Origin of the sequence: Methylocystis silviterrae (assembly GCF_013350005.1) — a bacterium.
Lineage (GTDB): Bacteria > Pseudomonadota > Alphaproteobacteria > Rhizobiales > Beijerinckiaceae > Methylocystis > Methylocystis silviterrae.
Window position 1 is genome coordinate 1 of record NZ_JABVWW010000003.1, and the last position, 115,343, is coordinate 115,343.

Below are 115,343 nucleotides of genomic sequence, written 5' to 3' on the forward strand. Positions count from 1 at the left end.
GCAAACACTTCTCAAGGGGGTCAATTTTGGACGCCGATCCCTCGGCTTAGGGGGTCAAAATTGCACGCCTAAACACACGCCGTCTCGACCCATTTCCAGCCCTCTAGCCGAACAGGCTCGGCGTCGCAGGCCAGTTTTTCTACGACAAGGCGTTCGAGCAAGGCGACATCCTGCAACCAGCCGCCGTCGTCGCTCTGGAAAAGATCGCGCATGATGGGGCCGCCGGCGGCGAGATAGGCTTCGCTGACATATTGCGCGCGCTTGTTCGAGGCCCGGACCGCGCCCTCGGTAAGAAGCCGGCGAATCTGATAGGCTTCCTTGTTGTAGGAGCGCTGGATCGCCTCCCAGATCTGCTCCTGGCGCTCATGGTTGGGATTGACCGTGAAACCCATCAGCTGGTCGAGCGTCTTGCCGTCTTCGGCATAGACGTCGAGCAGCGCCGGCGACACGGAGGCGAGACGCAGCCGCTGCTTGACGACGGCGACGCTGACAAAGAACGCGGCGGCGATCTCCTCTTCGCTTTGCCCTTTCTCGCGAAGGGTCAAAAAGGCGCGAAACTGGTCGAGCGGATGCAAGGGGGATCGGGCTAGCTTGCGTCCTTAACCTCGCCGGCTTCGCGCCGGCAGGCAACTGAGAGATACAAGGCGGAGGCGGGCTCCTGGATTTCGCTGGGGTTTTTCCCAGCTCTCAAATTGCAATTCAAAAAGCTGAAAGCGGTCTTCCAAAATGAGACCCCGTCTCCGCGCGATAGTAAATTGCACGAATATTCAATGACATCCTGCCGGTCGGTCTCCTGGCACGTTTCGTGAAACCTCTGGAGCATGAATGCCAACCACGGAGACCCCCAGAGGTCCGAAATGTCACTTAGCCAGGCGGAGATCTTCGATAGCGCGCTTCTTCGCAACGCGGCCCGTTCGTCGCTGCTTTGGAAGGAGTCTGCGGCCTGTGAGCGCACGGTCGAGCTGTTCGATCTGACGATCACCAACACCAGCTTGGAGCAGGCGGCCTTCGACCTGGCCGAGCTCGCGCGCACGGATCGCCGCACGCGGGTCAGCTTCGTCAACGCGCATGTCATCAACGTCGCCGCGAGGAACGCCGCCTATGCCCGCGTTCTGCAGGGCATGGATCGCCTCTACGCCGACGGCAGCGGCATGGCGCTCGCCGCGCGCTGGGCCGGCTCGCCGCTCGCCTACAATGTAAACGGCACCGATCTTTTTCCGCTGCTCTGCGCGGAGGCGGACAAGGCGGGCGTGAAGATTTTCCTCCTCGGCGGGAAGACCGGCGTGGCCGAGGCTACAGCGGAAACGGTGAAAGCAATGGGCCATAACGATGTGATCGCCGGCGTGCATCACGGCTACGTCAACAGCCCTGAAGACACGCAGCGCGTCATCGAAGAGATCAACGCCAGCGGCGCCTCGATCTTGCTGGTCGGCATGGGCGTGCCGATGCAGGACATCTGGATCACGCGCAACTCCGACTCGCTGCAGACTCCGGTCGTGGTCGCCGTCGGTGGTCTCTTCGACTTCTTCTCCGGGAACGTCTCGCGCGCTCCGACCTTCCTGCGCTCCATCGGCTGCGAATGGATGTGGCGTCTGCTGCAGGAGCCCGGCCGTCTGTGGTCGCGCTACCTGATCGGCAATGTGGCGTTCATCCTTCGGGCCTTGGCCTTGACGGTCGCGAGACGATGAGGCGTTCGTTGCGCATATGATGGACGTCGACGTTCACCGCGACGCTTCTCCGAGCCTTCGCAATGTTGTTGAGCCTTGAAGGGGAGCCTCAAGGTTCGGATTGACCAATATGTCTCCAGGGAGAGGGTAAAATGGTTCCTGAAAATTCGGAGAACGCGGGACCTCGATTATCAGGGCTCCGCTGCCTGGTGGTGGACGATACCCAGCTGAACCGGCTGGCTGCCCAAAAAATACTGACCTTTGAAGGCGCCCGCGTTACTCTTGCCGTGGACGGGAAACAGGCAATACAGTTTCTGCGAGCAGAACCGAGGGGTTTTGACGTCGTGTTCATGGACGTGCAGATGCCGGTTATGGACGGTCTCTCCGCGACGCGCGCCATTCGGAAGGCCCTTGGACTGACAGACCTCCCCGTCATCGCGTGGACTGGTGAGGCATTGTCCGAACAACGCCAGAAAGCCCGGGAGGCCGGCTGCAATGGCATTCTGTCCAAGCCGGTCGATCTCAATGAGTTGGTTGCGACGCTGATTCTGCACCTTGATATCTCATCTGGACTTGCATCGAGCATCAATGGCGCGTGATTAGAGCTGGTCCATCGACGGCTCCAATTAAAATGGTTCTGCCTTATTCTCTGGGTAGTGACCGCGGTCGTGGTGTAATTTCATCGGCAGCGCCGGTTTAACTTGTCGGCCGCCGCAACGCTCGCTACGCCGGCGGGGTTTTCATGGTCCATCTGCTGCAAAAAACGGAAGCATTGCAATTGAGGAGTGCAGCGCCTACCTATCTTTCAAGGCGATTCTTGCGCAGAGTTTCTCAAGGGAACGGCGTTCCCGTCCAGGCGAGCAAGCTCCTTGTCTAGTAGGTTCAGGTTTTGCGGGGGCTGGCATAAGCGGCCCATTGCTTTTACCCGAGGGAGTTAGATACTCTGGTTCGCCCTAATAAGTTTACCCAAGCCTCGGACGAAGTCGGATGACTTGTAGTTTCGGTGCTCCCGCTCTTGGCGGCAGGTCGATGCTGCGGCATGCGATCGGGCGCGCAAAAGAACTGATCGCCAGCTTGACCCAGCGCGAGGACCTGAGACCCTATATTCATGGCGGGCTCATTTCCGTCAGCGTGATTTGGTTTCTTTGCGCGGCCTATCTGATCTTCCTGCCGAAGTCCTATGTCAGCAAGGGAATTTTCATTCTCCCTGGCGCTGGCGCAAATGTATCCGTGACCCTCGAAACAATCGGGCAAACCTCGTCTGTCGTGCCGTCGCCTTTCTCATCCACGGGCTTGAGTCCCAAAGTTATCTACAGCGAAATCCTGACCAGTGATCCAATAGTAGATAAAGCCGCCGCTTTGCTAAATATCAAACCGAGGTACTTCGGGGAGCCGAGGGTTAAACTGGTCGAGGAAGCGACGCTCATATTCTTTGAGATGAAAGGCCGCACGGCCGAATTGGCCCAACAAAAAGCGGTGGCGCTGGTCGATGTGTTCGAAAAGGAGCTGGACCGTCTGCGGCGCGATGAGACCGAGCGCCGTGACGCCAGCGTTCGGGATGCGATGAAGGGTTATCAGACGAACCTGCGTGCGGCACGCGAACGCATTTCCGAGTTCCAGCAAAAGAGCGACCTTGTTTCCCTCGAGCAATTCAACCAGATCACCTCGATACTCGAGGACACCAGGAAGAAGCTGACTGAAGCGCGAGTCGAGGCGGATCGTCTCGATGCGACGCAGAAAGCGCTCGCCAAAAACCTGGGGATGGATCCAAAGCTGGCGTCCGTGGCGCTGTCTCTTTCTGCAAATTCGGTTTTCGCCAAGGCCCTTACCGACTATGCGGATCTAACCGCGCAGGTCGCGGAGCAATCCAGGTTGTATGGGCTCCGAAATCCCTTGTTGCTCCAATCTCGGGCGAAGCAGTTGGCGGCGCTGCATCTCGTGAAGACCATGGCGCGGCGCGCCGGAGTGAGCGTTGACGACCTGATTCGCCTGATGGCTCCTCTGGTGCAGAAGAGGCAGGAGGAGTTGTTGAAGGAGCTGGTCGCCGGAGCGGCGGAAGCCCAAGGCAAGCAACGGGAAGTCGCGGCGCTTAATAAGGAGGTCGACGCTCTCGACCGACGCATCAAGTCCCTCTCGTTGAACGCCGCCCGTCTGGAGGATCTCAAGAAGGAACACCTCGTCGCGGAGGCGGTGTTTTCCTCAGCTCTCGCGCGCGTTGACATGAACAAGGCGGATATTTTCGCATCCTATCCCCTAACTCAGCTTCTCTCTCCGCCCAGTCTCCCCAAAAGGCCGGCCCAACCACGTCTGCTCTATGCCTTTCTCGGCGGCGTCGTGGGGACGCTGTTGGCCATCGCCGCATGGACACTCGCATGGATGCGCCAATCCTTCGCCCCGAAACCTCTGAAGAAAGAATAATCTACTATTCGATCCTCTGGACTTGGGGTTACTGGGTTCTCGGCGCTCTTTACATCGTCGGGCCGGTCATCGGCTGGTATCTCGCCTTCGTCGCTCTCTCGCGCTACGTGGGCGTTTCGGCTCGTCCCTCCGGGCGCTTGCAGAGAGTTCCCATCGGCGTCGTCATCTGGTGGGTGGCAATGGGGGTGATGCTCTTCGCGCTTCTCGCCGCGCATCTTAATTTCGGTCTCGGCGTCGGCTCGCTGCTCAAGTCCTCGATCGGCTGGGCGAAAGGCTGGGCGCTCATGGCGGTTTTTCCTTTGATCGGCGCGATGCTGCCGATCCGCGCGGAGATCGTCTACCGCGCCACTAACAAACTTGCGCTCCAGACGCTGCTCCTCGTGCCCGTCTTCATTATCGCAGCTCTGGCGCGCGCGCCCACCCCGCTCTACGTCTCGCCGTTACAGATATTCGGCGGGGCGGGGCCCCAATTTTTTCAGGTCGCGCTCTATTCCATCGACGAGACTAACGGAAATTTGCGTTGGAGCTTTTTCGCGCCTTGGTCGCCCGCGGCGGCGTTCATTTCGAATGTCTCTCTCGTTTTCGCGCTCTATGACCGCTCCCGCCTCTGGAAGTGCGTTGGCGTCGCTTCCTGCGTCACAATTTCTGTCATGTCCCAATCGCGTTTGGCGATCGTCGCCATTCCCGGAGTGATTCTGCTCCTCGCCGTATTTTGCAATCTGACGCGACCACTGACGCTGGGCGTCGCCTCGTTCGTCTCGACTCTCGGCATACTCTTCGCTACGCCCATCATGTCGCTCGTCGATGACTTCATTGAGAGATTCACCCGGGCGCGAGCCGCGTCATCCAAGGTGCGCGCTATTCTGAGGTCCATGGCGCTGCATCGCTGGGAAAGCGAGGCGCCGATATTTGGGCACGGCGTCTTGGAGAGAGGTCCGCACATCGTCGAACATATGCCGATCGGCTCGCACGATTCTTGGTACGGGCTGCTATTCGTGAAAGGTATCGTCGGTTTCGCGGCGCTGGCGATTCCGCTCGCATGGACGTTCCTGGAGCTTCTCGCCAAGGCGCAGGCTGACCGTGTCGCCCGCTGCGCGCTTGGCGTCGTGATCATCATTGGCTTCTACTCTTTCGGAGAAAATCTCGAAATTCTGTCCTATCTCTTTTGGCCTGGCCTCGTCGTCATCGGCATCGCCATGCGGAGACGCCTTTTTCATCCGCTACGCCACCGATTCGCAGCCCCACTGGCGACTGAGCCCGAGGAGAGAAGCACGAACAAGACCCATTCGCCTGAGCCGCGGCTCGAGGCCTGAGCGCGGCTCGCCCAGGCGGAGAGACGAACATTGGAAGTGAGCAGGCGCAGGCCTTTTTCGGCCGGACTCGAATTCCTTCGACCCCGGCCCCGCGCCCGCCGCTGTTATGCAACCGCGTGTGTGATTCTATAGGACACCACAGATACTACATCCCGTACTGAGGTCGCTGTTCCCCGGCGGCGGGGGGACCTTACCGCTCGTGATTCGTTGGCCGACGAATGGAGAGCGGCGATGAAAATGTATGCAGGATTGGACGTGGGTGGCAAGCGAACAGCGGTGTGCATTCTGGATGACGGGAGCAAGATCGTCTGGCGTGGAAAGACGGATACGCATCCGAAGATGAATGACGCTGTATTGCGACGCTTCAAGGGTGAGCTCGCGAAAGTCGGGTTGGAAAGCGGGCCGTTCACATCGCACCTCTTCCGTTCATTGGCGGCTATGGATTACCCGATGGTTTGCATGGATGCGCGACGTGCGGCAGATGCGATCAAGAGTCGCCGGATCAAGAGCGACAAGGGCGACGCCTGGGCTCTTGCCGAGATGCTGAGGACCGGCTGGTTCACCTGCGTCTATGTCAAGTCTGATGACACGCACCGCCTGAAAGCGCTGCTTGGCGCGCGTGATCAACTGGTCAAGGACAAGCGTTTGTACGCGGCGGCGCAATAATCGGCCAATGAGCGGCGCGAGGGGCGACCGCGTCGTGCCGACGTAAAACCCGGCCACATTGGCGTCTGCCCTCCCCAATTTGATTCGGGAGGGCAGCCGGGGATGTTTGCGGTGGAGACCTACGCGGCGGTTCGACGCTTTGTTTTCATTCAGGGGAACAATCGGCGCGAAGCGGCGCAGGTGTTTGGACTGAGCCGGGATACGGTGGCGAAGATGTGCCGCTATTCGGCGCGCCCGGTTACGTGCGCACCAAGGCTCTCGAGCGGCCGAAGCTCGGGCCGCTGCTCCCGGTGATCGACGCCATCCTCGAGGTGGACAAGACCGCGCCGCCGAAGCAGCGGCATACGGCGAAACGGATTTTCGAACGGCAGCGGGATGAGTACGGCTTTGCTGGCGGCTACACGGTGGTGAAGGATTATGTGCGGCTGGCGCGCACGCGCTCGCGCGAGGTGTTCGTGCCGCTCGCGCATCCGCTGGGTCATGCGCAGGTCGATTTTGGCGAATGCGTCGGCGTCATCGGCGGCGTGCGGATGAAGCTGCATGTGTTCTGCTTCGACCTGCCACATTCGGACGCCTGCTTTATCAAGGCCTATGCGGCGGAGACGACGGAGGCGTTTCTCGATGGCCATGTGTCGGCCTTCGCCTTTTTCGGCGGCGTTCCGCTGTCGATCCTCTATGACAATCTCAAGATCGCCGTGGCGAAGATTGTCGACGACGGCGAGCGATGCCGCACGCAGGCTTTCACCGAACTCGTCAGCCATTTTTTGTTCGACGATCGCTTTGGTCGCCCGGGCAAAGGGAACGATAAGGGCAAGGTTGAGGGCCTGGTGAAGTTCATGCGGCTCAACAAATTTGATCTTCTTGCTGGCGTCGAAGCCGCGTGGCCCGCCGCTTTCCGTCGTCTTCGCCGATTGGCTGTCGACGACCCCGGCGGTCGGGCTTGCCTCACATCTGCCTTTTCGCGCGACGCCATGACCAAGGCGTGATTGACGCGCGTGAACACGCCGCCGCGCGACCAAGCGTAGAAACAGCCCTGCGCGGTCGAGTAGGGCGGAAACTCCTTTGGCAATTGCGGCCACTGACAGCCTGTCGAGGCCATGTAGAGGATGGCGTTCACGACCGATCGCAAGTTGGTTTCGCGCAGGCTGCCAAGCGGCGATGCGGGCGGGAGTAGCGGCTCAAAAAGCGCCCATTCCGCATCCGTCAAATGACTTGCGTAATGCAGTCGGTCAAGCAGATACTTGCACAAAGTGATTCTAGTCTAGGCGCATCGCGCGCCCCTCGAATCTCGCAAATCCGAAGGAATCACAGTCTACTGAAATCACTCAATAACATTTTCGGTCAGCCTCTAAGGGAATTGGCGGCCTCATGGGTCAGAGAGCTGGGAATAACCGATCGAGGAGGCGTTTCGGTCGGGTGCGCCAGGAACAGGATCGGCTTGCCGCTAGAGAATGGCGCGCGTCGGGAGTCATGTGAAATTGGGTTGTGCAGGCAACATCCTTCGCCGGAAATTTGGCACAGAAATCACCAGATGACAAAGGGAACCGCAGTGAGCCATCGCCACAAGGCATTGTGGATCACAGTCTTGGCGATGACGGCGCTGGCTGGCTGCGCTGTCGGAGACAATCCGGAGAACAAGGCCGATACGTTATTTAGCCCCCAGCAGTTCGCCTACGGACGCGAATACGAAGGTCAAGTCGGCGGGACGCCGAGCTGGAACCCCATCCCAGGAGTGTGTCCACCAGCGGACATCATGAATTACATCGCTCCCCGCGCGCCGGGCAGGACCTCGGTGCCAGATTCGCACATGCGCTATTCCCCCGGCGATCGCTTTCACATCCTGGTGCCGGGCCTTCCCGAATTTTCCGGCGAATATGCGATCAACGCGGATGGACGAGTCATCTTGCCCTTCGCCGGGGAAGTGAAAGCTGTTGGCCTGACCAACGCCGAACTCAACGAGACGATCGAACAAGCCTTCCTCGACGCCAACGTCCTGAAAGAGAGCGGCGCGCATGTCGCGGTGCGGCCGATCCAATACGCCCCGATAAACGTTTTTGTTTCGGGTGCCGTTTTCACTCCCGGCCGCGTGGCAATCAACAATCTGAGCGACACGAGTAAGTTGGGCCCGACGCGCGAGCAGTATGGCGACGCGCCGCTGGACCGCTTCGTCGCGGCCGGCCTGCGAGCGGCCGGCGGCGTGCGACCCGACGCCGATGTCTCCAGCATTTACCTGGTGCGCGGAGCCAGACGGTATCGGCTCAACTGGCGCGGTGCGTTCACGGGAGAAAAGGTGGATGACGTCGCCCTGGTCTCCGGCGACAAGCTCGAGGTCGCCGAGAGTCCCTGTTTCCAGACGGGCCTGATTCGACCGACACAAATCACGCCGCCCGGCATTCGGATCTTTCAGTCGAACTTGACGGTGCCGGCGACGAACAACGCCAGCTCCAGCATCGGCCAGTTTTCCGGAAGCCTGCCCTACGGAACGCGGTTCCTTCAGGCGCTTGCCTCCGCCAATTGCATCGGCGGCACGATGTCGACCAATGCGAGGCGACAAGCCGTGCTCATCAGCCGCAATCCGAAGACCTTGCAAACGCAAGTGATTCAGCGTTCGATCGAGGAACTCGTCCGCAGCGCCGACCGTGACGCGGTAAACCCCCATCTGATGCCGGACGACGCCATCGCCTGTTACGACAGCAGCGTCACCGAATTCTCGGAAGTCCTTTCGGTTCTGGGTCAGGCTACTTACCCAGTGAACCAAAGCGCTAACTCGGCGTGGTATTTGTTCCATCTCCACAGATAGTGAGTTGCGGCGGTTTGGGCTTCGCACGGCGATTGGATGGGAGCCTCGGCCTGAGTGGCGCAGCCGCTCAGGTCGTCTTTCAAAGCCGCAGCTCGCATGCGACGCGGCGGCGGCGGCATGGGAGAGCGTCGGCCCCACCACGAAAGGGCTATCTTGCGAGGCTGAAAGAATTCTTGACCGAATTCACGCGTATCGCCGCCGCCGATGATAATCGCCCGGCTCTGACGGCCAGAAGAGGACGTCGGTCCGGAGCGGATCGGAAGCAGGCGACGCGGATCGCAATTCAAACAAGCCGCATTTCCACTTGAAGCAATGAGAGGCAGTTCGTACAGTCTGCTCACGCCACACCTGCAAGTGAACAGACTTCGAGACGGCGCGCTAAAGCGATTGCGCGGTAAAGGCAAGAGATATGAACCTTTCGTCCGTGAGATCGATCTTTAGTGCGCGCATCGGAGCCGCGCTGCTGGTCTTGCTCGCGACGCCGACAGCGGCGCATGCGCAGGCGATGGTCATCATCAATCCCGCGCAGGTGGGAGCTACCCTTACGAACCAGATTCTCGGCGCCAACATGGGGAACTGGTTCAATCCCACCCTGCCAGGTTTGGCCGCGGGCATGACGCAGGCCGGCATCACCGCAACACGCTGGCCCGGCGGCTCGAATAGCGATCTCTACCATCTCGCAACGAACAGCGACTGCTTCGGCGCCTACGTGGATCCCAACGCAACCTTCGACAATTTCGTCAACTACATCGTCAAACCGGCCGGCCTCTCGCTCGCGATCACGCTAAACTACGGCACAAACGCCGCGTGCGACGGCGGCGGCGATCCGAAGGAGGCGGCGGCCTGGGTCGCCTATGCGAAAACCAAGGGCTATGCGGTAAGCCACTGGACGATCGGCAATGAAGTTTACGGAACCTGGGAAAAGGACCTGCACGCCGCTCCAAACGACCCGAAGACTTACGCCAACGCTGTGGCAACGGGCTTTTACCCCGCGATCAAGGCGGTCGATCCGAACGCACAGGTCGGCGTGGTCGTCGATGCCGGCGACCCTTGGGGAGCCCCGAACTGGGACCAAATCGTGCTGTCCCAGGCGCCATTTGATTTCGTCGAATACCACTGGTACGGGCAAGGCACCGGCCATGAGAGTGATGCTTGGCTGATCGGCTCCGCGCCGTCGGCGCTCGCGCAGCACATAGCGACGATCAAGCGGGAGCTTGCCGCCGCCGGCAAGCTAAACACGCCAATTGTGATCGGTGAGCTCGGCTCGGTGGCCCAGAACCCCGGTAAGCAGTCGATGTCGATCACGCAGGCGCTATTCGCCGGCGAAGTTCTGGGCGAAATCATGCAGGCCGGCGTCCAGACGGCGGACTGGTGGATCGCTCACGGCGACTGCCGCGATCCCTTGAGCGGCGGCAACTACGCATCCTCGCTCTATGGCTGGCAGAATTTCGGGGGCTATCAGATCATTTCCGACGGCTTGCCCGAATATGGCTGCCCTAACGCACCGACAACTTGGCGCAACACCCTGTTGCCGACGGCTCAGGCCTTCAAGCTCGCCAGCCTCGTCGCACTGAACGGCGAGCATATACTAGGCTCGACCGTCAGTGGCCCAGATGCAGCCAATTTGCGCGCCTACGCCATGACCAACAAGGGAGGGACCGCCGTCATGCTGTTCAATCTCGGCCGGTCCAGGACCCTTCAAGTGACAATCGGCGTGACCGGCGTGACTTCTTCGTCCGATGTAACCGTCAGCTATTACGACCGCGCGACCTATGATCTGTCGAGAAAAAACATCTGGCGAGGCATCACCACCACTTCGCTCGGGGCGAGAACCCTACCGCTTACGTGGACGCTGACGCCTTGGAGCATGACCGTGGTGCAGTTCAAATAGCCCGCAAGGGGCCGGCTTGCCCGGGGGCGTGTTTGATTTGACGGTTATACCTTTTTCGCCTCGGGAGTTTTTGCGCTCAGGGCTATTATTAAACCGGTTCCTGCGAAAGAGGCATAGAGACCGCTCGTCCAGTCGAGATCGCGTTAAAATCGGCGGTCGAAATACTCGACCGCCGTTGACAGGCGATCCGCGTCCTCCGTTAAATCGCTGCACAGACTGTCTCAAATCATTCGACGACGGGCAGCCCAAAAGCGAGTTAGGAGCCTGCAATCGTGTCGGAAAATTCAAGGGTGCGACCGCTCGATCCGGAAAGCGCTGAGCGCGTGCACAAGGAACAGCTTGCCGCAGTTCGTAACAACACTCCGACGATGCTCGTCGCCAATACATGCAACGGCGCGGTTGTAGTGATTGGGATGTGGAGCCATGCCGATATTTCGATCGTTATCTGGTATTCTGTGCTATCGATCACAGCAGGCTATATCTACTTCAAAAATTACGTAGGCCACGCGCGGCGAGAACAGAGAAAAGATCACGCCAAGTCCATAAAGAGGGCGATCACCAATGGACTTGCTTTAGGAGCGCTTTGGGGAATGCTTCCCTTTTTTTCTTTGTGGACGCCGATGCTAGCGAACGCCTTCTCATTACCAGCGTGACTGCTGGGATGATGTGCGGGGGCGCCTTCGTGCTCGCCGCCATCCCGTCAGCGGCCCTCTCCTTCGTCGGGCCAGTGACTACATGTTCGTTGATCGCTCTCGCGCGCAGCGGCGACAAAGAGTGGACGTTGGTGGCGTTTCTGCTCTGTGTATACACGCTGGTGCTTCTCAAGGGGGCGCGCTCCCAAGCTGCAGCGCTCACGACGCGCGTTTTGACCGAGATCGCCCGCACAAAGGAACTCACCATGTTAAGCGAAATGAAAAGCGCTTTCACGGCGAATGTGAGTCATGAGATCCGAACGCCGCTGAACGGGATTCTTGGGCTCGCTCAACTGCTTGAGCGAGAGCCGCTCTCCTCCGATCACATCGAAATAGTGCGGCGACTGCGAAAGGCTGGGGAATCCCTGCTGGCTATCCTCAATGATATTCTCGACTTTTCAAAGCTCGAGGCGGGGCAGTTTCGGCTCGACAGGAAGCCATTCGACCTTGGTTCGACTTTGAGCCACATCGGCAGCCTGTTCAGCGGCACCGCGCGCGCCAAGGGCCTCGAACTCGTCGTCGAGGCGATGCCGCAATTGGGAGGGGTGCCGATCGGCGACGCGCTGCGAGTTGAACAAGTGTTGATGAATCTTGTCGGCAACGCCCTAAAATTCACAGAGCAAGGCGAGGTTCGCCTGTGCGTCCGAGCGATTGCGCTTGATGATGCGAGGGTGAAGCTTCGCTTCGAGGTCCGCGACACCGGAATCGGCGTCGCGCCGGAGAGCCTCACCGAATTGTTCAAGCCGTTTACCCAAGCCCACCGTTCAATGAGCGGTCGTTTTGGCGGCACTGGACTTGGCCTGTCCATCTGCAAGCGCCTTGTCGAATTGATGGGCGGCGAAATTGGGGCCTCGAGCAAATTTGGACAAGGGAGCACATTCTGGTTCGAGGTTGCTTTCGAGCTGTCGCCCGCGGAGACGCACGCTCCGCGATTACCGCGGCCGACCAACGCGCCCGGATGCGCACGCCTGGGCGGCCTCCGTTTCCTGGTCGTCGACGATAGCGAGACGAATCGAGATGTCTTGGAGCGCTTGCTCGCGCTGGAGGGCGCTCGAGTAGTCGTGGCGCGGAATGGCCAGGAGGCGCTCGAGTTCCTGAGACGCGGGAAAGAGGCGGTCGACGCCGTTCTGATGGATGTCCAAATGCCGGTCATGAACGGACTTACAGCGATCCGAAACATTCGCGGCGATCTCGGACTCAGAGCGTTGCCCATTATCGCGCTGACCGCAGGAATTCTCAGTGAAGAGCGACATCAAGTCCTCGGCGCGGGCGCCAATGATTTTATCCCTAAGCCAGTCGATCTCGAGGAGTTGGTCTACACCCTGCTGCTACAGGTGAGCCAGTCGCCCTCGGGCGACCGCGCTATGATATCCGAGCCTCTGGCTGAATTCCCCGTTGTCGCGGGGCTGAACAGTTCGTGGGTCGAAAAAACCCTGGACGGCGATAGAGACCTCTTTGTAGCTCTACTCATGAGCTTCAAAGAGGAATTCATCGACGCTGCGTCACAAGTGGAAGATAGCCTTGCGCGCGGCGATAGAGAGGACGCCGCGCATCGGCTTCATACGCTTCGCGGTGGCGCGGGTTACATTGGCGCTGAAGACTTGGTTGAGGCGGCTAGTGCGTTAGAGCGCGCGATTGTCGAGCGGCAACCTCAGTTTGAAACCCTCATTGCGGAATTCGTGAGGAACCACGATCTCGTCATTGAGGCCATAACGTCGGCTCTGGCGGAAATCAACCTATCGCGGAAGTAGGCAGATGGTCAGCGGCCGAGGACGTTGCTGATTTGTGGGATGTTCCGGATCGGGGACCGGGCTTGGAAGGTCGATCCATTAGGACGATCGATCACTATTCTAAGGTTGATTGCAATGTTGTTTTTCGAAATCATCGCCGCGCCGGAGCGCCACGCGGGCACGGAGCCAATTGGAAGAGGAGCGCGAGTTTGCGGCGCGGTGGGTCGATGAAGCAAGTTGCCAAAGCAAAAGTGTTGGTCGTCGAAGACGTGTCAACGATATCACGAGTTTATTGTGCCTTTCTCGAACGCGCGGGTTATGCTGTCGCGACAGCCGCGAGCGGCTCCGAAGGGATCAGTAAGATTAAGACGGAGTCCCCCGGCGTCGTTATACTGGACCTCAACCTGCCCGACATGCGCGGGCTCGAGACTCTTCAGCAGTTCATCGCGAGTGCGGGTTCGGCGATCGTAATCGTCGCGACGTCGGAAGGGTCGATCAAGGTCGCAGTCGATGCCATGCGGTTCGGCGCGTACGACTTCGTCGTGAAGCCGGTCAGCGCGGAGAGAATGGTGACGAGTGTCCAACAAGCGCTCGAGCATTCGATTCTTAAAGCCGAGCTCAAGTTAATGCGCGAGAATTTTTCGCGCGATACATTTTGTGGATTCATCGGCAAATCCTTCGCGATGCAGGCTGTATACCGTTCGATAGAATCGGTCGCCGCATCGGACGCGACGGTGTTCATCACCGGAGAGAGCGGCACGGGCAAGGAACTAGCCGCCGAGGCCATCCACAAGCTTGGCCGGCGCAGCGCCAAGCCCTTCGTCGCGATCAACTGCGGAGCCATTCCGCGAGAGTTGATTTCGAGTGAGCTGTTTGGACATGTGAAAGGCAGCTTCACCGGAGCGATCGCCGACCGGGCCGGCGCGGTGAAACAAGCCGACGGCGGCACGCTGTTCCTTGACGAAATTTGTGAAATGCAGCTCGATCTCCAGCCCGAACTCCTGCGGTTCCTGCAAATGGGAACCTTCCGAGCCGTGGGATCGGCGCGCGCGGAAAACGTCGACGTGCGAGTGGTTTGCGCGACTAATCGGGATCCTCTGGCCGAAGTCTCAGCGGGACGTTTTCGGGAGGACCTTTACTACCGCTTGCATGTGATTCCTCTTTCAATGCCGCCGCTGCGCGATCGCGACGAGGACGTCTTGGAGATCGCGGAAGAGTTCCTTGCGCGGTTTTCGGAACGTGAGGGAAAGACTCCGCGCTCTCTGTCGGGCGAGGCGGCGGAAAAGTTGCTCGCCTACAGTTGGCCGGGCAATGTAAGGCAACTACAAAACGTCATCCGCAACGTCATCGTCATGAACGACGCCCAGATCATCGACGCGCCGATGCTAGCGATCCCCGACGATACCTGCCTCGAGCCGCAGCCTGAGATAAGACCGGCGAAACCAGTCACCTCTGGTCTATTCACCCCTCGAGCGAGTCTAGACGTCTCCACCGATGAGAGTTCTGACAGAGTTTTGCTCGACCCCTGGAGATGGAAGGGCACTTCGGACGTAGTTCCATTGGACGTGATCGAGCGGGTCGCGATCGAGCGCACGATCCAAATTTGCGACGGCAACATACCGCGTGCAGCGACCTATCTTGGACTCAGTCCATCGACGATTTACCGCAAGCGCGAACTAAAAAAATAGCCTTTTGCTCGTCGAGGGTTCCAGGCCCAAAGACACTTTCGAAAAAGGGGCGCTCGGCGGGCTCGCCCGGAGCATCACGCGCAGAGCGACCAATGTGCGGATTCCGTCGAAGGCGCCCGTCTGTAGCGGGATAATGCCCGCCCGGGGATTACTGGATAATGGCGCCCCCTGTAACGGAATGATCCCGCCCGGGCGCCGCGTTCGTTGACCTACGAGATTTGTCTCTCCTGTTCCGGATTTCGGTCAAGCCGGGCATGATCGAGATCTTTTATCGCGGTCAGCGCGCCGCAATAAGCGCCGGCGTTTGCGTCATTTGCAACCATTTTTCGAGCTCCTCGACAGAAACTCATGCAGTTTCAAGCCGTCGCCCAGGCGTGTTTATCGATCCCGCGTCGCATCCGGTCAAGCAACCCCGGATCGTCCAGCGGCGCGTCCACGAAGCCGGGGAAATCTTCGAGCGCCGCGGGATCGCGCCGCCATTCCTGCGGGAACAGCGCCACGATTTCTTCGCGGTCCGCAGGCGGGCGAGGCGTGGCGGCACCGCGGATCGCATCGGCGAGAGCGCTGCAAAGGTCCACGCCGATGCGTGGGCCAAGGTGACAGACTGGCACGGGTCTCAAATTGCATTCGAGAAACAACGCCTTCCCCGTCGCGGCTTCGATCATGAAATCGAAACCGATGAAGCCAGTCGCACCTGTTGCTGCGATGAGCACGCAAGATGTGCGCGCCATCTCCTCATGCCTTGCAAGACGCACGACGCAGCTCGGACCGGTCGCAGAGCTCGTCCGCTCAACCAAGCTTGCGAAGCCGGCTAGCAGCTCCCCTTTCCACGCCAGGGCCGTAAAGAAGGCGGGAAAGCCGTCGACGGCCTGCTGGACGTCGACCCCCGAGCCGACCGGATACCAGTCGCGGTGCAAGAGGCGCCGGGCCAGCGTATAAAGGAACCTTCCGCGACGCGGCTGCATGGAGGTGAAGGCGGTGGCGACGTCCTCGGGGGTCTCGCAGCGAATGACGCCCATACCCGCCCAGCTGAAGGACTGTTTGACGTAAACTGGAAAACCGGTGCGCTCGGCGAGCGTCACGGCTTCCTCGGCAGAGGTCGCGGTTCCGCCCTTGGGCGTTTTCAGCCCGCATCGACGCGCCAGAGCGACGGTCTCGCTTTTCATGAGCAGCGTGCTGTAGTAGGCGGGATTGCCGAGCGAACTAATCAATGTCGAGAGCGAATGGGCATCGAGCGGCGCGCACTCGCCGTCTTTCGCACGGCGAACCAACGCGTGGAGGAAGGCCACCGCACGCTCGTCTCCCGGAATGACGAACACCGGCTTCCAGTCGCGCATCGCCTCCGCCAGTGCCGGCTCTATACGTCGTGCGTTTTTCACGTCGCTGAGGACATAGTGCCGCTGTAAGAAACGTGTTTGCGTCAGCGCGTCGTTTGGCGCGCATAGCGCCGCGACCGCAAAACCCGATGCCGCCAGCGGTTTGACAAGGCGAATTGCGCCCCAGCGCTCGTCCTCGAATGAAACGATCAGAATATTCATTGCCGCCCTTCCTTCTAGCCGCGCCTTCCACTCTGCGAGCCAAGATCAAACCCGCATGCTTGCCGCGCAGCTCATTGCTACGCGCGCCATTCTTTCGACCAAGGCGCGGGGCAAAATCACGCCGACGATCCCCGCCGTCAGAGTCGTCAGCGTTCGCGTGGGTTCGACCAGAAGAATCCTTGGCTCCAGCATCAAGGCCTCCCAAACGAGCGTGAGTCCTTGAGCGTACCGGGAGGAACGAATGGCGCGACGCGCCAGGTAGCGTAGCTGATAGGCTTCGGCGAGGTTGCCGGCGCCCGCCTCGAGCGCGGGCGCATACGATGCGACCTTCCTGCGGAAGCGCCGCCAAGTCGCCAGCTGCGCTTCGACATTTGCAGAAAGCCCCTGTAGATTGACGCGATAGCGCGTCAACGGGGCGTCCACGTAGCCGAATTTCCAATCTGTTGTCGCAGCGATCCGCGTCCAGCACTCGATGTCCTCGGACTGCCTGAAGCTTTCGTCAAACCAGCAGTTGCGACCACGTTCCTTGTCGAAGAAGGCGATCGCGTCCAAGGTTTCTCGCCTAATGACGGGCGCGGATCCATTGCCGACCGGATTGCGGCAAAAGACGCTGACGGCGTCGAAGGTCGATCCGATCGGCTTTTGCACGAGGCCTATGTCCTTGGCGTCGTCGTCCATGAGCGCTGAGGCACTGAAGCTCACGCCGATCTGCGGATCGGAGTCGAGATGTTCGACGTGGCGCTGCAGTTTTGTCGGCAACCAGAGATCGTCGGCGTCGAGGAAGGCGAGATACTCCCCCTTCGCATGCGCAATGCCGCCGTTGCGGGCGCCGGCGAGCCCGCGGTTCTCCTGATGCACAACACGCAGGCGCGGTTCGCCAAACTCCTCGGCGAGCGCCGGCCCCCCATCACTGGAGCCGTCGTTGACGACGACGATCTCGAAATCCGTGAAGGTTTGCGCCTGAACCGAGCGAAGCGTGTCGCATATGAACCGTTCGCTTTGGTAAAGCGGGATGATGACGGAGACTTTCGGAATGGAGGGTCTCCTCAGGCCTTGCGCATGATGTTGAATAGATAGTCGCAGCCGGGAACGAAGGCGGCGATCAAGGTGGCGAGCGTCTGCTTCGGCTCAAGGAGAATGATCGCCGGGCCTTCCCGCAGCGCGCGGATGACATAGTGTTGAGCTCGAGCCCGGGAGTGATCCACACGAAGGGCGCGCCTGGCGAGATAGCGCAGCATGCGGGCGCTCGCGATCTTGCCATGCTGATCGACAAGCGCCGGGTTCAGGCGGCGGGCTTTCGCCAGCATTTCTTCAAAGCTGTCATACATCGCGGGGAGGTTGGACGAGAGGCCGCCTACGCTCTGCCGATAGGAGACCAGGGGCTCAGCGTCCCCTTCAATTTTCCACTTCGTCAACGCCACGCGGAAGAGCCACTCCTGATCCTCCGCGCGACGCAAGCTGGTGTCGAACAGGCCCGCCTCGTCAAGGGTCGCGCGACGCACGACGATAGCCGACGTCGTTGTGCAGGGGTTTGTCGCCAACATCTCCGCGGGAGTCAGGTCATGTAGCTTTGGCCGGGAGATTTGGCCGGTGTCCTGACCGTCCGCGCGCATGATCCGAGCCACCGAGAAGGACAGACCCAAGGAAGGGTCCGCCTCGAAGCGCTGCGAATGCGTTTCGAGATAACGGGGATCCCAAAGGTCGTCCGAATCGAGGAAGGCGATAAGGCTTCCGCGAGCTTCCGTCATCCCGCGATTGCGTGACGCGGAGACTCCTGCGTTGGCCTGGCGAACAAGCCTCAAGCGCGGCTCGGATTGAGCATACCGCGCAACGATCTCGGCGCTCTCATCGGTCGAGCCGTCATCAATCACGATGATCTCGATGTCTCTGATTGTTTGCGCCGAGGCGCTTTTGAGCGTCTCGACAATGGTTGAGGAGCAGTTGTAGCAAGGGATGACAATGGAGAAGCGAGGTGTTTTCATCGAAGAAACACCCTCCTATTGAAGGAGAAGACCTTGCGATCCGGCTCCTCGATCCCCTGCAGCGCGATCCAAGCGAAGTAGATCGTGGAGACCGTCGTCGCGATGAGCAGGGACCAGGCGACGCCCATGACGCCAAAAGGAAGGCCGACGAACAGGGCGGCGAAGGAGACGAGCGTCGACAGCTTTGATATGCCGAGCTCCATCGAGACGTGGCCGACCGCGCGCAGCATCTGGGACGTCGCCACGGCCACCGGACGGGCCAGCGTCGCGAGGCACATCAGGATCAGCACGGGGATCGCCGGACGCCAGCGCTCGCCAAATACCAGTGGAACATAGATCGGCGCGAGAGACGCCTGCAGCAGAATCACCGGCCCGATCACCGCGCCCATTCCCTTTAAGCTGATCCAGAAGCGCTTGCGCACATTCTCATGGCCAGCCGGACCCTTGGCGAGGAACGGCAGAACGACTCGGCTGAGCGCGATGGAAAGTCCGGTGGCGATCCCGGCGCCGGCGTTGGAGGCGAAGGAGTAGAGAGCGAAGGCGTCGGCCCCAAGCACTTTGCCGACAATCATGCGGTCGCCGTTGATGCGCACCGTATTCAGCGCTTCTGACATGAACACGGTGAGCGCATATCGGGTGACCTCGCGGAAAACGCCGCGCGAAAGGGTCGTGCGCCGCCAGCCGGGGGCCATAACGAGCATTCCCCACACCCAGGCGATGGCGATGACGATCTTGGGGACCACGACGGCCCAAACGCCAAGTCCGGCTAGCGCCAATACGGCGGTGAGCAGATTGTCGCCAGTGATCTGCAAAAACATCAATCCGGCAATCAAACCGAATTGCTCGCGCCGTTGCGCCAGGCAGGCGTGCGTCAGCGCGATCGGATAGATGAGATGCACGACAGAGAGCACCGCCAAAGTCGTGGCGATGTCGGCGTTATAGAAGCCGGCCAGAGGGCGGGCCAGCAAAAGCTGGAGGATGAACATCCCGACGCCAACGAACCAGTTGATGCGATGCACCGCTTCGGAGACTTCGTCGAGCTCCCCTTCAGGGGCGGCGACAAGCCGTGCACCCACGCCATTGTGGATGAACATGCGCACGAGCTCATAGGTCGTCAGCACGAGCGACATGGCGGCGAATTGCTGCAGGGAAAAGGCGCGCGCAAGCGCCACGGCCGTCACGATGCGCGAAACGCGATTACCGATCTCCGCGATAGAGACCCAACCCGCGCCGCGAACGCTCGAGTGGGCGTTGCGTATCCTTTGCAGCCCGCGTTGAGGTAGCAGGAATATGCGAGCGCGTAGACGTCCGAGCATTTGCGAAGCGTCCCTAAAGCGGCGCTTTTTAAGGCGATGCAGCCGCCCCAGAGATACTGACAATCCACTAGTTGGGCTATAGTCAATTTGCGAAAAGACCGAGCGTTCGCATTTTGCGACGCAAAAATGTTGAAACGGGCCTCAAAAATGCCTGTCGGGGTGACGATCTAATACATATTAACGAACAAAATCAAGTGATTATGCAGGAAGGCGCCTACTGGCACATCTCGTGAAGACCTCGGGGCATGAACGCCGGTCACGGCGAGTTCCAGAGGTCAAAGGTCCAGATGTCGTTCACCACCGCCTTCGCCGCCCCCATTGATATTCATCCCCCCATTAATATTCATCATGGCGAGCTTCTTCGTTCTGCGGCTCGTTCGTCGCTGGTGAAGCGGGCCGTCGACATCGTCGGCGCTCTCGCTGCGCTCATGCTGTTTACCCCGGTGTTCCTGTTGACGGCGATCGCGATCAAGATGGAGTCGTCGGGTCCAATCTTCTTCCGTCAGACGCGGATCGGCAAAAACGGCGTTCCTTTCACCATGGTGAAGTTCCGCTCCATGGTCGTCGGCGCCGACGCTCTGCATGCGAAAATGCAAGGTGCGACCACCACTCGCCACGAGATCCGTTACAAGAACCAGAACGACCCCCGCATCACGCGGATCGGCCGCTTCATCCGCAGATACTCGATTGACGAACTTCCTCAGTTCTGGAACGTCCTTACGGGCGACATGTCCCTCGTCGGTCCGCGTCCGGCGCTTCCGTCGGAAGTGGCGAAATATGCCCCCAGCGACCGGGATCGGCTGCTCGTGAAGCCTGGCATCACCTGCCTCTGGCAGGTTGGAGGACGCGCCAACATCGACTTTGTCGGTCAAGTTGCGCTCGACCGCCAATATATCCGCGATCGATCGATCTTCCTCGATCTATGGATCCTCCTGCGCACTCCCTATGCCGTGCTAGCCGGCGAGGGCGCCTACTAAAGGTGATTGGACGATCATAGACTTTCGACGCTTGGAGACCGCGAAGGGGCAACCCCGCGACCAGCGTGACCGTCTTGTAGTGGCCGTGCGGCACTGCGGCGCGCAGCCGTCGTCCTCGCCGGCAATGTCCGGCTTTTCGGGCCAGATTGGTCGAGGCGCCGGTCTCGTCGATGAACACAAGTTTCGCAGGGTCGAGATCGGGCTGTCTCTCGAACCATGTCCGTCGTCGAACCATTCGAGGCGGCGCTTCAGCACGTCCGGACGTTGCTTCTCGGCGGCGTGCGCGTTCTTTTTTTGAACGTGGCCCCGTGCCGATCGAAGAAACGCCACAACACCGAGCTCGAAAAATGCTCACCGCTATTCTTGATCAAACGCTCATGGCTCTCAAGGAGGGTAACGTCCGGCGTGCGCCGGATCAGTCCCATGAGATAATCGTGATGGATCTAATCGTTGACAATCATTAGGGAGAAGTTTACAATCAAAAACACTTATGCAGCATAGAGTTAGGCGTCGTGGACCGCGCTTGCTCGGTTCCAAGTGGCGGAGTTAGCAATTCTGCGCCTCCTAGTTCTCTGGAGACGTTGCACAATGTGCTCAAGTCATTTCGGGGACTCATTTCCCCTCAGAAAGACTCCCACTGAGCATTCAGCGAATCGAGTGCGAGTTTTATTAGTCGAAGACACCGACGCCATTCAATTGGTCATCGAAGCCTTGCTGACCAAGCTTGGGTTGCATGTAGACGTTGCAAAGAATGGGCGAGTCGCCGTCGAAAGGGCCACGACGGAATCGTATGATTTGATATTCATGGATGGTCAATTGCCGGAATTGGATGGCTATGAAGCGACGCGAAGGATCCGCAAACACGAAAGCCTATCAAATGCCCCCCGTCAGATCATCATTGCGATGACCGCTGACGTCATGCCCGGCAACCGAGCGGCGTTCTTGAAAGCTGGTATGGACGACTACGTTGCCAAACCGATCTCGGAGTCGATCCTGAGCGCAATTTTGGACCGCTGGCTGGTTAGGCGGTGTGGACGAATTTGAGATTGGAGATCGGACGAGGATTGAACGAAGCCGCTATCGCGGCGCGAGTGGCGAGGTCGCGTGATTGGCCTCCTGACACCCGACTTATCGGGGGGAACCGCACCAACTTTGCGTCAGAGCCAATTTTGCGCGCCGATTGACAATATTGCCGATGGTGCGCGCTGGCGGCAGGATTACGAGGTGATGGTTGATGCGTTTTCAAGCCTCCTCGACGCCCGCCCAGTGGGCCAGAATTCGGGTCAGGCGGACGATCGGAGACGATAGCGTATGTTCGGGCATTGTGGGGAAAGGCGGTAGCGCTCCTCCGCTACCACCGTTCTCCCCGACGCGGCGATGCGCATGTTGGGGTAGGCATTCGGCGCACCCATAAGCAAAGTAAGGCGTCCCTGAAGCTTGATCTTGAACCCATGATCGGACGGCGACTTTCGCCACCAGTTCACGGATTTTCTCCGCCGCCTCCTCGTTGTCAGGCGTCACCCCGCGCCCGAAAACTTCGCCTAACTGTCCGACCAGCTTTTCGAAGTGCTGAAGCGCGGCGGGGTGCAGTCCGACGATCTTTTCCACCTCAGGCTGTGCCTCCAGCTCAGCCAGGAGCGCCACTATTTCCGCCTGGGCTTCCTTCATCCGCGCCTTGAGATGCTGTTGCAGACCAGTGAGGACGGCCTTCTCGATCTCGTCGAGATAAAGAATTTTGCGGTTCGAGCAGTTTCGTCCGCGACATATCGCAATGACCATCGCAACGAACTTCGACCGCACTGGTTGTAAGCGGTGCGAAAAAGACCCCCCCCTGATCGCTTGTGGACATTTTGATGGGGCGGATCTCGCCGCCGCGCTAATTCATGAAACGCGGCGCCAAGACGCTTCTTGATCAGCCCAAATCGCTTTCTTGCGGTTTTTGGGATCGAAAGCACATTCAGGCCGTGTGAAAGCTCTAGCTGAGGGGGATTCTGCGGGCGTGAGCGTCTTAGTAGAATCGGGCATGACGCACATTCCCGGTTCTGATCGCTCGCAGTTGCTGCTCCTGCCCGAGGCAATCGACGATTACGTCACCGCCGACGTCCCGGTCCGCTTCATTGACGCCTTCGTGGGCGGGCTCGACTTGAAGGCGACGGGTCGGCGATGGCGGGCTGATATTTAATCGAGCCCGCCTATTTTTGAACTTCGTTCACGTGGAAACTTCATTATCAAAAAGAAAAGGAAGATTCCATCCCAATAGCAGCGCATGAATTTAAATTCTTTAAAAATGCATTGATTTCAATGTGTAGTAAATAAATGCGCTGTGGCTCCGCCTTGGCGCCCTCATTGCAATTTCTCCAAAAAAAGAAAGCTGGGAGGAGTTGCCGATGTCGCCTTTGCTGCGGCGCCTGATCGAACGGGCGCGGTTGCCGCTCGTGGATGAGTTGAGCCTCGAAGAATTTCTCGACGGCGTGTCCAAGGAGCGCGCGCAGGCCCTGCTGTTCCTTTCCGGCGATGGCGCGAATCGTCCCGAGACCGGCGATGTCGCAGTCGTGCTGCCCGAACTGTTGTCGCATTTTTCGGATCGCCTGCGCGGCGCTGTGATCGCGCCCGAAGCCGAAGAAAGACTGCGTCCGCGGCTTCACGCCTATGTGTCGCCAAGCCTCGTCGTCATGCGGGGACGCGAGCCCGTCGGCGTCATGCCGAAAATCTGGGACTGGGCCGATTACCTCGCGAAGATCGAGGGTTTTCTCGACCCTTGCGCGCCTGTGCTCGCCGGACCGAAAAGGCCGCAGGTCGAGATCTCTTTCAGCTCGGGAGCCTGACCCGTGAAGGCAGGATTTTGGGCGGCGCCCGAAGGCGCGGACGAGGCGATGCCGGTCGTGCCGATCGGCCTCGACGACGTTTTTTCCGCGGGAGCCAGTCTTCGCCTCGGCAGTCTTGCGAATAAAGAGTCGGAAGACCTCATTCGTCGTTGCGCCGGCGTTGGAAGCCTTCTCCTCGAACTCGCGGAGGCGCTCGCCCTTCAGAAGGCGGAAGAGCAGGGTCGTCTCTTTGACATTACCGATCGCACCGCGGACGAGCGCGAACTCCTCGACCAGGCGCTCGGCGCGGGCGAGGTGAGCGGTGTCGTCGCGTTGCCGAACGGCGTTACGGCGCAAATCGCGGAGTCGACCATGGCCGGGCTCTGGCGCGTGCGCTTCAGCGACGCCGACGATCGGCTCGTCGGCGATTATCTTGAGGTCGGCGACATTCCCGAGATCGTTAAGCGCGCGGCCATCGTCAATGCGCGCGACGTTTCCTTTGGCGAAGCGCCTGAAGGCGTCATGAACGTCATGCCGCTCCTCGCGGAAATTCGCGCGCGCGTCGCGGCCTTCACGCCGGGCGCCAAGTCTCACATCGTCAATTTCATGCTGTTTCCGATGGCGCCGGAAGACATGGGCTTCCTGCAGGCTTCGCTCGGAGAGGGCCCTGTCGGCCTCCTGTCGCGCGGCTACGGCAAGTGCCGCATTCATGCGACAGCGACGCGCCACGTCTGGTCCGTGCAATATTTCAACGCCATGGACGAGATCGTTCTCGATACGTTGGAAATCGGCGATGTGCCTGTCGTCGCTTTGGCGGCGACCGAGGATTTTCATGATTCGAGCGAGCGGCTCCGCGAGATCTATGAGGCCTATTTCCAATGAGCTTCGAGAATTTCGATGCGCCTCGCGATTTAGACGGCAGCGCCAAAATGGAATGCGGCGTGTGCTGGCATGTCTATGATCCCTCGCTTGGCGACGACGTCTGGCAGATTCCGCCTGGCGTATCCTTCAGCGCATTGCCTGCGGATTGGCGCTGTCCGAATTGCGACGCGCCGCAGGCGAAATTCATGAGGCTCGCCGATGAGCGCGATGGTTGACGCAGCGCGCGAAGCGGCGGCGACGCTCGCCGGCGCGCGGCTCGCCGATCACTACCGGCGCGTCCATGAAGCGATGCGCGATCTGCCGATCTGCAATCCGGCGCTGGCGATAGAAGCGATCGGCTTCCGGCCCTATGGTGGCCAAGCGCTCGGCGTCGTTCTCACGCCCTGGTTCATGAACCTTATGATCTGCGCAGCGGACGCCGAGGAGCTCCCGCCGAAGGCTCCAGGCGAAACGGCCTATTGGCCGCTGACTGCCGGGCGCGTGGGCTTTGTCGTTGGACGGCTCGAAGGCTTCGGCCGCGTCGACAGCTGCTCGCTCTTTTTTCCGATGGACGATTTTGCTGATCACGCCGCGGCGCGCGCCGTCGCTCTCGCCGCGCTTGATCAATTGTTCGATCCCGCTTTAGCGGACGCACGCGCCGCGGCGGCGCGGAGACCTGCGTTGCTGGATCGCCGTTCGCTTATTTTCGGCGCGAAGCGCGACGAAACGCATGTCGCGCCATGAGCGACGGGCCATGAGCGAGTCACCGGAGATGTCGACGAGCATTGGCGTCGAGGTGACGCGCATTGAGGACAGGGTGGAAGAGGCGAAGGTCACGCCGCGACGACAAATCGACGCCACCCGAATTCTCTATGGGAAGGCGGCGAGCGCCGCGCCGAGTCTGATCGGCTCGGTCTTCACCCTCTGCGCCGCCTCGCAGCGCATCGCAAGCGAAGCGGCGATCGCTGCGGCGCAGTCGCGATCCACGCCTGACGCCTTGCGTTGGCGTTGGAGACGCATGCTCTACGCCGAGCGCGTCGCCGAACATTTGCGCGCGAGTCTGCTGGATTGGCCCGGCGAGAAAAGCGATCCCCGTCGTCTTGCGCATCTGCCGGCCTTGCGCAAGGCGCTTGGGGCCGCCCGCGCGGCCGGCGAAGGGAACGACAATTCTCTCCACGCCGCTTTGAAGGAGGCGGCATGCGAAGTTGGCGCGCCGCTTGAAGCGGGTCAGAATCCTACAGCCTGGTTCGCTGAGTTATGGCGAGAGGCCTTGCAATATGCGCAGATCGCGCCTTGGTTAAGCGGCGTCGACTTTCTTGCGATTGACGACATAGAGTCCGTGCATCGCGCGCTATGTGAGCGAAACGCCGATTTTCTCTCCCGCCCGCGTCTGCCGGGACGCGTCGTCGAAACCGGGCCCTTCGCGCGTCAATTCGCTTACCTGCGCCGCAACGTCGGCCTGCTTGCGGCAAGACTTCAGGCGCGCTTCAGCGACATCGCCCAGGCTCTGGACGCGTTGGCGAGCAGGGAGCTCTTGGCCGGCGAGGGAGATCTCGTCGTTGCAGGTTCGCGTCGGCTTGGCGAAGGCTTCGCCATGGTGGACTCGCCACGCGGATTTTTGTTCCATCGCGTCGAAATCGACGCATCGGGCGCCGTGACGACATATGATATTCTTGCGCCTACGGAATGGAACTTCCATCCCGACGGGCCTTTCGCCCAAGCGCTTGCGGCGACTAAGCTCGACGTCGCCGAGCCCCGGCGGTTCGTCGCGACGCTTGCGGCAGTGTTCGATCCCTGCGCATCCTGCGACATCAGACTTCGCGAGGCGTTGCATGCATGAAATGTCGCTGATGGAAGCGCTTGTCGATCTCGCCGAGGAGGAAGCGCGCAAGGCTGACGCGCGCCGCGTCGCCGTCCTGCGCGTCGCCGTCGGCGCGCTGAGCCATGTCGATCCGCACGCCTTGCGCTTTTGCTTTGAGGCAGTAGTTCGCGGCTCGATGTGCGAAGGCGCCGCCCTGGATTTGGCGGATGTTCCGGGCGCCGGCTGGTGTCTCGACTGCGGCAAGGAAGTCGCGTTGACCGAGCGCTTTGGAGTTTGCCCCGAATGCGGACGCCATCGCGTTCAAATGACGCGCGGCGACGATTTTCGCCTCATCGAACTGGAGGTCGCCTGATGTGCACTGTCTGCGGTTGCGGAACGAGCCTCGTCGAAGACAAGGACAAGACCCAAAAACGCGATGCTCAGGCGCATGATCACGCCGGCCCTGGCCGTCATCATCATCATGGACACGACCACGATCACCATCATCCTGACCATGAACATCACGACCATGACCATCATCACCAACATGCCGCGGAGCGCCATGGCGTGAAGAGCCATGGCGTCGACTCGATCCACTATGGCGCCGGACTGGCCGGCGTTCATGCGCCCGGCCTCAGCCAGGAGCGCATCGTCAAGATCGAGCGCGACATTCTGTCGAAGAACGACGCCTATGCGCGCGAAAACCGTCATCGTCTCGCGGCCAACGGCAATTTCGCGCTGAATTTCGTTTCCAGTCCCGGTTCGGGAAAAACCAGTCTTCTCGTGCGCGCAATCGAGGATTTGAAGGCGCGACGCGAGATCGTCGTGATCGAGGGCGACCAGCAAACCTCGAACGACGCGGAGCGCATTCGCACGACCGGCGCGCGCGCCTTGCAGATCAACACCGGCAAGGGCTGCCACCTCGACGCGCATATGGTTGGAAATGCGATCGATACGCTCGCGCCGGAAAAGAATGCGCTGCTCTTCATCGAGAATGTCGGAAATCTTGTCTGTCCGTCGGCCTTCGATCTTGGCGAAGCGCATAAGGTCGTCGTGCTGTCGGTGACGGAAGGCGAGGACAAGCCGCTCAAATATCCAGACATGTTCGCCGCCGCCGATCTGATGCTGCTCAACAAGGCCGATCTTCTACCGCATCTCGATTTCGATGTCGGCGCTTGCATCGCCGCGGCGCTCACGGTCAATCCCGATCTGCAGACGCTTGTCGTTTCGGCGCGAAGCGGCGAAGGCATGCAGGCCTTCTACGCCTGGATCGAAGCGCGCGCCGCGCGCATGGCGGTCGCGGAGTAAGGCGAATGGCTCAAGCGGACGCCGTGCAAGCCGCCACGCAGCGCCTGCGGGTGCGCGTGCGCGGCGCCGTGCAGGGCGTCGGCTTTCGGCCTTTCGTCTATGATCTTGCGACGCGCATGCGGCTCGATGGCTTCGTCAAGAATGACGCGGCCGGCGTCCTCTTCGAAGTTCAGGGCGAGCGCGTCGCCGCCTTTCTCGAGTCGCTGTCCTGCCGCCCGCCTCCGCTCGCGCGCGTCGACGCCATTGACGTCGAAGAAGTCGCGCCGCGCGAATCTTCGAGCTTCGTCATTCTCGACTCGGTCGATGGCCGGAGCGAGACGCGCATCGTTCCCGATGCGGCCGTTTGCGAAGACTGTCTCGACGACCTCTTCGATCCTACGAGCCGCTTTTATCTCTATCCCTTCGTCACCTGCACGCATTGCGGGCCGCGCTATACGCTGACGCGGCGGCTCCCTTATGATCGCGCGCGGACCTCCATGGCGCCCTTCGCCATGTGTCCCGATTGCGCGCGCGATTATCGCGATCCGGCAAACCGGCGCTTCCACGCGGAGCCCCTCTGCTGTTCCGCCTGCGGACCAAAGCTCTCGTCTTCGCCGGCGGAGATCGTCGCGGCGCTGCGCGCCGGCAAGATCGTCTCGACGAAGGGAATAGGCGGCTTTCATTTGATGTGCGATGCTCGTAACCGAGCGGCGGTGGAAGAATTACGCCGTCGCAAGGCGCGGGACGCGAAGCCCTTCGCGGTCATGGCGGCCAATGTCTCCTCCGTCGCGACGATCGCGCGCGCGACCGAACAGGAACTCGCTTTGCTCCAGGATGTGGCCCGGCCCATCGTGCTGACGCAAAGCAGAGGCGTCCTCGCCGACGCCGTCGCGCCGCGCTTGAATCGCATCGGCGTCATGCTGCCCTATACGCCGCTCCATCATCTCATCTTTCACGCGGCGGCGGGCGCGCCCGTGGCGCGCGGCTGGCGCGACGCGCCGCAAGAGCTGGTCCTTGTCGCGACAAGCGCCAATTTCGGCGGCGATCCGTTGGTGAAGGACAATGAGGAGGCGCAGGAGCGCCTCGCCGCCATCGCCGATCTGATCGTGACGCATGATCGCGAGATCGTGACGCGCGTCGACGATTCGGTCATGAGCGTCGTCGCCGGCGCGCCGGCCTTTCTGCGCCGCGCGCGCGGCTTCGCGCCCGAGCCGATCGAACTTGGCGGAGACGGTCCCTGCGTTGTCGCCGCTGGCGCGCATCTTAAGGCGACGATCACGGTGACGCGTGGCCGCGAGGCTTTCGTCTCGCAGCATATCGGCGATCTCTCGAACGCTGCGACGGGGCGTTTTTATCGCGAGACGGCGCAGCGGCTCATCGAGCTTCTCGACGTGACGCCGCAGCTTGTCGCCTGCGATCTCCATCCCGATTATCATTCGACGCGCTGGGCCGAAGAGTTGGGATTGCCGCTCGTTCGCGCGCAACATCATGCGGCGCATCTTGCCGCCATTCTCGCGGAGCATCGCATCGAGGCGCCCGCGCTCGGTCTCGCGCTCGACGGACATGGGCTTGGCGACGCCGGGCAGTCCTGGGGCGGCGAATTGATGCGCCTCGACGGCGCGTCATGGCGACGACTGGGAGGACTCGCGCCGCTGCCAGCGCCGGGCGGCGAGCGAGCCGCGCGCGAGCCCTGGCGGATGGGCGTCGGCGCGCTCGCAAAGCTCAGGCGTCTTGATGAAGCGACGCGCCTCTTCGCGGATGAGCCGCGCGCGCTGGAGATGGCGCGACTCATCGACCATGGATATGCGCCGCCGGCGACGAGCAGCATGGGCCGCCTTTTCGACGCGGCCGCGGCTCTCCTTGGGCTCTCGACGCAGCAGCGTTATGAAGCGCAAGCGGCGATGGAGATGGAAGCGCTCGTCAATACGCCGCGCGTTATGGAAGAAGGCTTTCGTCTCCTGGGCGATCAACTCGATTTCTCGCCGCTTCTTGGCGCTCTCGCCGACGGGCGCATGGCGCCGCGCGAAGGCGCGGAGTTCTTTCACGGCACACTCATCGAAGGGCTCGCGCAATTCGTCGCGAAGGCCGCGACGGCGCAGAAGCTCGACGTTGTCGCGCTTGGCGGCGGCTGCATGATGAATCGCATTCTCGCCGAAGGTCTGACGGAGCGGCTGCAACGCCTCTGCTTGCGGACTCTGCTCGCCCGAAAGCTGCCGCCCAACGACGGCGGTCTATCGCTGGGGCAGGCGGCTATGGCGCGCGCCTTCGCGCAATCTCGAATTCCCAAGGAAATTGCTCTATGTGTCTAGCGATCCCCGCTCAAGTGACGGAGCTGCTCGACGACGGCATGGCCCGCATCGATTTGGACGGCGTGTCCAAGGCGATCAGCGTCGCGCTTGTCGAAAACGTCGCGGTCGGCGACTTCGTCGTCGTTCACGTCGGCTACGCTTTGTCGAAGATCGACGCCGAGGAGGCCGAGCGCACCTTGGCGCTGTTGCGCGAGGCCGCGTCGATGGAGTCGCCGTGATGAAATATGTGGACGAATATCGCGATCCGAAACTCGCGAAGGGCGTCGCGGCGGCGATCGCCGCCGAAGTCGACTCTGGGAGAATCTACCGTTTCATGGAGTTTTGCGGCGGCCATACGCATGCGATTTCGCGCTATGGCGTCGAGGACATGCTGCCGAACAATGTCGCGATGATCCATGGTCCCGGTTGCCCCGTCTGCGTCCTGCCGGTGGGGCGCATTGATGACGCGATCAGGCTCGCGTCCGATCCGCGCGTTACGCTTTGCACCTATGCCGATCTGATGCGCGTGCCGGCGTCGCGCGGCGCGAACCTGCTGAAAGCGCGCGCGGGCGGCGCCGACATCCGCATGGTCTATTCGACCCTCGACGCATTGCGCATCGCCGAGGCGGAGCCCGAGCGCGAAGTGGTGTTTCTCGCCATTGGCTTCGAGACCACGACGCCGCCGACGGCGCTCGCGATCAAACAAGCGAAGGCGAAAGCGCTGCGCAATTTCTCCGTCTTCTGCAATCATGTGCTGACGCCCGTCGCCATGCGCGCGATATTGGCGGGCGAGAGCGATGAGGCGACGGCGCTCGATGGGATCGTCGGCCCCGCGCATGTCAGCACGGTGATCGGCGCGCGTCCTTACGAATTCGTCGCGAATGAATATGGGAAGCCCGTGGTCATCTCCGGCTTCGAGCCGCTCGACGTGATGCAATCGATCCTAATGCTCGTCCGCCAAATCAACGAGGGCCGCTGCGCCGTCGAAAATCAATATCTCCGCGCCGTGACGCACGATGGCAACGCAAGAGCGCAAAGGGAGATGGACGAAGTCTTCGAATTGCGTGAAAGCTTCGAGTGGCGCGGTCTCGGCGTGGTGCCGCATAGCGCGCTCCGCCTTGCCGACGCTTTCGCCGAGTTCGACGCTGAGAAGCGCTTCGGCGTTCATACGGTCGCCGCCGCCGACAATCCGGCCTGCGAGTGCGGCGCCATTCTGCGCGGCGCGAAGAAGCCCACGGACTGCAGGCTCTTCGGTTCGCTCTGCACGCCAGAGACGCCGATGGGCTCCTGCATGGTGTCGTCGGAGGGCTCCTGCGCGGCGCATTACGCCTATGGCCGGTTCCGGGACCGCAGCCGCGCGCGAATGGAAAGGGCAGCTTCATGAGCCTCGTCATGAAACCCGTTCGGCGCAAGCTCGACGTGCGAAATGGGCGCGTCGATCTTTCGCATGGCTCGGGCGGGCGCGCCATGGCGCAGCTCATCGCAGATATTTTTCATGACGCCTTCGGCAACGACTGGCTGCGTCGCAACGACGATCAGGCGTCGCTCGACGCGCAGGACGGCTGTCTCGTGATGACGACCGACGGCTACGTCGTTTCGCCGCTGTTTTTCCCGGGCGGCGATATCGGCTCTCTATCCGTCCATGGCACGATCAACGATATCGCCATGGCCGGCGCGACGCCGAAATATCTTTCCGCGAGTTTCATCATCGAGGAAGGCTTTGCGCTCGCCGATCTGAAGCGTATCGCCCAAAGCATGGGCGACGCCTCGCGCGCAGCCGATGTTCCGATTGTCGCCGGAGACACGAAAATCGTCGAGCGCGGCAAGGCGGACGGCGTCTTTATCTCGACCGCGGGCGTGGGCGTCTTGCCGCACGGCCTGTCGCTGTCGAGCGACAAGGCGCGCCCTGGAGATGCGGTGCTTATCTCTGGTTCAATGGGCGATCATGGCGTCGCCATCATGTCGCGGCGCGAAAATCTCGAATTCGGCGTCGAGATCATGTCCGACTCCGCGGCGCTACACGGACTCACCGCCGCCATGGTCGGGGCGGCAGGCGACGCTTTGCGCGTGATGCGCGATCCGACACGCGGCGGCCTCGCCGCGGCGCTCAACGAAATCGCGCATCAGTCGAACGTGGGCTTCATGATCGACGAGGAGCTGATTCCGGTGAAGCCGCAGGTCGCCGCCGCATGCGAATTTCTGGGGCTCGACCCCCTCTATGTGGCCAATGAGGGAAAGCTCATGGCAATATGCGCGCCCGAGGCCGCCGACGTGCTGCTCGACGCCATGCGCGCACATCCGCTCGGCCGCGAAGCGACGCTGATCGGCCATGTCGTCGAAGACGAGCGAAACTTCGTCGAGATGACGACGCGCTTTGGCGGCGGGCGCATCGTCGATTGGCTGTCGGGAGAACAGCTTCCTCGCATATGTTAAGACGCGGCGCGCCGCGCACCGGATGACGCGATGACCTCTTCTTCGACCGTGCTGGTGATCGACGACGAGCTTCGCTCGCGCGAGGCGCTGCAACGCGTCCTTTCCGACGAATTCGACGTGATCTGCGTCTCAAAGGCGAAGGAGGCGGAAGGCGTCCTCGACGGCGAACTCGTGCAGGTCATTCTCTGCGATCACAGAATGGCGGGCGAATCAGGCGTCGATTTCCTAAAGCGCGCGCGCATCTCCTGGCCCGATCCGATTCGCATCATCATCTCCGGCTATACCGAGTCCGAAGATATCATCGCCGGCGTCAATGAAGCAGGCATCTACCAATATATCACCAAGCCATGGGAGCCGGAGAAGCTGATCGCCAGCGTGCGCGACGCGGCGCAGCTCTATCGCTACCAGAAGGAGGTCGGCGCAGGTCTCGACAATAAGCCCGCTGCGGAGTTGCTCAAGGAGCAGATCGCGACTCGGCACCACAAGGAGAAGCGGCTCTTTGAATTCAGCCGCATCATTCACCATCCCGAAAGCCCCGTAGCGCCCGTCGTGGCGCTCGCGCGCAAGGCGACGGAATATGACATCTCGGTCCTCATCACCGGCGCGTCGGGAACCGGCAAGGAGCTTCTCGCGCGCGCGATCCATTACGGCTCCGATCGCGCCGACAAGCCTTTTGTCGTGCAGAACTGCGGCGCTTTGCCCGACGAACTGCTGGAGAGCGAACTCTTCGGCTGCAAGAAGGGCGCTTACACCGGCGCCTATCAGGATCGCGTCGGTCTGTTCGAACTCGCCAATGGGGGTTCGATCTTCCTTGACGAAATCGGCGAAACCTCCTCTGCCTTTCAAGTGCGATTGCTGCGCGTCTTACAGGAGGGGGAAATCCGCCCGCTTGGCGCGCAACGGCAGCGCAAAGTCAATGTGCGGCTGATCGCGGCGACGAACCGAAGTCTTGAAGACGAAGTCGCGGTGGGACGATTCCGGCGCGACCTCTATTATCGCATCGCCGCTTTCCCGATCCATTTGCCGCCGCTCTGCGAGCGCCGGCGGGACATAGAATTGATCGCGATGCGCATTCTCGCCGACGTCAACCGTAGCTTCAGGCGCGGCGTCAAAGGCTTCACGGTCGAGACGCTGGCGCGCCTTTCGAGCTACGATTGGCCAGGAAACGTGCGCGAGCTGCATAATGAAATTCAGCGCATGGTGACGCTCTCGGAAGATGACGGACTGCTGTCTGCAAGCCTATTGTCGCCGCGCATTCTCGCCCCGCGACTGACGAACGGGGCTGCAAGCGCGGCCCGTATGCTCAAGACGCGCGTCGAGGCGCTCGAACGCGAGATGATCGAGGACGCGTTGCGCCGTTTCGACGGCAATATCAGCCGCGCGTCGGAGGAGCTTGGCCTTTCCCGTGTCGGAATGCGCAACAAGATCGAACGCTATGGCGTCGAGCGGGATTTGCGCGATGACGAAGAGTAAAATTCACCGTCCGACCAACATGATTGATCTACTCTCGGAGAGCGCGGGGCTGCCGGACGACGCGCAGACGGAGAATATGTGGCTTGAAGTCATTCATAAGGTCGATGAGGTTTATTCCGATCTCATTCGTTATGAGTCAGATCTCGAAATCAAGAACGCCGAGCTTGAGGAAGCACAGCAGTTTATTTCAAGCGTTATCGCTTCGGTTTCCGATATCCTTGTCGTGTGCGACGAAAAGGGCCGCATCCTTCAGGTCAATCCCGCCTTTCAGCGCATCGCCGGCTTGAGCCAGAAGGACTTGCTCGGCGCGAGTCTTGCGGATTTCCTGGTCGAGGAGGATCGCGCGAGCGCGTTGCAGAAGATCGCCGAAGGCGTCGCTGGCAAGGTCACGGAATGCGAGCTGCGATTTTTCGCCGGGGACGGCGCCTCCGATCTCATGGCGATCAATTGCTCTGCTCGGTTCGATCATACCGGGCGGCGCGTCGGCGCCGTGCTCACTGGACGCCCGATCGGTGAGTTGAAACGCGCTTATGAGGCGCTGCACCGCGCGCATCGTGAATTGCAGCAGGCGCAGCGCAAACTCATCGAGCAGGAAAAAATGGCGAGCCTGGGTCGGCTCGTCGCGGGCGTCGCGCATGAGCTCAACAATCCCATCAGTTTCATTTATGGAAATATCCATACGCTCGACAAATATCGCGGGGCGCTCGCTGAATATTTCGAGAATTCTAACGTGAAAGCGCAGAATGAAGAGTTACGGCGCCGCTACAGGATCGACGCCATTCTTGCCGATCTTCCATCGCTCATCGAAGGGACGATGGACGGCGCCGTTCGCATCAGCGACATTGTAAGGAATTTGCGGCGCCTCTCGTTCAGCCGGCCCGCCGAAACCCAGCGCGTCGATCTTGAACGCATCGCACGCACGGCGGCAAATTGGGCGGCGCGCAGCAAGAAGACGCGCGCGGAAATCGTTTTCGATTGTGACGAGAGCGTGGTTGTCGATGCGCATGAGGGGCAGATTCATCAAGTGCTCGTCAATCTGATCGACAACGCTTTCGATGCGACGAAGGATGTCGTTACGCCTCGCATTCGCGTCGCGATCCGCAAGACGAGCGCGCACGCAGAAATCATCGTCGAGGATAATGGGCGCGGAATGTCAGATGTCGTGCTGGACAAGGTGTTCGAGCCTTTTTTCACCACCAAAGTGGTCGGCGAAGGGACGGGCCTTGGCCTTTGGATCAGCTATTCCATCGTCAAGGAACATGGCGGCTCCATTGTCGTCGCCAATCAGCCGAGCGGGGGCGCAATTTTTACGGTGCAGTTTCCGATGAGCAGTGCGCAACAGCAGTTGCGGGCGGATGAAGGCGGATGAGCGCGGGCGCCTTCAACATACTATGGCTTCAGGCCGGAAGTTGCGGCGGCTGCACCATGTCCATGCTTGAACATGGCTCGGGCGGATGGTTTCGCGAGCTGGACACGCTCGGCGTCAACCTCCTCTGGCATCCAAGCGTCAGCGAGGAGACCGGAACGGAAGCGCGCGTCGTTCTGGAGCGCGTCGAGGCCGGGGAAACGCCGCTTCACGCGCTTTGCATCGAAGGCGCGATTCTCTGCGGACCCGACGGAACGGGTTTCTTCAATCGTCTCGCCGGCACGGGACGCGCCATGCTCGATTGGGCGCGCGCTCTCGCCGCCAAAGCGGATTATTGCGTCGCCATTGGCTCCTGCGCGACCTTTGGCGGCGTTCCCGCCGCCGATCCCGATCCGACTGACGCCGTCGGTCTGCAATATCGCAAGGCCGTGGCGGGCGGGGCGCTCGGCGCCGATTATCGATCGCGGCGCGGTCTGCCCGTCATCAATATCGCGGGCTGCGCGCCCCATCCCGGCTGGATCATGGAGACGCTCGCGGCGCTGGCGCTGGACGTTCTGACGGCGGACGATCTTGACGCCCTCGGACGGCCGAAATTCTATGTCGATCATCTCGCGCATCACGGATGCAGCCGCAACGAATTTTATGAATTCAAGGCGAGCGCGGAGACTTTGTCGCAGCGCGGCTGTCTGATGGAGCATCTTGGCTGCAAGGCGACGCAGGCTGCTGGCGACTGCAATCAGCGCGGCTGGAACGGTTCCGGCTCCTGCACCAAAGGCGGCTTCGCCTGTATCGCCTGCACGTCTCCCGGCTTCGAGGACATTCGCGACTATCACCGCACGCCGAAAATCGGCGGCGTGCCCATAGGGCTGCCGCTCGACATGCCGAAGGCCTGGTTCATGGCGCTCGCGGCCTTGTCGAAATCGGCGACGCCGCAGCGGGTGCGTAAGAACGCCACGGCCGATCATGTCGTCGTGCCGCCGCGCGGCGCGAGAAGGCCAAAGGAATGACGCGGCTTCTCGTCGGCCCCTTCAATCGCGTCGAGGGAGATCTCGAAGTGTCGCTCGACATCAAGGACGACGCGATCGCTTCGGCGCGCGTGACGACGCCGCTCTATCGCGGCTTCGAGCAAATCCTCGTCGGCCGCCCGGCGGTGGACGCTCTCGCCATCGCGCCGCGCATCTGCGGCATTTGCTCCGTCTCTCAATCCATGGCGGCCGCGGCGGCGCTGCGCGCGCTTTATGGCGTCGCGCCCGCGCGTAATGGGATCGTCGCGGCCAATCTCGCGCATGCGGCTGAGAACATGGCCGATCATCTCACGCATTTTTATATTTTCTTCATGCCGGATTTCGCGCGCGCGCAATATGCGGGACAGGCCTGGCATGAGGCCGCCATGCGCCGCTTCAAGGCGATCGAAGGCGCGGCGGCGAACGAGGTTCTGCAGGCGCGCCGGCGTCTTCTCGAAATCATGGGGATACTCGCCGGCAAATGGCCGCATAGTCTCGCCTTTCAGCCGGGCGGAACGACATGCGCCGTCGATCTTGGGCAGAAGGCGCAGCTCGTCGCAATCGCTCGCGACTTTCGTCGCTTTCTTGAAGCCTCGGTGTTCGCGGCCCCGCTTGAGGCGCCCCTTGACCTCAAGACGCCCGAGGAATTGGAACGCTTTTGCGAAGGACGGGGCGCGGATGGCGATTTCGCCGCCTTCTGCCGCATCGCGCGCGCGCTTGATCTCGAAAATCTGGGCCGCGCCGCCAATCCTTTGATGAGCTATGGCGCCTATCGCGACGAGACAGGCGCTTTTCTGAACGCGGGCGTGTTCGATCCCCTCAACGGCGCGCTGTCCCCGCTTGACGCGCGTGCGATCCGCGAAGACGTGTCGCACGCCTATATGCGTGACGGGCCGGAAGAGCCGTCACTCGCGCGTACCGAGCCCTTTGTCGATAAGCCCGACGCATACTCTTTTGCGAAGGCGCCACGTCTTCACGGGCGTCCGGCGGAGGTCGGCGCGATCGCGCGGCTGGCGGTCCATGGCCATCCGCTTGTGCGCGCCCTTCTTGAGCGTTCGCGTGCCTCTAATGTTTTCGTGCGCGTCGTCGCGCGCCTCATCGAGCTTGCGATGGTGGCGGAGGCGGCCGAAGGCTGGGCGAAGGCGCTGGCGCTGAACGAGCCTTTCTGCGCCTCGGCGCCCCAGGAAGCGGACGGCGACGGCGTTGGCCTCGTCGAAGCCGCCCGAGGCTCGCTCGGACATTGGCTTGGCGCACAGAAGGGAAAGATCCGCGCCTATCAAATCATCGCGCCGACGACGTGGAATTTCTCGCCGCGCGACGCTTCCGGCGTGGCCGGTCCGGTCGAGCAGGCGCTCGTCGGCGCGCCGCTCGAAGGCCATGGCGCGCGCGCCGCTTCCGTGCAGCATGTGATCCGTTCCTTTGATCCCTGCATGGTCTGCACGGCGCATTGAGGCGGCTGGCAAGCGCCTTTCCGGCGATTGAAAATCGACTAGCCGCTCTCGCGCGAAAATTCTCATCGAGACGCGCCTCGAACTCTCCTAACTTATTGGAATTAAATCAATTTCAATCAGCCAGCGCGCTTGGCCCGGACCTTGCTCACCCTTTGAAAACAAAGCGCGACGCGAGATCGCGACGAAGGGACGAAGACGCCATCAGGAGGAGCGGGAATGGCCGCAATCGAGACTTTTTACGACGTCATTCGCCGACAGGGAGTGACGCGCAGAAGCTTCACGAAATTTTGCAGCCTGACCGCCGCCAGTCTCGGCATGGGTCCGATCGGCGCCGCGAAGATCGCCAACGCGCTCGAAACCAAGGAGCGTACGCCCGTCATTTGGATGCATGGGCTCGAATGCACCTGCTGTTCGGAAAGCTTCATCCGCTCGGCGCATCCGCTGGTCAAAGACGTCGTTCTGTCGATGATCTCGCTCGATTACGACGATACGATCATGGCCGCCGCCGGCCATCAGGCAGAAGCGATCCTCCAAGAGACGAAAGAGAAATACAAAGGCAAATATATTCTCGCCGTCGAGGGCAATCCGCCGCTCAATGAAGGCGGCATGTTCTGCATCGACGGCGGCAAGCCTTTCGTCGAAAAGTTGAAATGGATGGCGGAGGACGCCATGGCGATCATCGCCTGGGGCGCCTGCGCCTCTTGGGGTTGCGTGCAGGCGGCGAAACCCAATCCGACGCAGGCGACGCCGATCGACAAAGTCATCCACGACAAGCCGATCATCAAGGTGCCGGGGTGCCCGCCGATCGCCGAGGTCATGACCGGCGTCGTTACTTATATTACGACCTTCGGCAGATTGCCCGAACTCGACCGGCAAGGCCGGCCGAACATGTTCTATTCGCAGCGCATCCATGACAAATGCTACCGCCGTCCGCATTTCGACGCCGGCCAGTTCGTCGAGCAATGGGACGACGAAAGCGCCCGCAAAGGCCATTGCCTCTATAAAATGGGCTGCAAGGGGCCGACGACCTATAACGCCTGTTCGACGGTGCGCTGGAACGGCGGCGTGTCTTTCCCCATCCAGTCGGGCCATGGCTGCATTGGCTGTTCGGAAGACGGCTTCTGGGACAAGGGGCCCTTCTATGAACGGTTGACCAATATACATCAATTCGGCGTCGAGAAGAACGCGGATGAGATTGGGCTTGCGGCTGCCGGCGTCGTCGGCGCGGCGGTCGTGACGCATGCAGCGGCGACCGCGGTTAAGCGTATCGTCTCGAAGAACAACGATCATTCGGCCTGACGCCGCTCTCCAGGACAATAGCCATGACGCAGCAGCGCATCTCGCAAAATCGCGCGGACCAAGTAGCTCAAGCAGCCGCGCCCGCCGTCGCCGCAACGGCTTCCGCCGGAGTCGACACGCCCAACGGCTTCAGGCTCGACAACAGCGGCAAGCGCGTCGTCGTCGATCCCGTGACGCGCATCGAAGGCCATTTGCGCGTCGAAGTGAATGTCGACTCCGACAATGTCATCCGCAATGCGGTCTCGACCGGAACGATGTGGCGCGGCATCGAAGTGATCCTGAAGAATCGCGACCCGCGCGACGCCTGGGCCTTCACCGAGCGGATTTGCGGCGTTTGCACCGGCACCCATGCGCTCACCTCGGTGCGCGCAGTTGAAGACGCGCTCGGGATCGCCATCCCGGAGAACGCCAATTCGATCCGCAATCTCATGCAGCTCGCACTGCAGGTGCACGATCACATCGTGCATTTCTATCACCTTCATGCGCTCGACTGGGTCGATGTGGTTTCGGCGCTGAGCGCCGATCCGAAGGCCACTTCCGCTCTCGCGCAATCGATTTCGAGCTGGCCGCTGTCCTCCCCCGGCTATTACAAGGACTTGCAAACGCGCCTGAAAAAGTTTGTCGAGTCCGGCCAGCTCGGTCCCTTCAAGAACGGCTATTGGGGCAGCAAGGCCTATCGGCTGCCGCCCGAAGCCAATCTGATGGCTGTCGCGCATTATCTCGAGGCGCTCGACTTCCAAAAGGAGATCGTGAAAATCCATACGATCTTCGGCGGCAAGAATCCGCATCCCAATTGGCTCGTCGGCGGCGTTCCATGCGCGATCAATATTGACGGAATCGGCGCGGTCGGCGCGATCAATATGGAGCGTCTAAACCTTGTCGACGGCATCATCGATCAACTGATCGAATTCAACGACAAGGTCTATATCCCCGACATCATGGCCATCGGCTCCTTCTATAAGGACTGGCTCTATGGCGGCGGCCTCTCCGGCAAATCCGTGCTTGCCTATGGAGACGTGCCGGAACACGCCAACGACTATACGGACAAGAACCTGCTCTTGCCGCGCGGCGCGATCATCAACGGCAAGCTCGACGAGATCCATCCCGTCGATCATCGCGATCCAGAGGAGATACAGGAGTTTGTGACGCACTCCTGGTATAAATACGGCGACGAAACCAAGGGCCTGCATCCCTGGGACGGCGTCACCGAGCCGCACTACGAACTCGGACCGAACGCCAAAGGCACGAAAACCAATATCATCGAGCTCGACGAAGGCGGCAAATATTCCTGGATCAAGGCGCCGCGCTGGCGCGGTCACGCAATGGAAGTCGGCCCGCTGGCGCGCTGGGTGGTCGGCTATGCGCAGGGCAAGCCGCAATTCAAGGAGCCGGTCGAGAAAGTGCTGCACGATCTCGGGCTGCCCACTTCCGCGCTCTTCTCGACGCTTGGCCGCACGGCGGCGCGCGCGCTCGAGAGCCAGTGGGCCGGCTATCAGATGCGGCATTTCTTCGACAAGCTGATCGCCAATATCAAGGCCGGCGATCTTGCGACCGCCAATGTCGAGAAGTGGGAGCCCAAAAGCTGGCCCAAAGAAACAAAGGGCGTCGGCTTCACCGAGGCGCCGCGCGGCGCGCTGGCGCATTGGATCAAGATCAAGGACGGCAAGATCGACAATTACCAATGCGTCGTGCCGACCACATGGAACGGCTCGCCGCGCGATCCCGCCGGCAATATCGGCGCCTTCGAGGCTTCGCTGATGAACACGCCGATGGTCGATCCCGCGCAGCCGCTCGAAATCCTGCGCACGATCCACTCCTTCGATCCCTGTCTCGCCTGTTCGACGCATGTGATGAGCGAGGACGGACAAGAGATGGCGAAGGTGCAGGTGCGCTAAAGGAGGGGTTCATGACCGACATTTCGCGCATCGATGTCGCCGATTCTCATGGCGAGAGGGTCGTGTCGCAGCCGACCGTCTATGTCTATGAGGCGCCGGTGCGGCTCTGGCATTGGCTCAACGCCCTCGCCATCTTGGTTCTGATCGTCACCGGCTATCTGATCGGCTCTCCCTTGCCGACCGTCGCCGGCGAGGCGTCGCAGCATTTCGTCATGGGCTACATCCGCTTCGCCCATTTCACCGCGGGCCAGATCATGGCCGTCGGCTTTCTGCTGCGCGGCTATTGGGCTTTCATGGGCAACGAGCATTCGCGGCAGATCTATTATGTGCCGGTTTGGCGCGCCTCCTTCTGGAAAGAACTCGCGCATGAAATCCGCTGGTACGCCTTCCTTGAAAAGGCGCCCAAGAAATATGTCGGCCATAATCCGTTGGCGCAGACGGCGATGTTCGCCATGTATACGCTAATGTCGGCGTTCATGATCGTCACGGGCTTCGCGCTCTATTCGGAAGGAGAAGGCGCCGACAGTTGGGAGGCGAAGCTCTTCGGCTGGGTCTTCTATATCTGGCCCAACAGCCAGGAAGTGCACACTTGGCATCACCTCGGCATGTATGTGATCGTCACTTTCATCATCATCCACATCTACGCGGCCGTGCGCGAAGACATCATGTCGCGCCAGAGCATCATCTCGTCGATGGTCTCGGGCGAACGTCATTTCAAGGATGGAGCCTGATCTGTGACGCGGCGCGTTCTCATCCTTGGCATCGGCAACATCCTTTGGGGAGATGAAGGTTTTGGCGTGCGCGCGGTAGAGGCGTTTCACCGTCGCTACGCCCTTCCGGAACACGTCACAGTTCTCGACGGCGGAACGCAAGGGCTTTATCTCGTGCAATTTGTCCGCGAAGCCGATGACCTTCTGGTTTTCGACGCGATCGATTACGGCCTTGCGCCCGGAACGCTGAAGATCGTGCGTGACGGCGAAGTGCCGAAATTCACCGGTTCAAAAAAGATGAGCCTGCATCAGACCGGCTTTCAGGAAGTGCTGAGCGCCGCCGATCTCCTTGGCGATTATCCTTCGCGCCTCGCGCTCGTCGGCTGCCAGCCGCTCGATCTCGAAAACTGGGGCGGTCCGCTCACCGAGCCGGTGCGCGGCGCGATCGACGCCGCTGTCACGGCGGCGCATGACATCCTGCTGGAATGGGGCGTCGATTGCGTCCGGCGCGCCGAACCGCTGTCGCCGGAACTGGCGCTGTTAAAGCATGACATCGATCATCAGAGCTATGAGAGCCGGAGAGGCGTCAACGCTGCCGGCGAATGGAGGGATTGACATGAGCTTCCTGCGAATGATCCTCGTCGCGGCGGCGCTCGCGCCTGTCATGGCGGAGGCGCATCCGGGCGCGCATCCATATGGGCTCGCCGAGAGCCTCACGCATATCGCCACCCAGTCTGATCACCTTCTCGCGCTTGCCGTCGCTTTCGGCTGGATTTCCATCGTCGCGACGGGCGCGCTTGGCGTCGCCTATGCGAGCCGCAAGGCTTTGCGCGCGCACGACTGAAGCATCGGACGGACGGATTCCCATGTGCCTTGGCGTTCCGATGCGCGTGATCGACGGCGACGACATGTCGGCGCTCTGCGAAGGCGCCGGCCGCACCGAGCGCATTTCCATGCTGCTTATCGGCGCGCAGCCTCCCGGCGCGCATGTGCTCGTTCATCTCGGCACGGCGATGCGCGTGCTTGAGGAAGAAGAAGCCGCTCTGATCACGGCCGCGCTCAAAGGCCTTGACGCGGCGCTCGCCGGACGGACCTTCGAAGCGCATTTCGCCGATCTTATCGACCGCGAGCCGCAATTGCCCGCCCATCTGGTGCGGTCCGACGAACCCGATCGTGATGTTCCAGCACCGAAACAACCCGTATCAGAATCATCGTCCACGCAGGCGAGTTAAGTTTGCGCTTCGAAAAGATATTGCTCTTCGTCGCGCTCCGATCGCCATGCCACTCGGCCAGCATCGATCTCGCACTCGCAGGACATGGATTGCTTTACACCTTCCGAAACTGGCTCGATCCGCATTTTGACAGCGCCTTCCACCAGGGAATTTGATTCTGCGCAATGTGCAGACCTGCTGCCTCACTAACAAGTCCACCATGCGCATAAAGCACGATCGGGAGGGTCTTGCCGGCAGGTAGCGAGTGAAGCATGGCAGGCAAATGGTGCGAAAAGATGCGCGTCACCTGTTCCGCCGAACTCGAATAGGCGCCGCCAGCGGCGAATCTGCCATTCCAAATGTTAATCACATGCGGCTGCAGAATGTCGGGATCCAATTCTCCACCCCGCATAGCGCTGTCGCGTCGCGCCAGCTTGCAGCAGTTAGGTTCATGCAAATGTATATGCGCATCAGTCTGCGGGGCCGCTCCGAGCCAGTCGCGCAAAGCCGTGCGACTTGGACCTGACTGGCTGCGGCGCGCGCGGGGTAGCGCAGTTCCTCGGAAGGCGCGGACAGCGACGACAATCTCCGGATAGGAAATTCCAGATCCCGGGCAGGTCTTGGATATGCCCAGCATATTGTGGAATTGCACGGACTCCGGCGCTAGCTCGAACCGGTCCTGAACTAGCGCAATGACACGTAGCGTCGCTTCTCGTTGAACCCCGTCGAACTTTTCCTTCCCATCGTCGAAGTCGCCAACGACGCTCACCATGAACGGTCCTGCCTTAGCATCACCGTTGCGCCCGCTCGCCGAAGCGGGCGGCGCATCCCAATGGCGGCCCGTCCAGATCATGCCTTCGGGGTCGATCGTGATGTGCTGCGCGATATCGGACCAGCCCTTCTCTTCCGTGTCGCGCCGCCACATCTCTTCGATCGAGGCGCGCCCTTCGAAGGCCGCATGATTCGGCCCCCATGTATGATGCATATGCACTTCGATGATGGAGCGACGCCGGTTTGGAAACCAGTCGTCGAGGAGCCGCTTGAACTCATGAATATCGATTCGATGGAATGGCATCTCTTCATCTCAAAACGTCAATGACGCGCCGCACCGGCGCCCAACTCGATCCTGTTCGTTTCAACGACGCCCGAGAGGCGATACTGCCGATAATCGATCTTTCGCCATCCAGGCGGCGCAAGGACGGCGGTATCCAGCGCCTGCATGAATCGACTACGCGTAAGGCGTCTCCCGGCTCTGATGAGTCCATCAACAAGAACGAGCGCGCCAGCATCGGCAAAGCGCTGTGCATCGCTAAGCACTCTTATCTCGACCGTTGTATCCTCGCTGGAAGCGGGGCGAATATCGATGAGGGTCGCGCCCGCCTGACGCGCCTTGATTTCGTCGAGGCGCCCCGCGACGACATCCAACGGCGCGATGAGATGTTCATCTTCAACGAGCGATGGAACGCCGCCGAGCGCAATCCGGCATTTTCGTGCCATGGACGGCCCGGGTTTAAGCTCCCGCTTCATCGCCGCAAAAAGCGAAGGCGCGCGGCGGGCGTCGTCATCGTCGATCGATACAGAACCGCATCCCGCCGCCGCCGCGCCGAGCGCCTGCCCGAGCGCCGTAAAATCCGGGGTGAGGCCACGATTGCGATCGGCGTCTTCATCTCCCTCGAACGGATGGCGGGGGAACAGATTCAGCAGTCCGCTTTTCGTGAGGGGGGCTTCGATCTCGCGTTGGGCCGCCGTCAAGCCGACAATTGCGAAAAGTGACGACGCCCTCTCGCGCAAGTCCGCTTCATTCACGGGCTCGACCAGAATGCGTCGACCAAAAATTTGTCCGCCTTCGCTCCATCTCATAACGGCCGCGGCGAAGAGCGCGGGAAGCGCGTCATCCGTACGCGCCACGAATACGCCAATGCGAATACCTTCCTGCTCAACTCCGGCGCTGTCTTCGGCGCGCACGGAGCCAAGAAACCCCAGAAGCTCATCCGCAAGCTGCGCGTCGATTACGATGCGCGGCATGACGCGATCGATATTGCGTCCGTCGGGCGTGCGCCCGTCCGCGAGAAGACGCGCCAACGCGCCGCCATCATATCCGGACGCGCCCGCACGATCAGTCAGACTTTCCATGTCGAGCGCCGGCGCCTGCAGGCCTCCCTCCCGCCGACCGCCGCCATCAAGCCCATGGCAGCCTGCACAAGGCTGCGTGTGGCCTCCGCCGGGAAGCTCGCCGCGCAGGAAGAGCGCGCGCGCATAGCTCGCGCAGGCTTGCGACGCCCAAAGACAGACACAAAGCAGTATTGCTACGCTCGGAGCTTTCATGACGTGAGACGTTTGATAAGCGCGACAATCTCGCGCGCGTCCGGCTGGCCGTTCAAGCGGAACAGCTGTCCATGCACGGCGAGGAAGATGACTGTCGGATGCTCGTCGAGCGCGCCAAAGCGGACATCGAGCCGGTCGAGCAATGCGTCAACCGCTTCGCGGTCGCCTGTCAGGAACCGCCAGCGCGCGCTTGCGCCAGTCTGTGCGGCATGGTGCGCCAGGCGCTCTACAGTGTCGCGCAATGGATCAAGCGTCAGGGTCAGGAGCCGCGCGTGCGGCGCAAGCTGCGTATCGAGGAAGTGCATCTCTGCTTCAGTGACGGGACAAGCCGCCTTGCAGCCCTGGAAAAAGAAGCTGAGCACGGCGACGCCGTCAGGCGCCATCAACTCCTGCCCGAGGTCCACGTGGCGACCAAGTTGGTCCGACAGTTCGACCGATGGCAATGTGACGTGAAAAGATTGAAACGCCGATGCGCCCGCTGCTAAAAAAACGAAGAGCGATGTGGCGGCAATACGCTGCAAGGCCATCATGGCGCCGACTCCACCAGCTTTGGCGACGTCTTCATGCCGTCGCCATAGATAGCATAAAGCGCGAGAGGCCCTGGGCCCGCGCGACGAAGAACCACATGATGTCTCCCGTCCGCAATCGTCACCGGCGCCTCGGCGCGCCATGGAGAGAGAAGACCCTGCGCGATCAACGCATGCGCAGCCGCCCCCTCCGATTCGAGCGTGAAGTCGACTTCCAAGCCTTGCGCAGTCCGACGCAGAACTTCGATATTGAGGCCGATTTCCTGGGAAACCTGCGCCTGTGACGCGTCTACCGCGCTTGGCCGCACGGCAATATCGCGGCAAAGCAGCGGGCTCCTGGCGTCGTCAAAGATGAGGAGCCGATGCGGTCCGCCGCGCGCAAAGGTCACCAGCGCCTCATACTGTCCGGGCGCCGTCTCGCGGAGGCCACGCGGCACGGCAAGAAGGCGCACGGGCGGGTCGCCCTTGAGATTGACCGAGTGTAGCGAGGCGCTGTCGTGGACTCCGGCGTCAGCAAGGAACAGGACGGCGTCGCGCGAGGGCGAAACGATCAGAAGCGTCTCGCTATCGGGAGCATGCGCCACGAGCCCCCGATCCGCTTCACCCGACGCGCCGTCTTGCGGACCGAGCGGAATTCGGCGCACCATCGGCTCTTGTCCCTTGCGAATGCTGTCGCGCGCAATGAGCGCCGCGGTTCTGCGGCCCTCGAGAATCATTGCGATCGAATGCTCCGTGAAGCTGAGGTCTTCGAGCGCGACGCCAAACGCAATGGCCTGGACCATCTGGCCGAGCGCCAGATCGATGATGCTCGCCTTCCCCTCGCGGCGGAGCGCCGCGATCGCATAGCGGCCATCGGGCGTCAGCGTCAGCATGTCGGCTCGATTAGCGAGCGCGATCTTTTGGGCGGGCGCGCCATCAAAATAGCGCAGCATCGCGACTGGCGCGGTTCTGTCCAGCTCAAGTACAGCATTTGCGAGCGGCGAATAGGCGATCTTGCTCGCGGTCTCGAATGGCGCCGTAGCGACGACGCGCCCTCGCGCATTGACGAGAGCAATCGTTTGCGCGCCCTCAAACAGCAGCGCGTTGTCTTGCGTCGCCCGTACGTCGTGCGCCTCGAAACTCAGTGCAATGCGCTGAACCTTGTCGTTGCGCAGGAGTAATGCTGCGCTATCGCGCGTTACGACGCCAACGCCATCCGGCGTCGGCGCGATCGCGCGTGGCGCGGAAACGCCATCAACGGGCGCCACGACGCCCGAGGCGACGTCGATCCGGGCGAGAATGTCGCGCTTCGGCAGGATCGCGTGGAGTGCGCCTCGCGCGTTTACGACGAGGTCGGACGGCGCTTCCTTCAGGTCGATGATGCGTAGAATGTTGCTCGTCGCGAGCGAAATTTGCGGATCGACAACGCTGATATGCCCCTCTTTTGAGAGCAGCGCAAGAAACTGCCCGTCGAGCGCGATATCGCCGCGCGCGAGAGCGCCCGTCGCGCGGAGCGCCCGCGCCGTTTCGGCGCAATCGCCGCCGACTCCGTCCGTCGGCCTCAGCAATCCGCGTGGTTGCTGCAGGCTCTGCGGACGGTCCAGCAACGCGTTGCGGAACGCCGCCTTGAGTAGCAGCGGCGTGCCGGAGACGGCCTCGCTTTCCCGTCCGGTCGTGGGATCGATAAAGGTCGTTTCGAGGACGATCGGCGTCACCAGCTCTTCGGTCCGAGCCAAGTCGACGGCGCCGATAATCAGTGCGAAGACGCCTGCTGCCGCTCCGAACCGGGACATGCGCCCTCGCCATTTTCATCTGTTACTTCGAGGAGTCCCCACGCGCCATGGCCAGCCATCAGGCGCGGACCGTCGTGCCAGAAATGGCATCCCGGTCCGAGCGGGCGACGCAGCGCGGCGGTGATCGCCTTGCCAGGCGCGAGCAGCGCCGCGTTCGGGAACCCGAACCCCGGGAAAAGATCGTCAAAGCCGTTGCCCGTGATGATGAAGGCGCGCTGACGCGCCCGCCCGCCGGGATGGACGACACGAAACATGACTTCCTCCCCGGCCCTTGCGCTCAGAACGATCGGCGTGCGCTCCGCGCCTTTGCCCTTCACATGGAAAATATCCGCGCCAAGTTCGACGGCGTTGGCGTCGGCGGCGCCATTCAGCACGCCCTGTGTATAGGGCGCTTCGCCTCTAAGATTCTTTCGGGCGAAGATTGGCGTCGATCGATAGTTCACGCCCTTCTTGCCGAAATCGTATGTGTCATCGCAGATGTGGCAGTCCGCGACAGGCATGTCTCCGCTCGAATTCTCGGCGTGAAGGTTGAGCCCATCCTGCCAAAGTAACACATGCTCGCTCAACGCGGCCTCAGGGGGCGGCACATGCTCCCCGGCATTGTCGAACCCCTGCTTCAGCGTGATCGACGCGCTCCCTTTCATCTGCGACGGGACCAGCGTGACGGCTTGACCAGGCTCCGCCTGCTGCGCTGGCTTGCCATCGACGCAAACGCCAGGCTGATTGCGTCCGGCGTAGCAGGCGCCCTGCGGCTCGACGATGAGCGCGCCCGCGAGGCCATGCGGCAGCTGGTTGAAAACATCGCCAAGCGGCCGGATCGGCAGCGCGCCGAAAGCGTAAGGTTGAAATCCCTTTTTCTGCATTTCAAATTTCGCAATCGTGTCGCTGATGCATTGGGCCAGGGCTTGATGATGCGCAGCGTCAGGAAGCGCGTCGCCATTCATGGAGAGGGCGAACCAACGTCCCAGAACGTCTATGATGAAGGCATTTTGCTCATTCTTGCCGGGGTCATACTTTGTGAGACGCGCCGATTGCAGTCCCTCTGCATCGCAGAACGGTTGGGCAAATTGCCGTGCGAGATCGTCAAAATAATTTTGTTGCGACTCATCCTTGGGGCTTAGCACGCCGGCATAGAAGAACATGCGCGCCGCTTTGTCCGGCGTCACGCTCCCGCCCGCGTCAACGCCGACCGGGCTGGGCGTCGTGCTCATATTTGATGTTGCGGTGAGGGGAATGGACAGCGCCAGATGGCTCGACGGCCGCGCATTCCGCGCCGCCGGTTCATTTCCCGCAAGAAATTCGCCTGTCTCGACATTCCATCCGTCATGCGTATCGACGTTGAGCGGCGTGATCTTCGGCATGAGAGCGTCGCCCGGTTTGTCTTCGCCATTCTTATCGAGCGCGTTGACCAAGGTGAGATCCAGGCAGTCGCCGGCGTTTATGCGCAGCACGAGCGGCTGGATCGCCGACGTCGGGAGCGCGCCCGAAAAATTCTGGCTCGCAGAGAGCGAGTCCTTGACCTTTTGGATGACGCTCTTCCGACTTGCGGCAGGCGCGGCGAGACTTGCCGCCGGCCAAATTTCGGCGTTCTGCTCCGAGTCGATGAGCACCAGCAGGCGACCATTGGGGTCACGCAGAACCGGCGCCTGCGGATGATAGACGACGCCTTTGGCGTTCAGCGCCGTCGCCTCCACGGCCGCCACGGTCGCCCGCACATGCGGCGCGCCGGGCAGACAGGTCACGCCGAATTTAGGCGTCGGACGCCTCGCGGGCAAAGACGGTGCAAGCGTCGTTTCTTCGGCTCCCGGCGGCGGCATATTCCGCGCATCCTCCGTTCCCAGGATCGCACGCGCGGTCGTGAGCGACGTGAGCCGCTGAGACGCAGGCCTCAACTTGCTTCCAGGCGCCTGCGGATTGGCCTTGATGCAGTTCAGCGCCTTACTGGGGTCGTCGCTCGGCGCGTCGAGGCATGCGCCGATGTCATAGGCGACGCGCGGCCGTTTCGACTCTTCATACACGCGCAGAAGTCCCCATGCGCCGTTCCAGATCGCATCAAGCGTGCCGAAATGATAGAGGAAGTCCGATGCCGTCATGCGATTGGCGAAAACCGGATCGGCCATCAGATCTTTGAGCGGCGCGGCGCGCGTGACCTTGCCTCGTGGCGCGGCCCGCGCAAGCGATTCAACCACCGGCAACGCCGCCTGCATAACCCCTTCCCGGCGCATCGGCGCTTCGAATTCGAAGTGCTCCGAGATGCCGATCTCCTGCCCCGTCTCACGACCATCGACATTGTCGCACGCCGCTACCAGTGAAGCCCGCGCGGACCTGTCGGCGCCCGCCAGCGCCACCGTGGCGTCATGACACCGGCGCCACCATGTCGGATTCGCCTCCGCTTCCTGGTTCTGCGACGTGAAATCACGATGCGACACAAAGTGCTGATCGAGATTACGGGGGAAGGTCACGCCTTCGAGCGTGAAGACGTGCTGAACCTCCTGTGCGCCTTGAATGAGACGGATCTGAATATTTTCATTCTCGTAGACGTCAAGGATCGGCGTGCAAGGATCGCCATGGGTCTGCCCGGCTTGCGTTCCGGTGAGCATGATGCTGCGGAAAGTCTCGCCGAAGTCGCCCATGTCGTCCATCCGCTGAGCGGCGACGCTACGATCCTCTTCCTTGCGATCACCCGCTGCGGCAAAGCCACAGGGTCCGTAACCCAACCCTTCGTTCTCATGTCCGGCGCGCGCGCCGACACGCAGCGGCACAGGCTCATTGCGATAATTCACGAGGTAAGGATCGTGATGGTCGACTGAAATCGACTCTGGACGTTCGGGCGCGGCGATCGGCCGGCCATGGATGCGCCGCTGATCCAGAGCTGCGCTGCGCATCTGCGCCGCGACGCTCTGCGCTTCGTCGGACGTGTAGTGCGTATGCAGAACGGGTGACGCCGAAACGCCGTCCGCGCCGCCGCCATTGTGTCCGCTGCAGATGGAAGCAAGACTCAGTTTGCCGCTGTCATAGGCCGCTTTGTCCCTGGCGTAAGCTTCGGCCTCCTTCGCGAGACAGACAAGGCCCTTTGCGGGAGTCGCCTCCCGATACTGGATCTCGGCTTTCGGCGCTTTTGGATCGTAGAGCAGCGCGAAGTCGGCAATCGCCAGCGCATATTCGCGCGTATCGGCGACATGAGGTTTGCGGTCTGGATCGCCTCGCTCGAGCACGAGCTTGCGCGGTCCGACGAGCTTTTCATCCCCGATGCGGAGCTTTATGCCGGCGTCCTCTTTCGCCAGCCTGTCACAATCCTCCTTATTCGTCACATGCTCGGGGCAGATGCTTGCATGTGTCGGCTCTATGACGAGCGCCGAGTAGAAGCCGTGCTGCTGGATCGATGACGGACCGAAGTGATCATGCGTGAAGACTGTTCGCATGGTGCGGTCCGTCGGCTTCGCGCCAACAATCTCCTCAGACAGGATCGGATCCGCGAACCAGCGTTGGACCGTAGTCTGGAACCATCCCGGCTGGCCGCCGGCGCCAAGACGTGGCGTTTTCCAGTGATCCTTCCTGCCGCAGACTCGACCGCGCAGCTGGGTCGATCCTCCTGTTACAGAGCCGCCATGAGACGGCTGGCTCGCACAGATGCGTTCGGAGATTTCGTCAGGCGCAAAGGTGCCGTCTTCATAGTTCCAGCCATTGGCCGAGCCGTCGGAAGACGTCACGTCGAATTTTACGAGATGAATGTGCTGCCCGACAGTGTCGGTCGGCGTTTCGACCTGAAAGTCATCTCGCGCCAAAGTCTTGGGCATTTCATTGGTGTGGCGCAGCTCGATGCATTCGCCCGAGCGCGCCCGGAAGAAGAAGGGCGCCGCGTCTGCGCGGATCTTGTTTTTGTAATCTCCGGCCTCGCTGCTCAACACATCGATGCGCGCCTGCGGATCGTGCCAGCCAGCGCGATTGACGATCATCTTCTGCAACTGGACCGCGGACACATCATAGCGACGGAAGCCGATCATCTTGGGATCGGGCGTGAACTCGACGCCATCGTTGGTGAGCGGGTCCGATTTCGCCGTGCCCGCGTTTAGCCCATCGGCGATTGCGCAAGGGTCGGCAAAGGGCGCGCCCGGACGTGGTGGAGCGCCATTTACGTAGAACCAACCCGGAGCCGCGGCGCCGCCAGCAGCAGTGGCCGTCGCCGCGGAGATTGTGACCGTTGAATACCCGCCTTTGTCTTTGTCGAATTGCGCCGGCGATCCGTCGATCTGGCGCAGCAGCAGCGGCTTCGTCTCGCCCGACGCGCCGGCGAGAAGCCCATTATGATGAAAAGCCATGCCGCGCTTTTCAACGTCGGAGCCGTCATATGGCAGAATATTGAGATGCAACTTCGTGTAATCCGCCGAGAGATCGCCGATGGCGAGCGAGCGGGCGAGAAGCGCATTAACATTTTGCGCGCCATCAATAATCGGCGCGGCGCCCGCCGCGAATTCGCGCTCGCCGTCCTTCACGACATGACGCGGCAGGCCCGCATCCAACGGCTTGCCATTATCCAGCGCCATGTCGAGCGGCGGCTGCGGCGCACGGTGGCCCGGCTTACCGTCGATGTAGAAAGGATAGCCTGGCATGCCCTTGTCGCCATAGGTCGGTAGCAACGGCAGCGGTTCCTCCGGCAGCGGCACAAGCGCAGGTATCGGCGTGCCTTCGGCGTTCGCCAAATTCGAACCATCCGGCAAGGTGCCCGCGCGCGTCTTGTGTTCATCGTCCGACGCGGTCGGATTTATCGACAGTCCCGGGCTCTTCTGTCCGTCCGGCAGTTTGCGCGAGCCGTCCTCGAAAACATCATGCGTGCGCCAGAGCTCCCACATGCCCTGCGCGAAATGCGGATAGAGATGGCAATGGAAAATCGAGTCGCCCGGCGCGCGATTGCGATTACCGGCGCCATGCGTCTCCCACCATCCCCCCGGCCCTTGATCGCGCAGGCCGCCATGATAGATGCGGTAGGTGAAGCCCTGCTGTGGCCCCACCGTCTGACTGTCGAGATAGGCGCCGCGTCCGGAATCATTGCCCGCGAACCACTGGTGCGCATGCAGGTGGAAGACATGCGTCTCCTTGGGGCCTGCGTGGAAATTTCGGAAAACGACGCGGTCATTCAGATAGGAGTGATGGACATTCGACGGATCGTCCGGGAACTGTTCGAGCAGCGCCGGATCGCCATTCGCCCATGACTGCAGGAAGAATTCTTCGTAGAGGCATTCCACGCAATCGGCGGCCGGCCCCATTTTCTTGCGGTTGGCGATGAGCATGGGGCCCATGCCGCCAGAGCCATAATTGACTCCGAACCCGTCACGTACGCCAGCGAGCTGCTTGAACTGCGCATCGGCGCCGCCGAGCATTCGGTAGGCTTCCGCGTAGTAGGTCTTCATCTCATCATGGAGCACGACGGTAAATTCGCGGAAGGCGGAGAAGCGCCCACGATCCTTGGCGGGCTCGCGCACGATTGCGTTCAGATCGCTATGCGCAAGGCGATAACGCGCTTCGCCGTCCTTGCTCTCCTCCGCGCTCAGCATGTTGAGATAGGGGAAACCGGCTCCGTCTTTCGCTTCGTAGTCGAGTTTGCCCTTGCGCGCATGCGGCTCGGTCGCGCCTTCCTTTGGCCAGGCGGCTTCAAGAACGCCGTGCGAGACCTGACTCCTGTACCACGCGCTGCCTTTGGGCTCTGCGATGACGGATGCGAAAAGTCCGTGCGTAAGCGAGCCGCCGTCGCCTTCCCCGCCGGACATCGCCGCATTCGACGTTGCAAAGAAGGGCCCCTCGTGATTGATCTCAAATCGACAAACGACAATACGTCCGCCTGGCGGCAGCGCCGAGACGCCGAGACAGATGTCGCGGTCGAATCCATCGGTCTGCTTGGCCGCAAGCTTGAGACCCGCAACGGCGAAATTTGCCAATCGCGTTTTCGGCCAATCCTTATCGATCTCAGGCTTGGTCGGCTCGCCGCCAGCTTCTTCCTTCTTCGCCTTGCAATGCTGCCGGGCGGACGACTGGCCATTTGGAAATTCGTCTTTCCATACGGCGTCGTTCAAATTGTCTTTACCGGCAGGCGGCTCGCGGAAAGAGTTCGGACAGAAGTCCTTCGTAAGTCCCGGCTGCAGCGGCCTGAGAAGATTTTGAAAATGGACCTCGAGCGTGTCGCCGACGTTGACCCTCAACGCCAAAGGACGCGGGCGTTTGCAGTCGCGCAGCCGAACCGCTCCGGGCTCGAGCGCAGCGCCAATCGCGCGGGAATTCGTTTCGGCTTCGGGTTTTTCGCAGTCTGAGGCGGACGTGTACGCGACAGCCGTGTCGACCGGCACGACATCTTCGCGTAGCGCGTAGATCATCCCGAAGGGATTGAACGACCCAAAACGGTTGTAGACGAGCAGCTGGTCGAGCGCGACAACATTTGCGATGATCAGAGCGCCATCGCGTCCTGCGAGCGGTGAGGGCTCTTTGGCCGGCAAAGGCTTCGAAATAGCCCAAAGGATCACGCCACTGAAAAGAATGGCGCTCAGCAAAAATATCTTTTTCATCGCAGTCATTCCTACTCTGGTTGACCGCTACAAAACCGCATCTATCAAACGGCTTAGGAACGCACGGAGCAGGGGCGTTGTCAACACATGAGCGCGGACGACGTCCGACTGGCGCGCTGAAATTTTCGATGTAGGCACGGCTTTTGGTGTAGGCGCGACTCTTGGTCTGATGGCGGAAGGCTGGCCCGTTGTTCAGCAGAGACGATCAGCCTTATTTGTGCTGAGTTCGGCGAACCGGATCGGTAACGCGATCGGCCACAACAGTTTCGCAGCCTCGGATGCGCTTCACGCGAATAGCCGATTCATTATCCGATTTGTGTGCGCCCCCAGTTCATTAGACTGGGTTACGTGCGCGGCTGATCGAAGAGCTGAGCGTTTCCTTCGTAAACTGCGTCATCGCCGCGCCAAGCAGAGCTAACCCATTTTGCCGTCCAGCAGGCCGACGAGCGGATTTGGCGTCGGGGGCGCGATCCGCCGCAGTGTATTTGTGTCGTGGTGGTTGAATGTTGGCGTGACGCCGCGCAGGGCGAGGTCCGTTCGCGTCACATAGGTCCAGCTGCCATCGTCGTTGAAGGCGATGTCGATTCGGTAATAGTCGGTGCGAAACGCTTCTTCCAGGAAGGTCGTCGAGCAAATGCCGAAGCGACTATCGCCGCGCCGCGCCTCGACTGAAATGCGCGCGTCATCGGGTTTCGCCGTTCCGCCCGCCAGCACGACTTGTCCTCGCGGGATCGCGATGGTCTGCATAATCAGGCCTGTGGCTGGCTCCCAGAGCCAATAGCCGACCTGGTCGTGAAAGGTGATCGCCTCCTCCGGCGCGTTGATATGGATGTGATAGCGCAAACCATAGAGGAGCTGGGGCCCGTTCGTCTGCGGGTCGATCGGATCCATCCGGATATGCTCCCGGAACGTCCGCGTTTCAGGCCCTTCGGCCTTGGGATTAACGTCCACGCCTCCATCGGACTGCCACACGCCGGCCAAGCGGCGTAGCGGACCTAGATTGGCGAGCGTATCGGGGGAGAACTCAGGCTCGGTAAAAATATCGTCCGGAATGCTGCACACTTTTGTGTCCCTTCCCACTCATCTGATCGCGCTGGGGATTGAGAAGCGTGCGCGGCCTGATTTCAAGCGGCAAATTTACCCAATCTGCTGCCGACATTTATCGCAGCGGCTTTTGACTGAGACAGGGGACCATCGACGCAAATAGACGCCGGCTTGGCGGGCGCTTCGGACATGGGCCGCGCCGCATGCACAAGTGCGCCGGCGCACTGCGCCTTTCAACGAGACGCGCGATGATCCGAAGGTTGCAAAAACCCATAGCTTTTCGAAGGGGTCGGGGCCGGCCGTTGCGGCCGGCCCTTTTTTGCGCCGCCGACTCGGCCTCTTGAGTGCAGCGCCCGGGTAAGCGAGCGCGATCACCCGAATGATGGGTGATCTCAAGCCGATGCGTTGCGTTGCGACATCATTTGCTCTCAAATCGCCGCCTGCACGGATGACGACGGATGGCCCGTATGTTGAAGGTTTTCTGCTCCCCCGCGAGATATGTTCAGGGCCGCGATGCGACGATGTCGCTCGCCGCTGAGCTGGTAAGGCTCGGCATTTCAGGAAAAGCGCTGATCGTCGCGAGTCCGACCGCGCGCAAGGCGTTGGAGCCGGTGTGGCGCGAGACGTTCCAAGCCGCCGGACTCGACTATACGATTCTGGATTTCGGCGGAGAGTGCTCGTTTGCGGAGATTTCCCGGGGCAAGGAAGAGGCGCGCCGAGTCTCGGCCGCGTCAATTGTCGGCGCCGGCGGCGGCAAGACGTTGGACGCCGCCCGCGCCGTCGCCGCGGAACTTGAGCTTCCCGTCGCCTGCTGTCCAACGACGGCGTCGAGCGACGCGCCCTGCAGCGCGCTTTCCGTCGTCTACAGCGATGATGGGGTGTTCGAGAAATGCCTCTTTTACCGGCGCAACCCCGATCTCGTGCTTGTCGACAGCACGGTCATCGCGCGCGCGCCGGCGCGCCTGCTGATCTCGGGCATGGGCGACGCGCTCGCCACTTTTTTCGAAGCGGACGCCGCCATCCGCGCGCATCGCAAGAACGTCGCTGGGGGCCTGAGCACGATCGCCGCGGCCGCGATCGCCGAGCTCTGCTACAAAACGCTGCTCAACGACGGGATATCCGCCGTCGCCGCGGCGCGGGCAGGGTCGATCACGCCGGCGCTGGAACGGATCATCGAAGCCAACACGCTGCTCTCCGGCCTCGGGTTCGAGTCGGGCGGCCTTGCGGTGGCGCATTCGGTCCACAATGGGCTGACGGCCGCGCCGGAAACGCATGATCGGCTGCATGGCGAAAAGGTCGCTTTCGGCACGTTGGTGCAGCTCGTTCTGGAAGGACGGCCGCGTTCGACGGTCGATGAAGCGATGGGATTTTGCCTCTCGGTCGGCTTGCCTGTGACGCTTGCCGAACTCGGGCTGGCAAATCTATCGCGCGACACGGCGCGGGCGATCGCCGAGCGCGCCGTCGCCGTCGGCGAGAGCGCGCATAATGAACCCTTTGAGGTGACCGCCGCGACTCTCATGGACGCGATTTATGCCGCCGACTCCATGGGCGTCGCCTTCAAGGCGCGCGCTTCATAGCAGGCAGGCTGCAGCGCGCGCCTATTCCGTCAAGGAAGAAAGAATGGCGTCGGCGGCGCGAAGGGCGAGCGCGGCGATGGTGAGCGTCGGGTTGGCGGTTCCGCCGGTCGGGAACACGGCGGCGCCAACCAGAAAAAGATTGCGGTGCGCGTGCGCGCGCAGGTCTTTGTCGACGACGGACGTCGCCGGGTCCGCGCCCATGCGCGCCGTGCCCATGATATGGCCTGCGGCTTGGGCGTCGTCCTTGTGCCAAAACGCCTCCACGCCGATCTTCGCAAACATGTCTTCATGCAGATGTTTGGCGTTGCCGAGCGCGTGTTCGGTGTAGCGGTCGAGTTGAAAGTAGATCGCCGGGCGCGGCAGACCGGTCTTTTCGATTTGCGCCCGATCCAGCGTCACCCTGTTGCTCGCCAGAGGGAGTTGCTCCGTCAATGCGGCCACGCGAATGTGCCGCGACGTCTGCTCCTTAAGAGCCGTGTCGAGCGCCTTTCCGCGCAGGCCGCTCAGCGCGAGTTCGCGCGCGGTCGATTCGGGCGCTCCCTTCGGCCAGCTCCACCCTTCATTGCCGAATTCGAATCTCAAAGCCGAATTTACGCCGCGGTCTTTCAGATCTCGATAATTCTCGATCCCCGATGTCGCTCCAGGTCCCCGATAAGGCCAGACGGGTTGGCGCGTGAGGGCCCAGCTGAGCTGGATCGGATGATCCATCAGATTTCGGCCGAGCTGATCCGAGCGATTGGCGACGCCGCCAGGAAAGGCCTCGGAGGCCGAGGCCAGCAGGAGTCGCGGCGTCTCGACGCCATTGCCGGCGACGCAGACGGCGCGCGCGAACACGCGTCCGGTAGAGCCATCGGATCGTATGAACCTGACCGCTTCGACACGCCCGTCCGGGCGGCATTCGATGAAATTGGCGCAGGTCTCCGTCAGCAGCCTCGCGCCGAGAGATTGGGCGCGCGCGACGTGAATGGTCGCGTCATATTTCGCTTGGATCGGACAGATCGGAATGCAGCTGGCGCTGCCGTGACAGGCCGGTCGGTCGCCGGACGCCTTCGAGAGACGCGCCTGCGGAGTCGGGCGGACCTTATAGTCGGACTCCTGCAACGCGTTGCGCCATGCGTGATCGAGGAAGCTCTGTGCGATCGGCGGAAAGGGGTAGGGCGCGGAGCGTGGCGAGCCAAGATCGTCGTCATTGTCTCCGGCGACTTCGAGCTCCTGTTCCGCCTGGCAATACCATGGCTCGAGATCCGCGTATGAGATCGGCCAATCAACGCCGAGGCCGAAGCGCGATTTCATCTCGAAATCGTCGGGAACCAGCCGAATGGCGGTTCCCAGCCAGTGCCACGTCGTGCCGCCCACCTGTCGCAAATAGGTCGAACCGAAGGGATGAGCGCCTCTCTGCGCGTAGAACGCATAGGGCTTGTCGGTTTCGGGATGCGGCGCGAACGCGGCCTGCTCATAGGCCGATTCGGGAGTCTTTGCAGAAGCGCTCTGGAATCGTCTCACCGAGGCGGCGCGGTCCACGCGAGGGCCGGCCTCCATAACAACGACTGTCGCGCCTTTGCGCGCGACGCGAGAGGCGACCAACGCGCCGGCGACGCCAGAGCCTATGACCAATACGTCGGCATGAATATCCATATGGAACGCCTCACTCCTTGGTCGGTGCAAGCGCCCAACTCGCGGCTTCGCCGGGAACGCCGCCTGGCCGCGCAAAGCCCATCGCGTCCCACATCAGCGCGCCGGTGTAATCGACGCAAATCACGCGTCCAGAGTCGACGGTTTGACCGGAATACCAATCCGCCACAATTCTTCGCGCAAGACCCTCCGAGTCTTTATCTTGTAGAGGGCCCAAGCTGCTCAATGCGCCGCGATCGAGTCCAAGACTCTGCAGATAAATCCGAGCCGAATCGATCTGAAGACGCGTGCGTCCAGTTAGCTCAGCGCTGAGGCGAAGAAAATCGGCGAGATCGGAGGTCTCGGCCAAACCGGGCCGATCTGCAATACAGGGCGTGAGCGCGCCGAGCGCGCAGCCGATCAGAAGCTTTCGACGCGAGACGTCACGATTCTTTGCGCGCATGGCATTCTCGTTTTTCGAAGGGCCCTTCGGCATGGCTGCGACAAGCTCGTTTGCCCTTCAGCGTTCCATTAAGATTCTCTTGTCGAAGGCTTCGATAGCCTCCTGCGACAGGGCGGACGTCAACACTTCGTTGAGAACAGACGGCGGCGCCGTGATGTCGTGACTATACCGCAGCCCAGCTTCTACGGTTTGTCGATCGGGAAAACTCGCAAGCAGCAAGGTCCGGTCGGCGCTCTTGACGATCGCGGCGACGCTTTCGAGCTGCTTCTCCCAATCTCTTTCACGCCGCATGAGCCTGCCGAGATATACCGCGACGCCATCCGCGCCCGCCTCCATTGCGACATAGGCCTGCGCCGCCGTGAACACCGCTGTCGCCAGAGATGCGCAGCCTATGTCTTTCAGCGCCCGGCAGCACGCGAGGCTCGGTGCAGTTGGCGCAAGTTTGATCCAAAGTTTTTTTTCGCGGGCGGTCTTCAGGTCGTCGAGATAGAGAATTGCTTGCCGCCGGGTCTCGTCGGGACCTCCAACCGCCTGAATCATCAGCTGCCGAATTGCGCCGATCTTGGCGGACATTCCGCAGAGCTTGCGGGCCGCGGCGACGTACTCATCCAACGACAACGCTTCCGCGCCGGCGGCGCGGGCGATCAATGTCGGATTGGTGGTGAATCCCTGCACGCCCGGAAATTTCAGCGCGTCCAGGATAGCATTTTGATCCGCCGTATCGACGAGAAGCATCGCGCCCTCACATTGGAATATTGTTTATCTTGACCGTACTCGCCGCGGACGTGTTCACGCAGGCTTTTTCCTTGCGCTCAACACGACGCTTTTCGGATTGGCGAGAATTGCGTCCCAGAATTGTTGTCCGTAACGCTGAATTCCTTCCTTAGACACGGCGAAGGGCGTCCATTTGGCGTCAGCAAACCCCGCCTGCGTCAGCGCGTCCTCGTAAGCGCGACGGCTCCACTGGGTGAATTCGATCCAGAATTGTTCTTCCCCGACAAACGTCATCCGAACGCGCAGGCGCATGGGACCTTCCCCGATCTCTTCGAGAAAGAATCCATACGGGAGCGTATCATCTCGACCGTTGACGAAGTCCGGATTGGGCACGACGGCGACCAATCTGCCGTCGGGAATCACATTCGCCGCTACAGACCTGAACATTTGCGCAAGCGTCTGCTCGTCCTCGGCATAATTGAACAGAAAGGCGGCGGTCGCGACGTCGAATGCCCCCAAGACCGCCATCGTTGCGGCGTCGCCGACTTCGTAGGCGACGCCAAGTGGATTTTGGATCTCTTCATGTCGGGCGACGTCAATCATCGCGGGCGACAAATCCACGCCGAGCACATTCTTTGCGCCAAGTCTTTTGAGAAGCCGGGAATAATGGCCAGTCCCGCATGCGTAGTCGATGGCGCTCGCGCCTGAAAGATCGCCGAGAACCGATTGGACGGTTGGCGTTTCAAGGAAATTCGTATCGTCATCCTTCCGCGCTGCCGAATATTGCCGGCTGATTGTTCGATATTGGTCGCTCATGCGCATGTCCCGGAAAGTCGCTGCTAGATCACGCTGCATTTGGGCGGAATCGCCCAAATGCAGCGTGATCGATTCCCAAAGTTTAGAGCGCGCGCTACGCGAAAAACCGGTTCCCACTTTTTCGCGAGCCGCGCTCTAGGCTTCAAGACTGGAACTTATTCCTTCAGCTCGACAGTGGCCATGGGTTCGCCAAAGGAGGAACGCCTCTGCCAAGACGGCCTCTTAAGGCAATTTGGCGCGGCCTGCGCTTGAGAGCTGATCGCTTCGTGTTCCAACCCTATCTCTCTTACGGACGCGACTGCGTCGGCGACGCTGCTAGGCTCGCGCCAAGTGGGGAGATCGGTATGGAGAGAACCGAACAGTCAAACGCAACGGGCCCCCGATGCGCCGGCGCAGCGCGGCGGTGACGCCAGGTGGCGTTCGCCGGAAAAGCTCTACTCGCCGGAGTCGGGGTCGCCCTCGTTCTAGCTTTGGCCCTCCTGTTCTTCGCTTGGTCGGGTCTCTACAACGTTGCAGCCAGCCAGCCTCATTGGGCGCTCACGCGCTGGTTCCTGGACTTTGGTTTGCGGCGTTCCGTCGAGACGCACAGCGCCTCCATCACGCCGCCGACGCTCGATGATAAAAATCTGGTGATCCTCGGCGCGGGCCATTTCGACGGAGGCTGCGCGCCTTGCCATGGCGCGCCGGGGGGGCACAGCGACCCGATCGTTGATCGCATGCTCCCGGCGCCGCCCGAACTCAACCGCGCCGCATTCAACTGGTCGACAGAGCAGCTCTTCTGGATCGTCAAGCATGGCCTGAAGTATACTGGAATGCCGGCGTGGGTCGCGCAGCAGCGCGACGACGAAGTGTGGGCCGTTGTCGCTTTTCTGCGCGCCCTTCCGCAGATGAGCGCGAGCCAATATCGGCTGTTCGCCATCGGCGATCCCGAGGCGCGGCTGAATGATGGCGCTGAGATCGCCCGGAACGGCATGACGATGGAGGCGCTGACCCGATGCGTGCGCTGCCATCGTGGCGATGCGCAGCCCAGAAGCGCGCTCGTGCCCCGCCTCGCCGGGCAATCACAGGCCTATGTCGAACGCGCGCTGCGCGATTTCGCCAGCGGTTCGAGGCCGAGCGGCATCATGGAGCCGATCGCCGTGGCGCTGGACGATGCTGCGATCGCGGCGCTGAGTGAATATTACGCGCGCGCGTCGGACCCGGCGCCGAGCGCGACGCCGATAGCGCCGAACGCTGATCAGATTGCGCGCGGCAAAGAAATCGCGACCAAAGGCGTCGCGGAATCGGGCGTCCCGCCCTGTCTGGTTTGCCATGGCGACACACGCGCGCCGTCCTTTCCCAAGCTCGACGGCCAATACGCGCCCTATATCGTCGGCCAGATCGAAATCTGGAAACGCGGACTGCGCAAGAAGTCGGGATATGGAGCGATCATGGGGACGATCGCTTCGCGTCTGACCGACGAGCAGGCGCGAGACGTCGCCGCCTATTTCGCGAGCGTCGCGGCGCCAACCGCGGAAAAGCTGGAACGGCCCATCCCACCGTCTCGCCGTGGAGGCCCGCGTGCGCGATAGACAGCGATCCTTGCGCATCACGCGCGCCGCTCCGGCCTGCCTCCTGCTCGCGGGATGCGAGGGCGTTCAATCGACGCTCGCGCCGACCGGACCGCAGGCGCAACATGTTGCGCAACTCTTCTGGGTCATGGTCGCGGGAAGCGGCGCGATCCTGCTCCTGGTCACTCTCCTGACGGCGATCGCGCTATTTGCGCCGCCGCGCCGCCGGGCGTTCCTGGCCGGCGATACTGTCGTGCTTGCCGGCGGGCTGATCCTCCCCGTCGTCACGCTCTCCGCGCTCCTCGTCTACGGACTGGTTATGCTTGGCGCGGGGCCGGGAAAGATGGCGGCGAGTCCGATTGGAATAGAGGTGGCGGGCGAGCGCTGGTGGTGGCGCGTCGTCTATCACGACGACGCCGGCTCTGCGGTCGAGAGCGCCAATGAATTGCGCATTCCGGTCGGCCGCGCGGTCGAGATCGAACTCACGAGCGACAATGTCATCCATAGTTTCTGGGCGCCGAGATTGGCCGGCAAGCTCGATATGATTCCCGGCCGCAAGACCGCGCTGACGCTGAGCGCCGAAAAAGCTGGCGTGAGCAGGGGCCAATGCGCGGAATATTGCGGCGGGGCGCATGCGCTGATGGCGTTCAACGTCGTGGCGATGCCGCAGAATGAATATGAGGAATGGCGTTTACGGGAGTTCCAGCCAGCGCAGGAGCCCGCAACGCAGGAGACGCGAGAGGGCAAGGCGCTGTTTCTTTCGCACGGCTGCGGCGCGTGCCACACAATCCGCGGAACGCCTGCGGTCGGCCGGCTCGGACCCGATCTTACGCATGTGGGCGGCAGGATCTCGATTGGCGCCGCGATCCTCGCGACGGATGAAGCCTCCATCGCGCGATGGATCACGCACAATCAAGACATCAAGCCCGGCAATCTGATGCCGGCCTTTGACATCTTCAGCGGAAGCGAACTGCTCGCCCTGTCGCGCTATCTCGCGAGCCTGCGTTGAAGCTGCGCCGCCGTCCGGGCGCGTCTTTTACATGCCCTGGACGACAGGTTCGCCGGCGTTGAGCCAGGCGAGGATGCCGCCGCCAAAATGGGTATTGGCGTCGCGACGGCCCAAGAGCCGCGCCTGTTCCATCGCAGACACCGAGCGCTTGCCGGAGCGGCAATAGATGACCACTTGCTGGCCCTCGCCTGCGATCGGCAGCTGGCTCGGATCGAATTTCGACAGCGGATTGAAAATCGCGCCGGCGATATGGCCCGCCGCATATTCGTCAGCCTCTCGCACGTCGACAAGCAAGACCGCGCCCGTCGCAAGGCCCGCTTTCAGCTCTTCGAGGCTGATGTCATTGAATGGACTACCTGTGCTCATGATGCTCAATCCTCCTATGATCCAGCATGACATTCTCGGCGCCTCGCGCTTAGAAGTCCTGTGGCTGACGCGATGCTTGCGTCTGACGATGCGCTATCGGGCCTATACCACGGTTCGCGGCGCGCTCCAGGCGTTCCGTCGCCATCTTTATTGCAGGCTCGATCCGCTTTACGGGCAGGCGGCCCCATTCTAGAAATTCTCGCTGCCGACAGGAACACCGAAAAACCGTAGCATTCATCTGACCGCCAAGAACGAAAAAAGGGCGACGGTCAAAAGCTCGACCGAGCGCCGTCGCACGCGACGGTCGTCGACTTTGGAACGTTGCATATGCCGGGCACTCTTGAGATTGCCGGGACCGAATCCTCTCCATTGCCCCTATGCACGGGAAACACAGATCATGAGCATGGAACGCCGCGCCTTTCTTCTTGGAGCGTCGACTTTCGCGGCCGGCGCGGCCGCGACCGCTTCGCCGACGACAAGCGCCACGAGTTCGCCGGCCGCGGTGGATTACCAAGACGGCGCGCTGGCGCCCAATGGCGGCCAGAGCCTCTTCGCGCGAGTCAATGGCGTCAAGCTGCATTATGTGCGCGTCGGGGTCGGCCCTAACGTGGTCTTGCTTCACGGTTGGCCGCAGACCTGGTTTGCGTGGCGCTCCACGATGGAGCGCCTCTGCTCGCGGTTTACGCTGATCGCCCCCGATCTGCGCGGCCTCGGCCTGTCCGAACGAACCGCCGCGGGATATGACAAGCAAACCATCGCTGGCGACGTTCGAGCGCTCATTGACCAGACGGCCGGGGGGCGCGCCCATGTCGTTGGCCATGATATGGGCGGGAAAGCCGCCTTCATGCTCGCCCATCTTCACCCTGAGCATGTCGAAAAGCTCGTCCTGGTGGATTGCCTGGTTCCGGGCACGGAGAACATGGATGCGTTGCGCGCCGGCGCCTGGCATTACGGATTTCACATGGCGCCAGATTTTCCGGAAATGCTGACCAAGGGCCGCGAGCGCGATTATATCGCGGCGCAGATCCGCGCCTGGTCCCACAAGAAGGACGCGGTCCCAGACGCCGCGATCGCAGAATTCGCCAAACATTACGCCTCGGAGGGCGGCATGACGGCGGGATTCAACTATTATCGGGCGCTCAAAGATGACGCCGCCGCGGCCGCATCCTTGAAGGGCCGCAAGCTCGACATGCCGGTGTTGGCGATCGCAGGGCGACACAGCGTTGGCGAAAGACTCGCGGACGCGCTCCGACCACAGGCGACGAATTTAAGGTCTGTGATCGTGGACGACAGCGGCCACTTCGTCGCCGACGAAGCGCCGGAGCAATTTTGCGCGCAGATTGAGGGATTCCTGTCCGCTTGACGGCATTGCAGGATATCCCGAACGCGCCGTAGCGCTCTGCGCGACTGGGTTAACCCGTATTGCGCAAGCCCGCCGCAATGCCGTTGATCGACATCAGGATGCCTTCGCGAATGTCTTCGCCGCGCTCTCCTGCGCGATGGCGGCGGATCAATTCGACCTGCAGATAGTTGAGCGGCGCGATATAGGGGAAGCGGTGCCGGAGCGATCGCGCGAGCGTCGGATTGTCCGCGAGCCGCTCCTTGGAGCCGAGAAGTTTTTCGAGCGCGTCATTCGCGCGCCCATGCTCCGCTTCGATCATGCCGAAAATGCGCGCGGCAAGCGCCTTGTCCTCGACGAGACCGGCATAATGATGCGCGATCGACATGTCGGTCTTGGAGAGGATCATGTCGATGTTCGAGAGCAGCGCGCGAAAGAACGGCCATTCTTCGCTCATCCGGCGCAAGAGCGCGAGCCGCGCTTTCTCGTCCTCTTCGATGAAATGCGCGATCGCCGAACCAAAGCCGTACCAGCCCGGCAGCGCGACGCGCGCCTGCGCCCAGGAAAAGCTCCACGGGATCGCGCGCAGATCCTCGATGCGGCGCGAAGGTTTGCGCGAGGCGGGACGCGAGCCGATATTGAGCGAGGCGATTTCCGAAATCGGCGTCGACGAAAAGAAGAAATCGACGAAGCCTTCGGCGCCATAGACAAGTCCGCGATAGGCGGCCATGCCGGCCTGCGACAATTCTTCAGCAGCCTCCAAGAACTCCGGCGCCGGAGTCTTGTGCGCGGAAAGCAGCGTCGCTTCCAGCGTCGCCGCGACGAGCAGTTCCAGATTGACGTGGCCGATCTGCGGATTGGCGTATTTCGCCGCGATGACTTCGCCCTGCTCGGTCAGGCGGATCTGCCCGTTCACCGTGCCGGGCGGCTGCGCCAGAATGGCGTCGTAGCTCGGTCCGCCGCCGCGTCCGACGGTTCCGCCGCGCCCATGGAAAAGCCGCAGCGCGACGTTCGGCGCCGAGGCGAAAAACTCCGCGAGCGCCGTCGAGGCGCGGTACAGCTCCCAGATGCTCGTCAGGATCCCGCCGTCCTTGTTGGAGTCGGAATAGCCGAGCATGACGTCCTGCTGCCCGCCGGAATTGACGACGAGCTTGAGGATGCCAGGGAGCGCATAAAACTCTTGCATGATCGGCGCGGCGTTGCGCAAATCCTCGATCGTCTCAAAAAGCGGCACGATGATGAGATCGGCGATGACGCGCTGAGCGTCGCGCGGATCGAGCGTGCCGCGCATCAAGCCGCATTCCTTCTGCAGCAGCAGCACTTCGAGAAGGTCGCTGACCGTTTCAGTGTGGCTGATGATGTAATGGCGTATCGCTTCATCGCCATAGAGCCGTCGCATCTCGAGCGCGCGTTCCATGATCGTCAATTCGCTCGTGGCGCGGTCGCTGTATGTCGCGCCCGGCAGGCGCACTGGCCGCGGATCGCCGAGCAGCCTCAGCAGCAACTGCTGCTTCTCGGCTTCCGGAAGCGCGGCGTAATCATCGACGACCCGGGCGGCGCTGAGAAGCTCGGCGATGGTCTCCTCGTGCCGGTCGGAGCTCTGCCGCAAATCGAGCGTCGCAAGGTGAAAGCCGAAGACTTCGACAGCGCGGATCAGCGGCTCGAGCCGCTGCGTAGCGATGACTTCGCTGTGATGCACCCGCAGCGACTCATCGATGGTGACGAGATCGGCGAGCAGCGCCCAGGAATTGGCGTAGGGTTCGCCCGGCGCCACGGCGTGGCGCGCCGCCTGGCCGCCGGTCAGCTTCTCCAGCGTGCCGGCGAGGCGCGAATAGACGCCGATGAGCGCGCGGCGATAGGGCTCGTCGTCCCGATGCGGATTGTCGTCGCCCGAGCGGGCCGCAAGCGCTTCGAGCGCCTTGGTGCAGCCGGCGTAACGCCGCGACATCGAAAGTTCCGCGCCGAGCTCATGCACTTCGATGAGATAAAAGCGGAGCACGGTTTCGCACTGCATGCGCAGGGCGGTCGAAAGCGACTCCGCCGTCACATTCGGATTGCCGTCGCGGTCGCCGCCGACCCAGGCGCCCATGCGCAGGAACGGCGGCACGCGCAGTCCGTCGAGACGCTGTTCGATGTCCGCGTAAAGGCGCGGGATCTCGCGCAGAAATGTGCTGCGATAATAACTCAGCGTGTTCTCGATTTCATCGCGCACGGTCAAACGCGAATGACGCAACAGCTCGGTCTGCCAGAGCTGCGAGACGCGGGCGCGAAGCTGCATCTCGTTTTGCGCGCGCTCGGCCTTGCCACGCATATGCTCGCGCGCGGCGAGCAGTTTGAAGATCGCGTGTTCGGCGTCGAGCAGGCTCTTGCGGCGCACTTCCGTCGGATGCGCGGTCAGCACCGGCGAAATCCAGCCGCGCGCCAGCGCCTGGGCGATCTTGCCGGCGCCGACGGCGGCCTTGCGCAGACGCGCGAAGGTCGTGGCGAGGCTAGGCGCGCCGGTGAAGGCGCCGCTCGCCTGGGCGCGGGCGCGCTGCTGCAGCGGATGCAGGTCTTCGGCGATGTTCGCAAGATGCGAGAAATAGCTGAAGGCGCGAATAACGGTGCGCGCCTCTTCCGCCGTCAGCGCGCGCAGCAGCGCGTCGAGATTCCTGTCGGCCTCGGCGTCCCCGTTGCGGCTTGCGGCGACGGAGAGCCGCCGGATCGTCTCGATGCGCTCGAACGCCGCGGTTCCTTCATGTTCACGAACTGCGTCGCCGAGCAGGCGCCCCAGAAGGCGAATGTCCTCGATGAGCGATTCGTCGCCCTTCAAGGCTTCAGGGTCGGCGCCCGCCGCCGCCGGAGCGGTCGTAACGAGATTTTCCTGCGCCTGCGTCTCAAGCTGCATACTATCGCGACCTTTAAACATTCCGCGCCTCAAGGCGCCTCCAGGGCAGCTATAGCAGGCTTCGGGCGCCTTTTCGACGCGGCACTTGTTCGAGGCGACGTCGCCCCTTATAGACTCGGCGACGATGCGTTCCGCCTAATCTCCGCACTTCGCGGCGCTGATGGTCAAAGCCATGCTCGACACAACCGAAATTATTATCTTCGCCGGGGTCGGCCTGGTCTTCGCCTTGGGCCTGCTTGCATTCTGCAAATGGTCGGGCGCGGCTGTCCAGCGGATCGCCGCCTATGCGCTGATTGCGCTGTGCTTCCTCTACGTCGGCTTCGGCTTTCGCGCTGAGGAGCCTGGCCCCTGGGTCGGCTTCGAAATGACCGGCGTGGCCGTCTTCGGCACGCTCGCCGGCATGTCGATCATCGGCTCGCCGTGGTGGGTCGTCGCTGGCCTCGCGCTGCATCCGCTCTATGCGATTTACTTTCACTATATCGGCGCAGCCTCGCAATTCGCCCCCGCGCCCTTCGTGGTCGCCAATGCGGCGTTCGACGTCGCGATGGCGCTTTTCGTCGCTTATGCCGCTCTGCGCGGCGGGCGAAAGGGCGCGACGCGCGCCGAGGAGACGTCTGAGGCGCCGCAGCGCAAACTCGCCGCGCGGTCACAGCATCGCTCGCAAAGGCGCGACGCCGGAGGTCCGGCGTGAACGCGCCCACGGACTTCTCCTTACGCTACGACTGGGGCGTCGAAGAGATCGTCGCGATTCATGATCAGCCGCTGCTCGATCTCGTCGCGCAGGCGAACGCCGTTCATCGCCGCTTTCACGACGTCAATGACGTGCAGAAGGCGGCGCTGCTGTCGATCAAGACTGGCGGCTGTCCGGAAGACTGTTCCTATTGCCCGCAATCGGCGCATCATCGCGAAGTGAAGCTCGACCGCGTCGATCTCATGGAGACGGCGGACGTGCTCGGCGCCGCAAGGACCGCCAGAGAAGCCGGCGCCGATCGCTTCTGCATGGGCGCCGCCTGGCGCTCCGCGCCCGAGGGCAAGCGCTTCGACGCTGTGCTCGACATGGTGCGCGGCGTGCGCGGGCTCGGCATGGAGGCTTGCGTCACGCTCGGCATGATCAACGAGTCGCAGGCGCGGCGCCTCGTCGACGCGGGGCTCACCGCCTACAATCACAATCTCGACACCGGGCCAGAATTCTACAACGAGATCATCACCACCCGCACCTATCAAGACCGTCTCGACACGCTCAAGGCCGTGCGCGGCGCGGGGCTCGAGATGTGCTGCGGCGGCATTATCGGCATGGGCGAAAGCGTGAAAGATCGCGCCGGCATGTTGCAGACGCTGGCGTCGTTCGACCCGCATCCGGAAAGCGTGCCGATCAACGCGCTGGTCGCCGTCGAGGGCACGCCGCTCGCCGGGCGCGCGCAGATCGACCCGCTCGATCTCGTGCGCATGATCGCGACGACGCGCATCGTCATGCCGAAGGCGCGGGTGCGGCTCTCCGCCGGCCGCTCCTCGCTGTCGCGGGAGGCGCAAATTCTCTGTCTCGTCGCCGGCGCCAATTCGATCTTCTACGGCGAAAAGCTGCTGACGACGGGCAACGCCGGCGTCAATGAAGACGATGCGCTCTTCGCCGCGCTTGCGGCGCGCGAGGCGCGCGCTTCCGCCGCGTCTTAAGAGTCCTCGGCCGGGCCGAAAATTGTCTCGAAATTCCTGCGCAGCGCGGCGTCGACGGAACGCATCTCCGCCGTCACGCCGAGGTCCGCGAGGCTCGTGACGCCAAGATGGGCGTCGCGCACGCCGCAGGGCGCGATGCCGGAAAAATGCTTCAGATCCGGCGCGACATTGAGCGCGACGCCGTGGAAGCTCACCCATTGCCGCAGGCGCACGCCGATGGCGGCGATCTTGTCTTCCGCCATTTCGCCGCCGCGTCCCTTGGCCTTTTCCGGCCGCTCGACCCAGACGCCGACGCGGGCGGCGCGCCGCTCGCCCGTGACGCCGAAATCAGCCAGCGTCGCGATGATCCATGATTCAAGCGCGCAGACCAGGGCGCGCACGTCGCGATGGCGGCGCGTCAGATCGAGCATCACATAGGCGACGCGCTGCTTGGGCCCATGATAGGTGAATTGCCCGCCGCGTCCGGTGTGATGGACGGGGAAGCGCGCCTCGAGCAGATCCTGCTCTTTCGCCGAGGAGCCGCCGGTATAGATCGGCGGATGTTCGAGGAGCCAGACGCATTCGCGCGCCTCGCCCGAGGCGATCGCCGCGGCGCGCGCCTCCATAAAAGCCACCGCCGCCTCATAGGGGACGAGATCGTCGCTGACGCGCCATTCCACCGGCGGCGCGCCTGTGGGCGCGCGCATCGCCGTATCAGCGGCGGGCGCAGGAGGGCAGGCGGCTTGGCTCATCGCGTCACTTTACACCAAACCGAGGTCCTAAGCGTCGGCCCGCTTGTCATCTGGGAGCCGATTTGTTAGACGCAGCGCGCCGGCGCTTCGCGTTAAGCGGAGCGTCCTTGCGGCCGTGGCGGAATTGGTAGACGCGCTAGCTTGAGGTGCTAGTTGGGCAACCAGTGGAGGTTCGAGTCCTCTCGGCCGCACCAGGGTTAGCGCCACAAAAGCGCCCCGAGTTCGCCCGGCCTTACGGCGCCGCAGCGGGCAAACATCAGCCACATTCCCCAAGGTAATATGGTCGTGCTGGCGCTTGGTCAGTGCAAGCCGCCTGCTCGATCTTCGCAAATGAGCGCGCCGCGCGCCTTGTGCGCAGACGCGAGGCGTTCGACGCCGCTCTTTTGGTTCGACGGCGCCCGGAGAGGGAAGCATGGCTGTGTCGTTAAGAGACCGCAGGCCGCCGCCAAAGGCCGATACTATCGAGACGCGCGCCCGCTATGCCTGGCATGATATCGAAGGCGATTGGCGCGCGTCGCCGCCGCCGCCGGTGGGTTCGCGCCGCCAATCCTACGCAACGGCGTCCGATCGCAACTTCGAAAGGGTTGAGCGCTTCTTCTACATAGGCGCTGCGGCGCTTGTCGTGGTCGGAACCGCGATCGTCGTCGGCTCCGCGTTCTGGGGCGAGCTTCCGCAGAATGGCGATCCCGCAGATTCAATGGCGCCTCAAATAATAGCGCCTCCCGCGCCGCGCGGGGCGCCGAGCCAAGCGCATTCGGGGGCGCCGGCCGCCAATTTGCGATCGCATGAACAGCCGCCCTCGATCATCGCCGGTCCGGTGGTGCCGACAGCGACGCCAGAACGCGCCGCATCGGCGCAGGACGGCGCAGAATCGGCGCCGGGCGCCCAGGGGTCGAATCCGCTCGCGTCATCCATCGCCAACCTCGAACTCGAGCCGGAATTTCTCAGCGACGGCATCGCGGGAAAGCGTAGAGCGGCGCGCCGCGGGGCGGAAGATGAGGCGTCAGCGAGGGCGAATGTCGCGGTTGAACAGGAGCCGCCCGCGTCCGAAGCGCGAACCGGCAAATGCTACGTCAGGATTTCGGGACGCGTGGTCAACAGCGGCGTCTGTCAGATCTCGCGAAAAGGCGGCGCGGTGGTCTTCCAATATTCCGGTCAGACGCTGACGCTTTCTCCGGCCAAGGGAAAAACCTGGTCTGCGGCCCTCGGCGGCAAAAATCTCGGAAACGTTTACAAGAGCGGATCCTGCTGGGGTTCAAAGAGCACCTATATCTGCGATCGCGGCGGCTAGAGCGCGGCTCGCGAAAAAGTGGGAACCGGTTTTTCGCGTAGAACGTGCTCTAAGCTTTGGGAATCGATCACGCTGCATTTGGGCGATTCCGCCCAAAAGCAGCGTGATCTAGGCGGCGCCTCGCGCAGTCAACTTTTCGGCGCCTGCCTAAGGCGCGCCGGATTTCGGCGCCTCTTGCGCGCCATGCTCATGGTCATGCTCATGCGCCTGCGGCGCCTGCTTGGCCTTTGGCCCAAGCGTTTTGGCGATGATCGGCTCTGTCGTCGAGGTCCAGTCCGGACCGGCGGCGACGATCGGCGTCGGCGCGTCGCCGGGCGTGATGTGGACGAGCGAATAGCCGCGCTTTTTCAGTTCGCGCAGGAATTCGGGCAGCATCTGCGCGGTGATCGCCTGCGAATCATGGAAGAGCACGATTCCCTTGCGGTTCTTTTCAAGCCGCGACAGCACCAGATCGAGTTCGGCCTTGGGCGTCATATGCGACCAGTCCGACGCCCACAAATCCGAGCCGAAGATTGTGTAGCCGCGCGACGAGAGGTCGGCGACGAGCGCGGGCGTATCGGCGAAGCCGGGAAAGCGGAAGAAGGGCGCGGCCGCTGCGCCGAGCGCCTTATTCACGGCGTTGATCCCTTTGTCGATGTCGGCCTTGGCGGCGTCCTCGCTCATGAGCCTCAGGGTCTTGTCCGGGTGGCTGTAGGAATGGTGAGCGATGGTGTGGCCGTCCGCGGCGGCGCGCTTCACCAGAGCGGGCAGGCTTTCCGCATTCCGGCCGATCAGAAAGAAGGTCACGCGCGCGCATTCCTTGGCGAGCGCGTCGAGCACTTGCGGCGTGGGAGACGCCGGTCCGTCATCGAACGTCAAAACCACCTCATGATCGCGCAAATCGAGCGTGCGCGGGTAGCTTTGCAGGCCGACCGCCGTTCCCTTGGAGCGGTCGATTTCAACGACGCGCGACACGCCAAGCGCGTCGGGTCCGCAGGTCCGTTCCGCGGCGGCGGCGTCGGGCGGCGCGTTAAGAACGCCGGCGGCCGATAAAGACGCCAGCAGCATGAGCGTGAACCGCAGGAGGGGAGCGGCGACGGGCGCTTCAGATCTTTTCAGCAGTAGAAAAATGGCGGTCATGACGGCTTGCCGGTTTGATTTCTCGCGCCCCCGGGTTAAGAGCGCGACCATAATATAGCGCGGGACCGCCTATGCCGCTCGATCATGAAGATACGGCGACTCCCGCCGAGGACTTCCGCGACGGCGGAGAGGCGTCTCTCAGCCGGGAATTCGTTCTGGACGTCGAAGGCGCGATTGCGCTGGGCGACTCGGAGCGGATTCACGAACTCGTCGGCGACCTGCATGAGGCGGACCTTGGCGCTCTGCTGGAGCTCTTAAGCCACGAGGCGCGGCCCCGCCTTGTCGAGCTGATGGGCGCGGACTTCGATTTTACGGCCCTGATGGAGGTCGGCGAGGCGACCCGCGAGGAGATCCTCGACGAACTCCCGGTCGAGACCCTCATCGAGGGCGTGCGCGAACTCGAAAGCGACGACGCCGTCGCCATTCTCGAAGGTCTGGAACCGAAAGAACAGGCGGAGGTCCTCGACGCGCTCCCAGCGCAAGAGCGGATCGTTCTGCGCCGCTCCCTGGACTATCCCGAGGATTCCGCTGGTCGCCTGATGCAGACGACTTTTGTGGCCGCGCCCCCCTTCTGGACGGCGGGGCGCGTGCTCGATTTTTTTCGAGAGTGCGGCGAAGAGAATCTGCCCGAGAACTTCTTCGAAGTCTTCGTCGTCGATCCTGGCTACCGTCTGCTCGGAACCGTTTTCCTCGACGCTCTGGTGCGGGCCAAGCCAAGCGCGCGGCTCGACGAAATCATGCAGGAGGATCGGCGGCGGGTGAATGCGACCGAGGACGGCGCCGAGGCAGCGCGGCTCTTCGAGCGCTACAACCTCGTTTCCGTCCCGGTTGTCGATGGATCCGAACGGCTCGTCGGCGTTCTGACCATCGACGACATCGTCGACGTCATTCAGGAGCAGGCATCGGACGAGATCCTGGCGCTTGGCGGCGTGAACCCCGAAGAAGAGCTGACCGACAATTTCTGGTGGATCGTTCGGAGCCGCTTCACCTGGCTTTTCATCTATATGCTTACCGTTTTCATCACCTCCTCCGTGCTCAAGAGCTTCCAGGCGCAGCTCGAACAGATGGTGGCGCTCGCGGTGCTCGGGCCGATCGTTGCGGGGCAGGGCGGAAGCTCCGCGACCCAGACCATGACGGTCGCGGTGCGGGCGCTCGCGACCAGGGAGCTCACCAGCGCCAACGCTCTTCGCATTATTTTCCGCGAATTGGCGATCGGCGCCGTCAATGGCGCGGCCTTCGGCCTGCTGACCGGGATCGTCGCCGCGACCTGGTTTCAAAATGTCGGCCTTGGACCGGTTATCGGTTTGGCGATGTTCACGAATCTGGTCGCCGGCGCGCTCGGTGGCGTTGTGGTGCCGCTCGTTTTCGACCGGCTGAAATTCGACCCCGCGGTCTCTTCGGGGCCCTTTGTGACCACGATCACCGACGTGGTCGGCTACAGCGCGTTCCTTACAATCGCCAGTTTGTGGTTCCATCTGGGCTAAGTCGCGTCGGCGCGTTTACGCTCCGTTACCGCCTGCGGGGATAATTTGGAGAAATGCGCTCGTTGAAATGTTTTTCCCTGCTTTCCTCCGCCCTCGTGTGCGCTGCATTGGCGGCGACGCTCGCGGGCTGCGGCAGCTCCTATGATCCGAGCTTCTCGCGCCGGCCGCGGTTCCAGACCAGCGCGCCGCTGATCAATCCCAAGCGCGACCCGAGCTTTCTCGCCTACGCCGTGCCGGAGACCGATCTCCATAAATTCCCGGCGACGCGCAGCGGCGAATTCGCCGTCCACGGCATCGACGTCTCGAAATATCAGGGCAACATCGACTGGGAGCAGGTCAAGGACTCGGGCGTCTCCTTCGCCTTCATCAAGGCCACGGAAGGCGGCGACCGGGTCGACTCGAAATTCGCCTACAATTGGGCGGCGGCGAAGGCCGCCGGCGTGCCGCGCGGCGCCTATCACTTCGTGTATTGGTGCCGCCGGCCGCATGAAGAGATTGGCAATTTCGCCAGCGTCGTGCCAAATGAGCCCGACGCGCTGCCGCCGGTGCTCGATGTCGAGGCGACGCCGACCTCGGGAACCTGCAAACGCACGCTCTATCGCGAGGAAGTGCTGCGCGACATGAAGGACATGCTCACGCAGATGGAGCGCCATTACGGCAAGAAGCCGATCATCTATTCCTCGGTCGACTTCTATCAGGCGATCCTGCACTCCGACGCTCTGTCCGAATATCCGATCTGGGTCCGCTCGACGAAATATCACCCGAAGGTGCGTTACGGCGACCGCAAATGGACTTTTTGGCAGTATCGCTCGGACGGGCGCGTGCCGGGCATCACCGGCGCGGTGGACCAGAACACGTTCAACGGCTCAGCCGATCACTGGCGAAGCTGGCTTGCGTATCAGACCGGCCTGGCGGCGGCGCCGGTCGCCGCGCGGCCGGCCGACGATCGCGGCGGAAAGCAGCTCATCGAGGAAGATCCGGCGATGCTGTCGGGCGGCGAAAGAAACGCCTATGACAAGGCGGCGAGCGCTCCCGTCCCGCCGGCCGCCGTCCAATAGGCGGAAAGCCGCAGCGACCGATCGCCCTGGTAAAAGGCCGTCGCCGGGGTAGCCATGGGGCGAGATTTCGCGTATAGGCGCAACGCCAGTTTCCGCCGCGCGGCGCTCCCGCCCGCGGCCTTCGTTTAGAGAGAGAATAAATGGCCGTTCCGAAAAGAAAAACCTCGCCGATGAAGCGGGGATTCCGTCGCTCCGCCGACGCCCTCAAGGCGCCGACCTATATCGAGGACAAGGATTCCGGCGAACTCCGCCGCCCGCATCACGTCGATCTCAAGTCTGGCATGTATCGCGGCCGTCAGGTGCTGAAGCCGAAATCCGTCGAGGAATAACCGCTCCGACGTGTGAGGAAATGAAAGCGGGCCGCGAGGCTCGCTTTTTTGTTTTTGAACAGTCATAGGGGGTAGGATTTTATCATTTCCCGGCGGTCGGGGATTGCTCCGGCCAGGCGAAGGTCTGGGCGTCTTCTGCAAAAGGCGTCCTTGCCGGGTGGATCCTGCGGAGGAAATACTCGTGAATAGCGTTGATATAGCTATAGTAACTTTTTTTGCAACATTGCTTGCAGGTATATTTGGATTTTCTATTACTCTTCGTCTGAAAGAGAGCTGGCTTGATGGAATATCAAGGGATCAGTTCAAAGCCGTGAGAAACATGATTGCTTCACTGCTTGCAGTATGCCTCGGTTTCTTATTGGTAACGGCAAAAAACAATTTTGATAAGAAAGTTGACGAGGTGAGAACGCAGGCGTCTAAGGTTATTTTATTGCATCGCGTGTTGGATTTGTATGGCGATGAAGCCAACGAAGCGAGAACAAAAATAATAAACGCTTTGCAGGGTCAGATCAATCTATTGCAGGTCGCGAGCGGAAATTACATCGATCAAAAAGAGGCTTTTAAAAAAGCCAAGATCGATTCATTTCGCGAAGCGGTGCTCTCTTTAGAAGACAAAGATCAGAAAAAATCATGGGCGAAGACGGCCGCTCTCAGTTTAACGCAAGAAATTACCGGCATAAGATGGAAAATATATAGCGACTTGAACGCCAATATACCGCTGGAGGTGATCATATTCCTGATCGCTCTGCTCGTGACGGTTTTCTTTAATTTCGGCGTCATCTCGCACCATCACTGGACCGCGGCGCTTGGGCTTATCACGGCGTCCATATGCGTCTCCGGGGCAATTTTTCTGCTGGTGGAGCTCGATCGGCCATTCCAGGGGTTTTTCACAGTTCCAACCGACCCTCTGAAATCTGCAGTCGATATTATTAAAACTGGCTAGGTAAACAGAGGGCGGCCAGCAGAGCCGCGCCCTGCCCGTGGCCGGACAGATTTCGCCAGCGTTGATCAGCGCCGCCGCTGGGCGGACGCGAGCAGCGGCAGCAACAGCGCACGCGGCGTCACCGCCGAGGTCCAAACGAACACGCGGTTGATCCAGCCGGGAACGATCACCCGCTTGCCGGCCATCAGACCCGCGTAGCCCTGACGCGCGACTTCCGCCGCCGGCAGCATCGCGGGCTTCATCGCACCCATCACACCCGAAAAATCCAAGCCGGCGCGCGACTGGAAGCCGGTCTGCACCGGACCGGGACACAGGCAGGCCACCTTCACACCCAGCGGCTTCAATTCCTGCGACAGCGCTTCGCTGAAGGAGCGCACATAGGCCTTGGTGGCGTAATAGACGGCAAAGCCCGGTCCCGGCATGAAGGCTGCGACCGAGGCGACGTTGAGGACGCCGCCCTTCGCCGCGACGATCGCCGGCAGAAAGCGCAAGGTCAGCGCGGTGAGCGCGCGCATGTTGAGATCGACGATCGCGAGCTGCTCGGCGGCGTCGAGCTCGATGGCGCGGCCCAAGAGGCCAAATCCGGCGTTGTTGACCAGGAAGCGCGGCGTGAGGCCCGCCTCGCCCAGGAGTTCCGACAGCGTCTCAGCGGCGTCCTCAGTTGTAAGATCGAGTTCGATGGGGAGTGGGCGGACGGCGCCATTGGCGGCGATTTCGTCGGCCAGCGCCTCCAGCCGGTCGCCGCGACGGGCGACGAGCGCGAGCTCATGGCCGTTGGCGGCGAAGATGCGGGCAAGCGCCGCGCCGATGCCGTCGGACGCGCCGGTGATGACCACGACGGGGCGTGTCACTGGCCGCCATCCTTGCTCGGCGACCAGGGGCCGGTTGGGGTCGGCGCGGCGGCGTCGCGGAACTCGCGGCGCAGCTCGACGCGCTCGCGCGTCGAAACGCCGAGCAATTCGGCGACGCGCCAGACCACATTCTCCTCGAATTCGTGAACGGCGCCGTCGGCATGCGCCATGTCCCAGAGCATGCCGACGATCTGCCGGCGCCCGTCCTCATCGAGCCGGCGCTTCAGCACGCTCGTAAAGCGATAGAGGTCGACGGCGTCGCGCTCGCTCTCCTGCGCGGAGTCGATCAGTTCGGTCGCCGCGTCGCCTTCAAGGCCGAATCGCGCCTCAACGAGCTGACGAATGCGCGCTCTTTCCTTGTCGTCGAACTCGCCGTCGACCGAGGCGATATGGACGAGAAGCGCGGCGGCGGCGAGCTGATAGTCCGCGGCTTCAAAGGCCTTGGGCCGCTCGGCCTCGCCGGTGAGGTCGTTGATGAAGTTTTTGAGAGCTGAGAACATGGGCGACGACGCTAACGGGGCGGGAGCTGCGTTGCAAATCCGTATAGATCATGGGACGGGGGAAGGGTAGCGGCGGGGAGGGTAGCCGATCCGGCCAATCTGCTGCTTATGACCCGTCTCGGCATTGCTCGTCGTTCAGTTCGCCACGGCGACGATAGATCGCGCGAACTCGCGCGTCGAGGAGCACAAATTTGTCGCCTTCCCTGAACTTGACCGACCGCGGGAGCGAAGGCGTAATAGGCAAGAAGTTCACCATTCTCGACGATTACGGGACGCGCGCGGTCCAGCGATTGGTTTTAGGGATGTAGACTTGGGCGGCTGATCGGCGTTTCGCCGCAAGTCGCGCGGGTTGATCAATCAGCTGGCGAATGGCGCCGAGCGGGATCAGTCGAGGCGCCGGTCGTTGCTTTTCGGTATCCAGCATCCAACGGCGTACGGGGATCGTTCTCCATCAACTTGCATGCGACGTCCCCGAGCCGACGCGCAAAGCCTTCCAATGAGTATCTCTCTTCGTATAGCGCGCGCGTATCGCTCGCCACCGTATCGCTTCGTTCGCTCATGGCGCGACACTTGACCATGGCGGCGGCGAATTCACTGGCGTCATTCGCAATATAGACGTTGCGAAGCCGTGACGGATCGATCTCCATGCCCCTGAACGCCTTCGACGTCGCGATGACCGGAAGTCCGCTGGACAGAGCTTCCACGGTCTTGATTGAAAGGCCGTGCCCTTCTCTTGTTGGGAGGAGAATGAGAGCTGCGTCGGCGTAGGCGGCGTCTTTATCGGCTATCCTGCCGCGGAAAAGATTGCGATGTTTTTCATACAACGGCCTGTCACGCCTTTTCACGCCATCGGCGATGTCGCCAAAAATCGAAATCGACATTTCAGGAACATGCGGCACAATATATTTTAGAAACCATCGGACGCTGATGTAGTTGGCGGCGTTGTCGCCAGCGACAAAAATAGCCCGATCGCCATTGGGGGGGGCAGCCACGGGGGCTATCGACGGATAGATCAGTTTGTGACGAGACTGAGGCAGCAGCTCGCCGAACGTCGCATACTCTTCCGAATTCAAGTGAATGCATAGGTCGGCGCGCTCGATCCATTCGAGTTCGATCGCGAGCATGCTGTTGTAGCGAACATGCGGCGGAATGCTAAACCCAGCGCGATTGCGTAGCTCGTACTGCCGAGCCTGAATGTCGTGAGTGTCTAGCACGACGGGAATGCGGCGCCTTTCACGCATTCTTTCGACGAAGGGCATTACGAAGAAATGGTTGGCGTGGATCAGGTCAATGGCGCCCGTATCGAGCGCTTCGGGCAGAGGCGCGCGCTTCACGAGCTCGACGAGCCAGGTTGCGTGGTCGCCATGGATCAAGGGCAACCAACCGTCCTTTAGGAGCGCTGTCTTGAAGAGGTCCGCGATCGTGGCGGACGATTCATATCTCTCGTCGGCCGCGAGGTCCCGACTATGCAACCTGTAGTTCTTCCAGCGCTCGCCATGGCCAATCGAGGGCGTGACATCGTCCATAAGCGCAACGGAGAGCACGCGCGCTCCAAGTTTCTTATAGGCCTTTATTTGGCTAGCGATGACCTGGTGCGTTCCGCAGGAATGCCACGCAGGATGCACGACTGCGACGGTTTTTCCCGATAGCGCGGCGCGGCCCAAAGCTGATTGATGTATCGTCATCCCGTTGACCCCTTTGGGTCCTCAAGGTCGGATTGCCTGGAGACATTTATTTGCTCAGTTTGTTTCGTTTTGTTTCGAGTTCAGCTTTGGCCAGCGACACCCTCGCGATCAGGCCGCCGCCGGTCCGCTCATCCAACGTGAGGCGTCCGCCGTGAGCTTCCACGATCCCGCGGGCGATCGCCAAGCCCAGCCCGAAGCCCGCGTTTGCGTTCGAGGACGCGCCGACGTCTCCTCGCTCGAAAGGCTCTAGCATCGATTCCCTCTTTTCCTGGGGGATGCCCGGACCCCTGTCGACGACCTCGACAACCGCTGCGTCATCGCTTTCCCACAGCCGAACCTCGGGGCTTTCCCCGTATTTTACGGCATTGTCTATGAGGTTGGAGAACGCGCGTTCCAAATCGTCTGGACTGCCCAGAACGCTTAAGTGATCGACTCCGTCGTAACGTGCGTCGGCGCCCATATCGCCGAACTGATCGACAACCGCCTGCAACAGGCTCGCCAGATCCAGCGTCACGACTTCCTGCTGGAAACCGCCGCGCAAGTAGTCCAGGCAGCCGCGGACCATCGCCTCCATCTGGTCGAGGTCACGCAGTAGTTTCACTTTCGTGTCGCTGCTTTCGATGTATTCGGCGCGAAGACGCATGCGCGTAATCGGCGTTCGAAGGTCATGGCTAACGGACGTCAGCATCCGCGTTCGTTGGGAGGCCATCTCCGCGATGCGACGCTGCATGCGATTGAAGGCCCGCGTCGCCTTACGGACCTCTTCGGGACCTGTCTCCTGCAACTGCGCCGGGATACTGTCGAGTCCGAAGGACTCCACAGCCTTGGCGAAGTTGGTGAGCGGACGCGTGAGCGACAACGCGGCCCATAAGGAGAAGACGAACAAACTGATCGCGATGAAGCCGACGGTGACGATCGCGAATCGAGGAAATCCGAGAGGCCGGGCAGGAGCGTCGAGCAGGAATTGCTGACCGTCGTGCAACGACCCGCTAAATCGCTTGTCGTCATCGTGCGCTCCGATCTCGACCCCGACGGGAAGGCGAGACCGGAAATAAACTGGCTGGCCCCCGTCGCGCGCGGCGACTCCCGGCTCTGAGAGCGCGACGTGAAACCCCGGAAGGTTTGCGTTAAAGGCTGTGGCGATGGCTGGCCTTTCCGCTGCGGAAGCGGCGTCCAGCGCCGTCAGGGCCGCCACGACGACGGAGGCGCTCAGGTCCCGAGGGTGGCCGGGAGCGGGTTCAGACAAGAAAAGGATCGTCGTTACCGCCGCGTGGAACAGGCCGACGCATAGGAGGAGGAGAAGTCCCAGCTGCACATTGATGTTTCGGAGCGCAGACGTTTTCAATGAATGCTGACTTTCGCCGTGAACGTGTAGCCCATCGAGCGGATCGTCTGAATGAGCGTCGGGTCTCGCGGGTCATTCTCGATCTTTTGACGAAGCCGGCTGATTAGGATGTCCACGCTCCGCTCGGTCGTGGACGACGCCTTCAGCTCGTCGCGCGAGAATATTTTTCCGGGATTACGGCAGAGCGTCAGCAGCAGGTCGAATTCCGCGCTGGTCAGAATCACCCTTACGCCGGTCGGGCCCAACAGGCGCCGTGTGGAAGAGTCCAGGAGGAATCCAGAAAACCTATAGACGCTAATGTTCTGGGACGACTCAAGATCCGGGGCAGTCCGCCGGAGGACGGCCCCGATGCGCGCGAGCAGTTCACGCGGAACGAAGGGTTTGACCAGATAATCGTCGGCCCCGAGTTCGATTCCAAGTATCCGGTCAGTGTCTTCGCCGCGCGCGGTCAGCATGATCAATGGGGGGCTTCCCGAATTCCGCAAGCGCATGCAGATGGAAAATCCATCCTCATCGGGAAGGTTGACGTCGAGCACGATGAGATCGACCCGCTCCCTCGCGAGAACCTCGTCCATCTGTCTGCCGTCACGGGCGAGCATCACCTTAAACCCGTTGTCGCTGAGATATTTCGATAAGAGCGATCGAATATCCTCGTCGTCCTCTACAACGAGGATCCATCGTCTATCGGCGGCGCTTGATGCGAGTTCGTTCAAGGTCGGGAGTTCATCCACTCGCGGCTCCGAGCCAGCGGCGAGTTCCGAACCTAGGGTTCGGCACAGCTGTGTCGAGATTTTGGCGCGTTTGTTTCATTTTGTCGCGTGCAAGGCAGCCTATTACAGCCTCCAATCGAACGCCATCCCGCCACCTCACGCCCGGAGGCAGTCTGAATTCGAACGAACGCTGGCGTCGCTCAAGGAGCCGGCTTCAAAAATAAGAGCCGGCTTCAAAAATAACTTCAGGATAGAACCGTAGCAAAAAATCTCGGTAATGATGAATTACATATAAGATAACGCCTCTCGGCAAAGCATCTCGCCATTCAGTGCTGCTTCCACAGCGATAGTGCGACGAGAGATCTATCACGCCCTGTTGCCGGCCGGTCATCGCAGCAAACGAAAACCTATCAGGATCGGGCATTGATGCATTTCTTAAGACCTCCGTTCGAGACATTTCGCGAAAGAAGTTTGCTGCGTTTGCGGTCATGTCCTCCATGCGCAACGTAACGATTCGTGAGTCGTCGTAATTCCACGCGATCATGTCGTACAAAGGACCGTTGGTCTCCGGCTGAAAGTGACTCGATTCCAGAAATGACAAGGTCAAGGCCATGCCGACGTCTTTGTCGACTTCACTTAAAACATTCCTCTGACGAGCCAGGAAGTCCCATCCATCAATCGGATGTGTTCGGAGGTGGGAGTAGTATGCGGAGACGATTACACTCATGGGATTTCTTATCACATGCATGCACTGCATGTTCGCAGATATATGGTTGTTTATGCCAGAATAGTCAGCATTCAGCGCGACAATGACATCATTGCCGGAGTTGAGCGCCATTTCCATAGTATATCCTGACTCTGGGCATTGACGTCCCCACGGGATCGCGATGTATTTAAAATTATTCTCGCGGCAAATATCCATAACTATCGATGTTAGCCAGATCGATGCGCACTTGTGGTGCGTAAATAATGCAAGTTTTTTGCGTTTGTTTAGCAAATAACGAATGCGATTGGCGATATGAAAAGCATTTATCACTTTAGTCTCTGACGCCTAGCAGAACAGTTTTAGTGCTCGCGGCTTGGCCGGGCAGGTGGACGCTCGAATATTCCGCACGGGAGTGTCGAGATTTCGGCTGGCCGGTTTCATTTTGTTTCTGACAGTCGGGCCTATCTGTATTTCGTAAGATAAATCACGGGTTTAATTTGGGGCATGACTTGCCGAGATTGAGTTCGCCCGCCGCCCGCCGGCCGGCTGCAATCTCGCGGTTGGCGCTTGTGAAGCCATTCACCTGCAGAGAAGCGTTGGCTCACGACAGCCGCCGATCTTCTTCAATCGCCTACGCGATTGAGGCAGACGATTTCCCTTGATAATAGTCAGGTAAGCGACCTTAGCCGACTCGCTGGGCTAGCCTGCTTGCAGAGCCTTTCGCTTAATAATTCGCCGGTAGGCGACCTTGGGGAGGTGTGTGTTGAACGCGCCGAGCGAGCGGCCGCATTGGAGGAAACTCTCGGGCAGCAAGGCGTCTTGTATGTAAGCACATAAAGAAATCTTTATATCTTTATTGCCTTTCTCGACCGCCCCTGCTATAGGCTGGTCCCGAGCCGCTGGGCTGGACCAGCGGCGGGAATTCGGTTGAGCCGTTCCTTGGCGCGTCATTCCCGGCAGGCAGCGGGCCGGACCGGGAATCCAGAGCCGACGCAGAAACGACGGTTTTGCTCTGGATTCCTGATCGCGCTTCGCGCGTCGGGAATGACATTCGAGACCAAGCCGCGCAAAAGAAACAGAAGGATTTCGCATGACCGCACATCACTTTAACGATTTCGCCGTCACCGACCTTTCGCTGGCCGAATGGGGCCGCAAGGAAATCGCCATCGCCGAGACGGAAATGCCGGGCCTGATGGCGACCCGCGCCGAATATGGCCCGTCGCAGCCGCTGAAAGGCGCGCGCGTCGCCGGCTCGCTGCACATGACCATCCAGACGGCCGTGCTGATCGAGACTTTGAAGGCGCTCGGCGCCGATGTGCGCTGGGCCTCCTGCAACATCTATTCGACGCAGGACCACGCAGCCGCCGCCATCGCCGCGACCGGCACGCCGGTCTTCGCCAAGAAGGGCGAGAGCCTCGAAGACTATTGGGATTACACCCACAAGATCTTCGAATGGGGCGACGGCGGCTGCCCGAACATGATCCTCGACGACGGCGGCGACGCCACGCTCCTCATTCATCTGGGCCTGCGCGCCGAGCAGGGCGACGTCGCCTTCCTCGAAACCGCTTCGAATGAAGAAGAAGAGGTTCTCTACGCCTCGATCAAGAAGCGCCTGAAAGCCAATCCGGGCTTCTACAAGCGCAACGCTGAGGCGATCAAAGGCGTCACCGAAGAGACGACGACGGGCGTGCATCGCCTTTATGTCATGCACAAGGAGGGTAAGCTCCTCTGGCCGGCGATCAACGTCAACGACTCGGTGACGAAGTCGAAATTCGACAATCTCTATGGCTGCCGCGAGTCGCTCGTTGATGGCGTGCGCCGCGCCACCGACGTGATGATGGCCGGCAAGGTCGCCGTCATCGCCGGCTATGGCGACGTGGGCAAAGGCTCGGCCGCTTCGCTGCGCAACGCCGGTTGCCGCGTGCTCGTCACCGAAATCGACCCGATCTGCGCCCTGCAGGCGGCGATGGAAGGTTATGAAGTCACGACGATGGAAGACGCCGCGCCGCGCGGCGACATCTTCTGCACGGCGACCGGCAATGTCGACGTCATCACCGTCGACCATATGCGCGCCATGAAGGACCGCGCCATCGTCTGCAACATCGGCCATTTCGACTCGGAGATTCAGGTCGCTGGCCTGAAGAACCTGAAGTGGCACAATGTGAAGCCGCAGGTCGACGAGATCGAGTTTGCGGACGGCAAGCGCATCCTGCTGCTCGCCGAAGGCCGCCTCGTGAACCTCGGCTGCGCGACGGGCCATCCGTCTTTCGTGATGTCGGCGTCCTTCACCAATCAGACGCTGGCGCAGATCGAGCTGTGGACCAAGCAGGGCCAGTATCCGGTCGGCGTCTACACGCTGCCCAAGCACCTGGACGAGAAGGTCGCCTCGCTGCATCTCGACAAGATCGGCGTGAAGCTGACGCAGATGACCGACGAGCAGGCCAAATATCTGAACCTGCCGAAGAACGGCCCGTTCAAGCCGGACCATTACCGCTACTGACCCGGTTCAGGTATTCGCCGATTTGCGGCCTCGCTCCCTGCCTGGAGCGAGGCCGTCTTTTAAGAGGCCTGCGAGCAAGGCAATCGGTTGAAGGCTGGGCGTTGCGCATCCTTCCCCTGGACGGGGACCCCGCGAAGTGGGGTCGGACGGGTAAAAGTTTGCTCAAAGGCGTGGTCCGCAGCAAAGTTTACGCAGGCTGCGTAAATTTGCCTGCGTCCGCCGACCTCCCCGCACGCGGGAGGTATCACGCGCCAAACGCTGGGGATCGAAGTTCGCCCGAACGCCCCGCACATTCGCTCTTCAAAGATTCCGTTTTGGGCAATTGCGCTTTAGATTGGGGTTGATTCGTGTGCGGCGCGCCAGGCGACGGACGGAGCCCTCCGTCTTCCTGTCGTCGGAGCCGATCCGCATCCTGCGCTCGGCAGGCTGCGTCCGCGTTCTGCAAGAACCGTTTACGGCGTTGTTGTGATGAGCACCCGCAATTGACCGTGGAGACCGGCTTTCATGACGCGCCAATTCGATCGCTTGCAAGCGGAGTCGTCCTCGCAATGACGAGACGGCGGCGCGCGATCAACCACTCTGGCGCTCCTCCCTTTGTCGGCGCTTCCCTCGGGTCTTTGCTTTTATGGCTCGAGGCGACGCCGGCGCGCGCGGCAGGCTTCCTCGAGGATCTGGCGATCGATCCGCAGATCGTCAGCTTCGCCTTTAGCGGCGGACTGGCGATTTTCGCCGCGGCCATCGTCACGACGCATGTGCGCGAACGCGCCGCCTGGCGTCGCCGCGAAGCCGCGTTGAGCGTCGAACTCGACGACGCTCGCGCCCAGCTCGGCCGGGCAAAAACCTTCCTCGCCTCCGAGCCGCAGATCTTCGTCGCCTGGACCACGCCCGACGCCGAGCCCGATATCCATTCTTCATCTCTGATCATGACCGGGGCTGTCGCCGCGCCGCGCCGCATATTGAGCTTTGGCGCCTGGCTTGTGCCCAAAGACGCTCAGGCGCTCGAAAGCGCCGTCGACCGTCTGCGAAAGAGCGGCGAAAGCTTCCGCTTGGCGCTTGCCGGCGTCGCCGGTCGGCATTTTGACGCCGACGGCCGGGCGGTTGGCGGCAGCGTCGTGTTGCGTATCCGTGAAGTCTCCGGCGACCGGTTGGAGCTGATCGGCCTTCGCGAGCGCTACGCGTCGGCGCAATCTGAACTCTCCGGTCTGCGCGCGATGCTTCAGGCGCTGCCCGCGCCATTTTGGATACGCGACGACGCGGGCGAACTCGTCTTCGTCAACGACGCTTATGCGCAGGCGGTCGAAGCGAAGAATCCCGAGGACGCCCTCGCCCGCAAACTGGAGTTGCTCGACCAGTCGGCCCGCAGCGCCGCTGAGGACGCGCGCGCCAAAAACAGCGTCTGGCGCGAGCGCGTCAACGCCGTCGTCGCGGGCGCGCGCCATCGGCTCGACGTCACACAGGCCTCCGCCGCGGGCGCCGCCGCCGCCATCGCGATCGATCGTCATGAGGTCGAGACGGTGCGCGCCGATCTTGAACAGCAGATGCAATCGCATGTGCGCACGCTCGATCAGCTGCCGACGGCGGTCGCGAGCTTCGATCGCGCGCGGCGCCTGATGTACAGCAACGACGCTTACGCCAAGCTGTGGCAGCTTGACCCCAGGTTCCTCGAGCAACGGCCGACGGACGGACAGATTCTCGACCGTCTGCGCGCCGAGCAGCGCGTGCCCGTTGAGTCGGATTACAGGGCGTGGAAGGAGCGGCTGTTCGAAGCCTATCGCTCGCCAGAGCCCATACGTCACACGTGGCATCTGCCGGATGGCCGCATCATCGACGTCGTCGCGCATCCGAACCCCAAAGGCGGCGTCACCTATCTTTATGACGACGCCACTAAGGCTTACGATCTCCAGACGCGCTTCAACGCGCTTGCCCGCATGCAGAGCGAAACGCTCGAGACGCTGCATGAGGGCGTGGCGGTTTTCGGTTCCGACGGGCGTTTGAAGTTCAGCAATCCCGCCTTCGCCCATCTGTGGCGGCTCGATCCCGAGGAGCTTACGAAGCGGCCGCGCTTCGACGCGCTCGCCGCGAAATGCCGCGCGCTGCACGCCACAGAGGAGACATGGGGGGCGTTGCAGGGCTTTGTCACCGGTCTCAATGAACTGCGCGAAGGCTTCACCCGGCGCATCGAACGCAGCGACGGCGTCGTCTTGGACTGTACGGCGCAGTCGTTGCTCGACGGCGCGGCGCTCCTCACCTTCGTCGACGTTTCCGCCGACGTGAATGTCGAGCGCGCGCTGACGGACCGCAACAAGGCGCTGCTCGCCGCCGAAAAGCTGCGCAATGACTTCATCCATCACGTCAGTTATGAGCTGCGCTCGCCGCTCAACAACATCAACGGCTTCGTGCATCTCCTCGGAGAGGACTCGACCGGCCCGCTCAATCCGCGCCAGCGCGAATATCTTGGCTATGTCAACAAATCCTCCGCGGCGCTGCTCGCCATCGTCGACGATATTCTCGATCTGGCGACCATCGACGAAGATGCGCTGGAGCTTGAAGTTTCCGAGGTCGACGTCGAGGCGACGATGCGCGCGGCGATCGAAGGCGTGCAGGATCGGCTCGCCGAAAATTCGATCGACGTGCAGATCGTCGCCATGGACGATGTCGGAACGTTCCGCGGCGACGCCAAACGCGTGCGCCAGATCCTGTTCAATCTTCTTTCGAACGCCATCGGCTTTTCGCGTCCGGGGCAGACGGTGACGCTTGCCGTGTTGCGGCGCGAGACCGAAATCGTCTTCAAAGTCACGGATCGCGGCCGCGGCATTTCGCCGGAAATCCTCGAACGCATCTTCGATCGCTTTGAGTCGCACACTGCCGGTTCCCGCCACCGCGGCGTCGGGCTCGGCCTTTCCATCGTGCGCGCCTTGATGGAGCTGCATGGCGGCAGGGTCTTGATTGATTCCGCCCCTGGCGAAGGCACGACCGTGACCTGCATCTTTCCGGCGCATGCCGCGCATGAAGAGGCGCGTCTCCTCGCGGCGAGCGCTGGAGGCGCAGAATGAGCGAGGAGGCGGCGCCGAAATTGGTCTGGCGCCTCGATGTCGCCAGCGAAGCCGAGACGATCGAACTGGCGCAAGAACTTTCGACGCTCGTTCGCAACGGCGACGCCGTCATGCTTTCTGGCGATCTCGGCGCCGGCAAGACCACATTCGCGCGCGCGATGATCCGCGCTTTGGTCAAAGACCCGCGGCTCGAGGCGCCGAGCCCGACCTTCACGCTGATGCAAGTCTATGAGGGCGCAGGCAATCGCGTCGTCCACGCCGACTTCTATCGGCTGGAGAAAACGGCGGAGCTTGAGGGATTAGGCTGGGAGGAGGCGACCGAAGACGCGATCGTGCTTGTCGAATGGGCCGAACGTGCGCGCGAAGCGCTCTCGCCCGATCGTCTCGAAGTGCGCTTGAGTTTCGTCGATGGCGATAATCGCGAGGCGCGTCGGCTCACCATTTCCGGCTATGGCGGCTTCGTGTCGCGCCTCGCGTCCTTCAAGGCGCTGCGCGAACTTCTGCGCAAGGCGGGCTGGGCCCACGCCAGGCGCCGCTTCCTGCAGGGTGACGCCTCGACGCGCGCCTATGAGCGGCTCGAAAAGGAAAATGGACAGCGCGCGATTCTGATGATCTCGCCGGCGCGGCCGGACGGACCGCCGATCCGTTTCGGCAAATCCTACAGCGCCATCGCGCGCCTCGCCGAAAACGTCGTTCCTTTCGTCGCCATGTCTCAGGGGCTGCGCGGCCTGGGGCTCTCGGCTCCGGAAGTCTACGCCAGAGATGTCGACGCCGGCTTGCTGATCATCGAGGACCTTGGCGGCGAGGGCGTCGTCGACGAGAGCGGCCCGATCGTCGACCGCTATCTCGAAGCGGCGGGCGCGCTCGCCTATCTTCACGCGCAGAGCCTGCCGGATGTGATCGCGGTCGAAGGCGGCGGCGATTACCGCATCCCGCCCTATGACCTCGACGCGTTGCTGATCGAAGTGGAATTGCTCGTCGACTGGTATCTCACGCGCCAGAAGACGTCGGTCTCGTCCGGCGCCAAGGCCATCTTTCTCAATCTTTGGCGCCAGGCGCTTGTCGATGTCGCGAGCGCCGCGCCGACATGGACGCCCACATGGACTCTGAGAGACTATCATTCTCCCAATCTTTTGTGGCTCGCGCAGCGCAATGGGCTGGCGCGGATCGGCATCCTCGATTTCCAGGACTGTGTGCTCGGCCATCCCGCCTATGACGTCGCTTCGCTGGGGCAGGACGCCCGCGTCGACGTGCCCGACGATTTGGAGTTGAAGCTCCTCGCCCATTACGCCAAACTGCGCCGCGACGCCGACTCCGCTTTCGACATGGCCGCTTTCGCCAAGGCTTATGCGATCCTGGCGGCGCAGCGCGCGACAAAGATCCTGGGGATTTTCGCGCGGCTGGATCAGCGCGACGGCAAGCCGCAATATCTCGCGCATCTTCCGCGCGTTGAATCCTATCTCAAAAAGAGCCTCCGCCATCCGGCGCTGGCCGACATCAGGGCGTGGTATGAGGCCAACATCCCCGGCTTGTTTCGCGACGCCTGAGAACCCAGCGCTCGCGCCTGCGCCGAGCGTCGCCATGGTGTTCGCCGCCGGGCTTGGCGCGCGCATGCGGCCGATCACCGAAACGACGCCAAAGCCGCTCGTTTCGGTCGCTGGCCGCACCCTGCTCGACCGCGCGCTCGACGAATTCGAGAACGCCGGCGTCGAACTTGCCATCGTCAACGTCCATCATCTCGCCGATCAGATCGAAACGCATCTCGCGAGCCGCGTCCGACCGCGAGTCGTCATTTCTGACGAACGCGCGCTGCTGCTGGATCAAGGCGGCGGGATCAAGAAGGCGCTTCCCCTGATCGGAGACGATCCATTTTTCGTTTGCAACACCGACGCGTTCTGGATCGACGCGGCGCGCTCAAATGTCCGAACGCTTGCGGAAGCCTTTGACCCCGAAATGATGGACGCGGCGCTCCTGCTCGCGCCGACATCGGGAAGCGTCGGAATCGACTGGGGCGGCGATTTCGATCTGGACGCTGAAGGGCGCATTATTCGCCGCGATGGCCAGAAACCTTTTGTGTATACCGGCGTGGGCCTCATGAAGCCGCAGCTCTTCGCCGGCGTCGCGGATGATGTCTTCAAGCTCGCGCCCTTCTTCTTCGAGGCCGCGCGCAAGGGACGGCTCTATGGCGTCGTCTCCAGCGGTCTTTGGCTTCACGTCGGCACGGTCGCAGCCATTGCGGACGCCGAACGTGCGATCGCCCTGCGCCAGGGCTGAGCGCGATGCTCGCCCGCCGGCGCAATCTGTTCACCATTGCGCCTAGCGCGCCGTTTCTGAAGACGTTCGTTTCGGCCCTGCTCGACGGCGAGATTGTTCCCGCTCTCTCGCGCGACACGCCGCCGCTGACGATGGCGCGCGCCACGATCTATGTGCCGACCCAGCGCGCGGCGCGGGCGCTCGCGGCCGAATTCGCGCAAGCGTTGGATCGGCGCGCGACGCTGCTGCCACGCATTCTGCCGCTCGGCGCTCTGGAGGAGCGCGAGAACGCCGCTCTGTTTACCGGAGACTTTGACGTCGAGACGGATGCGTCCCTCGCCGCGCCGATCGAAGAGCTGGAACGACGCCTGCTGCTGTCGCAGCTCATTCTGCAATGGGCGGAAGCGATTGGGCGCGCGCTCATTTCGGTCGATACAAGCGGCGCGCCCAAGCTGCATGAGAGCGAACCGCTTCTCGTCGCATCGACGCCGTCGGCCGCCTATGCGCTGGCCGCCGAACTCGGCGCCCTCATCGACGAATTGCACATCGAAGACGTTTCGGTCGATGCGTTCGATAGTTTGAGCGACGACGCCTACAGCGATTTTTGGGCGATCACGACGAAATTTCTGCAGATCGCCTTGCGCGAATGGCCGCAAATTCTCGCCGACCGCGGACGGATCGACGCCAGCGCCTATCAGAAGCGCCTCGTTGAAGCGCAGATTGCCGAGCTCGCCCGCACGCCGTCGACCGCGCCGGTGATCGCACTCGGCTCCACCGGCGCGCAGCCGACGACCACGCGGCTGCTCGCCGCCATCGCCGGGCTCGAAAATGGCGCCGTGATCCTGCCGGGCCTCGATCAGGTCATGAGCGCGGACGTCTGGGCGAGCGTGGGTTGGACGGATCAAAGCCGAGAGCCGACCTTTACCCATCCGCAGATGATGTTGAAACGCTTGCTCGCCGCCATGGGCGTTGCGCGCGACGAGCCGCGCGAACTCGCGCGCGTGACCCCGACGCTCGCCGCGCGCCGCGCGTTTGTCTCGCAAGCGATGGCGCCTGCTGACGCGACGTCCGCATGGCGGGATTATCAGGCTGCGCAGAGCGGCGGCTTCGCACCGGCGCTCGAAGGCGTCATCGCGCTGGAAGCGCCGGACGAGCGGCTCGAAGCTTTGACGCTCGCGCTCTTCATGCGCGAGGCGCTGGAGGCGCCCGGCCGAACGGCGGCGCTCGTTACGCCGGACCGGCTCGTCGCGCGGCGCGTCGCCGCCGAGTTGCGACGCTTCGACATTGAGATCGACGATTCGGGCGGCATGCCGCTCGCAAGAACGTCCATCGGCGCGCTGGCGCGACTCGTCGCGACGATCGGATCGGATCGCGCCGGCGCCGTGAACGTGGCCGCGCTGCTCGCCCATCCGCTGACCGCGCTCGGACTTTCGCGCGCGCAAGTCGCATCGCTCGCGTCGCCAATCGAGATTGGCGTGCTGCGGACATTCGCGCAGCCTGACGGCGGCTGGGCGGCGCGTGTGCCGCCGGCGCGCGAATTGGCGCGCGCGCCTCATGCGCATCCGGCCGCGCGCCGCATCAGCGACGAGGACTGGCGCGCGATCGAAGACGCGCTTGCGCGTATTGACGCCGCTTTCTCGCCCTTCGCCGCGCTGACGCCAACGGCGTCGCTGTCGGACCGCGCGCGCGCGCACAGCGGCGCGCTTGAAGCCGTGATCGCCGGCGCCGACGACGCTGATGAAGAGGGCGCGTCGGCGCTGTTCGAACTCCTCGATCGGCTCGCGCACGCTGAGGCGCCGGCAGGCTTTGACGCGCAAAACTACGCGGCGCTCTTCGACCGCGTCGCCGCCGAGACGATGCTGCGCGGCCCAAGACGCGCCCATCCGCGCTTGAAGATCCTCGGTCCTTTGGAAGCGCGGCTCATCGAGGCCGACCTCGTTCTGCTCGCCGGACTGGACGAAGGCGTATGGCCGCCGCAGACGGACACCGGAGCTTTTCTCAATCGCTCGATGCGCGCCCAACTCGGCCTGATGGCGCCGGAGCGACGCATCGGCCAAAGCGCGCATGACTTCATCATGGCTTTGGGCGCAGAGCGCGTCGTTCTGAGCCGCGCCATCAAGCGTAATGGCGCGCCAACCGTTCCTTCCCGCTTCATCGCGCGGCTCTCGGCGCTTGCCGGCGACGCATTCGACGACTGCAGGAAACGTGGCGACGCGATGCTCGCGATCGCCGCCGCGCTCGATCGCCCAGAAACGACGATTGCGATCGAACGGCCGCAGCCGCGCCCACCGGCGGCGCTGCGGCCACAGCGCTTGAGCGTCACCCGCGTCGAGCGCCTGCGGCGCGACCCTTACGCGATCTTCGCCGAATATATTCTCAAACTCACGCCGCTGCCGCCCATAGGCGCGGAGGCCGGCGCGCGAGAAATCGGCGTCGCGATACATGAAGCGCTTGCGGCATTCGTCGCGCGACATTCGCGCGGCGCGCTTCCCTCTGGCGCCCGCGACGTGCTCCGCGATCTCGCGCGCGAGAAGCTCGATGGCTTCATGGCCGATCCCGCCTTCGTGAGTTTCCAATGGCCGCGCATCGAAGCGGGGCTCGATCATGCGTTCAGCTTCGAACAGGAGCGGCGGGCTTTGGACTGCGACATCCATGTCGAAACGCGCGGGGAGATCGCGCTTGCGCTCACCGATGGAACGATTTTTCGCCTGACCGCGATTGCCGATCGCATAGAGGTCGACCGAGAGGGCCAGGCTTATGTCTTCGACTACAAGACGGGCGCGCCGCCGTCCAAAAAGCAGGTCAAGGCTGGTTGGTCGCCGCAGCTGACTTTGGAGGCGGCGATGATCGAAGCCGGGGCTTTCGAAAAAATCGGGCCGCGGCCGGTTTCCGGCGCCGCCTATATCGGCTTGCGAAAGGGCGGTGAGACTCACTGGCTCGAATGGAAAGACACGCGCTTCGCCGACGTCGTCGCGGCGCATCGCGCGCAGCTCGAAGAGCTGCTGTCGCAGTTTTCCAGTGAATCGACGTCCTATGCGTCGCGGCCGCATCCGGCTTTTATGAGCGATATCGGCGATTACGACCATCTGGCGCGCGTCAAGGAATGGATGCGCGGCGGGGGAGAGACGGCATGAGCGAGCGTCCCGTTGGCGCCCTGACGATCCGGCGCCAGCAAACGGCGTCAGATCCGTTCACCTCCGCCTGGGTTTCGGCGCATGCCGGCTCCGGGAAAACCCATGTGCTCGCGCAGCGCGTTTTGCGGCTGCTGCTTGCCGGCGCGCGGCCGTCGCAGATTCTTTGCCTCACCTATACGAAGGCGGCCGCCGCCAATATGGGCTCGCGCGTTTTCGAGGCGCTCGCGCGCTGGGCGACGCTCGACGATGCGGCGCTGGCCAATGGTATCGCTCAAATGGGCGCGACAGTTGAGTCGCGCATCGATCTTGATTTCGCCAGGCGGCTTTTCGCGCGCGCCGTCGAGACGCCTGGCGGTCTCAAGATCCAGACGATCCACGCCTTCTGCGAAAAGCTGCTGCACATCTTTCCTTTCGAAGCCAATGTTCCGGCGTCCTTCCGCGTCGTCGACGATCTGGAGCGCGCCGAGCTGATGGACGCGGCGCGCCGGCGCGCGCTCGAGGCCGCCACGCGAGACAATGGATCGCTGCGAAAGGCGCTGGAGCTTGTCGCCCGCGAGACGACGGCTGCGGGATTTGACGCGCTCTGCGAAGAATTGCTGCATCTCCGTCAAAAAATCGCGCGCATGCGCGAGCAGGACGATTACGGGGCGCGTGTCTTTGCCGCGCTTGGTTTGACGACAGATGAAACGCTGGCGCGAATTGACGCGGCGATCATCGAGGACGGCGAGCCGCCGTCCGAGTGGCCGACGCTCGCCAAAATGCTGCGCGGCGGTTCGACCAACGACGGCAAACTCGCCGACTCGCTCGACTCCGCTTTTGTGCTTGCGCCGCATCCGGACTGTATCGAGAGCTGTCTCGCAGCCTTCTTCAAAACAGACGGCGAACCACGGGGCCTGGGAAAAACAAAAATCATCACCGGGCCGCTCGCCAAGCGCGAACCGCAGCTTCTCGCGCGCATGGAGGCCGAGCGCGACAGACTCGTCACGCTCGTCGAAAAGCGCAAGGCCGCGGCCGCCGCCGAACGCTCGCTGGCGCTGCATGTTCTCGGCGACGCCATTCTTGGCGAATATGAGCATGCCAAAAGACGGCGGGGACTACTCGACTACGACGATCTGATCGAGGGCGCGCGCCGCTTGCTTCATCGTTCGAGCCCATCCTGGGTGCTCTATAAGCTCGACGCGCAGATGGACCACATCCTGCTCGATGAGGCGCAGGATACGAGTTCGGCGCAGTGGGACATATTGGCGGCGATCGCTGATGAATTTTGTGCAGGCGCCAGCGCGCGCGAAGCCAAGGGCGGTCCGCCGCGCAGTTTTTTTGCGGTCGGCGACGAGAAGCAATCGATCTTTTCCTTTCAAGGCGCGGAGCCGGAAAGGTTCGACGAGATGCGGCGCGAGTTTCGCCGAAGATTTGAACGCGTCGAACGCCGTTTCGAAGAGGTGAGGCTCACGCAATCCTTCCGCTCTTCGCCCGGCGTGCTGCAAGCGGTCGACGACATTTTCGCGATTGAAGAGAATCGCCTCGGCTTCTGCGGCGATCCGCAGGAGCCGGCGCCAAGGCACGACGCTTGGAAATCCGACGTCGCGGCGCTCATCGAAATCTGGGAGCCGATCGGCGCGGATAAAGCGCAGGACCCGAGCGATTGGCGCCTGCCGCTCGACTATGTCGACGCGAGCGACCCCAATGAGCGTCTCGCGGAAAGACTGGCGCGCAAGGTCAGGACGCTGCTTGCGCCTCAGAACGGCGAATGTGTCGAAGACGGCGGCGCGCTGCGCCCTGTCGAACCCGGCGATATATTGATTCTCGTGCGCAAGCGTGGTCCGCTCTTCGAGGCGATCATTCGCGCTTTGAAAAACGAACATGTCCCCGTGGCTGGCGCCGACCGGCTCAATCTCGCCGACCACATCGCTGTCCACGATCTCGTCGCGCTTGGACGCGCGGCGCTGTTGCCGCAAGACGATCTGACGCTGGCGAGCGTCCTGAAGTCGCCGTTCTTCGGCTTCGACGACGACGATCTCATCGCGCTCGCGCCAGGTCGTCGCGCGTCACTGATCGAAGCGCTTGAGCAGTCCGAAGACGCGCGCTGCCGGGAGGCCGCGGCGCGGCTTCGACGCTTGCGACGCGATGCTGCGGCTCTGGCGCCGTTCGATTTTTACAGCAGCGTTCTCGGCCCTGACGGCGGACGCACGCGGCTCATGGCGAGACTGGGCGGCGAAGCGGAGGACGCGATCGACGAATTCTTAAAGCTCGCCGCGAGTTTCGAGCGCGAACAGCCGCCGTCGCTGACGGCCTTTCTGGCGATGGCCAAGTCGCTCGATCTTTCCATCAAGCGCGATATGGAAGCGGCCGGCGGGGCCGTGCGGGTGATGACCGCTCATGCCGCGAAAGGTCTGGAGGCGAAGATCGTGTTTTTGCCGGACACCTGCGGCGCCCCCGCCGGCAAGCACGATCCGAAGCTCTACGCGTTCGGCGAGGCTGACGAAGCGGCGCTCCTCTGGTCGATCGGCAAGGACAGCGACCCGGTCGCCCTCCAGCAGGAGCGTGAGGCGCATCGGCGGCGCGAGCGCGAGGAAAGCCAGCGCCTGCTCTATGTCGCGCTGACCCGCGCCGAGGAGCGGCTCTATATTTGCGGCGCTCATGGCGTCAACGGTCGCGCCGACGGCTGCTGGTACGACGCCATACGCGACGCGCTCGAATCGCGCTGCGAGACTTTGCCCGACCCCCTCGATGCGACATCGACGATTCTGCGCCGCGGCGCGGTTCCGCCGCGCTTCGATCTTTCGAGAAGAGCGCCGCAGGCCGCCGCCGTGGACATTCCGGCCTTCGCCAAGACCAAGGCGCGGCCTGAAGTTGCGCCGTCGCCGCCGCTGCGTCCCTCGAGCGCGCTCGCTGGCGCGGACCTCATCGCCAATGGCGTGGTGGGCGTGACTGCGCGCCGAGGCGAAGCGGAACGTCTGCTGCACGGCCGTCTCGTCCATGCGCTGCTGCAGCATCTGCCGGCCTGCGCGACGGAAGATCGGCAAAGCGTCGCCCGGCGCTTTCTTTCGGCGCGCGGCGGCTTTCTGGACGAGGACCGGCGAGAGGCGCTGGCGCAGTCGGCGCTTGCGGTTCTCGCCGACGCGCGTCTTGCGCCGCTCTTTGGCCCAGACTCGACTCCTGAGGTCGACATCGTCGCGACGCTCGAGAACGGCGCCGTCGTCTCCGGCCGCATTGACCGGCTTGCCGAAACCGCGACCGAAGCGCTCATCGCCGAATTCAAGACGGGACGGCCGCGCGCCAAGCTCGAAGACGCGCATGTGCGCCAGCTCGCGCTCTATCGCGCCGCTGTCGCGCCGCTCTTTCCCGGCAAGCGGCTGCGCTGCTTTCTGATCTATACGCAGAACGCCAGCGTGCTCGAAGCCGACGAATCGGCGCTTGCGAACGCGCTTCAACGCGCGCTGGCGTAGATCCGGCGGCGCCGAGGCAAGCAGGTTCCGAAAAAGTTGACAGACTTTTTCGATGAGAACCTGCTCCAGCATTTTGATTTTGAGCGATTCCTTATCGATCACATGATTCCATGTGATCGGGAAGCGCTCTAAGCCGGCTGATCGGGGCCGACTCGGCGGCGCCAGAATTCCAGCAACAACGGGCTGAGCGCCATGACGATGGGGCCGAGGACGATGCCCGAAGCGCCGAACAGTTGAAGGCCGCCGAGCATGGCGATGAAGGCTGGCACCGTATGTAGCCGCATGCTGTCGCCGATGAGCAGCGGTCGAAGCAAATTGTCGATGCTGGAGATCACCACGCCGCCCCATAGCCCGAGAATCAAGGCTTCAACCCAACGGTCCTCGATCAAGAGGTAAATCGTCGCCGGAATCCAAATGACAAAAGAGCCGAGCACCGGAACGATCGAGAGAAGCCCCATGATCAACGCCCACAGCACCGGCGAATTGAAATCCAGCACCCAGAACATGAATCCGCCAAGCAGGCCTTGCAGCGCCGCCACCGCCAGCGTGCCAAAGAGGATCGCACGGATCGTATCGCGCACGCGCACGATGATCATGCCGGTTTCGAGATTGGAGAAGGGCGACAGTCGGGCGAGCGTCTGCAGCGCCACGGCTCGGTCGCGCAGGAAAAAGAACAGGAGATAGAAGGCGAGAAGAGTGGTGATGATCTGACCGGTGGACGCACGTAGAAAGTTCGCGGCGATATTGGTGACAAAGGCGCCAAGTTGCGAGAACGTCGCTTGTAGATCGAATCTGCGTGCGATCCAGCTTTGGAAGCCGCCGAGCCAAGGATGCGCGTCGAGCATCGTTTGCCAGTCGCCTTGCTGCACCGTTTTCTGAACGTAGTCGACGCCTGCGGCGGCCTCGCTGACCAGCCGTTCAATCATCAGCAGCAGCGGTCCAACGATGACGAGGCCGACGATCAGCATGGAGACGCCGGCCGCAACGGAGGGCGGCAGGAAGCGCTCCAGCAGGCGATGCGGCCCAATGAACACAACCGCGAGCACAAGCGCCCAGGTGAGCGCCGGCAGAAAGGGCGCAGAGATCAGAATCGTGGCGCAAATAAACGCGAGCGTGACGGCGAGTCTGGCGAGAACAAAAACGTCAATTGAGAGGTTCTGATCCTGTTCGACGAGCGCCGCCGTTTCCAACTCCTCGTTCATGTCCGCCCCTGTCGCTGCGTTCAACCTATAGACAGGGCGCGCCGCGGGCTTGGCAAGGCGGCCGGGAAGGGACATCTGCGCGGTCCGCGCGGCCGCGCAAATAACATTCATGAATTCGTTCGGCCGTTTCCGCGCCAAGAAAAACGGGCGGCTTCGAGAAGCCGCCCGGTGAATGTCCTATTCTCCGCCGTTCGCCGCGACGGCTTCGGCCTTTTCCTTGGCCTCGAGGTCTTCGCCGGTCTCCTGGTCGACGACGCGCATCGAGAGGCGGACCTTGCCGCGGTCATCGAAGCCGAGAAGTTTGACCTTCACGCGGTCGCCTTCCTTCACGACGTCGGTCGTCTTGTTCACGCGCTGCTTGGAGAGCTGCGAGATGTGAACGAGCCCGTCCTTGGCGCCGAAGAAGTTGACGAAGGCGCCAAAGTCCGCGGTTTTCACCACCGTGCCCTCGTAGATCAAGCCGACCTCGGGATCAGAGGCGATGGACTTGATCCAGTTGATCGCCGCCTTGATCGAATTGCCGTCGGCGGAGGCGACCTTCACCGTGCCGTCGTCCTCGATATTGATCTTGGCGCCGGTCTTCTCGACGATCTCGCGAATGACCTTGCCGCCGGTGCCGATCACGTCGCGGATCTTGTCGGTCGGAATCTTCAACGTCTCGATGCGCGGCGCGAATTCGCCAAGCTCGGCGCGCGAAGCCGTGATCGCCTTCGCCATCTCGCCGAGGATATGCAGGCGGCCGTCGCGCGCCTGGGCGAGAGCGACGCGCATGATCTCTTCGGTGATGCCGGCGATCTTGATGTCCATCTGCAGCGAGGTGACGCCGTTCGACGTGCCCGCCACCTTGAAGTCCATGTCGCCGAGATGGTCCTCGTCGCCCAGTATGTCGGAGAGCACCGCGAAGCGCTCGCCCTCGAGAATGAGGCCCATGGCGATGCCGGCGGTCGGCGCCTTCAGCGGCACGCCCGCGTCCATCAACGCGAGCGACGTGCCGCAGACAGTGGCCATCGACGAGGAGCCGTTCGATTCGGTGATCTCGGAAACGACGCGCAGCGTGTAGGGGAACTCCGCGGGGGCCGGCAGCATCGGCCGGATGGCGCGCCAGGCGAGCTTGCCATGGCCGATCTCGCGTCGGCCGGGCGAACCCATACGGCCGGTCTCGCCGACCGAATAGGGCGGGAAGTTATAATGGAGCAGGAAGCGCTCCTTATAGGTGCCTTCGAGCGAGTCGACATATTGCTCGTCCTCGCCCGTGCCCAAGGTGGCGACGACCAGCGCCTGCGTTTCGCCGCGCGTAAACAGCGCGGAGCCATGCGTGCGCGGCAGAACGCCGACTTCGGAGACGATCGGGCGCACGGTCTTCACGTCGCGCCCGTCAATGCGCACGCCGGTGTCGAGAATGTTCCAGCGCACGACCTTGGCCTGAAGCTCCTTAAAGGCCGCACCAACTTCTTCCTTGGGGAACTTGGCCTCGCCGCCTTCCGGGAAGAGCGCTGCGGTCACCTTCGCCTTCACGGCGTCGACGGCGGCATAACGCTCCTGCTTGACAGTGTGCTTATAGGCTTCGCGCAGCTCGGCTTCGGCGAGCTGGGCGACGGCGCTCGCGACATCCGTGGTGTCGGGAACGATGAGGTCGCGGGGGTCTTTGGCGGCGCGCTCGGCGAGGCGGATGATCGCGTCGATCACCGGTTGAAAGCCGCGATGACCGGTCATCACGGCCTCGAGCATCGTCTCTTCTGACAGCTCTTTCGCTTCCGACTCGACCATCAGCACGGCGTCCTGCGTGCCGGCGACGAAGAGATCGAGTTCAGAAAGTTTCATTTCTTCGATTGTCGGATTGAGTTTCAGCGCGCCATTGACCATGCCGACGCGCGCGCCGCCGATGGGGCCCATGAAGGGCACCCCGGAGAGCGTCAGCGCCGCCGAGACCGCGACCATGGCGAGAACGTCGGGATCGTTTTCCAGATCATGCGACAGCACGGTGACGACCACCTGCGTCTCGTTGCGATAGCCGTCGGGAAACAGCGGGCGGATCGGCCGGTCGATGAGTCTGGAGAGGAGCGTCTCGCGCTCCGACGGGCGCCCCTCGCGCTTGAAGTAGCCGCCGGGAATGCGGCCCGCCGCGAAGGCTTTTTCCTGATAATTGACGGTGAGCGGGAAGAAGTCCAGGCCGGGCTTGGCCGTCTTGGCGGAAACCACTGTCGCGAGCACGGTCGTCTCGCCCCAACTCGCCATCACGGCGCCGTCGGCCTGCCGGGCGACCTTGCCGGTCTCGAGCACGAGCTTACGCCCGGCCCAATCGAGTTCTTCGCGGTGAATCTGGAACATGCTGGTCTTTCTCTGATGAACCTGCGGTTCGTCATGAGCAAGACGGCGAGAAGCTGCGGCAGCGGTGTTTGGTAAAGCGTCGACGCAGCGTCCGGCGATCCTGCCATGACTTTACGCGTTGGTCGTGGCGAGCGCCCCTCTGGACGCCCATCTTGGGGAAAGCGGCGCATCGTCGCGCCGCTTTCGCTCAGCTGGTTAGCGGCGGATGCCGAGCCGCTCGATCAGGCTCTTGTAGCGCGGTTCGTCCCGCACCTTCACATAGTCGAGGAGCTGGCGGCGCTGGGAAACGAGCTTCAGGAGCCCGCGACGCGAGTGATTGTCTTTCGCATGCGTCTTGAAGTGTTCGGTCAGATTGGTGATTCGTTCGGTGAGAATCGCCACCTGCACCTCGGGCGAGCCCGTGTCGTTCGCCTTGGTGGAATATTCCTTGATGAGCGACTGCTTGCGCTCCGCCGTGATCGACATCGGATTGTCCTTGTTTTTCTGGGGTGATCCGCGCTCCGCGGCCAAGGCCGGGATGTCGTCCAGCAGGGTCGCGCGAAAACGGAGCCGCCCCGGCGGACCGGGGCGTGCCGAGGCGTTATAGCAGAAATGCAGGAGATGGATAGGGGGCTTACGCCCTCTCTCCAACGCCTTCAGGCGCTGCCCCAGCCTGTTGATTTCCACTTCCGCGTGGACAAGCTCGGTCACGTCATATTGGACGCCGAGATCGTAAATCACACAGCAATTATGGAATCGTCCATTCGATCTGGGACATTCTCTTCTTCAGCACAAAGCCTTGAGTCCTATGCCCCCTTGTCCGGCTGGAGCATCTGGGCGTCGCCGCGCAACATGCGGGTGATGAAGGCGCGCGCCGCAGGCTTGTCGCTTTTCGAGGTCAGTCCCGACAACAGTCCAAGCGCGCCGCCAAGCGTTATGCCCGCAAGCGCGCAGAGCGCATAGATTTCGATGCGATTGGGCGATCCCGCCACGGCCAAGGCGCTGAATAGGCCCACCGCCCCGCCGCAGAGCGCGCCGAGCGCTTCGCGATCGCCCGCGCGCGACCAAAACGCCAGGACGAGCGACGGCGCGAGGCAGGCCGCGGACACGGCGAGCGCCGCCGCGACGAGCGCGCCTGGCGTGAAGACGCCGGTGACGGCGGTCACGTAAGCCAGAGTCGATACGATCACGAGCGTGACGCGGTTGACGGCGAGACGCCGGCTCGTCAGGTCGATCTCGCCGCGCAGCCGGTAGAGCGCGTCATGGCCGAAGGCTGTTGCGCAGGCTTGCAGGCCCGCCGTGGCGAGCGCCAGGCCGATGGCGACAAGCGCTGAGGCGATGAGCCCCGAAGACGCCGCGCCGAGCTCCGCCGCCTGCGGCAGCGCGCCGAGCAGGACGTCGCCGTCGATCGGGCGAATCTCCGCCGCCGCGAGCGGCGCGCCGGGCGCGTATCCCTTCGCCGCGCAGGCGCGCTGAGCCTCTGACGGCCCGCGCACGTAATAGCCGCAGATGCTGACAAGTCCGCGCTCGCTCGCCTGATAGATGGCTTGCGGCAGGCGTTCGGGCGGCTGTCCCGCCGTGGCGCGGGCGAGCGACAGCGCCGAAGCGGCGATCGCCGCCGCCGCCAGCAAGGCGATGACGACGGTCCAGAAGAGGGCGGCGACCCCGGCGCGCCGTGCGCTTCGTCCGTCCCCGGTCGCCACCGAGGCCGCGAGCACCGGCGCGAGCGTCGCGATCCCCAGCGCCACGGCGAGCGTCGTGGCGAATTCGACCGGAAGGCCCAAGGGCGCCGGCGTCACCCCCCAGCTCTCCAGCAGTTTCGCGGCCTCCGTGGAGGCGGCGCCGCCAAAAATCAGCCCGTTCGGCAGCGCGTCATGGAGACCGAGCGCGGCGATGGGCCAGCCGAAGCCCAGCGTCGCCACGCCGGCGGCGGCCGCCGCCGCCCACATGACGCCCGAAAGTCCGCCCGGACCGGCGATGATCAGGCTTGCCGCGGCGATCAGAAATGCCGCGAAGCCCCGGTTGGCGCCGGTGAGTTCGACAAGCGCGTTCACCGCGATCAGGCCGCCGGCGGCGGCCAGTAGCGTCGAAGATAGCGCCACCGCGCCGATGAAGCCGACGCGCGTGGCGGCGCTTGTGAAACGTGCGCAAAGCAGCTCGGAAATGGAAAAAACGCCGGTTTTGCGCAGCAGCGGGCCGACGTAAAGGCCCGCGGCGGCGAGACCGATGAAGACGCCGGCGACAGCGCCTACAGCCCAGCTGCCGCCCGCAAGCCGTGCGCCGAACGGCAGCACCAGGGCGATCACGATCGCGGCGTTGGCGAAGCCGGCGTAGGCGGCGGGCAGTCCGCGGCCGGCGGTGTAATAGACCGACGCGCGCATCGAATGCAGAAGGAAGCCGAGCGTGGCGAGGCCGAGGATGGTGAAATAGGGCGGCGCCGCGCCGACAAAGCGCTCCGGCGCGCCGACGCGGTCGAGAAGCGCCGCAAAGGCGTACGCCAGGAGAAAGCTCGCGGCCACGAAGGCGATTCGGGCGTCAAGATTGGCTCTTTCGAGCGCCGCCTGCTCGGTCGACCGATCGCTCATCCTGGCCCTCGTTCAATCAGAAACGATGCGACTCTAGATGAGGACGTCCCGCCGGCCAAGATGGCGCGCGCGTCTCCGCCGCTAGAGCGCTTCCCGATCGCATGGAATCACGTGATCGATAAGGAATCGCTCACAATCGAAATGTTGGAGCAGGTTCTCATCGAAAAAGTCCGTCAACCTTTTCGGAACCTGCTCTAAGCGATCGACGTCGCATAGGTCAGGATGTAGCGGCTCATTCTCTCTTTGAGACCGCCGAAGGCCATGCCCATGCGGTTGTAGCCGATCGCGGCCGGAATCGCGGCGGCGAGCCCATAGGCCGTTGCGGCGAGCGCATCCGCGATGCCGGGGGCGACGACCGCAAGACTCGTGTCTTGAGTCTGCGCGATCCCCGAGAAGCTCGACATAATGCCCCAAACCGTCCCGAACAGGCCGACAAAGGGTCCCGCCGAGGCGACGATGGCCAGAACCGGGAGCCCGCCTTGGGCGTCGAGCATGAATTCGCGCGCGGCGCGGTTCATCTGCTGCAAGATTCGTTCGCGCTTTTGATGAATGGTTTCGTTGGGCAATTCAGCCTGCGACGCTTCGCGCGCGGCCTCGGCGATCGGCCAGAGGACGCCAATGTCGCCGCCGGCGCGCACCCGATCCAGCGCCTTGGAAAGACGCCGCAGAACAAAGACGCCATCGATGATGAGCACCCAGGTCCAGACCGCCGCGGCGAGAAGCAACGCCATCACCAGTTTGCTCACAGGTCCGGCATAAAGAAACATGCCGAACGGCGACATTGGAGCAAATTCCATTTCGGAGCCCTCCCGCGGCCTCGCGACGTCAAACCCTATTGAAACGTGATGCCCTGCCGGGCGTATACCGGGCCGCAGCTCGACGGTCCGCGCGACGAGGCGACAATGCGCCGCGCCATCGCCGCATGCGCGGCGCTTCCGCCCGAAACAGAAACGCCCGAAAGACCGCCGCCGGCGTTCACATAGAAAGTGACGACGACTGATCCCGGTCCGAGGCTCGTCGCAGCGGGCGTATGGCCGCGGATTGACGCCGCGATCTGGGCCAGACAGGTCGCCTCGGCGCCGCCCGAACCATCGTCGCTGCCTCCAGGCAATCCGTAACGACCGGCGATGCGCGCTCTGCCCACGCCTTGGCCTGTTCCGCCGGGGAGCCCATAGCGCCGACCGGTGTGGTCGGCGCGGCGGTCGTCGTTTACAGCCGCCACTCGTCGCGCCCGGGGTTTTTGCTCGGCTTGCTTGGACTTCTCGATCTTGGGCTTCTCGACCTTTTGCTTTTTCTGCGCCTTCTCTTTTCTCTCTGGCGCCTGAATCTCGTCGGGCTCCATGATCAGCGGGGGCGGCGGCTCATCGTCGATCAGTTCGTCGAATCCCTCATCGGTGAGCGAAGCTTCTTCGAACGGCAGCGGGTCTTCCAGCGAATCTCCTTCAGGCGCGGGGTCGCCCGCCTCCAGAGACACGCCTTCCGGGATGAGGTCTGCGCCGATGCCGCCCAGATCGACGATCGTTTGCGGCCAATAAATCCCTGAGGCGAAGAAGGCGAGGAATATCCCCACGACCGCAGCGGTCGAGACGGGATGCAGCCAGCGAGGCCTGAGCGGCGGGCGGTCTTCCGTCCGCGCGCCGGTGATCGAACTCGTCGTAATCTTGTTCACGGTGAAGCGCTCCGCCGCCGACGCGCCTTAAAAAATTTGCCACCATACGCCTTGTTCAAGCTTAGCGCTCGACCGGGTCGCGAGGCGATGCGGCTTTGTGTAACACCCACGCTTCCTCTGGAAATATTGCCGTCATGCGAATCGACACGCGGCTGCCGATGGCCGATAAGCCGGCATGGCCGCTCGTCCAGAATCATCAACGACCGCCGCCGCGGGCGGCGTCTCCACCGCCCTCGTCACCGAGGACGAGGCGGGGATGCGCCTCGACCGCTGGTTCAAGCGGCGTTATCCCGGTCTCGCTTTGTCCCATCTCGCCAAAATCTGCCGCAAGGGCGAAGTGCGAGTCGATGGCAAGCGGGTCGAAACATCGACGCGGCTCGAAGTGGGCCAAAAGATTCGGGTGCCGCCTTTGAAGATCGAGGCCCCCGCCGCGCCGGCGGTGAAACGCGCCGACCCCAAGGACGCGTTGGCGCTGGCCGACATGACGCTGTTCGAGGACAAGGATGTGCTGGTCCTCAACAAGCCCTATGGGCTGGCGACGCAGGGCGGCTCCGGCCAGACGCGGCATATTGACGGGATGCTGGAATCGCTTGCCAAGGGCGACACGCGGCCCGTGCTCGTGCATCGCCTCGACCGCGACACCTCCGGCGTGCTGCTCATCGCCAAGAACCGGCGGATGGCCGCCGACCTGGGCGAGATTTTCCGCTCCCGGCAGGCCAAGAAGATCTATTGGGCGCTTGTCGAAGGCGTGCCGAAGCCGGCGCAGGGCCGGATTTCGCTGTATCTGGCGAAGGGCGCGGGCATGGAGACATCCAGAGGCGGCGCAAGAGAGCTCGAGAAAATGCGCGTCGCCAAACATGGCGAGGCCGACGCGCAGCATTCACTGACCTATTACGCGATCGTCGACAAGGTTGCGCCGCGTTGCGCCTGGCTGTCGATGAAGCCGCTCACCGGACGCACGCATCAGTTGCGCGCCCATGCCGAGGCGATCGGCCATCCGATTTTCGGCGACCCCAAATATGGCCATCGCCCGGAGGACGAGGTCCGCCGTCGCGACCCTCTGCGCGCCGTGCCGGAGGGGCTCGAACGCAAGCTCCACCTCCTCGCCCGCCGGCTCGTCCTGCCGCATCCAAGGAGCGGAACGCTGGACGTGACCGCGCCGCTGCCCGATCATATGCAACGGAGCTGGGAACTCTTCGGCTTCGATGTGAAGCGTCATGATCCGATCGAGGACGCGCCGGACGCTTAAAGGGCCGGGAAAAGCCCGGCGGGCGGCGTTTCCTTAGGCGCCTCTTGGCAAGGATGACAAATGTCAAAGGAGTCGACCGGCCTCGACGCCGATTTTTTCGTCTCCCCGGAGGAGCGCGATCCGATAAAGGCCGCGCGCGAACCGGCGCGTCCCTTACCCAAGCGCTTCTATAAGGAGGCGGTCGCGGCGCCCGCCAAGGGCGGCTACGGGATTTTCCTTGACGGTCGGCCGGTCAACACGCCGGCAAAGCGTCCGCTGGTCGCGCCGTCACAGCCGCTGGCGGAAGCGATCGCCGCCGAATGGGCGAAGCAGGGCGAGACGATCGATCCGGCGACGATGCCGCTCACCAAGCTGATGAACACCGCGCTCGACGGCGTGGCGGCGCAAATGGCCGAGGTCGAAGCCGATGTCGTCAAATATGCCGCCTCCGACCTCATCTGCTACCGCGCCGGCCAGCCGGAGAGCCTCGCGGCTGCTCAGTCGGCGGCCTGGGACCCGCTCGTCGCCTTCGCGCGCGACACGCTCGGCGCCAAGCTCGCGCTCGCCGAAGGCGTCATGTTCATCGAACAGCCGCAGGAGGCGCTCGACGCGTTTGCGCGCGCCGTGCGCGATTATGTGGGGGAGGGCGCCGGCGCGCCGCTCAGGCTCGCGGCGCTGCACGTCATGACGACGCTATCAGGCTCCGCGGTCCTTGCGCTAGCAGCCGCCCGACACGAAATAGACGCCGGCAAGGCCTGGGAGGCGGCCAATGTCGATGAAGATTGGCAGATGCGCGCCTGGGGCGAAGACGCCGAAGCGATGGCCAGACGGTCCGCGCGCTTTCAGGAGTTCGACGCCGCGGCGACCGTGTCGCGCCATTCCACTCCTGACTGAGCGACGCGCAATATAGAGGCGCCTCGTCAAAAGGCTGCGGCCAATTTGCCGACGGGGCGCTTCCTCTCTTGCTTTGCACAATGGCCTTTGTTACGGAACGCGCGGCCTGGAGTCGTTCTAAGGAATAACGCCAAGGAAACGCTCCCGCGACCGGCCCTCGCCCCGCCGAAGTCGGACCAGACTCATGCCGCTGCTCGAACAATATCTGCCGCTGGTGATCTTCATCGCCCTTTCGGCCGTGATTGCCGGCGCATTGCTCGTTGCGCCCTTCCTGCTTGCGTTCAAGGCGCCGGACCCCGAAAAGCTCTCCGCCTACGAATGCGGCTTCAACCCCTTCAATGACGCGCGCATGAAATTCGACGTGCGCTTCTATCTCGTCTCTCTGCTTTTCATCGTCTTCGATCTTGAAGTGGCCTTTCTCTTTCCCTGGGCGGTGGCCTTCAAGGAAGCGGGCGCCTTCGGCTTCTGGTCGATGATGGCCTTCCTTGGCGTGCTCACCGTCGGCTTCGTCTACGAGTGGCGCAAGGGAGCTCTGGAATGGGACTGATCGAGAAGGAAAGCGCGCGCCAGACTCTGATCGCGCCGCAGCCCAAGGGACTGATCGATCCGCGCACCGGCAAGCCTGTCGGCTCGGACGACCCGTTCTTTCTGCATCTCAACGACGAACTCGCCGACAAGGGGTTTTTCGTCACCGCCACGGACGACGTCATCAATTGGGCGCGCACCGGCTCGCTGATGTGGATGACTTTCGGTCTCGCCTGCTGCGCCGTCGAGATGATCCAGGCGGCGATGCCGCGCTATGATCTGGAGCGCTTCGGTTTTGCGCCGCGCGCGAGCCCGCGTCAGTCCGACTGCATCATCATCGCCGGCACGCTGACGAACAAAATGGCGCCAGCGATGCGCAAGGTCTACGACCAGATGCCGGAGCCGCGTTACGTGATCTCGATGGGCTCCTGCGCCAACGGCGGCGGCTACTATCACTATTCCTATTCGGTGGTGCGCGGCTGCGATCGCATCATTCCGGTCGACATCTACGTGCCGGGATGCCCGCCTTCGGCGGAGGCGCTCGTCTACGGCATGCTGCTGTTGCAGAAGAAAATCCGGCGCACGGGCACGATCGAGCGCTAACGACGCGAAATTGAGGAGTTGTCCGCCCTCGTCCTTCGAGACGCCCGCTTGCGCGGGCTCCTCAGGATGAGGTCGGGTCAAGCAATTCCCTCAACCTGAGGAGGCGGCGCAGCCGCCGTCTCGAAGGACGAGGGAAGAGCGGCAGGCCAAGGAATTTAGGATGTCGGCTGAGTTGGAAGCTCTCGGCGCTAAAATCAGCGGTGCCTTGCTCGGCGCGGTGACGGAGGTGAAGGTCGCCTATGGCGAACTTACGTTGACCGTCGTGCGCGACCGCTGGCTCGAGGTCGCCGCCCATCTGCGCGACAGCCCCGACTGTCTTTTCGTGTGCTTCATCGACGTGACGGCGGCGGATTACCCGCAGCGGGCCGAGCGCTTCGAGGTCGTCGCGCATCTGCTCTCGCCCAAATACAACCGTCGTATCCGCATCAAGACGCCGGCGTCGGAAGAAACGCCTGTCGCTTCGCTCGTCACGCTCTATCCCGGCGCAGACTGGTTCGAGCGCGAAACTTACGATCTCTTCGGCGTGATCTTTTCCGGCCATCCCGATCTGCGCCGCATCATGACCGACTACGGCTTTGACGGTCATCCGCTGCGCAAGGACTTCCCAATGACGGGCTTCGTCGAGGTGCGCTACGACGACGAGCAGAAGCGCGTCGTTTATGAGCCGGTGCGGCTCAGCCAGGAATACCGCAACTTCGATTTCCTTTCGCCGTGGGAGGGCGTGCACTACGACCTTCCCGGCGACGAGAAGGCGAGCAAGTGAGCGCGTCGAGATGAACGATCAAACCCCCGCGCCAGCGAAGCCCGAATCGCAAGGGCTACGTAACTTCAACATCAACTTCGGCCCGCAGCATCCGGCGGCGCATGGCGTGCTGCGCCTGATTCTGGAGTTGGACGGCGAGGTCGTCGAGCGCGTCGACCCGCATGTGGGCTTCCTGCATCGCGGCACCGAAAAGCTGATGGAGTCGCGCACCTATCTGCAGAACGTGCCCTATTTCGATCGGCTCGACTATTGCGCGCCGATGAATCAGGAGCACGCCTTCTGTCTCGCCATCGAGCGTCTGCTCGGCGTCGACGTTCCGCGCCGCGGCCAGCTCATTCGCGTGCTTTACGCCGAAATCGGCCGCCTCTTGTCGCATCTGCTCAACGTCACTTCGCAGGCGATGGACGTCGGCGCGCTCACCCCGCCGCTGTGGGGCTATGAAGAGCGCGAAAAGCTGATGGTGTTCTACGAGCGCGCCTCGGGCGCGCGCATGCACGCCAATTATTTCCGGCCCGGCGGCGTCGCGCGCGACCTGCCCGACCAGCTCGTCGAGGATATCGGCGCCTTTTGCGACCCGTTCCTCAAGGTCGTCGAAGATCTCGATGAACTCTTCATCGGCAACCGCATCTTCAAGCAGCGCAACGTCGACATCGGCGTCATCTCTCTGGAAGACGCCTGGAAATGGGGTTTCTCGGGGGTGATGGTGCGCGGCTCGGGCGCCGCCTGGGATCTGCGCAAGGCGCAGCCTTACGAGTGCTACGAGGAAATGGAGTTCGACATTCCGGTCGGCAAGCATGGCGATTGCTACGACCGCGCCGTGATCCGCATGGAGGAGATGCGGCAGTCGACCTCGATCATGAAGCAATGCGTCGAGAAGCTCATGCGCGCCGAAAACCGCGGCCCGGTGATGGCGCCCAATCATAAGATCACGCCGCCCTCGCGCGGCGAGATGAAGCGCTCGATGGAAGCCTTGATCCATCACTTCAAGCTCTTCACCGAAGGGTTCCACGTGCCGCAGGGCGAGGTCTACGCCGCGGTCGAAGCGCCGAAGGGCGAGTTTGGCGTCTACCTTGTCTCCGATGGCGGCGACAAGCCGTATCGCTGCAAGATCCGCGCGCCGGGCTTCGCGCATTTGTCCGCCATGGATTTTCTCTGCAAGAACCACATGCTCGCTGACGTCTCGGCGATTCTGGGTTCGCTCGACATCGTGTTCGGGGAGGTCGATCGCTAATGTCCGTCCGTCGTCTCGCCGAAAAACAGACAGAGAGCTTCGAATTCACGCCCGAAAACAAGGCGTGGCTCGAGAAGCAGATCGCCAAATATCCCGATGGCCGCCAGGCCTCCATGGTCGTGCCGGCGCTGTGGCAGGCGCAAAAGCAGCATGACAATTGGTTGTCGCAGGCGGCGATCGAAAAAGTCGCGGACGCGCTCGGCATGGCGAAGATCCGCGTGCTTGAAATCGCGACCTTCTATTCGATGTTCAACCTCGAGCCCGTCGGCAAATATTTTATCCAGCTTTGCGGCACGACGCCGTGCCTGCTCGCTGGCTCGGATGAAATCATTGACGTGTTGCATCGCCGGGTGGGCCCTCAGCGGCGCGTGACCGACGACGGGCTGTTTTCCTGGCTCGAGGTCGAGTGCCTCGGCGCATGCTGCAACGCGCCGATGGTGCAGATCAACGACGACTATTACGAGGATCTGACCGCCGAGAATTTCGAGAAGCTTCTCGACAATCTCGCCGCGCGTCGTCCGGTGAAGACCGGTTCGCAGATCGGCCGCGTCTCGTCGGAGCCGGCGGGCAAGCTGACGAGTCTGACCTCGCTTTACGGCGAAGGGAAATAGTTGCGATGAGCATGATTGCCGAAACGATCAGCGAGATGGTCGACGCTGTGCGCGACATAGGCGCGTCGCTCGTACGCCTCATTGGCGGCGTCCAGACGCCGCCGCTCGACAGCGCCGACGTCTCGGGATTGTCCGAGATGAAAGCTTGTGACCGCCGGAACCAAAACGACGCGCACGACGAAAGCGCGGGGAACGCCGATGCTCGCTGATTCAGATCGCATATTCACGAACCTTTACGGCATCGGCGATCGTTCGCTCGCCGGCGCGCGAAAGCGCGGGCAGTGGGACAACACCAAGGCGCTGCTCGATAAGGGCCGCGACTCAATCATCAATGAGATCAAGGCGTCGGGTCTGCGCGGGCGCGGCGGCGCCGGGTTTTCGACGGGCCTGAAATGGTCCTTCATGCCGAAGGAAATCGATCCCAAGCGGCCGCATTATCTCGTCATCAACGCCGACGAGTCGGAGCCCGGCACGTGCAAGGATCGCGAGATCATGCGCAACGATCCGCATACGCTGATCGAAGGCGCGCTCATCGCGAGCTTCGCCATGGGCGCGCATGCCTGTTACATTTACATTCGCGGCGAGTTCATCGCCGAGCGCATCGCGCTCCAGAAAGCCGTCGACGAAGCCTATGACGCGCGGCTGATCGGCAAGAACAACGTCCACGGCTATCCGTTCGACCTCTACGTCCATCACGGCGCGGGCGCTTATATTTGCGGCGAGGAGACCGCGCTGCTGGAAAGCCTCGAAGGCAAGAAGGGCATGCCGCGCTTAAAGCCGCCGTTCCCGGCCAATGTCGGCCTCTATGGCTGCCCGACGACGGTCAATAACGTCGAGTCGATCGCCGTCGCGCCGACCATCCTGCGCCGCGGCGCCGCCTGGTTCGCCGGCATCGGCAGGCCCAACAACGCCGGCACCAAGCTCTTTTCGATTTCCGGCCACGTCAATCGGCCGTGCAATGTCGAAGAGGCGATGTCGATCTCGTTTCGCGAATTGATCGAGACCCATTGCGGCGGCGTGCGCGGCGGCTGGGACAATCTGCTCGCCGTCATTCCCGGCGGCTCATCGGTGCGCTGCGTGCCGTCGCATGAGATCGTCGACTGTCCGATGGATTTCGACAGCCTGGTGGCGTTGAAGTCCGGCCTCGGCACGGCGGCGGTGATCGTGATGGACAAGTCCACCGACATCATCCGCGCCATCGCGCGCCTCTCTTACTTTTACAAGCACGAGAGCTGTGGCCAGTGCACGCCGTGCCGCGAGGGCACCGGCTGGATGTGGCGCGTCGTGCAGCGCATGGTCGAAGGCCGCGCGCACAAGAAAGAAATCGACATGCTGTTCGATGTGTCAAAGCAGATCGAGGGCCACACGATCTGCGCGCTCGGCGACGCCGCCGCCTGGCCCATCCAGGGGCTCATCATCCATTTCCGCGACGTGATCGAACGTCGCATCGATCAATATGCGGCCAATCCGCATCCCGATCCGATCCGCGTGGCGGCCGAGTGATGATCGAACCCATCGAGACTTCGGAGAGAGCGAAGTGACCAAGATTCTCGTCGATGGCGTCGAAGTGGACGTGCCGGGAGAGTTCACCCTGCTGCAGGCCTGCGAGCAGGCCGGCGCCGAGATTCCGCGCTTTTGTTATCACGAGCGCCTGTCGATCGCCGGCAACTGCCGCATGTGCCTCGTCGAGGTGAAGGGCGGGCCGCCGAAGCCGCAGGCCTCCTGCGCCATGTCGGTGAAGGATTTGCGCCCCGGTCCGAATGGCGCGCCGCCGGAAGTCCTCACCAAATCGCCGATGGTGAAAAAGGCGCGCGAAGGGGTGATGGAGTTCTTGCTGATCAACCATCCGCTGGATTGCCCGATCTGCGATCAGGGCGGCGAATGCGATCTGCAGGATCAGGCGCTGGTCTTCGGCGTCGACAGCTCGCGTTTTCATGAAAACAAGCGCGCGGTCGAGGACAAATATATCGGCGTCCTGGTCAAGACCGAGATGAACCGCTGCATCCATTGCACGCGTTGCGTCCGCTTCACGGCGGAAGTCGCCGGCACGGGAGACATGGGCGCGATCGGCCGCGGCGAAGATATGGAGATCACCACCTATCTCGAAAGCGCGATGACCTCCGAGCTGCAGGGCAATGTCGCGGATCTTTGTCCGGTTGGCGCGCTGCTGCCCAAGCCGCAAAGCTTCCGTGGCCGTCCCTGGGAATATCAGAAGACCGAGACAATCGACGTCATGGACGCGCTTGGCTCGGCGATCCGCGTCGACTCGCGCGGCCGTGAAGTCATGCGCATTCTGCCGCGCATCAACGACCTCGTGAATGAAGAGTGGATTTCCGACAAGACGCGCCAGATCGTCGACGGTCTCAAGACGCAGCGCCTCGATCGCCCCTATATCCGCGAGAACGGTCGGCTGCGTCCGGCCTCCTGGCAGGAGGCGCTCGCCGCCGTCGCCGCCAAAACGAAGGCGACGTCCGCGTCGCGCATCGGCGCGCTTGTCGGCGATCTCGCCGCGGTCGAAGAGACCTTCGCGTTGAAGCTGCTTGCGGAGCAGCTTGGAACGCCCAATCTCGATTGCCGCCAGGACGGGGCCAAACTCGATCCGAAATTCGGCCGGGCCTCTTATCTCTTCAATGCGACGGTCGCGGGGATCGAGCAGGCGGGCGCCGCGCTCATCATCGGCGCCAATCCGCGCAAGGAAGCGCCTGTTCTCAACGCGCGACTCCGCAAGCGCTGGCTCAGAGGCGACTTCAAGATCTCGCTTGTCGGCGAGCGCGCCGATCTCACCTACGACTACGACTATCTCGGAGCCGGACCGGAATCGCTTCTGCAGTTCATCCGCTCAGCAAAGCCGGCCGAGAAGCTGCTGGTCATCGTCGGGCAGGGCGCTCTGTCGCGTGACGACGGCGAGGCGGCGCTCACGCTCGCCGCTCAGGCCGCGCAGAAACTCGGCGGTCTCGGCGACGGCTGGAACGGCTTCTCGGTCCTGCATACGGCGGCCGCGCGTGTCGGCGCGCTCGATCTCGGCTTCGCGCCGGGCGCGGGCGGGTTGGATGCGCGCGCGATGGCGAAGGCCGGCGCGCTCGATCTCATCTTCAACCTCGGGGCCGATGAAATCGCCATCGAACCCGGGGCTTTCGTGGTCTACATCGGCACGCATGGCGATCGCGGCGCGCATCGCGCCGACGTGATCCTGCCCGGCGCCGCCTATACGGAAAAATCCGGGCTTTACGTCAATACGGAAGGCCGCGTGCAGCGCGCCTTCCGCGTCGTCTTCCCGCCAGGAGAAGCGCGAGAAGATTGGGCGGTGTTGCGCGCGCTCTCGGGCGCGATCGGCAATCCGCTGCCCTTCGACTCTCTTGCGGCGCTACGCCGGCGGCTCATCGAGTCCCACCCGCACTTTGCGGAACTGGATGAGATTGCGCCGGGCGAATCCGCGCAGGTCGTCGCTCTCGCCAATCATCCCGCCGTGGCGATGAAGGATTCCTTCGCGCCGGCGATCCAAAACTTCTACTTCACAAATCCGATCGCCCGCGCGTCGGCGATCATGGCGGAATGTTCGGCGCTGGCGCAGGGCCGGCTTGCTCAGGCGGCGGAATAGGAGCTTTGGACGTGAGCGACGGTTGGGCGAGCGCCATTTCGGATTTCTTCATCGCGTATCCGCTTGTTCTCGCGCTCGTGAAGAGCGTTTTGATCGCGGTCGCGTTGCTGATCTACGTGGCCTATGTGATCCTCGCGGACCGCAAAATCTGGGCGGCGGTGCAGCTGCGCCGCGGACCCAATGTCGTCGGACCCTGGGGACTTCTGCAGAGCTTCGCGGACTTTCTCAAGTTCGCGCTCAAGGAGCCGGTGATTCCGGACGTCGCCAACAAGGGCGTTTTCCTGTTCGCGCCCTTCATCATGGCGACGCTTTCGATCGCCGCATGGGCCGTCATTCCGGTCGCCGACGGCTGGGCGGTCGGCGACATCAATGTCGGGATCCTTTACATTTTCGCGTTGTCCTCGCTCGGCGTCTATGGCGTCATCATGGGCGGCTGGGCGTCGAACTCGAAATATCCGTTCCTGTCGGCGCTCCGCTCGGCGGCGCAGATGGTCTCCTATGAAGTCTCGATCGGCTTCGTCATCATTACGGTGCTGCTCTGCGCCGGCTCGCTCAATCTGACCGATATCGTCCACGCGCAGGACACGTCCTACGGCATGGCCGGCTGGTATTGGCTGCGCCTGTTCCCGATGTTCGTCATCTTCTTCGTCTCGGCGCTCGCCGAGACGAATCGCCCGCCGTTCGACCTCGTGGAGGCGGAGTCGGAGCTCGTCGCCGGCTTCATGATCGAATATTCCGCGACGCCCTACGTTCTGTTCATGCTCGCCGAATATGTGGCGATCGTCACCATGTGCGCGCTGCTGACGATCCTGTTCTTTGGCGGCTGGCTGCCCCCGATCAAAATCGCGCCGTTCACCTATGTGCCGGGCGTGATCTGGTTCACGCTGAAGGTGAGCTTCTTTTTCTTCTTCTTCGCCATGGTGAAGGCTTTCGTGCCGCGCTATCGCTACGATCAGCTGATGCGTCTGGGTTGGAAAGTCTTCCTGCCGATCTCCCTCGCCATGGTCGTCATCGTCGCCGCCGTGCTGCAGTTCTGGCCGGCGGGACCGGCAGGCAGTTGAGGCCGTCATGAAACTCGATCAAGCCGCCAAGTCGCTCTTCCTGACCGAATTCGTCGGCGCATTCCTGCTGTCGATGCGCTACTTCTTCAAGCCGAAGGCGACACTCAACTATCCGCACGAAAAGAATCCGCAGTCGCCGCGCTACCGCGGCGAACATGCGCTGCGCCGCTACCCCAATGGCGAGGAGCGCTGCATCGCCTGCAAGCTCTGCGAGGCGATCTGTCCAGCGCAGGCGATCACCATCGAAGCCGGACCGCGCCGCAACGACGGCACCCGCCGCACGACGCGCTACGACATCGACATGGTCAAATGCATCTATTGCGGCTACTGCCAGGAGGCCTGCCCGGTCGACGCCATCGTCGAGGGGCCCAATTCGGAATTCTCGGTCGAGACGCGCGAGGAGCTTTACTACAACAAGGTGCGTCTGCTCGAGAACGGCGACCGCTGGGAGCGCGAGATCGCGCGCAACATCGCGATGGACGCGCAGTACAGGTAACACGAAGAGACGCGAACGAACACGCCGCATCGGCGCAGTAAGGACGAAGAACGTGCAGGCCGTATTTTTCTACCTATTCGCCACGATCATGATCGCCTCGGCCGGCGTCGTGATCTTCGCGCGCAATCCGGTGCACTCGGTGCTCTTTCTCATCCTCGCCTTCTGCAATGGCGCGGGGCTGTTTCTGCTCGCCGGCGCGGAGTTCCTGGCGATGATCCTGATCGTCGTCTATGTCGGCGCGGTCGCGGTGCTGTTCCTGTTCGTCGTCATGATGCTCGACGTCGACTTCGCCGAGTTGAAGCAGGGCTTCGCCAAATATCTTCCCGTTGGCGTCGGGGTAGGCGTCGTCGTCCTCGCGGAATTGGGTTTCGTGGCGCTCGGCTGGAGTTCGGCGCCCTCGGCCGTAGACGCCGCCGCCAATCCGATCATTCCGCAAATGAGCAACACCGCGGCGCTCGGCCAAATCCTCTATACGAAATATGTGATCTTCTTTCAGGCGTCCGCGCTTGTGCTGCTCACCGCCATGATCGGCGCCATCGTGCTGACGCTGCATCACAAGCCCAACATCAAGCGGCAGAAGATCGACGAGCAGAACGCGCGCACGCGCGAAAATGTGATCGAGATCAAAAAAGTTCCGTTCCGGACC

Annotated in this window: 95 protein-coding genes, 1 tRNA gene and 3 pseudogenes (1 of these 99 running past the window's edge); 66 read left to right on the forward strand and 33 right to left on the reverse strand. The window is 62.4% G+C overall.

The features are described 5' to 3' along the window. Positions 1-77 precede the first annotated feature (77 nt). Positions 78-584 (reverse strand): annotated as a pseudogene (locus HUN39_RS03665) (ParB/RepB/Spo0J family partition protein); the annotation flags it as partial. A gap of 273 nt (positions 585-857) precedes the next feature. Here HUN39_RS03665 and HUN39_RS03670 point away from each other — a divergent pair. From HUN39_RS03670 to istA, 6 genes and pseudogenes are all read left to right on the forward strand, one after another. Further along, the gene (locus HUN39_RS03670; protein WP_175093154.1) at positions 858-1,688 is read left to right on the forward strand and encodes a WecB/TagA/CpsF family glycosyltransferase; all 831 of its coding nucleotides are present in this window, start codon (positions 858-860) and stop codon (positions 1,686-1,688) included. 131 nt (positions 1,689-1,819) lie between these two features. Further along, the gene (locus tag HUN39_RS03675; RefSeq protein WP_175093155.1) at positions 1,820-2,266 is read left to right on the forward strand and encodes a response regulator; all 447 of its coding nucleotides are present in this window, start codon (positions 1,820-1,822) and stop codon (positions 2,264-2,266) included. Between the two features lie 430 nt (positions 2,267-2,696). Continuing rightward, complete coding sequence (locus tag HUN39_RS03680; protein WP_175093156.1) at positions 2,697-4,085, forward strand: GumC family protein; 1,389 nt, start codon at positions 2,697-2,699, stop codon at positions 4,083-4,085. Beyond that, complete coding sequence (locus HUN39_RS03685; protein ID WP_175093157.1) at positions 4,040-5,398, forward strand: O-antigen ligase family protein; 1,359 nt, start codon at positions 4,040-4,042, stop codon at positions 5,396-5,398. The genes HUN39_RS03680 and HUN39_RS03685 overlap by 46 nt, the downstream gene beginning before the upstream one ends. 231 nt (positions 5,399-5,629) lie before the next feature. Beyond that, positions 5,630-6,064: an IS110 family transposase gene (locus tag HUN39_RS03690; RefSeq protein ID WP_175093158.1), complete on the forward strand. Its 435-nt coding sequence runs from the start codon at positions 5,630-5,632 to the stop codon at positions 6,062-6,064. A gap of 102 nt (positions 6,065-6,166) precedes the next feature. Further along, positions 6,167-6,912 (forward strand): annotated as a pseudogene (istA, locus tag HUN39_RS03695) (IS21 family transposase); the annotation flags it as partial. Here istA and HUN39_RS03700 read toward each other — a convergent pair. Beyond that, positions 6,901-7,319: pseudogene (locus HUN39_RS03700) on the reverse strand (IS5 family transposase); the annotation flags it as partial. The pseudogenes istA and HUN39_RS03700 sit on opposite strands and share 12 nt — an antisense overlap. Before the next feature lie 276 nt (positions 7,320-7,595). On the opposite strand from HUN39_RS03700, the gene HUN39_RS03705 reads away from it, so the two are divergent. The 4 genes from HUN39_RS03705 (at position 7,596) to HUN39_RS03720 (ending at position 14,865) form a co-directional block, all read left to right on the forward strand. Beyond that, entirely contained in the window at positions 7,596-8,864 is a 1,269-nt protein-coding gene (locus tag HUN39_RS03705) for a polysaccharide biosynthesis/export family protein (RefSeq protein ID WP_175093159.1), read from the forward strand. Positions 8,865-9,273: 409 nt separating this feature from the next. Further along, complete coding sequence (locus HUN39_RS03710) at positions 9,274-10,755, forward strand: hypothetical protein (protein WP_175093160.1); 1,482 nt, start codon at positions 9,274-9,276, stop codon at positions 10,753-10,755. Positions 10,756-11,170: 415 nt separating this feature from the next. After that, positions 11,171-13,198 (forward strand): ATP-binding protein, encoded by a 2,028-nt coding sequence (locus tag HUN39_RS03715; protein ID WP_210266837.1) that lies wholly within the window; start codon positions 11,171-11,173, stop codon positions 13,196-13,198. 206 nt (positions 13,199-13,404) lie between these two features. Then, positions 13,405-14,865: a sigma-54-dependent transcriptional regulator gene (locus HUN39_RS03720; protein WP_175093162.1), complete on the forward strand. Its 1,461-nt coding sequence runs from the start codon at positions 13,405-13,407 to the stop codon at positions 14,863-14,865. Between the two features lie 356 nt (positions 14,866-15,221). Here the strand turns inward: HUN39_RS03720 and HUN39_RS03725 are convergent, their stop codons facing one another. The 4 genes from HUN39_RS03725 to HUN39_RS03740 are packed head-to-tail and all read right to left on the reverse strand — an operon-like array spanning position 15,222 to position 19,701. Continuing rightward, complete coding sequence (locus HUN39_RS03725; RefSeq protein WP_175093163.1) at positions 15,222-16,403, reverse strand: ATP-binding protein; 1,182 nt, start codon at positions 16,401-16,403, stop codon at positions 15,222-15,224. Between the two features lie 45 nt (positions 16,404-16,448). Continuing rightward, positions 16,449-17,486, reverse strand: coding sequence for a glycosyltransferase family 2 protein (locus tag HUN39_RS03730; RefSeq protein ID WP_210266845.1), 1,038 nt, complete (start codon positions 17,484-17,486; stop codon positions 16,449-16,451). Further along, positions 17,450-18,385: a glycosyltransferase family 2 protein gene (locus HUN39_RS03735; RefSeq protein WP_175093164.1), complete on the reverse strand. Its 936-nt coding sequence runs from the start codon at positions 18,383-18,385 to the stop codon at positions 17,450-17,452. The genes HUN39_RS03730 and HUN39_RS03735 overlap by 37 nt, the downstream gene beginning before the upstream one ends. Then, a complete protein-coding gene (locus HUN39_RS03740) occupies positions 18,382-19,701 on the reverse strand; it encodes an oligosaccharide flippase family protein (protein ID WP_232365894.1) in 1,320 nt (439 codons plus the stop codon). Before HUN39_RS03740 ends, HUN39_RS03735 begins: the two co-directional genes overlap by 4 nt. 245 nt (positions 19,702-19,946) lie before the next feature. Here HUN39_RS03740 and HUN39_RS03745 point away from each other — a divergent pair, with 245 nt between their 5' ends. Together HUN39_RS03745 and HUN39_RS03750 are read left to right on the forward strand one after the other, a co-directional pair. Continuing rightward, the gene (locus tag HUN39_RS03745) at positions 19,947-20,678 is read left to right on the forward strand and encodes a sugar transferase (protein WP_175093166.1); all 732 of its coding nucleotides are present in this window, start codon (positions 19,947-19,949) and stop codon (positions 20,676-20,678) included. Between the two features lie 657 nt (positions 20,679-21,335). Beyond that, entirely contained in the window at positions 21,336-21,722 is a 387-nt protein-coding gene (locus HUN39_RS03750) for a response regulator (RefSeq protein WP_175093167.1), read from the forward strand. A 198-nt stretch (positions 21,723-21,920) separates the two neighbouring features. Here HUN39_RS03750 and HUN39_RS03755 read toward each other — a convergent pair whose 3' ends face one another. Next, complete coding sequence (locus HUN39_RS03755) at positions 21,921-22,478, reverse strand: hypothetical protein (RefSeq protein ID WP_175093168.1); 558 nt, start codon at positions 22,476-22,478, stop codon at positions 21,921-21,923. Positions 22,479-22,701: 223 nt separating this feature from the next. Here HUN39_RS03755 and HUN39_RS03760 point away from each other — a divergent pair, with 223 nt between their 5' ends. The 22 genes from HUN39_RS03760 to HUN39_RS03865 all read left to right on the forward strand — a co-directional run bounded on the left by HUN39_RS03760 (position 22,702) and on the right by HUN39_RS03865 (position 42,582). Then, on the forward strand, positions 22,702-22,860 hold the full coding sequence (locus HUN39_RS03760; protein WP_175093169.1) for a hypothetical protein: 159 nt from the start codon (positions 22,702-22,704) through the stop codon (positions 22,858-22,860). Positions 22,861-23,065: 205 nt separating this feature from the next. After that, complete coding sequence (locus HUN39_RS03765) at positions 23,066-23,503, forward strand: thioredoxin domain-containing protein (protein WP_175093170.1); 438 nt, start codon at positions 23,066-23,068, stop codon at positions 23,501-23,503. A 3-nt stretch (positions 23,504-23,506) separates the two neighbouring features. Beyond that, positions 23,507-24,364: a hydrogenase expression/formation protein gene (locus HUN39_RS03770; RefSeq protein WP_175093171.1), complete on the forward strand. Its 858-nt coding sequence runs from the start codon at positions 23,507-23,509 to the stop codon at positions 24,362-24,364. Then, positions 24,361-24,579: a rubredoxin gene (locus HUN39_RS03775; RefSeq protein WP_175093172.1), complete on the forward strand. Its 219-nt coding sequence runs from the start codon at positions 24,361-24,363 to the stop codon at positions 24,577-24,579. Before HUN39_RS03770 ends, HUN39_RS03775 begins: the two co-directional genes overlap by 4 nt. Next, on the forward strand, positions 24,563-25,087 hold the full coding sequence (gene hybE / locus HUN39_RS03780; RefSeq protein ID WP_232365896.1) for a [NiFe]-hydrogenase assembly chaperone HybE: 525 nt from the start codon (positions 24,563-24,565) through the stop codon (positions 25,085-25,087). Before HUN39_RS03775 ends, hybE begins: the two co-directional genes overlap by 17 nt. Before the next feature lie 10 nt (positions 25,088-25,097). Further along, on the forward strand, positions 25,098-26,183 hold the full coding sequence (locus HUN39_RS03785) for a nickel-dependent hydrogenase large subunit (RefSeq protein WP_175093173.1): 1,086 nt from the start codon (positions 25,098-25,100) through the stop codon (positions 26,181-26,183). Beyond that, positions 26,176-26,517, forward strand: coding sequence for a hydrogenase maturation nickel metallochaperone HypA (gene hypA / locus HUN39_RS03790; protein ID WP_175093174.1), 342 nt, complete (start codon positions 26,176-26,178; stop codon positions 26,515-26,517). Before HUN39_RS03785 ends, hypA begins: the two co-directional genes overlap by 8 nt. After that, positions 26,517-27,452 carry a hydrogenase nickel incorporation protein HypB gene (gene hypB / locus HUN39_RS03795; RefSeq protein ID WP_175093175.1) on the forward strand — a complete coding sequence of 312 codons (936 nt, stop codon included), beginning with the start codon at positions 26,517-26,519 and terminating at the stop codon, positions 27,450-27,452. The genes hypA and hypB overlap by 1 nt, the downstream gene beginning before the upstream one ends. Before the next feature lie 5 nt (positions 27,453-27,457). Then, a complete protein-coding gene (gene hypF / locus HUN39_RS03800; RefSeq protein ID WP_175093176.1) occupies positions 27,458-29,740 on the forward strand; it encodes a carbamoyltransferase HypF in 2,283 nt (760 codons plus the stop codon). Further along, a complete protein-coding gene (locus HUN39_RS03805; RefSeq protein ID WP_175093177.1) occupies positions 29,731-29,958 on the forward strand; it encodes a HypC/HybG/HupF family hydrogenase formation chaperone in 228 nt (75 codons plus the stop codon). The genes hypF and HUN39_RS03805 overlap by 10 nt, the downstream gene beginning before the upstream one ends. After that, positions 29,958-31,103 (forward strand): hydrogenase formation protein HypD, encoded by a 1,146-nt coding sequence (gene hypD / locus HUN39_RS03810; protein ID WP_175093178.1) that lies wholly within the window; start codon positions 29,958-29,960, stop codon positions 31,101-31,103. Before HUN39_RS03805 ends, hypD begins: the two co-directional genes overlap by 1 nt. Next, entirely contained in the window at positions 31,100-32,152 is a 1,053-nt protein-coding gene (gene hypE, locus HUN39_RS03815; protein WP_175093179.1) for a hydrogenase expression/formation protein HypE, read from the forward strand. The genes hypD and hypE overlap by 4 nt, the downstream gene beginning before the upstream one ends. Positions 32,153-32,182: 30 nt before the next feature. Beyond that, positions 32,183-33,625: a sigma-54-dependent transcriptional regulator gene (locus tag HUN39_RS03820; RefSeq protein WP_175093180.1), complete on the forward strand. Its 1,443-nt coding sequence runs from the start codon at positions 32,183-32,185 to the stop codon at positions 33,623-33,625. After that, on the forward strand, positions 33,612-34,994 hold the full coding sequence (locus HUN39_RS03825; RefSeq protein ID WP_232365897.1) for a sensor histidine kinase: 1,383 nt from the start codon (positions 33,612-33,614) through the stop codon (positions 34,992-34,994). The genes HUN39_RS03820 and HUN39_RS03825 overlap by 14 nt, the downstream gene beginning before the upstream one ends. Then, the gene (locus HUN39_RS03830) at positions 34,991-35,998 is read left to right on the forward strand and encodes an NADH-quinone oxidoreductase subunit B family protein (RefSeq protein WP_175093181.1); all 1,008 of its coding nucleotides are present in this window, start codon (positions 34,991-34,993) and stop codon (positions 35,996-35,998) included. The genes HUN39_RS03825 and HUN39_RS03830 overlap by 4 nt, the downstream gene beginning before the upstream one ends. Then, positions 35,995-37,446: a nickel-dependent hydrogenase large subunit gene (locus HUN39_RS03835; protein ID WP_175093182.1), complete on the forward strand. Its 1,452-nt coding sequence runs from the start codon at positions 35,995-35,997 to the stop codon at positions 37,444-37,446. The genes HUN39_RS03830 and HUN39_RS03835 overlap by 4 nt, the downstream gene beginning before the upstream one ends. Before the next feature lie 216 nt (positions 37,447-37,662). Then, positions 37,663-38,745 carry a hydrogenase small subunit gene (locus HUN39_RS03840; RefSeq protein WP_175093183.1) on the forward strand — a complete coding sequence of 361 codons (1,083 nt, stop codon included), beginning with the start codon at positions 37,663-37,665 and terminating at the stop codon, positions 38,743-38,745. A gap of 23 nt (positions 38,746-38,768) precedes the next feature. After that, positions 38,769-40,640 (forward strand): nickel-dependent hydrogenase large subunit, encoded by a 1,872-nt coding sequence (locus HUN39_RS03845; RefSeq protein WP_175093184.1) that lies wholly within the window; start codon positions 38,769-38,771, stop codon positions 40,638-40,640. An 11-nt stretch (positions 40,641-40,651) separates the two neighbouring features. Next, positions 40,652-41,371, forward strand: a complete 720-nt coding sequence (cybH, locus tag HUN39_RS03850; protein ID WP_175093185.1) for a Ni/Fe-hydrogenase, b-type cytochrome subunit — start codon at positions 40,652-40,654, stop codon at positions 41,369-41,371. 3 nt (positions 41,372-41,374) lie between these two features. Further along, complete coding sequence (locus HUN39_RS03855) at positions 41,375-41,965, forward strand: HyaD/HybD family hydrogenase maturation endopeptidase (RefSeq protein ID WP_175093186.1); 591 nt, start codon at positions 41,375-41,377, stop codon at positions 41,963-41,965. A 1-nt stretch (position 41,966) separates the two neighbouring features. Further along, positions 41,967-42,194, forward strand: a complete 228-nt coding sequence (locus HUN39_RS03860) for a hypothetical protein (RefSeq protein ID WP_175093187.1) — start codon at positions 41,967-41,969, stop codon at positions 42,192-42,194. 22 nt (positions 42,195-42,216) lie between these two features. Continuing rightward, the gene (locus tag HUN39_RS03865; RefSeq protein ID WP_232365898.1) at positions 42,217-42,582 is read left to right on the forward strand and encodes a HypC/HybG/HupF family hydrogenase formation chaperone; all 366 of its coding nucleotides are present in this window, start codon (positions 42,217-42,219) and stop codon (positions 42,580-42,582) included. Positions 42,583-42,676: 94 nt separating this feature from the next. On the opposite strand, the gene HUN39_RS03870 is transcribed toward HUN39_RS03865, so the two are convergent. The 6 genes from HUN39_RS03870 to HUN39_RS03895 form a co-directional block, all read right to left on the reverse strand. After that, positions 42,677-43,636, reverse strand: a complete 960-nt coding sequence (locus tag HUN39_RS03870; RefSeq protein ID WP_175093188.1) for a peptidoglycan recognition protein family protein — start codon at positions 43,634-43,636, stop codon at positions 42,677-42,679. 17 nt (positions 43,637-43,653) lie between these two features. Further along, on the reverse strand, positions 43,654-44,694 hold the full coding sequence (locus HUN39_RS03875; protein WP_175093189.1) for a hypothetical protein: 1,041 nt from the start codon (positions 44,692-44,694) through the stop codon (positions 43,654-43,656). A gap of 188 nt (positions 44,695-44,882) precedes the next feature. Next, a complete protein-coding gene (locus HUN39_RS03880) occupies positions 44,883-45,416 on the reverse strand; it encodes an SCO family protein (RefSeq protein ID WP_175093190.1) in 534 nt (177 codons plus the stop codon). Beyond that, positions 45,413-47,185, reverse strand: coding sequence for a cytochrome D1 domain-containing protein (locus HUN39_RS03885; RefSeq protein ID WP_175093191.1), 1,773 nt, complete (start codon positions 47,183-47,185; stop codon positions 45,413-45,415). The genes HUN39_RS03880 and HUN39_RS03885 overlap by 4 nt, the downstream gene beginning before the upstream one ends. Beyond that, complete coding sequence (locus HUN39_RS03890) at positions 47,146-53,739, reverse strand: cupredoxin domain-containing protein (RefSeq protein ID WP_175093192.1); 6,594 nt, start codon at positions 53,737-53,739, stop codon at positions 47,146-47,148. Before HUN39_RS03890 ends, HUN39_RS03885 begins: the two co-directional genes overlap by 40 nt. Before the next feature lie 414 nt (positions 53,740-54,153). Beyond that, positions 54,154-54,801 (reverse strand): FABP family protein, encoded by a 648-nt coding sequence (locus tag HUN39_RS03895; RefSeq protein ID WP_175093193.1) that lies wholly within the window; start codon positions 54,799-54,801, stop codon positions 54,154-54,156. 440 nt (positions 54,802-55,241) lie between these two features. Here HUN39_RS03895 and HUN39_RS03900 point away from each other — a divergent pair, with 440 nt between their 5' ends. After that, entirely contained in the window at positions 55,242-56,360 is a 1,119-nt protein-coding gene (locus HUN39_RS03900) for a glycerol dehydrogenase (RefSeq protein WP_232365899.1), read from the forward strand. Between the two features lie 21 nt (positions 56,361-56,381). Here HUN39_RS03900 and HUN39_RS03905 read toward each other — a convergent pair whose 3' ends face one another. Genes HUN39_RS03905 through HUN39_RS03920 form a run of 4 tightly spaced genes read right to left on the reverse strand, consistent with a single transcriptional unit; the run spans position 56,382 to position 59,964 of the window. Then, positions 56,382-57,995 carry a GMC oxidoreductase gene (locus tag HUN39_RS03905; RefSeq protein WP_175093195.1) on the reverse strand — a complete coding sequence of 538 codons (1,614 nt, stop codon included), beginning with the start codon at positions 57,993-57,995 and terminating at the stop codon, positions 56,382-56,384. A gap of 10 nt (positions 57,996-58,005) precedes the next feature. Further along, positions 58,006-58,434 carry a sorbitol dehydrogenase family protein gene (locus HUN39_RS03910; RefSeq protein WP_232365900.1) on the reverse strand — a complete coding sequence of 143 codons (429 nt, stop codon included), beginning with the start codon at positions 58,432-58,434 and terminating at the stop codon, positions 58,006-58,008. Positions 58,435-58,491: 57 nt separating this feature from the next. After that, the gene (locus tag HUN39_RS03915; RefSeq protein ID WP_175093197.1) at positions 58,492-59,169 is read right to left on the reverse strand and encodes a transaldolase family protein; all 678 of its coding nucleotides are present in this window, start codon (positions 59,167-59,169) and stop codon (positions 58,492-58,494) included. A gap of 54 nt (positions 59,170-59,223) precedes the next feature. Next, complete coding sequence (locus HUN39_RS03920) at positions 59,224-59,964, reverse strand: class I SAM-dependent methyltransferase (RefSeq protein WP_232365901.1); 741 nt, start codon at positions 59,962-59,964, stop codon at positions 59,224-59,226. A gap of 413 nt (positions 59,965-60,377) precedes the next feature. On the opposite strand from HUN39_RS03920, the gene HUN39_RS03925 reads away from it, so the two are divergent. Further along, positions 60,378-61,535: a c-type cytochrome gene (locus tag HUN39_RS03925; protein WP_175093198.1), complete on the forward strand. Its 1,158-nt coding sequence runs from the start codon at positions 60,378-60,380 to the stop codon at positions 61,533-61,535. A gap of 10 nt (positions 61,536-61,545) precedes the next feature. Beyond that, positions 61,546-62,523, forward strand: a complete 978-nt coding sequence (coxB, locus tag HUN39_RS03930) for a cytochrome c oxidase subunit II (RefSeq protein ID WP_175093437.1) — start codon at positions 61,546-61,548, stop codon at positions 62,521-62,523. A gap of 27 nt (positions 62,524-62,550) precedes the next feature. Here coxB and HUN39_RS03935 read toward each other — a convergent pair whose 3' ends face one another. Then, entirely contained in the window at positions 62,551-62,889 is a 339-nt protein-coding gene (locus tag HUN39_RS03935; protein WP_175093199.1) for a rhodanese-like domain-containing protein, read from the reverse strand. Between the two features lies 1 nt (position 62,890). On the opposite strand from HUN39_RS03935, the gene HUN39_RS03940 reads away from it, so the two are divergent. Together HUN39_RS03940 and HUN39_RS03945 are read left to right on the forward strand one after the other, a co-directional pair. Beyond that, on the forward strand, positions 62,891-63,082 hold the full coding sequence (locus tag HUN39_RS03940) for a hypothetical protein (protein ID WP_210266838.1): 192 nt from the start codon (positions 62,891-62,893) through the stop codon (positions 63,080-63,082). Between the two features lie 204 nt (positions 63,083-63,286). Further along, on the forward strand, positions 63,287-64,252 hold the full coding sequence (locus tag HUN39_RS03945) for an alpha/beta fold hydrolase (protein WP_175093201.1): 966 nt from the start codon (positions 63,287-63,289) through the stop codon (positions 64,250-64,252). Between the two features lie 49 nt (positions 64,253-64,301). Here the strand turns inward: HUN39_RS03945 and ppc are convergent, their stop codons facing one another. Next, a complete protein-coding gene (ppc, locus tag HUN39_RS03950; RefSeq protein ID WP_175093202.1) occupies positions 64,302-67,115 on the reverse strand; it encodes a phosphoenolpyruvate carboxylase in 2,814 nt (937 codons plus the stop codon). Positions 67,116-67,275: 160 nt separating this feature from the next. On the opposite strand from ppc, the gene HUN39_RS03955 reads away from it, so the two are divergent. Together HUN39_RS03955 and bioB are read left to right on the forward strand one after the other, a co-directional pair. After that, positions 67,276-67,806, forward strand: a complete 531-nt coding sequence (locus HUN39_RS03955; RefSeq protein ID WP_175093203.1) for a PTS sugar transporter subunit IIA — start codon at positions 67,276-67,278, stop codon at positions 67,804-67,806. Continuing rightward, positions 67,803-68,786 carry a biotin synthase BioB gene (gene bioB, locus HUN39_RS03960; RefSeq protein WP_175093204.1) on the forward strand — a complete coding sequence of 328 codons (984 nt, stop codon included), beginning with the start codon at positions 67,803-67,805 and terminating at the stop codon, positions 68,784-68,786. The genes HUN39_RS03955 and bioB overlap by 4 nt, the downstream gene beginning before the upstream one ends. Here bioB and lipB read toward each other — a convergent pair. Continuing rightward, a complete protein-coding gene (gene lipB / locus HUN39_RS03965) occupies positions 68,783-69,472 on the reverse strand; it encodes a lipoyl(octanoyl) transferase LipB (RefSeq protein ID WP_175093205.1) in 690 nt (229 codons plus the stop codon). The genes bioB and lipB overlap by 4 nt on opposite strands. Before the next feature lie 154 nt (positions 69,473-69,626). Between lipB and HUN39_RS03970 the strand changes: the two genes are divergently transcribed. Together HUN39_RS03970 and HUN39_RS03975 are read left to right on the forward strand one after the other, a co-directional pair. Continuing rightward, a tRNA-Leu gene (locus HUN39_RS03970) sits at positions 69,627-69,711 on the forward strand. A gap of 218 nt (positions 69,712-69,929) precedes the next feature. Continuing rightward, positions 69,930-70,808, forward strand: coding sequence for a hypothetical protein (locus tag HUN39_RS03975; RefSeq protein WP_175093206.1), 879 nt, complete (start codon positions 69,930-69,932; stop codon positions 70,806-70,808). Between the two features lie 147 nt (positions 70,809-70,955). Here HUN39_RS03975 and HUN39_RS03980 read toward each other — a convergent pair whose 3' ends face one another. Then, on the reverse strand, positions 70,956-71,978 hold the full coding sequence (locus HUN39_RS03980; RefSeq protein WP_175093207.1) for a polysaccharide deacetylase family protein: 1,023 nt from the start codon (positions 71,976-71,978) through the stop codon (positions 70,956-70,958). A gap of 20 nt (positions 71,979-71,998) precedes the next feature. Here HUN39_RS03980 and mgtE point away from each other — a divergent pair, with 20 nt between their 5' ends. From mgtE to HUN39_RS04000, 4 genes are all read left to right on the forward strand, one after another. After that, entirely contained in the window at positions 71,999-73,411 is a 1,413-nt protein-coding gene (gene mgtE, locus HUN39_RS03985) for a magnesium transporter (RefSeq protein ID WP_175093208.1), read from the forward strand. Positions 73,412-73,464: 53 nt separating this feature from the next. Next, entirely contained in the window at positions 73,465-74,469 is a 1,005-nt protein-coding gene (locus HUN39_RS03990; RefSeq protein ID WP_175093209.1) for a glycoside hydrolase family 25 protein, read from the forward strand. 140 nt (positions 74,470-74,609) lie between these two features. Beyond that, complete coding sequence (rpmF, locus tag HUN39_RS03995; protein WP_014891260.1) at positions 74,610-74,798, forward strand: 50S ribosomal protein L32; 189 nt, start codon at positions 74,610-74,612, stop codon at positions 74,796-74,798. A gap of 181 nt (positions 74,799-74,979) precedes the next feature. Further along, positions 74,980-75,741 (forward strand): bestrophin-like domain, encoded by a 762-nt coding sequence (locus HUN39_RS04000; RefSeq protein ID WP_175093210.1) that lies wholly within the window; start codon positions 74,980-74,982, stop codon positions 75,739-75,741. Between the two features lie 65 nt (positions 75,742-75,806). Here HUN39_RS04000 and HUN39_RS04005 read toward each other — a convergent pair whose 3' ends face one another. The 6 genes from HUN39_RS04005 to HUN39_RS04030 form a co-directional block, all read right to left on the reverse strand. After that, positions 75,807-76,592 (reverse strand): SDR family NAD(P)-dependent oxidoreductase, encoded by a 786-nt coding sequence (locus HUN39_RS04005; RefSeq protein ID WP_175093211.1) that lies wholly within the window; start codon positions 76,590-76,592, stop codon positions 75,807-75,809. Further along, positions 76,589-77,092: a tellurite resistance TerB family protein gene (locus HUN39_RS04010; protein WP_175093212.1), complete on the reverse strand. Its 504-nt coding sequence runs from the start codon at positions 77,090-77,092 to the stop codon at positions 76,589-76,591. Before HUN39_RS04010 ends, HUN39_RS04005 begins: the two co-directional genes overlap by 4 nt. 353 nt (positions 77,093-77,445) lie before the next feature. Further along, positions 77,446-78,777: a glycosyltransferase gene (locus tag HUN39_RS04015; protein WP_232365902.1), complete on the reverse strand. Its 1,332-nt coding sequence runs from the start codon at positions 78,775-78,777 to the stop codon at positions 77,446-77,448. A 46-nt stretch (positions 78,778-78,823) separates the two neighbouring features. Continuing rightward, entirely contained in the window at positions 78,824-79,663 is an 840-nt protein-coding gene (locus tag HUN39_RS19135; RefSeq protein WP_232365903.1) for an ATP-binding protein, read from the reverse strand. Positions 79,664-80,118: 455 nt separating this feature from the next. Continuing rightward, positions 80,119-80,853 carry a response regulator gene (locus HUN39_RS04025; RefSeq protein ID WP_175093214.1) on the reverse strand — a complete coding sequence of 245 codons (735 nt, stop codon included), beginning with the start codon at positions 80,851-80,853 and terminating at the stop codon, positions 80,119-80,121. Between the two features lie 193 nt (positions 80,854-81,046). Next, complete coding sequence (locus tag HUN39_RS04030; RefSeq protein ID WP_232365904.1) at positions 81,047-81,676, reverse strand: hypothetical protein; 630 nt, start codon at positions 81,674-81,676, stop codon at positions 81,047-81,049. Between the two features lie 952 nt (positions 81,677-82,628). Between HUN39_RS04030 and ahcY the strand changes: the two genes are divergently transcribed. The 6 genes from ahcY (at position 82,629) to addA (ending at position 95,924) form a co-directional block, all read left to right on the forward strand. Beyond that, on the forward strand, positions 82,629-84,038 hold the full coding sequence (ahcY, locus tag HUN39_RS04035; protein ID WP_175093215.1) for an adenosylhomocysteinase: 1,410 nt from the start codon (positions 82,629-82,631) through the stop codon (positions 84,036-84,038). A gap of 548 nt (positions 84,039-84,586) precedes the next feature. Next, positions 84,587-87,091, forward strand: coding sequence for a PAS domain-containing sensor histidine kinase (locus tag HUN39_RS04040; RefSeq protein WP_175093216.1), 2,505 nt, complete (start codon positions 84,587-84,589; stop codon positions 87,089-87,091). Further along, a complete protein-coding gene (gene tsaE, locus HUN39_RS04045) occupies positions 87,088-88,638 on the forward strand; it encodes a tRNA (adenosine(37)-N6)-threonylcarbamoyltransferase complex ATPase subunit type 1 TsaE (protein WP_175093217.1) in 1,551 nt (516 codons plus the stop codon). Before HUN39_RS04040 ends, tsaE begins: the two co-directional genes overlap by 4 nt. A gap of 34 nt (positions 88,639-88,672) precedes the next feature. Next, a complete protein-coding gene (locus HUN39_RS04050; protein ID WP_175093218.1) occupies positions 88,673-89,365 on the forward strand; it encodes a nucleotidyltransferase family protein in 693 nt (230 codons plus the stop codon). Between the two features lie 5 nt (positions 89,366-89,370). Then, the gene (gene addB / locus HUN39_RS04055) at positions 89,371-92,478 is read left to right on the forward strand and encodes a double-strand break repair protein AddB (protein WP_175093219.1); all 3,108 of its coding nucleotides are present in this window, start codon (positions 89,371-89,373) and stop codon (positions 92,476-92,478) included. Continuing rightward, positions 92,475-95,924 carry a double-strand break repair helicase AddA gene (gene addA / locus HUN39_RS04060; protein WP_175093220.1) on the forward strand — a complete coding sequence of 1,150 codons (3,450 nt, stop codon included), beginning with the start codon at positions 92,475-92,477 and terminating at the stop codon, positions 95,922-95,924. The genes addB and addA overlap by 4 nt, the downstream gene beginning before the upstream one ends. Before the next feature lie 128 nt (positions 95,925-96,052). On the opposite strand, the gene HUN39_RS04065 is transcribed toward addA, so the two are convergent. The 6 genes from HUN39_RS04065 to HUN39_RS04095 form a co-directional block, all read right to left on the reverse strand. Then, complete coding sequence (locus HUN39_RS04065) at positions 96,053-97,126, reverse strand: AI-2E family transporter (protein ID WP_175093221.1); 1,074 nt, start codon at positions 97,124-97,126, stop codon at positions 96,053-96,055. Between the two features lie 177 nt (positions 97,127-97,303). Continuing rightward, a complete protein-coding gene (gene pnp / locus HUN39_RS04070) occupies positions 97,304-99,454 on the reverse strand; it encodes a polyribonucleotide nucleotidyltransferase (protein ID WP_175093222.1) in 2,151 nt (716 codons plus the stop codon). Positions 99,455-99,649: 195 nt separating this feature from the next. Then, positions 99,650-99,919 (reverse strand): 30S ribosomal protein S15, encoded by a 270-nt coding sequence (gene rpsO / locus HUN39_RS04075; RefSeq protein ID WP_018406993.1) that lies wholly within the window; start codon positions 99,917-99,919, stop codon positions 99,650-99,652. Between the two features lie 320 nt (positions 99,920-100,239). Then, positions 100,240-102,018: an SLC5/6 family protein gene (locus HUN39_RS04085; protein ID WP_175093223.1), complete on the reverse strand. Its 1,779-nt coding sequence runs from the start codon at positions 102,016-102,018 to the stop codon at positions 100,240-100,242. Positions 102,019-102,212: 194 nt separating this feature from the next. Further along, entirely contained in the window at positions 102,213-102,815 is a 603-nt protein-coding gene (locus tag HUN39_RS04090) for a MotA/TolQ/ExbB proton channel family protein (RefSeq protein ID WP_175093224.1), read from the reverse strand. 35 nt (positions 102,816-102,850) lie between these two features. Next, a complete protein-coding gene (locus tag HUN39_RS04095) occupies positions 102,851-103,687 on the reverse strand; it encodes a hypothetical protein (RefSeq protein ID WP_175093225.1) in 837 nt (278 codons plus the stop codon). 175 nt (positions 103,688-103,862) lie between these two features. Here HUN39_RS04095 and HUN39_RS04100 point away from each other — a divergent pair, with 175 nt between their 5' ends. From HUN39_RS04100 to HUN39_RS04160, 13 genes are all read left to right on the forward strand, one after another. Beyond that, positions 103,863-104,936, forward strand: a complete 1,074-nt coding sequence (locus tag HUN39_RS04100) for an RluA family pseudouridine synthase (RefSeq protein ID WP_175093226.1) — start codon at positions 103,863-103,865, stop codon at positions 104,934-104,936. A 60-nt stretch (positions 104,937-104,996) separates the two neighbouring features. After that, positions 104,997-105,809, forward strand: coding sequence for an ATP12 family chaperone protein (locus HUN39_RS04105; protein WP_175093227.1), 813 nt, complete (start codon positions 104,997-104,999; stop codon positions 105,807-105,809). Positions 105,810-105,993: 184 nt separating this feature from the next. Further along, positions 105,994-106,356, forward strand: a complete 363-nt coding sequence (locus tag HUN39_RS04110; RefSeq protein ID WP_014891230.1) for an NADH-quinone oxidoreductase subunit A — start codon at positions 105,994-105,996, stop codon at positions 106,354-106,356. Continuing rightward, complete coding sequence (locus HUN39_RS04115) at positions 106,347-106,937, forward strand: NuoB/complex I 20 kDa subunit family protein (RefSeq protein WP_175093228.1); 591 nt, start codon at positions 106,347-106,349, stop codon at positions 106,935-106,937. The genes HUN39_RS04110 and HUN39_RS04115 overlap by 10 nt, the downstream gene beginning before the upstream one ends. Positions 106,938-107,097: 160 nt before the next feature. Continuing rightward, entirely contained in the window at positions 107,098-107,700 is a 603-nt protein-coding gene (locus HUN39_RS04120; RefSeq protein ID WP_175093229.1) for an NADH-quinone oxidoreductase subunit C, read from the forward strand. A 10-nt stretch (positions 107,701-107,710) separates the two neighbouring features. Next, positions 107,711-108,931: an NADH-quinone oxidoreductase subunit D gene (locus HUN39_RS04125; protein WP_175093230.1), complete on the forward strand. Its 1,221-nt coding sequence runs from the start codon at positions 107,711-107,713 to the stop codon at positions 108,929-108,931. Continuing rightward, positions 108,931-109,542 carry an NADH-quinone oxidoreductase subunit NuoE gene (gene nuoE, locus HUN39_RS04130; protein ID WP_175093231.1) on the forward strand — a complete coding sequence of 204 codons (612 nt, stop codon included), beginning with the start codon at positions 108,931-108,933 and terminating at the stop codon, positions 109,540-109,542. Before HUN39_RS04125 ends, nuoE begins: the two co-directional genes overlap by 1 nt. A gap of 5 nt (positions 109,543-109,547) precedes the next feature. Further along, complete coding sequence (locus tag HUN39_RS04135; RefSeq protein WP_175093232.1) at positions 109,548-109,751, forward strand: hypothetical protein; 204 nt, start codon at positions 109,548-109,550, stop codon at positions 109,749-109,751. Then, positions 109,741-111,045, forward strand: a complete 1,305-nt coding sequence (gene nuoF, locus HUN39_RS04140; protein ID WP_175093233.1) for an NADH-quinone oxidoreductase subunit NuoF — start codon at positions 109,741-109,743, stop codon at positions 111,043-111,045. The genes HUN39_RS04135 and nuoF overlap by 11 nt, the downstream gene beginning before the upstream one ends. A gap of 34 nt (positions 111,046-111,079) precedes the next feature. Next, positions 111,080-113,140: an NADH-quinone oxidoreductase subunit NuoG gene (gene nuoG, locus HUN39_RS04145; RefSeq protein WP_175093234.1), complete on the forward strand. Its 2,061-nt coding sequence runs from the start codon at positions 111,080-111,082 to the stop codon at positions 113,138-113,140. 11 nt (positions 113,141-113,151) lie between these two features. Next, positions 113,152-114,201, forward strand: coding sequence for an NADH-quinone oxidoreductase subunit NuoH (nuoH, locus tag HUN39_RS04150; protein WP_408631386.1), 1,050 nt, complete (start codon positions 113,152-113,154; stop codon positions 114,199-114,201). Between the two features lie 7 nt (positions 114,202-114,208). Next, complete coding sequence (nuoI, locus tag HUN39_RS04155) at positions 114,209-114,697, forward strand: NADH-quinone oxidoreductase subunit NuoI (RefSeq protein WP_175093235.1); 489 nt, start codon at positions 114,209-114,211, stop codon at positions 114,695-114,697. A 52-nt stretch (positions 114,698-114,749) separates the two neighbouring features. Then, positions 114,750-115,343, forward strand: partial view of an NADH-quinone oxidoreductase subunit J gene (locus HUN39_RS04160; RefSeq protein WP_175093236.1) — the 5' portion only. 9 nt of this gene lie beyond the right edge of the window; 594 of the gene's 603 nt are visible here — the first part of the coding sequence; its start codon is at positions 114,750-114,752; its stop codon lies off the right edge, out of view.

What these genes read in the sequence shown, in the direction of transcription:
- HUN39_RS04030 (WP_232365904.1), bottom strand. Translation starts at nt 81,676, where the DNA reads ATGGAAATGGCGCTCAACTCCGGCAATGATGTCATTGTCGCGCTGAAT.
- HUN39_RS03705 (WP_175093159.1), top strand. Translation starts at nt 7,596, where the DNA reads ATGACAAAGGGAACCGCAGTGAGCCATCGCCACAAGGCATTGTGGATC.
- HUN39_RS03670 (WP_175093154.1), top strand. Translation starts at nt 858, where the DNA reads ATGTCACTTAGCCAGGCGGAGATCTTCGATAGCGCGCTTCTTCGCAAC.
- HUN39_RS03885 (WP_175093191.1), bottom strand. Translation starts at nt 47,185, where the DNA reads ATGTCCCGGTTCGGAGCGGCAGCAGGCGTCTTCGCACTGATTATCGGC.
- HUN39_RS03765 (WP_175093170.1), top strand. Translation starts at nt 23,066, where the DNA reads ATGTCGCCTTTGCTGCGGCGCCTGATCGAACGGGCGCGGTTGCCGCTC.
- HUN39_RS03820 (WP_175093180.1), top strand. Translation starts at nt 32,183, where the DNA reads ATGACCTCTTCTTCGACCGTGCTGGTGATCGACGACGAGCTTCGCTCG.
- HUN39_RS04015 (WP_232365902.1), bottom strand. Translation starts at nt 78,777, where the DNA reads ATGACGATACATCAATCAGCTTTGGGCCGCGCCGCGCTATCGGGAAAA.
- tsaE (WP_175093217.1), top strand. Translation starts at nt 87,088, where the DNA reads ATGAGCGAGGAGGCGGCGCCGAAATTGGTCTGGCGCCTCGATGTCGCC.
- addB (WP_175093219.1), top strand. Translation starts at nt 89,371, where the DNA reads ATGCTCGCCCGCCGGCGCAATCTGTTCACCATTGCGCCTAGCGCGCCG.
- hybE (WP_232365896.1), top strand. Translation starts at nt 24,563, where the DNA reads ATGAGCGCGATGGTTGACGCAGCGCGCGAAGCGGCGGCGACGCTCGCC.
- HUN39_RS03710 (WP_175093160.1), top strand. Translation starts at nt 9,274, where the DNA reads ATGAACCTTTCGTCCGTGAGATCGATCTTTAGTGCGCGCATCGGAGCC.
- lipB (WP_175093205.1), bottom strand. Translation starts at nt 69,472, where the DNA reads ATGCGCGCGCCCACAGGCGCGCCGCCGGTGGAATGGCGCGTCAGCGAC.
- HUN39_RS03835 (WP_175093182.1), top strand. Translation starts at nt 35,995, where the DNA reads ATGACGCGGCTTCTCGTCGGCCCCTTCAATCGCGTCGAGGGAGATCTC.
- nuoI (WP_175093235.1), top strand. Translation starts at nt 114,209, where the DNA reads ATGAAACTCGATCAAGCCGCCAAGTCGCTCTTCCTGACCGAATTCGTC.
- mgtE (WP_175093208.1), top strand. Translation starts at nt 71,999, where the DNA reads ATGCCGCTCGATCATGAAGATACGGCGACTCCCGCCGAGGACTTCCGC.
- HUN39_RS03680 (WP_175093156.1), top strand. Translation starts at nt 2,697, where the DNA reads ATGCTGCGGCATGCGATCGGGCGCGCAAAAGAACTGATCGCCAGCTTG.
- HUN39_RS04135 (WP_175093232.1), top strand. Translation starts at nt 109,548, where the DNA reads ATGAGCATGATTGCCGAAACGATCAGCGAGATGGTCGACGCTGTGCGC.
- HUN39_RS03915 (WP_175093197.1), bottom strand. Translation starts at nt 59,169, where the DNA reads ATGCTTCTCGTCGATACGGCGGATCAAAATGCTATCCTGGACGCGCTG.
- HUN39_RS04105 (WP_175093227.1), top strand. Translation starts at nt 104,997, where the DNA reads ATGTCAAAGGAGTCGACCGGCCTCGACGCCGATTTTTTCGTCTCCCCG.
- HUN39_RS03890 (WP_175093192.1), bottom strand. Translation starts at nt 53,739, where the DNA reads ATGAAAAAGATATTTTTGCTGAGCGCCATTCTTTTCAGTGGCGTGATC.
- HUN39_RS03785 (WP_175093173.1), top strand. Translation starts at nt 25,098, where the DNA reads ATGAGCGAGTCACCGGAGATGTCGACGAGCATTGGCGTCGAGGTGACG.
- HUN39_RS03870 (WP_175093188.1), bottom strand. Translation starts at nt 43,636, where the DNA reads ATGCCATTCCATCGAATCGATATTCATGAGTTCAAGCGGCTCCTCGAC.
- HUN39_RS03940 (WP_210266838.1), top strand. Translation starts at nt 62,891, where the DNA reads ATGCTCAATCCTCCTATGATCCAGCATGACATTCTCGGCGCCTCGCGC.
- HUN39_RS03980 (WP_175093207.1), bottom strand. Translation starts at nt 71,978, where the DNA reads ATGGTCGCGCTCTTAACCCGGGGGCGCGAGAAATCAAACCGGCAAGCC.
- rpsO (WP_018406993.1), bottom strand. Translation starts at nt 99,919, where the DNA reads ATGTCGATCACGGCGGAGCGCAAGCAGTCGCTCATCAAGGAATATTCC.
- HUN39_RS03880 (WP_175093190.1), bottom strand. Translation starts at nt 45,416, where the DNA reads ATGATGGCCTTGCAGCGTATTGCCGCCACATCGCTCTTCGTTTTTTTA.
- hypF (WP_175093176.1), top strand. Translation starts at nt 27,458, where the DNA reads ATGGCTCAAGCGGACGCCGTGCAAGCCGCCACGCAGCGCCTGCGGGTG.
- hypA (WP_175093174.1), top strand. Translation starts at nt 26,176, where the DNA reads ATGCATGAAATGTCGCTGATGGAAGCGCTTGTCGATCTCGCCGAGGAG.
- ahcY (WP_175093215.1), top strand. Translation starts at nt 82,629, where the DNA reads ATGACCGCACATCACTTTAACGATTTCGCCGTCACCGACCTTTCGCTG.
- HUN39_RS03740 (WP_232365894.1), bottom strand. Translation starts at nt 19,701, where the DNA reads ATGCTCGGACGTCTACGCGCTCGCATATTCCTGCTACCTCAACGCGGG.
- cybH (WP_175093185.1), top strand. Translation starts at nt 40,652, where the DNA reads ATGACCGACATTTCGCGCATCGATGTCGCCGATTCTCATGGCGAGAGG.
- HUN39_RS03875 (WP_175093189.1), bottom strand. Translation starts at nt 44,694, where the DNA reads ATGGAAAGTCTGACTGATCGTGCGGGCGCGTCCGGATATGATGGCGGC.
- HUN39_RS03775 (WP_175093172.1), top strand. Translation starts at nt 24,361, where the DNA reads ATGAGCTTCGAGAATTTCGATGCGCCTCGCGATTTAGACGGCAGCGCC.
- pnp (WP_175093222.1), bottom strand. Translation starts at nt 99,454, where the DNA reads ATGTTCCAGATTCACCGCGAAGAACTCGATTGGGCCGGGCGTAAGCTC.
- ppc (WP_175093202.1), bottom strand. Translation starts at nt 67,115, where the DNA reads ATGCAGCTTGAGACGCAGGCGCAGGAAAATCTCGTTACGACCGCTCCG.
- HUN39_RS03845 (WP_175093184.1), top strand. Translation starts at nt 38,769, where the DNA reads ATGACGCAGCAGCGCATCTCGCAAAATCGCGCGGACCAAGTAGCTCAA.
- HUN39_RS03910 (WP_232365900.1), bottom strand. Translation starts at nt 58,434, where the DNA reads ATGCGCGCAAAGAATCGTGACGTCTCGCGTCGAAAGCTTCTGATCGGC.
- HUN39_RS03900 (WP_232365899.1), top strand. Translation starts at nt 55,242, where the DNA reads ATGGCCCGTATGTTGAAGGTTTTCTGCTCCCCCGCGAGATATGTTCAG.
- HUN39_RS04110 (WP_014891230.1), top strand. Translation starts at nt 105,994, where the DNA reads ATGCCGCTGCTCGAACAATATCTGCCGCTGGTGATCTTCATCGCCCTT.
- HUN39_RS03720 (WP_175093162.1), top strand. Translation starts at nt 13,405, where the DNA reads ATGAAGCAAGTTGCCAAAGCAAAAGTGTTGGTCGTCGAAGACGTGTCA.
- hypE (WP_175093179.1), top strand. Translation starts at nt 31,100, where the DNA reads ATGAGCCTCGTCATGAAACCCGTTCGGCGCAAGCTCGACGTGCGAAAT.
- hypB (WP_175093175.1), top strand. Translation starts at nt 26,517, where the DNA reads ATGTGCACTGTCTGCGGTTGCGGAACGAGCCTCGTCGAAGACAAGGAC.
- hypD (WP_175093178.1), top strand. Translation starts at nt 29,958, where the DNA reads ATGAAATATGTGGACGAATATCGCGATCCGAAACTCGCGAAGGGCGTC.
- HUN39_RS03905 (WP_175093195.1), bottom strand. Translation starts at nt 57,995, where the DNA reads ATGGATATTCATGCCGACGTATTGGTCATAGGCTCTGGCGTCGCCGGC.
- HUN39_RS03945 (WP_175093201.1), top strand. Translation starts at nt 63,287, where the DNA reads ATGAGCATGGAACGCCGCGCCTTTCTTCTTGGAGCGTCGACTTTCGCG.
- nuoE (WP_175093231.1), top strand. Translation starts at nt 108,931, where the DNA reads ATGTCCGTCCGTCGTCTCGCCGAAAAACAGACAGAGAGCTTCGAATTC.
- HUN39_RS03735 (WP_175093164.1), bottom strand. Translation starts at nt 18,385, where the DNA reads ATGAAAACACCTCGCTTCTCCATTGTCATCCCTTGCTACAACTGCTCC.
- HUN39_RS03725 (WP_175093163.1), bottom strand. Translation starts at nt 16,403, where the DNA reads ATGAATATTCTGATCGTTTCATTCGAGGACGAGCGCTGGGGCGCAATT.
- HUN39_RS04010 (WP_175093212.1), bottom strand. Translation starts at nt 77,092, where the DNA reads ATGTTCTCAGCTCTCAAAAACTTCATCAACGACCTCACCGGCGAGGCC.
- HUN39_RS03805 (WP_175093177.1), top strand. Translation starts at nt 29,731, where the DNA reads ATGTGTCTAGCGATCCCCGCTCAAGTGACGGAGCTGCTCGACGACGGC.
- nuoF (WP_175093233.1), top strand. Translation starts at nt 109,741, where the DNA reads ATGCTCGCTGATTCAGATCGCATATTCACGAACCTTTACGGCATCGGC.
- HUN39_RS04125 (WP_175093230.1), top strand. Translation starts at nt 107,711, where the DNA reads ATGAACGATCAAACCCCCGCGCCAGCGAAGCCCGAATCGCAAGGGCTA.
- HUN39_RS04040 (WP_175093216.1), top strand. Translation starts at nt 84,587, where the DNA reads ATGACGAGACGGCGGCGCGCGATCAACCACTCTGGCGCTCCTCCCTTT.
- HUN39_RS03840 (WP_175093183.1), top strand. Translation starts at nt 37,663, where the DNA reads ATGGCCGCAATCGAGACTTTTTACGACGTCATTCGCCGACAGGGAGTG.
- HUN39_RS03830 (WP_175093181.1), top strand. Translation starts at nt 34,991, where the DNA reads ATGAGCGCGGGCGCCTTCAACATACTATGGCTTCAGGCCGGAAGTTGC.
- HUN39_RS03685 (WP_175093157.1), top strand. Translation starts at nt 4,040, where the DNA reads ATGGATGCGCCAATCCTTCGCCCCGAAACCTCTGAAGAAAGAATAATC.
- HUN39_RS04120 (WP_175093229.1), top strand. Translation starts at nt 107,098, where the DNA reads ATGTCGGCTGAGTTGGAAGCTCTCGGCGCTAAAATCAGCGGTGCCTTG.
- HUN39_RS03825 (WP_232365897.1), top strand. Translation starts at nt 33,612, where the DNA reads ATGACGAAGAGTAAAATTCACCGTCCGACCAACATGATTGATCTACTC.
- HUN39_RS03955 (WP_175093203.1), top strand. Translation starts at nt 67,276, where the DNA reads ATGGTCAAAGCCATGCTCGACACAACCGAAATTATTATCTTCGCCGGG.
- HUN39_RS03990 (WP_175093209.1), top strand. Translation starts at nt 73,465, where the DNA reads ATGCGCTCGTTGAAATGTTTTTCCCTGCTTTCCTCCGCCCTCGTGTGC.
- HUN39_RS03860 (WP_175093187.1), top strand. Translation starts at nt 41,967, where the DNA reads ATGAGCTTCCTGCGAATGATCCTCGTCGCGGCGGCGCTCGCGCCTGTC.
- rpmF (WP_014891260.1), top strand. Translation starts at nt 74,610, where the DNA reads ATGGCCGTTCCGAAAAGAAAAACCTCGCCGATGAAGCGGGGATTCCGT.
- HUN39_RS04115 (WP_175093228.1), top strand. Translation starts at nt 106,347, where the DNA reads ATGGGACTGATCGAGAAGGAAAGCGCGCGCCAGACTCTGATCGCGCCG.
- HUN39_RS03865 (WP_232365898.1), top strand. Translation starts at nt 42,217, where the DNA reads ATGTGCCTTGGCGTTCCGATGCGCGTGATCGACGGCGACGACATGTCG.
- HUN39_RS03690 (WP_175093158.1), top strand. Translation starts at nt 5,630, where the DNA reads ATGAAAATGTATGCAGGATTGGACGTGGGTGGCAAGCGAACAGCGGTG.
- HUN39_RS03920 (WP_232365901.1), bottom strand. Translation starts at nt 59,964, where the DNA reads ATGAGCGACCAATATCGAACAATCAGCCGGCAATATTCGGCAGCGCGG.
- HUN39_RS03935 (WP_175093199.1), bottom strand. Translation starts at nt 62,889, where the DNA reads ATGAGCACAGGTAGTCCATTCAATGACATCAGCCTCGAAGAGCTGAAA.
- HUN39_RS04050 (WP_175093218.1), top strand. Translation starts at nt 88,673, where the DNA reads ATGGTGTTCGCCGCCGGGCTTGGCGCGCGCATGCGGCCGATCACCGAA.
- HUN39_RS04065 (WP_175093221.1), bottom strand. Translation starts at nt 97,126, where the DNA reads ATGAACGAGGAGTTGGAAACGGCGGCGCTCGTCGAACAGGATCAGAAC.
- HUN39_RS03675 (WP_175093155.1), top strand. Translation starts at nt 1,820, where the DNA reads ATGGTTCCTGAAAATTCGGAGAACGCGGGACCTCGATTATCAGGGCTC.
- HUN39_RS03760 (WP_175093169.1), top strand. Translation starts at nt 22,702, where the DNA reads ATGACGCACATTCCCGGTTCTGATCGCTCGCAGTTGCTGCTCCTGCCC.
- HUN39_RS03975 (WP_175093206.1), top strand. Translation starts at nt 69,930, where the DNA reads ATGGCTGTGTCGTTAAGAGACCGCAGGCCGCCGCCAAAGGCCGATACT.
- addA (WP_175093220.1), top strand. Translation starts at nt 92,475, where the DNA reads ATGAGCGAGCGTCCCGTTGGCGCCCTGACGATCCGGCGCCAGCAAACG.
- HUN39_RS03745 (WP_175093166.1), top strand. Translation starts at nt 19,947, where the DNA reads ATGAACGCCGGTCACGGCGAGTTCCAGAGGTCAAAGGTCCAGATGTCG.
- HUN39_RS04100 (WP_175093226.1), top strand. Translation starts at nt 103,863, where the DNA reads ATGGCCGCTCGTCCAGAATCATCAACGACCGCCGCCGCGGGCGGCGTC.
- HUN39_RS04090 (WP_175093224.1), bottom strand. Translation starts at nt 102,815, where the DNA reads ATGGAATTTGCTCCAATGTCGCCGTTCGGCATGTTTCTTTATGCCGGA.
- HUN39_RS04085 (WP_175093223.1), bottom strand. Translation starts at nt 102,018, where the DNA reads ATGAGCGATCGGTCGACCGAGCAGGCGGCGCTCGAAAGAGCCAATCTT.